This window comes from Pseudanabaena sp. FACHB-2040 (assembly GCF_014696715.1).
GTDB lineage: Bacteria > Cyanobacteriota > Cyanobacteriia > Phormidesmidales > Phormidesmidaceae > JACVSF01.
The window spans coordinates 279814-392136 of record NZ_JACJQO010000019.1 but is presented as its reverse complement, the minus strand read 5'-3'; the positions used below and the strand labels follow the sequence as shown (position 1 = coordinate 392136).

At 54.8% G+C, this 112323-nt stretch carries 110 protein-coding genes and 2 riboswitches (1 of these 112 only partly in view); of the genes, 56 read left to right on the top strand and 54 right to left on the bottom strand.

Annotation, left to right across the window (positions count from 1 at the left end; translation table 11 throughout):
- The first annotated feature begins 36 nt into the window (after positions 1–36).
- The 5 genes from H6G13_RS22000 to H6G13_RS21980 all read left to right on the top strand — a co-directional run bounded on the left by H6G13_RS22000 (position 37) and on the right by H6G13_RS21980 (position 4586).
- Positions 37–390, top strand: coding sequence for a translation initiation factor (locus tag H6G13_RS22000; RefSeq protein ID WP_190486807.1), 354 nt, complete (start codon positions 37–39; stop codon positions 388–390).
- A 51-nt stretch (positions 391–441) separates the two neighbouring features.
- Positions 442–2370: a family 10 glycosylhydrolase gene (locus tag H6G13_RS21995; RefSeq protein WP_190486805.1), complete on the top strand. Its 1929-nt coding sequence runs from the start codon at positions 442–444 to the stop codon at positions 2368–2370.
- A 142-nt stretch (positions 2371–2512) separates the two neighbouring features.
- Positions 2513–3385, top strand: coding sequence for a phosphatidate cytidylyltransferase (locus H6G13_RS21990; RefSeq protein WP_190486803.1), 873 nt, complete (start codon positions 2513–2515; stop codon positions 3383–3385).
- Positions 3386–3592: 207 nt separating this feature from the next.
- Positions 3593–3916 carry a phasin family protein gene (locus H6G13_RS21985; RefSeq protein ID WP_190486801.1) on the top strand — a complete coding sequence of 108 codons (324 nt, stop codon included), beginning with the start codon at positions 3593–3595 and terminating at the stop codon, positions 3914–3916.
- Positions 3917–4010: 94 nt separating this feature from the next.
- Positions 4011–4586: an FKBP-type peptidyl-prolyl cis-trans isomerase gene (locus H6G13_RS21980; RefSeq protein ID WP_190486799.1), complete on the top strand. Its 576-nt coding sequence runs from the start codon at positions 4011–4013 to the stop codon at positions 4584–4586.
- A 110-nt stretch (positions 4587–4696) separates the two neighbouring features.
- Here the strand turns inward: H6G13_RS21980 and H6G13_RS21975 are convergent, their stop codons facing one another.
- The gene (locus tag H6G13_RS21975) at positions 4697–5446 is read right to left on the bottom strand and encodes a creatininase family protein (protein WP_190486797.1); all 750 of its coding nucleotides are present in this window, start codon (positions 5444–5446) and stop codon (positions 4697–4699) included.
- 510 nt (positions 5447–5956) lie between these two features.
- Here H6G13_RS21975 and H6G13_RS21970 point away from each other — a divergent pair.
- Positions 5957–6268: a DUF6679 family protein gene (locus H6G13_RS21970; protein ID WP_190487041.1), complete on the top strand. Its 312-nt coding sequence runs from the start codon at positions 5957–5959 to the stop codon at positions 6266–6268.
- A 153-nt stretch (positions 6269–6421) separates the two neighbouring features.
- Here H6G13_RS21970 and H6G13_RS21965 read toward each other — a convergent pair whose 3' ends face one another.
- Together H6G13_RS21965 and H6G13_RS29250 are read right to left on the bottom strand one after the other, a co-directional pair.
- The gene (locus tag H6G13_RS21965; RefSeq protein WP_347277513.1) at positions 6422–8122 is read right to left on the bottom strand and encodes an MBL fold metallo-hydrolase; all 1701 of its coding nucleotides are present in this window, start codon (positions 8120–8122) and stop codon (positions 6422–6424) included.
- Between the two features lie 46 nt (positions 8123–8168).
- Complete coding sequence (locus H6G13_RS29250) at positions 8169–8291, bottom strand: hypothetical protein (RefSeq protein WP_277882543.1); 123 nt, start codon at positions 8289–8291, stop codon at positions 8169–8171.
- 145 nt (positions 8292–8436) lie between these two features.
- On the opposite strand from H6G13_RS29250, the gene H6G13_RS21960 reads away from it, so the two are divergent.
- Complete coding sequence (locus H6G13_RS21960) at positions 8437–9051, top strand: DNA-3-methyladenine glycosylase (protein ID WP_347277512.1); 615 nt, start codon at positions 8437–8439, stop codon at positions 9049–9051.
- Positions 9052–9059: 8 nt separating this feature from the next.
- On the opposite strand, the gene H6G13_RS21955 is transcribed toward H6G13_RS21960, so the two are convergent.
- On the bottom strand, positions 9060–9743 hold the full coding sequence (locus H6G13_RS21955; RefSeq protein ID WP_190486795.1) for a hypothetical protein: 684 nt from the start codon (positions 9741–9743) through the stop codon (positions 9060–9062).
- Between H6G13_RS21955 and H6G13_RS21950 the strand changes: the two genes are divergently transcribed.
- A complete protein-coding gene (locus H6G13_RS21950) occupies positions 9742–10764 on the top strand; it encodes an aspartate carbamoyltransferase catalytic subunit (RefSeq protein ID WP_190486793.1) in 1023 nt (340 codons plus the stop codon). The two genes, H6G13_RS21955 and H6G13_RS21950, sit on opposite strands and share 2 nt — an antisense overlap.
- Here the strand turns inward: H6G13_RS21950 and H6G13_RS21945 are convergent.
- Positions 10717–11553, bottom strand: a complete 837-nt coding sequence (locus tag H6G13_RS21945; protein ID WP_242028455.1) for a YdcF family protein — start codon at positions 11551–11553, stop codon at positions 10717–10719. The two genes, H6G13_RS21950 and H6G13_RS21945, sit on opposite strands and share 48 nt — an antisense overlap.
- Before the next feature lie 259 nt (positions 11554–11812).
- Between H6G13_RS21945 and H6G13_RS21940 the strand changes: the two genes are divergently transcribed.
- The 6 genes from H6G13_RS21940 (at position 11813) to H6G13_RS21915 (ending at position 18587) form a co-directional block, all read left to right on the top strand.
- Positions 11813–12295 (top strand): molybdenum cofactor biosynthesis protein MoaE, encoded by a 483-nt coding sequence (locus tag H6G13_RS21940; protein ID WP_190486789.1) that lies wholly within the window; start codon positions 11813–11815, stop codon positions 12293–12295.
- Between the two features lie 55 nt (positions 12296–12350).
- The gene (locus H6G13_RS21935; RefSeq protein WP_190486787.1) at positions 12351–12944 is read left to right on the top strand and encodes a Uma2 family endonuclease; all 594 of its coding nucleotides are present in this window, start codon (positions 12351–12353) and stop codon (positions 12942–12944) included.
- A 52-nt stretch (positions 12945–12996) separates the two neighbouring features.
- The gene (locus H6G13_RS21930) at positions 12997–13677 is read left to right on the top strand and encodes a Uma2 family endonuclease (RefSeq protein ID WP_190486785.1); all 681 of its coding nucleotides are present in this window, start codon (positions 12997–12999) and stop codon (positions 13675–13677) included.
- 224 nt (positions 13678–13901) lie between these two features.
- Entirely contained in the window at positions 13902–14318 is a 417-nt protein-coding gene (locus H6G13_RS21925; RefSeq protein WP_190486783.1) for a hypothetical protein, read from the top strand.
- 107 nt (positions 14319–14425) lie between these two features.
- Positions 14426–17749, top strand: a complete 3324-nt coding sequence (locus H6G13_RS21920; protein ID WP_190486781.1) for a DEAD/DEAH box helicase — start codon at positions 14426–14428, stop codon at positions 17747–17749.
- A gap of 4 nt (positions 17750–17753) precedes the next feature.
- Positions 17754–18587: an SWIM zinc finger family protein gene (locus H6G13_RS21915; RefSeq protein ID WP_190486779.1), complete on the top strand. Its 834-nt coding sequence runs from the start codon at positions 17754–17756 to the stop codon at positions 18585–18587.
- Between the two features lie 95 nt (positions 18588–18682).
- Here the strand turns inward: H6G13_RS21915 and H6G13_RS21910 are convergent, their stop codons facing one another.
- Both H6G13_RS21910 and H6G13_RS21905 read right to left on the bottom strand, forming a co-directional pair.
- Positions 18683–20110 carry a hypothetical protein gene (locus H6G13_RS21910; RefSeq protein ID WP_206756538.1) on the bottom strand — a complete coding sequence of 476 codons (1428 nt, stop codon included), beginning with the start codon at positions 20108–20110 and terminating at the stop codon, positions 18683–18685.
- A gap of 209 nt (positions 20111–20319) precedes the next feature.
- On the bottom strand, positions 20320–20943 hold the full coding sequence (locus tag H6G13_RS21905) for a TetR/AcrR family transcriptional regulator (RefSeq protein WP_190486775.1): 624 nt from the start codon (positions 20941–20943) through the stop codon (positions 20320–20322).
- 102 nt (positions 20944–21045) lie between these two features.
- Between H6G13_RS21905 and H6G13_RS21900 the strand changes: the two genes are divergently transcribed.
- From H6G13_RS21900 to H6G13_RS21890, 3 genes are all read left to right on the top strand, one after another.
- Complete coding sequence (locus H6G13_RS21900; protein WP_242028454.1) at positions 21046–22392, top strand: lactonase family protein; 1347 nt, start codon at positions 21046–21048, stop codon at positions 22390–22392.
- Between the two features lie 9 nt (positions 22393–22401).
- Positions 22402–23004, top strand: a complete 603-nt coding sequence (locus H6G13_RS21895; protein WP_190486773.1) for a cytochrome P460 family protein — start codon at positions 22402–22404, stop codon at positions 23002–23004.
- An 87-nt stretch (positions 23005–23091) separates the two neighbouring features.
- Positions 23092–23661, top strand: a complete 570-nt coding sequence (locus H6G13_RS21890) for a type 1 glutamine amidotransferase domain-containing protein (protein ID WP_190486770.1) — start codon at positions 23092–23094, stop codon at positions 23659–23661.
- A gap of 94 nt (positions 23662–23755) precedes the next feature.
- On the opposite strand, the gene H6G13_RS21885 is transcribed toward H6G13_RS21890, so the two are convergent.
- Positions 23756–24769, bottom strand: a complete 1014-nt coding sequence (locus H6G13_RS21885) for a response regulator (RefSeq protein ID WP_242028471.1) — start codon at positions 24767–24769, stop codon at positions 23756–23758.
- Positions 24770–25298: 529 nt separating this feature from the next.
- Here H6G13_RS21885 and H6G13_RS21880 point away from each other — a divergent pair.
- Positions 25299–27707, top strand: coding sequence for a GAF domain-containing hybrid sensor histidine kinase/response regulator (locus tag H6G13_RS21880; protein WP_206756537.1), 2409 nt, complete (start codon positions 25299–25301; stop codon positions 27705–27707).
- A 54-nt stretch (positions 27708–27761) separates the two neighbouring features.
- Here the strand turns inward: H6G13_RS21880 and H6G13_RS21875 are convergent, their stop codons facing one another.
- On the bottom strand, positions 27762–28115 hold the full coding sequence (locus tag H6G13_RS21875; protein WP_190486765.1) for a hypothetical protein: 354 nt from the start codon (positions 28113–28115) through the stop codon (positions 27762–27764).
- A 223-nt stretch (positions 28116–28338) separates the two neighbouring features.
- Positions 28339–28812: a hypothetical protein gene (locus H6G13_RS21870; RefSeq protein WP_190487032.1), complete on the bottom strand. Its 474-nt coding sequence runs from the start codon at positions 28810–28812 to the stop codon at positions 28339–28341.
- 295 nt (positions 28813–29107) lie between these two features.
- Between H6G13_RS21870 and H6G13_RS21865 the strand changes: the two genes are divergently transcribed.
- Genes H6G13_RS21865 through H6G13_RS21855 form a run of 3 tightly spaced genes read left to right on the top strand, consistent with a single transcriptional unit; the run spans position 29108 to position 31294 of the window.
- Positions 29108–29908, top strand: coding sequence for a transporter substrate-binding domain-containing protein (locus tag H6G13_RS21865; protein WP_190486763.1), 801 nt, complete (start codon positions 29108–29110; stop codon positions 29906–29908).
- A gap of 11 nt (positions 29909–29919) precedes the next feature.
- Positions 29920–30579: an amino acid ABC transporter permease gene (locus tag H6G13_RS21860; protein WP_190486761.1), complete on the top strand. Its 660-nt coding sequence runs from the start codon at positions 29920–29922 to the stop codon at positions 30577–30579.
- Entirely contained in the window at positions 30572–31294 is a 723-nt protein-coding gene (locus H6G13_RS21855; protein WP_190486759.1) for an ATP-binding cassette domain-containing protein, read from the top strand. Before H6G13_RS21860 ends, H6G13_RS21855 begins: the two co-directional genes overlap by 8 nt.
- A 142-nt stretch (positions 31295–31436) precedes the next feature.
- On the opposite strand, the gene cobW is transcribed toward H6G13_RS21855, so the two are convergent.
- The 5 genes from cobW to gyrA all read right to left on the bottom strand — a co-directional run bounded on the left by cobW (position 31437) and on the right by gyrA (position 37596).
- Positions 31437–32489: a cobalamin biosynthesis protein CobW gene (gene cobW / locus H6G13_RS21850; RefSeq protein WP_190486757.1), complete on the bottom strand. Its 1053-nt coding sequence runs from the start codon at positions 32487–32489 to the stop codon at positions 31437–31439.
- A 6-nt stretch (positions 32490–32495) separates the two neighbouring features.
- Entirely contained in the window at positions 32496–33164 is a 669-nt protein-coding gene (locus H6G13_RS21845) for a HupE/UreJ family protein (protein WP_242028453.1), read from the bottom strand.
- Between the two features lie 25 nt (positions 33165–33189).
- Positions 33190–33347, bottom strand: a riboswitch (cobalamin riboswitch).
- 40 nt (positions 33348–33387) lie between these two features.
- Positions 33388–33618 carry a hypothetical protein gene (locus H6G13_RS21840; RefSeq protein WP_206756536.1) on the bottom strand — a complete coding sequence of 77 codons (231 nt, stop codon included), beginning with the start codon at positions 33616–33618 and terminating at the stop codon, positions 33388–33390.
- A 142-nt stretch (positions 33619–33760) separates the two neighbouring features.
- On the bottom strand, positions 33761–35062 hold the full coding sequence (locus H6G13_RS21835; RefSeq protein WP_190486753.1) for an ATP-binding cassette domain-containing protein: 1302 nt from the start codon (positions 35060–35062) through the stop codon (positions 33761–33763).
- 8 nt (positions 35063–35070) lie between these two features.
- Complete coding sequence (gene gyrA / locus H6G13_RS21830) at positions 35071–37596, bottom strand: DNA gyrase subunit A (protein ID WP_190486751.1); 2526 nt, start codon at positions 37594–37596, stop codon at positions 35071–35073.
- Between the two features lie 204 nt (positions 37597–37800).
- Between gyrA and H6G13_RS21825 the strand changes: the two genes are divergently transcribed.
- Positions 37801–38199, top strand: coding sequence for a response regulator (locus H6G13_RS21825; protein ID WP_190486749.1), 399 nt, complete (start codon positions 37801–37803; stop codon positions 38197–38199).
- 77 nt (positions 38200–38276) lie between these two features.
- Here the strand turns inward: H6G13_RS21825 and H6G13_RS21820 are convergent, their stop codons facing one another.
- The 4 genes from H6G13_RS21820 to hisH form a co-directional block, all read right to left on the bottom strand.
- Positions 38277–39110, bottom strand: a complete 834-nt coding sequence (locus H6G13_RS21820) for a sulfurtransferase (protein WP_190486747.1) — start codon at positions 39108–39110, stop codon at positions 38277–38279.
- A gap of 200 nt (positions 39111–39310) precedes the next feature.
- Complete coding sequence (locus tag H6G13_RS21815) at positions 39311–40513, bottom strand: AmpG family muropeptide MFS transporter (protein WP_190487030.1); 1203 nt, start codon at positions 40511–40513, stop codon at positions 39311–39313.
- A gap of 61 nt (positions 40514–40574) precedes the next feature.
- Positions 40575–41129, bottom strand: coding sequence for a 16S rRNA (guanine(966)-N(2))-methyltransferase RsmD (gene rsmD / locus H6G13_RS21810; RefSeq protein ID WP_190486744.1), 555 nt, complete (start codon positions 41127–41129; stop codon positions 40575–40577).
- Positions 41130–41279: 150 nt separating this feature from the next.
- Positions 41280–41924 carry an imidazole glycerol phosphate synthase subunit HisH gene (gene hisH, locus H6G13_RS21805; RefSeq protein ID WP_190486743.1) on the bottom strand — a complete coding sequence of 215 codons (645 nt, stop codon included), beginning with the start codon at positions 41922–41924 and terminating at the stop codon, positions 41280–41282.
- A 181-nt stretch (positions 41925–42105) separates the two neighbouring features.
- Between hisH and H6G13_RS21800 the strand changes: the two genes are divergently transcribed.
- Complete coding sequence (locus tag H6G13_RS21800) at positions 42106–42642, top strand: peptidase C15 (protein ID WP_190486740.1); 537 nt, start codon at positions 42106–42108, stop codon at positions 42640–42642.
- 89 nt (positions 42643–42731) lie between these two features.
- Complete coding sequence (locus H6G13_RS21795) at positions 42732–43517, top strand: M15 family metallopeptidase (RefSeq protein ID WP_190486738.1); 786 nt, start codon at positions 42732–42734, stop codon at positions 43515–43517.
- Here H6G13_RS21795 and H6G13_RS21790 read toward each other — a convergent pair.
- Both H6G13_RS21790 and H6G13_RS21785 read right to left on the bottom strand, forming a co-directional pair.
- Positions 43453–43887, bottom strand: a complete 435-nt coding sequence (locus tag H6G13_RS21790) for an ATP-binding protein (RefSeq protein WP_190486736.1) — start codon at positions 43885–43887, stop codon at positions 43453–43455. The two genes, H6G13_RS21795 and H6G13_RS21790, sit on opposite strands and share 65 nt — an antisense overlap.
- Positions 43877–45574: a SpoIIE family protein phosphatase gene (locus H6G13_RS21785; protein WP_190486734.1), complete on the bottom strand. Its 1698-nt coding sequence runs from the start codon at positions 45572–45574 to the stop codon at positions 43877–43879. The genes H6G13_RS21790 and H6G13_RS21785 overlap by 11 nt, the downstream gene beginning before the upstream one ends.
- Positions 45575–45769: 195 nt before the next feature.
- On the opposite strand from H6G13_RS21785, the gene H6G13_RS21780 reads away from it, so the two are divergent.
- On the top strand, positions 45770–46675 hold the full coding sequence (locus H6G13_RS21780) for a pre-peptidase C-terminal domain-containing protein (RefSeq protein WP_190486733.1): 906 nt from the start codon (positions 45770–45772) through the stop codon (positions 46673–46675).
- 81 nt (positions 46676–46756) lie between these two features.
- Here the strand turns inward: H6G13_RS21780 and rsmH are convergent, their stop codons facing one another.
- Positions 46757–47686, bottom strand: a complete 930-nt coding sequence (gene rsmH / locus H6G13_RS21775; RefSeq protein WP_190486731.1) for a 16S rRNA (cytosine(1402)-N(4))-methyltransferase RsmH — start codon at positions 47684–47686, stop codon at positions 46757–46759.
- A gap of 155 nt (positions 47687–47841) precedes the next feature.
- Positions 47842–48120, bottom strand: a complete 279-nt coding sequence (locus tag H6G13_RS21770) for a hypothetical protein (RefSeq protein WP_190486729.1) — start codon at positions 48118–48120, stop codon at positions 47842–47844.
- A 157-nt stretch (positions 48121–48277) separates the two neighbouring features.
- On the opposite strand from H6G13_RS21770, the gene H6G13_RS21765 reads away from it, so the two are divergent.
- The gene (locus H6G13_RS21765; protein WP_190486727.1) at positions 48278–49462 is read left to right on the top strand and encodes an NAD(P)H-quinone oxidoreductase subunit H; all 1185 of its coding nucleotides are present in this window, start codon (positions 48278–48280) and stop codon (positions 49460–49462) included.
- Between the two features lie 201 nt (positions 49463–49663).
- Positions 49664–51028 carry an FAD-binding oxidoreductase gene (locus tag H6G13_RS21760; RefSeq protein WP_190486725.1) on the top strand — a complete coding sequence of 455 codons (1365 nt, stop codon included), beginning with the start codon at positions 49664–49666 and terminating at the stop codon, positions 51026–51028.
- Between the two features lie 72 nt (positions 51029–51100).
- Here H6G13_RS21760 and H6G13_RS21755 read toward each other — a convergent pair whose 3' ends face one another.
- From H6G13_RS21755 to H6G13_RS21745, 3 genes are all read right to left on the bottom strand, one after another.
- Positions 51101–51394, bottom strand: coding sequence for a hypothetical protein (locus tag H6G13_RS21755; protein WP_242028451.1), 294 nt, complete (start codon positions 51392–51394; stop codon positions 51101–51103).
- A 615-nt stretch (positions 51395–52009) separates the two neighbouring features.
- Entirely contained in the window at positions 52010–52558 is a 549-nt protein-coding gene (locus H6G13_RS21750) for an isochorismatase family cysteine hydrolase (protein ID WP_190486723.1), read from the bottom strand.
- A 323-nt stretch (positions 52559–52881) separates the two neighbouring features.
- On the bottom strand, positions 52882–54381 hold the full coding sequence (locus H6G13_RS21745) for a sodium:solute symporter family protein (protein WP_190486721.1): 1500 nt from the start codon (positions 54379–54381) through the stop codon (positions 52882–52884).
- A gap of 96 nt (positions 54382–54477) precedes the next feature.
- Positions 54478–54596: riboswitch (guanidine-I (ykkC/yxkD leader) on the bottom strand.
- 341 nt (positions 54597–54937) lie between these two features.
- Between H6G13_RS21745 and H6G13_RS21740 the strand changes: the two genes are divergently transcribed.
- Both H6G13_RS21740 and H6G13_RS21735 read left to right on the top strand, forming a co-directional pair.
- Positions 54938–55312 carry a hypothetical protein gene (locus H6G13_RS21740; RefSeq protein ID WP_190486720.1) on the top strand — a complete coding sequence of 125 codons (375 nt, stop codon included), beginning with the start codon at positions 54938–54940 and terminating at the stop codon, positions 55310–55312.
- Positions 55313–55400: 88 nt separating this feature from the next.
- On the top strand, positions 55401–56675 hold the full coding sequence (locus tag H6G13_RS21735) for a C1 family peptidase (RefSeq protein WP_190486718.1): 1275 nt from the start codon (positions 55401–55403) through the stop codon (positions 56673–56675).
- Between the two features lie 92 nt (positions 56676–56767).
- Here the strand turns inward: H6G13_RS21735 and H6G13_RS21730 are convergent, their stop codons facing one another.
- The 4 genes from H6G13_RS21730 to H6G13_RS21715 form a co-directional block, all read right to left on the bottom strand.
- Positions 56768–57373, bottom strand: coding sequence for a PspC domain-containing protein (locus tag H6G13_RS21730; protein ID WP_190486716.1), 606 nt, complete (start codon positions 57371–57373; stop codon positions 56768–56770).
- A 94-nt stretch (positions 57374–57467) separates the two neighbouring features.
- The gene (locus H6G13_RS21725) at positions 57468–58907 is read right to left on the bottom strand and encodes an ATP-binding protein (RefSeq protein ID WP_190486714.1); all 1440 of its coding nucleotides are present in this window, start codon (positions 58905–58907) and stop codon (positions 57468–57470) included.
- Positions 58897–59325: a VOC family protein gene (locus tag H6G13_RS21720; RefSeq protein ID WP_190487026.1), complete on the bottom strand. Its 429-nt coding sequence runs from the start codon at positions 59323–59325 to the stop codon at positions 58897–58899. Before H6G13_RS21720 ends, H6G13_RS21725 begins: the two co-directional genes overlap by 11 nt.
- A 12-nt stretch (positions 59326–59337) precedes the next feature.
- Entirely contained in the window at positions 59338–59850 is a 513-nt protein-coding gene (locus H6G13_RS21715; protein ID WP_190486712.1) for a TIGR02652 family protein, read from the bottom strand.
- A 124-nt stretch (positions 59851–59974) separates the two neighbouring features.
- Between H6G13_RS21715 and H6G13_RS21710 the strand changes: the two genes are divergently transcribed.
- Positions 59975–60520, top strand: coding sequence for a gamma carbonic anhydrase family protein (locus tag H6G13_RS21710; protein ID WP_347277511.1), 546 nt, complete (start codon positions 59975–59977; stop codon positions 60518–60520).
- 367 nt (positions 60521–60887) lie between these two features.
- On the top strand, positions 60888–61010 hold the full coding sequence (locus H6G13_RS21705) for a photosystem II protein Y (protein ID WP_190486708.1): 123 nt from the start codon (positions 60888–60890) through the stop codon (positions 61008–61010).
- A gap of 106 nt (positions 61011–61116) precedes the next feature.
- Here the strand turns inward: H6G13_RS21705 and rdgB are convergent, their stop codons facing one another.
- On the bottom strand, positions 61117–61695 hold the full coding sequence (rdgB, locus tag H6G13_RS21700; protein ID WP_190486706.1) for an RdgB/HAM1 family non-canonical purine NTP pyrophosphatase: 579 nt from the start codon (positions 61693–61695) through the stop codon (positions 61117–61119).
- Between the two features lie 157 nt (positions 61696–61852).
- Between rdgB and H6G13_RS21695 the strand changes: the two genes are divergently transcribed.
- Positions 61853–63607: an ABC transporter ATP-binding protein gene (locus H6G13_RS21695; protein ID WP_199306497.1), complete on the top strand. Its 1755-nt coding sequence runs from the start codon at positions 61853–61855 to the stop codon at positions 63605–63607.
- 45 nt (positions 63608–63652) lie between these two features.
- Here H6G13_RS21695 and H6G13_RS21690 read toward each other — a convergent pair whose 3' ends face one another.
- From H6G13_RS21690 to H6G13_RS21660, 7 genes are all read right to left on the bottom strand, one after another.
- Complete coding sequence (locus H6G13_RS21690) at positions 63653–65065, bottom strand: cytochrome c biogenesis protein (RefSeq protein ID WP_190486704.1); 1413 nt, start codon at positions 65063–65065, stop codon at positions 63653–63655.
- A gap of 34 nt (positions 65066–65099) precedes the next feature.
- Complete coding sequence (locus H6G13_RS21685; protein ID WP_190486702.1) at positions 65100–65846, bottom strand: cytochrome c biogenesis protein CcdA; 747 nt, start codon at positions 65844–65846, stop codon at positions 65100–65102.
- A gap of 72 nt (positions 65847–65918) precedes the next feature.
- Positions 65919–67109, bottom strand: a complete 1191-nt coding sequence (locus H6G13_RS21680) for an FtsW/RodA/SpoVE family cell cycle protein (RefSeq protein WP_190486700.1) — start codon at positions 67107–67109, stop codon at positions 65919–65921.
- 192 nt (positions 67110–67301) lie between these two features.
- Positions 67302–67505 (bottom strand): phycobilisome linker polypeptide, encoded by a 204-nt coding sequence (locus tag H6G13_RS21675; RefSeq protein WP_190486698.1) that lies wholly within the window; start codon positions 67503–67505, stop codon positions 67302–67304.
- Positions 67506–67777: 272 nt separating this feature from the next.
- Positions 67778–68263 carry an allophycocyanin subunit beta gene (apcB, locus tag H6G13_RS21670; protein WP_190486696.1) on the bottom strand — a complete coding sequence of 162 codons (486 nt, stop codon included), beginning with the start codon at positions 68261–68263 and terminating at the stop codon, positions 67778–67780.
- Between the two features lie 65 nt (positions 68264–68328).
- Positions 68329–68814 (bottom strand): allophycocyanin subunit alpha, encoded by a 486-nt coding sequence (gene apcA / locus H6G13_RS21665; RefSeq protein WP_190486694.1) that lies wholly within the window; start codon positions 68812–68814, stop codon positions 68329–68331.
- Positions 68815–69249: 435 nt separating this feature from the next.
- Positions 69250–72489, bottom strand: a complete 3240-nt coding sequence (locus H6G13_RS21660; protein ID WP_190486692.1) for a phycobilisome rod-core linker polypeptide — start codon at positions 72487–72489, stop codon at positions 69250–69252.
- Between the two features lie 536 nt (positions 72490–73025).
- Between H6G13_RS21660 and H6G13_RS21655 the strand changes: the two genes are divergently transcribed.
- The 9 genes from H6G13_RS21655 to H6G13_RS21615 all read left to right on the top strand — a co-directional run bounded on the left by H6G13_RS21655 (position 73026) and on the right by H6G13_RS21615 (position 80381).
- Positions 73026–74207 carry a class I SAM-dependent methyltransferase gene (locus H6G13_RS21655; RefSeq protein WP_190486690.1) on the top strand — a complete coding sequence of 394 codons (1182 nt, stop codon included), beginning with the start codon at positions 73026–73028 and terminating at the stop codon, positions 74205–74207.
- 262 nt (positions 74208–74469) lie between these two features.
- Positions 74470–74817 (top strand): ATP synthase subunit I, encoded by a 348-nt coding sequence (locus H6G13_RS21650; protein ID WP_190487021.1) that lies wholly within the window; start codon positions 74470–74472, stop codon positions 74815–74817.
- Between the two features lie 62 nt (positions 74818–74879).
- On the top strand, positions 74880–75635 hold the full coding sequence (gene atpB / locus H6G13_RS21645) for a F0F1 ATP synthase subunit A (protein WP_190487019.1): 756 nt from the start codon (positions 74880–74882) through the stop codon (positions 75633–75635).
- A 154-nt stretch (positions 75636–75789) separates the two neighbouring features.
- Positions 75790–76035 carry an ATP synthase F0 subunit C gene (gene atpE / locus H6G13_RS21640; RefSeq protein ID WP_190486689.1) on the top strand — a complete coding sequence of 82 codons (246 nt, stop codon included), beginning with the start codon at positions 75790–75792 and terminating at the stop codon, positions 76033–76035.
- Positions 76036–76146: 111 nt separating this feature from the next.
- Positions 76147–76638 carry a F0F1 ATP synthase subunit B' gene (locus tag H6G13_RS21635; protein WP_190486687.1) on the top strand — a complete coding sequence of 164 codons (492 nt, stop codon included), beginning with the start codon at positions 76147–76149 and terminating at the stop codon, positions 76636–76638.
- A gap of 80 nt (positions 76639–76718) precedes the next feature.
- On the top strand, positions 76719–77240 hold the full coding sequence (locus H6G13_RS21630; RefSeq protein WP_190486685.1) for a F0F1 ATP synthase subunit B: 522 nt from the start codon (positions 76719–76721) through the stop codon (positions 77238–77240).
- Positions 77240–77797, top strand: a complete 558-nt coding sequence (gene atpH / locus H6G13_RS21625) for an ATP synthase F1 subunit delta (RefSeq protein WP_190486683.1) — start codon at positions 77240–77242, stop codon at positions 77795–77797. Before H6G13_RS21630 ends, atpH begins: the two co-directional genes overlap by 1 nt.
- 53 nt (positions 77798–77850) lie before the next feature.
- Entirely contained in the window at positions 77851–79368 is a 1518-nt protein-coding gene (atpA, locus tag H6G13_RS21620; protein WP_190486681.1) for a F0F1 ATP synthase subunit alpha, read from the top strand.
- A 65-nt stretch (positions 79369–79433) separates the two neighbouring features.
- Positions 79434–80381, top strand: coding sequence for a F0F1 ATP synthase subunit gamma (locus H6G13_RS21615; RefSeq protein ID WP_190486679.1), 948 nt, complete (start codon positions 79434–79436; stop codon positions 80379–80381).
- A 150-nt stretch (positions 80382–80531) separates the two neighbouring features.
- Here H6G13_RS21615 and purU read toward each other — a convergent pair whose 3' ends face one another.
- The 5 genes from purU to H6G13_RS21590 all read right to left on the bottom strand — a co-directional run bounded on the left by purU (position 80532) and on the right by H6G13_RS21590 (position 85809).
- On the bottom strand, positions 80532–81386 hold the full coding sequence (gene purU, locus H6G13_RS21610) for a formyltetrahydrofolate deformylase (protein WP_190486677.1): 855 nt from the start codon (positions 81384–81386) through the stop codon (positions 80532–80534).
- A gap of 105 nt (positions 81387–81491) precedes the next feature.
- Positions 81492–82211, bottom strand: a complete 720-nt coding sequence (locus H6G13_RS21605) for a DUF4340 domain-containing protein (RefSeq protein WP_190486675.1) — start codon at positions 82209–82211, stop codon at positions 81492–81494.
- A 120-nt stretch (positions 82212–82331) separates the two neighbouring features.
- Positions 82332–83909, bottom strand: a complete 1578-nt coding sequence (locus H6G13_RS21600) for a Gldg family protein (protein ID WP_190486673.1) — start codon at positions 83907–83909, stop codon at positions 82332–82334.
- Between the two features lie 21 nt (positions 83910–83930).
- A complete protein-coding gene (locus H6G13_RS21595; protein WP_190486670.1) occupies positions 83931–84743 on the bottom strand; it encodes an ABC transporter permease in 813 nt (270 codons plus the stop codon).
- 43 nt (positions 84744–84786) lie between these two features.
- Positions 84787–85809, bottom strand: coding sequence for an ABC transporter ATP-binding protein (locus H6G13_RS21590; RefSeq protein WP_190486668.1), 1023 nt, complete (start codon positions 85807–85809; stop codon positions 84787–84789).
- Positions 85810–85978: 169 nt separating this feature from the next.
- On the opposite strand from H6G13_RS21590, the gene H6G13_RS21585 reads away from it, so the two are divergent.
- The 4 genes from H6G13_RS21585 (at position 85979) to H6G13_RS21570 (ending at position 87749) form a co-directional block, all read left to right on the top strand.
- Positions 85979–86458, top strand: a complete 480-nt coding sequence (locus H6G13_RS21585) for a hypothetical protein (protein WP_190486667.1) — start codon at positions 85979–85981, stop codon at positions 86456–86458.
- Positions 86459–86462: 4 nt separating this feature from the next.
- A complete protein-coding gene (locus H6G13_RS21580) occupies positions 86463–86714 on the top strand; it encodes a TIGR02450 family Trp-rich protein (protein WP_190486664.1) in 252 nt (83 codons plus the stop codon).
- A 114-nt stretch (positions 86715–86828) separates the two neighbouring features.
- Positions 86829–87149 (top strand): DUF2605 domain-containing protein, encoded by a 321-nt coding sequence (locus H6G13_RS21575; RefSeq protein ID WP_190486663.1) that lies wholly within the window; start codon positions 86829–86831, stop codon positions 87147–87149.
- A gap of 273 nt (positions 87150–87422) precedes the next feature.
- Positions 87423–87749, top strand: coding sequence for a DUF2973 domain-containing protein (locus H6G13_RS21570; protein WP_190486661.1), 327 nt, complete (start codon positions 87423–87425; stop codon positions 87747–87749).
- Between the two features lie 76 nt (positions 87750–87825).
- Here H6G13_RS21570 and mrdA read toward each other — a convergent pair whose 3' ends face one another.
- Entirely contained in the window at positions 87826–89643 is a 1818-nt protein-coding gene (mrdA, locus tag H6G13_RS21565; protein ID WP_190486659.1) for a penicillin-binding protein 2, read from the bottom strand.
- Positions 89644–90047: 404 nt separating this feature from the next.
- Here mrdA and H6G13_RS21560 point away from each other — a divergent pair, with 404 nt between their 5' ends.
- The 4 genes from H6G13_RS21560 (at position 90048) to H6G13_RS21545 (ending at position 94351) form a co-directional block, all read left to right on the top strand.
- Positions 90048–91172 carry an ABC transporter ATP-binding protein gene (locus H6G13_RS21560; protein WP_190486657.1) on the top strand — a complete coding sequence of 375 codons (1125 nt, stop codon included), beginning with the start codon at positions 90048–90050 and terminating at the stop codon, positions 91170–91172.
- A gap of 77 nt (positions 91173–91249) precedes the next feature.
- Positions 91250–92419 (top strand): spermidine/putrescine ABC transporter substrate-binding protein, encoded by a 1170-nt coding sequence (locus tag H6G13_RS21555; protein WP_190486655.1) that lies wholly within the window; start codon positions 91250–91252, stop codon positions 92417–92419.
- Positions 92420–92578: 159 nt separating this feature from the next.
- Positions 92579–93505: an ABC transporter permease gene (locus H6G13_RS21550; RefSeq protein ID WP_190486653.1), complete on the top strand. Its 927-nt coding sequence runs from the start codon at positions 92579–92581 to the stop codon at positions 93503–93505.
- 33 nt (positions 93506–93538) lie between these two features.
- A complete protein-coding gene (locus H6G13_RS21545) occupies positions 93539–94351 on the top strand; it encodes an ABC transporter permease (RefSeq protein WP_190486652.1) in 813 nt (270 codons plus the stop codon).
- A 142-nt stretch (positions 94352–94493) separates the two neighbouring features.
- Here H6G13_RS21545 and H6G13_RS21540 read toward each other — a convergent pair whose 3' ends face one another.
- From H6G13_RS21540 to H6G13_RS21520, 5 genes are all read right to left on the bottom strand, one after another.
- Positions 94494–94688, bottom strand: a complete 195-nt coding sequence (locus tag H6G13_RS21540; protein ID WP_190486650.1) for a hypothetical protein — start codon at positions 94686–94688, stop codon at positions 94494–94496.
- 83 nt (positions 94689–94771) lie between these two features.
- Positions 94772–97216, bottom strand: coding sequence for a PBP1A family penicillin-binding protein (locus H6G13_RS21535; RefSeq protein ID WP_190486648.1), 2445 nt, complete (start codon positions 97214–97216; stop codon positions 94772–94774).
- Between the two features lie 236 nt (positions 97217–97452).
- Positions 97453–98478, bottom strand: a complete 1026-nt coding sequence (gene chlG, locus H6G13_RS21530; protein WP_190486646.1) for a chlorophyll synthase ChlG — start codon at positions 98476–98478, stop codon at positions 97453–97455.
- Positions 98479–98534: 56 nt separating this feature from the next.
- On the bottom strand, positions 98535–99644 hold the full coding sequence (locus H6G13_RS21525; protein ID WP_190486644.1) for an ArsA family ATPase: 1110 nt from the start codon (positions 99642–99644) through the stop codon (positions 98535–98537).
- A gap of 33 nt (positions 99645–99677) precedes the next feature.
- Entirely contained in the window at positions 99678–99881 is a 204-nt protein-coding gene (locus tag H6G13_RS21520; RefSeq protein ID WP_190486642.1) for a cytochrome b6f subunit family protein, read from the bottom strand.
- A gap of 197 nt (positions 99882–100078) precedes the next feature.
- Here H6G13_RS21520 and hisF point away from each other — a divergent pair, with 197 nt between their 5' ends.
- Both hisF and H6G13_RS21510 read left to right on the top strand, forming a co-directional pair.
- Positions 100079–100879 (top strand): imidazole glycerol phosphate synthase subunit HisF, encoded by an 801-nt coding sequence (hisF, locus tag H6G13_RS21515; protein ID WP_190486639.1) that lies wholly within the window; start codon positions 100079–100081, stop codon positions 100877–100879.
- A gap of 84 nt (positions 100880–100963) precedes the next feature.
- Entirely contained in the window at positions 100964–101263 is a 300-nt protein-coding gene (locus H6G13_RS21510; protein WP_190486637.1) for a hypothetical protein, read from the top strand.
- A gap of 138 nt (positions 101264–101401) precedes the next feature.
- Here H6G13_RS21510 and H6G13_RS29245 read toward each other — a convergent pair whose 3' ends face one another.
- Entirely contained in the window at positions 101402–102130 is a 729-nt protein-coding gene (locus H6G13_RS29245; protein WP_199306495.1) for a peptidoglycan-binding protein, read from the bottom strand.
- 355 nt (positions 102131–102485) lie between these two features.
- Here H6G13_RS29245 and H6G13_RS21495 point away from each other — a divergent pair, with 355 nt between their 5' ends.
- The 4 genes from H6G13_RS21495 to H6G13_RS21480 all read left to right on the top strand — a co-directional run bounded on the left by H6G13_RS21495 (position 102486) and on the right by H6G13_RS21480 (position 107952).
- Positions 102486–103325, top strand: coding sequence for a hypothetical protein (locus H6G13_RS21495; protein ID WP_190486634.1), 840 nt, complete (start codon positions 102486–102488; stop codon positions 103323–103325).
- A 153-nt stretch (positions 103326–103478) separates the two neighbouring features.
- Positions 103479–105992: an HDIG domain-containing metalloprotein gene (locus tag H6G13_RS21490; protein ID WP_190486632.1), complete on the top strand. Its 2514-nt coding sequence runs from the start codon at positions 103479–103481 to the stop codon at positions 105990–105992.
- A gap of 34 nt (positions 105993–106026) precedes the next feature.
- On the top strand, positions 106027–106989 hold the full coding sequence (locus H6G13_RS21485) for an ABC transporter permease (protein WP_190486630.1): 963 nt from the start codon (positions 106027–106029) through the stop codon (positions 106987–106989).
- A gap of 48 nt (positions 106990–107037) precedes the next feature.
- Entirely contained in the window at positions 107038–107952 is a 915-nt protein-coding gene (locus H6G13_RS21480) for an ABC transporter permease (RefSeq protein WP_190486628.1), read from the top strand.
- Positions 107953–108129: 177 nt separating this feature from the next.
- Here the strand turns inward: H6G13_RS21480 and H6G13_RS21475 are convergent, their stop codons facing one another.
- The 4 genes from H6G13_RS21475 to H6G13_RS21460 all read right to left on the bottom strand — a co-directional run bounded on the left by H6G13_RS21475 (position 108130) and on the right by H6G13_RS21460 (position 111427).
- Complete coding sequence (locus tag H6G13_RS21475; protein ID WP_190486626.1) at positions 108130–108621, bottom strand: hypothetical protein; 492 nt, start codon at positions 108619–108621, stop codon at positions 108130–108132.
- A 72-nt stretch (positions 108622–108693) separates the two neighbouring features.
- Entirely contained in the window at positions 108694–109389 is a 696-nt protein-coding gene (locus H6G13_RS28370; RefSeq protein WP_199306494.1) for a hypothetical protein, read from the bottom strand.
- Between the two features lie 92 nt (positions 109390–109481).
- A complete protein-coding gene (locus H6G13_RS21465; protein ID WP_190486624.1) occupies positions 109482–110486 on the bottom strand; it encodes a 3'(2'),5'-bisphosphate nucleotidase in 1005 nt (334 codons plus the stop codon).
- Between the two features lie 53 nt (positions 110487–110539).
- Positions 110540–111427, bottom strand: coding sequence for a PfkB family carbohydrate kinase (locus H6G13_RS21460; RefSeq protein WP_190486622.1), 888 nt, complete (start codon positions 111425–111427; stop codon positions 110540–110542).
- Between the two features lie 86 nt (positions 111428–111513).
- Between H6G13_RS21460 and rsmI the strand changes: the two genes are divergently transcribed.
- Positions 111514–112323, top strand: the 5' portion of a protein-coding gene (gene rsmI, locus H6G13_RS21455; RefSeq protein WP_190487013.1) for a 16S rRNA (cytidine(1402)-2'-O)-methyltransferase. The gene runs 42 nt beyond the window's last position; the window shows 810 of its 852 coding nt (coding positions 1–810); its start codon is at positions 111514–111516; its stop codon lies beyond the right edge, outside the window.

Genomic DNA, 112323 nt, shown 5'->3' with positions numbered 1-112323 from the left:
TGCGCCGATGCACCTTCAAAGCGCATTTTGCAACTCATGGCTAAATCCAAACCCAACCCCTTTGAGCGGGGAGATCGGCGGGTCTACAGCGAATTTGGCAATACCCAGCCAGCCGCTCTGAATCGGGGAGTGCCGGATCTACCGCCCAACCAGCAGCAGATTCGGGTCCAGCCGTCTCGTAAAGGCCGCAATGGCAAGACAGTGACTGTAATCACTGGCTTTCAGCACTCGCCACAAACCCTGGCGACACTGGCCAAGCAGCTAAAGGCACAGTGTGGTACAGGCGGTACTGCCAAAGACGACACGATTGAAATTCAGGGAGATCACACCCAAAAGCTTGTCGATTTGCTGGTAGCAAAAGGCTACCAAGCCAAACGCAGCGGTGGCTAAGCTGCTTTGGGGTTGGCCCAATTTACGTACGGCATTTTTTAGGAGATAGGCATGTTCAAGCTTGGTCGGGGCTGGCGCAGTGGGCTAACTGCATCAGCCGGGTTTATATTGGCCCTGTTACTGGTGTTGGCGACAGGGGCCGGACTGCCGCTGCAGGCTCAGGTCTTTCCTCGCCCGACGGCCCCTGCTTCGCCTGCCCCGGTAGTCGTGCCTGCACCTCCAGTTATTCCCCGCGACATTCAAGGGCACTGGGCTCAGGACTGTCTACGGTTCTTGGCTCAGCAGCGCACGATTGCGCCAAATCAGGAGGGGTTCTTCTACCCAGATGAGGCGATTACTTGGGGCGACTTTGTCGGTGTGCTCAATTTGGTGTTTCCTTCAGGTCAAGCCGGCAATTGGGCCAGTCCGTTAGAGCGGGCCTTGGGGCTGACCAGCGTGGCCAATGTGGTGTCCCACTATCCGCCTCACTACTTCGTTCCGACTCGGCCAATTGCTCGGGCAGAGGCGATTATGGCGCTGGCTGCCAAGCTGGAGGCAGCATATCCGACGGTTGCCAATGGAGTTTTAGCCAGCAGCTTGAGTGATGCCAGTCAGGTACCTGCCTATGCCCGTGAAGGCGTTGCGGCGGCCCTAATGCGGGGCTTGGTAGTGAACTATCCGGAGGCCCGGCAGCTTAACCCCAACCAGCCGATGACACGGGGCGCGGCTGCAGCGCTGCTCTGTCGGGCCAATGGCGATCCGACTGTGCAGGCGCTGGTGCCTGCTCAGTATGTGCCTGCCTTTCCTCAGCCCCAAAGCCCTGCTGCCCCAGGGCGAGAAACGCGAGGCGTCTGGCTGACCAACATTGACAGCAACGTGCTGTTTTCTAGGGAAAACCTCGAAGCTGCGGTCGACCGCCTGGCGGCGCTAAACATTAATACCCTCTACCCCGTGATCTGGAACTGGGGCTACACCCTTTTTCCCAGCCGCTCAGCGGAGCGGGAACTGGGGGTTAAGCAGCACCTCTATGGGGAAACCAGTACGCCTCAGCTCGAAGCGGCTCAAGCCGACCGGGACATGCTGCAGGAGTTGATCGAACTGGGCCATGCTCGGGGCATGAAGGTGATTCCCTGGTTTGAGTTTGGCTTTATGGCCCCCGACAACTATGTGCTGGAGCGCCGCCACCCAGACTGGTTTACTCAAAAGCGGGTGGAAGTGCCCGAAACGCCGCTGATTCCGAGCATCTTGCAGCGGTTGCCAGGGGTTGAAGCAGCGCCGCCACCGCCCGATCCGCGTATCTGGCTAGAGGGCAACGTGTTGCCTAGACTGTGGCTCAATCCCTTCCACCCCCAGGCCCAGAAGTTTCTGCTGGAGCTGACCAACGATGTGATGTCGAACTACGATGTCGATGGATTTCAGGTGGATGATCATTTGGGGCTACCGGTTGAGTTCGGCTATGACCCCTACACAATCAATCTTTACAAATCAGAGCATGAGGGAAATGCTCCGCCCGATGACTATGCAAATGCCGAGTGGGTGCGCTGGCGGGCTAATAAAATCTCTGACTTTATGGGCCAGATTCACAAGCTAGTCAAAGCCCGCAAGCCTCAGGCTGTGGTGTCGGTTTCGCCTAATCCGTACCCCTTTTCCTACGTCAATTACCTGCAGGACTGGCCTGAGTGGCAGCGCCGGGGCATCATTGATGAGCTGATTGTGCAGATTTACCGGGATGACCAGAACCGCTTTATTTGGGAGCTTAATAAGCCATCTATCGAAGAGGCGCGCCGCCGCATTTCGACCAGTGTGGGGCTGCTCAGTGGGTTGCGGGCCAAGCCGGTGAATATGACCTGGCTGCGGGCACAGATTGATGCGGTGCGCGATCGCAACTTTGCAGGCGTGTCTTTCTTCTTTTATGAAACGCTCTGGATTGGCCCCGAGGGACCGCAGCAGCGTGCCGATGGGTTTAAAGAGGCGTTTCCCAATGTGGTGAGTCGTCCTTAGGGGCTCGTAGGTAAGGCCAAAGCGCGCCCAACCGATTACACTAGCGTTCAGTACTCAATGCGAGATCAAGGCCAACCTGGGGCAGCGGGCGCAATGCGCTCTGTAGCAGCAGGTTGGCTTTGGAGAGCACCATCCTTTGCCTATGCCGTGGTCTCGGATTATTAGCGGAATTGTTGCGATCGCAGTCGCTCTCGGCATGATCCTGCTGGGCGGCTGGTATTTCACGGTGGGCTTTGGCGTAATTGTCTTCCTCGGCCAGCTAGAAATTTTTCAGCTGGTGCGGGCAAAAGGCATTCTCCCGGCTGCCAAGACCACGCTGCTAGTCAGCCAAATTCTTTTGCTGACGGCCCACATTGCGCCTTCTCTAGCCAGTGCCCTGCTCACCGTTGGCGGCACTTTTATCTGCTTCTATCTGTTGTTTCAGCCCAAATTTGCCACCATTGCCGATGTGGCCGCGTCTATCCTAGGGCTGTTTTATGGCGGCTATCTGCCCAGCTTCTGGATTCGCCTGCGAGATCTGGGTAGCGCCGAGGTAGCTAACCTGCCGCTAGGAGGCTACTGGCCCGAATCTTGGCTGTCGATCACCGCGCTGCCTCAGGGGCTGACTGTCACCTTGCTGGCCTTTGCCTGTATTTGGGCCTCTGATATTGGGGCCTATGCCATAGGTCGCCTGTTTGGCCGTACTCCACTGTCCAACATCAGCCCCAAAAAGACCGTAGAAGGGGCGCTGTTCGGCATGGCGGCCAGCATCTGCGTGGGTCTGCTGGGCAGCTATTCGCTGCACTGGCCGCTCTGGCCGCTGGCCGGGTCGGCGCTAGGCATTTTAATTGGTACCTCCAGTCTGCTAGGCGACCTGACCGAATCGCTGATGAAGCGAGATGCTGGGGTCAAAGACTCTGGCGATTTGATTCCAGGCCACGGCGGCATGCTCGATCGCACCGACAGTTACGTCTTTACCGGGGCCTTGGTTTATTACTTTGTTACGCTGCTATTACCAGTTTTGCCCCAGCGTTAAAAAGCGTTAAAAGTAGGCAGAAGGCAGAGGGCTGGAGGGGTAGGGGAAAGGGCAGAGGGTAATTTTTACTTTTGTGTGGCGCTTTTCACCCCTTTACGGGTTCGGCTTTCTTACCCAGGGGTTAACCTATTGTTTGACAGAATGAAGCGGTGGGCTGCAGTGAGGGTTTGCTGGGGCTCGATGTTACTGCGAGAATAAAGCGCACTTATGGAAAATAACAACCTGCTCCGGCAGCTTCTGATGATTGGCGTTGGTACGACTTCCCTGGTAGCTGAGCAGCTGCGCCAGGTAACTGAGGAATGGGTTCGCGACGGCAAATTCAATCCGGAACAGGCCCGCAGCTTTGTCGATGATTTTATGAAGCAGTTCAATACGGTCAACGGCTCGGTGGAAGACCAGCTGCATCGTCAGTTCCGCAATGTGCTGCAAGATTTGGGTGTGCCCCGGCAGGCAGAAATGGATGAACTGCGGGGCCGCTTAGACCGGCTAGAGCGGCAGGTACGAGATTTAGAGAATAAGCTCTGGCGGTAGTCGTACACTAGAGGGTGGGCTGTTTTGGCCTACTGAGCATTCGGGATGCTCTTCCCTAAGTGTTACCGACTGAAGTGTTACCGGAGGAATGCGCGTGCGGGAAATTTTGATTAGCTTTGGCATTTTGGCTCTTTGCTGCGGAGTGCTGCTGATAGCTCAGCTGACGGGCACCTCGCCGGATGCGATCGCAGCTACCTTCTCCAGCCCGGCTGAGCCTACCGAAACGATACAGCTAGCCCAGTCGGCTGCTGATCTGATCCCAGCAAATGTCCCAGGCGAGGAAGCCTCATCCATGACCGAAGAGAACCTAAGTCCGACACCCGAAGAAAACCTAACTACGACCAGCTCTGGCCTGCAGTATATCGACCTGGTAGAAGGCACAGGCGCGATGCCCCAAACAGGCCAAAGGGTCACCGTTCACTACACTGGCACTTTGGAAAACGGCACCACCTTTGATAGCTCTCGCGATCGGGGTCGTCCGTTTCAGTTCAATATTGGTGTAGGCCAAGTGATCAAAGGCTGGGATGAAGGTGTCGGCACCATGCGAGTTGGCGGTCAGCGCAAGCTGGTCGTTCCGCCCGAGCTAGGCTACGGAGCCCGGGGCGCAGGCGGTGTCATTCCACCCAACTCCACCCTGATTTTCGATGTGGAGCTGCTCAGCCTCGGCTAAGCTCAAACCTCAACTAAATTTAAGCTAAAACCTCAACTAAATTTCTTTCTTACCTGTAGAGACGCGACTAGTCGCGTCTCTACAGCTTTAAATCCCCTTTGCCCTCTCCCCTACTCCTCCGCCAAAAACCTCAAATACTCCTGACTCAATTCCTTAACCGCTGCCTCATAAAGCCGCTGCCCATGCTCTGGGGTAGCTAGCGCTGGATTAGACCCCATGCGGCCATCCGGGTAGTGCTGGCGAAAATTTGCTGCCCCATAAATGGGGTGACCGGCTGGGGCAATGGGTGGCTCCAAAGGGGCCTGCTTGATGTGGTCGGGGTAGGCAAACTGGGTCAGGGCCACCTCACTGGGGGTTGCGTGAGAGCCTTCCTGATTGCCGTAGAGTTCTTTGGCTATCTGATACACACCGCTGGCCATGTACCAGTTGGCGACTCGGCAGCGTACCTGCTCGGCCTGGGGCAGGTTGAGATCGCTGAGAGCCGCATAGGTTTCTGAAAAAGCCGCTTTGAGAGTGGCAACATTGCCGCCGTGGCCGTTGATGAAAAAGAACCGGGTAAAGCCGTAACGGGCTAAGGGCTTGAGGTAGTCCTGAATTAGCGCAATCAGCGTGCTGGGCCTGAGGCTGAGACTGCCAGGAAAAGCTGTATGGTGCAGTGCCATGCCGACATTAATCGTCGGGCCAACTAGCGCCTTAACTTCTTCTCCCACCCCTTTGGCAATTGTTTCAGCACAGATGGCATCGGTGCCGATCAGGCCGGTCGGGCCATGCTGCTCAGTGGAGCCAATAGGGAAAATAATGCCTTTAGACTGAGCTAGGTAAGCTTCTACTTCCGGCCAGGTAGATAGGTGCAGCAGCATAGCAATTTCTCGACGCGCTTGGGTGGAGGGATTTGAAGATCTACTATAGCGAGTTAGCTTAACGACCCTGGCAAGACAAGCTTTTTATAGTGGTTGTATTGAAAGACAGTAGCTGTACCGTTCGAGCGCCTTTTACTTTTCTGGGCTAATAAGTAGCCTGAGTTACACTAGCCGGAGAGAGTCGCTAGAAACGAAGGTAGACTGAGCCCATGTTTTATCTCTACTGCTGAGGGGAGTGTAAAGCTGAGATTAAGCGGCTGGTAAGTTAAAACAACCACTAACAGAGTTTTCGTTCACATTGATCAAACCCTATTAGACTGATATGTAACTATCTTTAGTATGGTTAAGCAAAATTGGGCAAACTGGATCGAGAGCGATTCGCTACGATTTCCACTGCTGCGAACAGAGGCATCAAAGGGTGCCTACGGTTTTCAAAGCAGGTGAAGGCTGCGTTTCCGGTTTCGTTAAGGTGGACTAGCTTTGATGTTGTTGGCTGAGGAGAAGCACTACATGCTGCACCGCAAGATCTATCAACTCTGCTGTGACGGTCGAGAAGTCTGGATCTTTCTGCGGGACCAACAGCGGTGGATTGAACGGGCGCGCATTCTAGATATTGAAGGTGACCTGGTCACCGTGCGCTACGAGACAGAAGAGGAAGACGAAATTTGCTCCTGGGAAGAAATGCTTCGGCTAGAGAGCATTGGCTCGGTAATGCAGAAGCTGGCAACGGTTCCTCGGGGTGATGTGGAGCTGCTAGTTTCTGATGATTGCCCAGAAACTGAGCAAATTCGGGACCATCGCTCTGAGTCTAATCCTGATTAATTCGGTCGCTACTGGCCTAAACTAAGCTAGAACGTTTCAGTTCCAATAGATATTTGTCATTGCGAGTGGAGCAAAGCAATCTCGGTAGACTAGCTGCTACAGAAAGATTGCCATGCTTCGTTCGCAATGACAGTTTTTGGTATTTTCGTTTTCCTAGGCAGTCTCTTCGGACGAGTCGGAGTTGGGTTGCGATCGCATGTTCGACTGCGCCTCAAACGCTGGACAGTAACCCTCCGGTGTCACCCGAAAGCGGTACAGCGGCGAGGCGGTATTCCAGCAGCGCTGACCTCGCATGTGGACACAGCGCTGACAGCACTCTTGATAGGGCGTATTGACAGCAGCGTTGGCATCACTGAGCAGTTCATGCTGGCTCACCCCATGCAAAACCAGTTCATCTCCCTGCCAGCGAGCCTGGAGTACCCCCGTATCGCCAAACCGCATCCAGCGTGGGTCGGCAGTGAGGGTTTCTGGCAGCAGAACGGTAATGCCGTCGCCGGTCTCTGTTACCTCCCCGTCATACACGATATCGGGAGCCGCAGGCTGCACAAAAGTTTCGCCAATTGGCAGGTCTACGGAGTTGCCAGCAGACGGCAGATGCAGCTGGTAGCGGTTTTGTAGATCTTCTAAACAGGCTAGATCCGACAGGTTGCTAGAGTCACCGTGGACAAACACCACATGCTGAGGCCGCAGGTTGTGAATCAGCTGAGTGGTTCCCGTCGCATCGCTGTGGGTAGTTAAGAGGTAGGTGGCGATCTGGACTCGGCCCGATTCCATCTCGGGGGCCAGCAGCTGCAGCCAATCCAGGGTGGGGTTGGCGTCGTTGGAGTGAGTCTGCAGGGCAACTGTGGCGATGCTGGTGGCAAAAGACTCTGGAAACAGGATAGTCCAGGGGTAGGGTGAGTTGCTGCAGTGGCTGCTGAGATCCGAGGTCCGGTGCCCAATCACAATCGAGGGCGCATCTAGCTCTGGCAGACCCTCAGCCGGAATGCGGCGCACCCGAGGCAAAATTCGCTCATCCCAAAATAGCGGCTGATGGCGAGCAAAATTTTGAACGCTGCTGGGAAAGTAGGGCATCAGCTCCAGATACATATCGCAGCCAGCAGCCACGACTGGATCAACCCAAACCGTTAGATCCTGACCCGTAAACTGGTGATGGCTCCGCAGCAGCATAGCCAGCTCTTGCCCAATGCCTAAAGTTGGCGTGGGGAGCAACACACTGCGGCCCTCCTGCAGGAGATGAAACACATTATCGGCCAGCCGGTTTTCCTGCTGCCGCCTGTGAGGATAGCGGGCGGTGCCGTAGCTGCCTTCTAAAATCAGTACGTCGGGCTTGAGGCCCCGTACCTCTTCCAGGGGTAGCCCCTCCACCAATCGGGAGTTTGAAAGGAAAAAGTCTCCAGTATAGAAAGCGGTGTAGGTGCGCTCTGGGGCCACATAGCTGAGCAAGACACAGGCCGCTCCCGGCAGATGTCCGGCGGGCCAAAGCTGTAGAGTCAGCCCTTTGGCTACCTCAATCGGCGTGCGCCAAGGCAGGGCATGACAGAGATCGGCAGGGACCGGCTTTGAGTCTTGCCAGTTTAGGGGCAGCAGCTGAGCGGTCACCTCGCTGGCAAAGATCGGAACTTTTGGGTAGGTCTGGTGAAACTCCAGCAGCCCACTCACGTGATCGGGGTGGGCGTGGCTGCACAGCACCAAATCGACGGGCTGGCCGCCACCAGCTGGGTCAGGTGGAATGCCGACCCCCTCTGCCAGGCCACAGTCCAGGAGAACCCGATAAGGACCTATCTGAACCTGAAGACAGACACCCTCATGGCCGTGGCCGACACTATACGGTAGACAAGCCAGCTCACTCACGTAATCTCAGACCCGTACAGCACAGAAGCGGTTTCAAGCAGTGGTTTTAGTGGGCTGAGCCATTGCCGTGGTAGCTGTCGGTGTCGTAGAACCCATTTTTGGTGCCAAAGAACAGGGTGGCTACCACAAAGACTGCTGTCAAAACCACTAAGATAAATTTGACGTCCATGAGCAGAGTGTTGATTAACGGTAGAGAGCTAAGTCTAAACTACTGGGCTTGTCTTCCGGCTAAAACCCTCTAGAGGAGGAAAGCCTGTTGGGTGCTATTTCCCTAGATCGTAGCAAGCTCTGCTAATTTTCACCTGTAAAGCTTAGTGTCTCTTAAGGTAATTGCAGACCCTATCGCTCCTGACTGGCTGGCGCGGCCTTCGCTGGTGGTGGCTCCTGATTTGCTGGGCTGTCAACTGGTCAGACGTTGGCCCGACGGGCGGATATTGCGTGGTGTGATTGTGGAAACGGAGGCGTATGCGCCTGGCGATCCGGCCTGCCACGCCTACCGCAGACGCACCGATCGCAATCAGGTGATGTTTGGGCCTGCCGGATTTAGCTATGTGTATCTGATCTATGGCATGTACCACTGTCTGAACGTGGTGACTGATGCTGACGGCGTTCCCAGTGCGGTGCTGATTCGGGCGCTGGAATTAGAGGCTATTCCAGATTGGCTAAGCGGGTCGGCGCGAGAAAAGCCTGTCCGCTGGGCGGCTGGGCCGGGTAAGCTCTGCCGCGTGTTTGACGTTGATCGCAGTCTGAGTGCTCTGCCTCTATCAACAAATTCGCCGCTGTGGCTAGAGCACCGCGATACCCGCTGGCAGACACTGCTGGCAGACACTGCTGCTGTAACTCAGACCACGCGAATTGGCCTGACTCAGGGCGCTGATTTGCCCTGGCGCTGGTACGCGACGGCGTCTTTGGCAGTGTCTAAGCGCTAGCTAGCCAATCAAAAGATTAGGGGGTTGCCCCGTTCGGTAAAGGTGACCTGCTCGATATTCCAGTCGGGGTTTTCCTGCAGGGTAAGGCTGAGGCTGCCAAAGAGCGCCATTTGCTCGCAGATGGATAGGGAGGTGAGCAGCCGCTCGGATTTGGGGTGCAGACGCAGATCAACGTTGGCGGTGCCGAAGGGATCGACAGCAACGCGGTAGCCAGCTAGGTCAAAGGCAAAGAAGTTTTGAGCTGCCAAAACCCGGCCTACTGTGTCTTGAATGGGCGATTCGCGGGAGACTTCAAGAGGTTCAGAGATAAAGTCTTCGCAGCGAGCGTCTAGGCGGTACAGGGTTACGGTAATGGGATCGGTGCGGGGGGCCAGCCAGTAGATCTGAGCCTGCATCTGCTGCAGGGCTTCTAGGAGCGGGTCAGCGGGTAGTGGCGCAGAGTCAAAGGCGATGGCTGTTTCTGGGCCTGTTTCTGGATCGGCTTCTGGGTCTGCTTGTGCAGTGGCGGTGGGGGGAGCCTGCTCAGACTGGCCGGAAGAGGCTGGAGCGGTGCAGCTAGAGAGGCCAGCCAGCAACAGCCCGCCCAGGATTGTCTGGGCTAGAAGGTCCTGCAGCCGCCTCGCGATGGAATACTGGTAGGGGGATCGGCGGCTGCCGGTTGGATTTGGAGTGTGAATGGGTTGATGGATCATGAATAATGCCCCCTGGAATCGACGTCACGTTATTTCCCTGGCAGACTTTACGGCAGCGGAGCTAGAAACCGTTATGCAGACGGCTGTGAGCTTTCGGGAGGTGCTGTCGCGCCGGACTAAGAAGGTGCCTGCCCTGCAGGGCCTGGTGGTGACGAATCTGTTTTTTGAACCGTCTACCCGGACTCGCAGCAGCTTTGAACTGGCGGCCAAGCGCCTCTCGGCGGATGTGCTCAACTTTGCACCGGGCACCTCATCCTTGACCAAGGGCGAAACCATTTTGGATACGGCTAAGACCTATCTAGCGATGGGCACTAACCTGATGGTGATTCGCCACGGTGAGTCGGGGGTGCCAGATGCGATCGCAGCCGAAATGGACCGACTGCAAACTGGAGTCGGCGTTCTCAATGCGGGGGACGGCCTGCACGAACATCCTTCCCAAGCGCTCCTGGATCTTTTCACACTCTGTATGGCCCTTGATCCGGAAAATCCCAGCATCGCCTCGCTGAAAGGTAAGAAGATTGCCATTGTGGGCGACATTTTGCACTCGCGAGTGGCCCGATCTAACCTATGGAGCCTCAGCGCTGCTGGGGCCGAGGTTCATCTAGCAGCGCCGCCAACGCTGCTGCCGCCGGGATTTGCTGAGGCGTTTGTGGCCCTTTCACCCATAGACATTCCCCGCCCTATTGTGCAGCACTGGGCGCTGGAGCCAGCCCTGGCCGATGCCGACTTTGTCATGACCCTGCGGCTACAGAAAGAACGCATGGCCCAGCACCTGCTGCCCAGCCTGCGGGAGTATCATCAGCAGTTTGGGGTGACGTGCGATCGCATTGCCTACTGCCAGCCTCAGGTAAAGGTGCTGCACCCCGGCCCGGTAAACCGGGGCGTGGAAATTAGCTCTGAGCTGATGGATGACCCCCACCGCAGCCTGATTTCAGACCAAGTGACTAACGGGGTGGCGGTTAGAATGGCGCTGCTATACCTGATCTCGGTCGGCCACGGCACTGATGGCTTGGAGGGGTAATTGCGAAGGATTGAGCGCAGTTGGGGTAAGGGTCTGGTTGGCCCAGGGCACCTCGGGCGACTCTGAGCGGGCGAAGTAGCGGCCCATGAGCCCGTAGGCAATTAGCCCTGCCCACTCACGCAAGACCAGCACCTGATTGCCCCGATTCTCTAGGTCGCCGGGAAGAGGGCTGATGTGAGGGGTGACCTTAAAGCCAAAGCTCTGGAAGGTGAGTTGCGATCGCAGCATATGTGGCGGGTCGGTCACCAGCACAATTCGCTGCACTCCCTGGGGCCGCAGTAGGGCTGCCGTGAACTCAGCATTTTCCTCGGTAGTTGAGGAGCAGGGCTCGCCATCTAAGGCTTGGGCCGGTACTCCCTTAGACTTCAGCTTTTGGGCGATTTCGATGGCGTCTCCCCGGCCACTGGTGAAGATCAACGGTGCCCGCTCTTGCTGCCACAGCTCGGTGGCAACGTCTACCCGGCTAGGCCGCAAAGGGGTTCCTCGACCCAAGACGACAATGGCATCGGCAGGCTGCCCTGGGTCTTGGGGAACCCCCACCATTAAAAAACGACTGCCTATTTTGGCAATCGTGGGGGAAAACAGTACCAGGTAAATGAGTGTTAACGTCAGCCCGATGCGGCTGACGGGGCGTTTCCAGCGTTCAGCTCGCAGCAGCCACGGCAGGCCGGTAAACGCCAGCAGCACCGGCACAACGAGGGTAGGCTGAGTTACCCAACGAAAAATCATGTGTTTGATTGGTACCAAACTGCTTTCTACGGTTTCTTGACACAACGATGGATCGATCATGGTTATGCATTCCACTGCGATTTGAGTTTGTCACCTGCGCTCTGTGCCCAGGCTTTCACCTGGCACAATAGTCTTAACCAGTTGTGACATATTTTGTCCGGATCTGCCCATAGGCTCGCTCACTGGCTGTAGACATTGGGCTGGGCTGTAAGGAATGGGGTTTTGGGGTGTCAGAGGGTGCAGGCCCCTGCGCCCTCACCAGAGGTTTTGGATTTGGTGAGTGCACCTGTGTCTTGTCGTTCAACCTGAGTTTTTGGCTATGCCTTCTGTCGTTCCCGCTTCGACTTCAACTGCTGCTGACGATCTCCGCATTACCTTTGCGCCGCTCTCGCTCGATCAGGCCTATGCGCTGGCCGATGCGCCGCAGAACGGAGCTGTCGTAGTCATGAGCGGCATGGTACGAGACAACACAGACGGCCAGCCTGTGGTTGCCCTGGAATATCAGGCTTACGAACCGATGGCGCTAGCGGTGTTTAAGCAGATTGCGGCAGAGATTCGGCAGACCTGGCCCGATGTCAGCCGAGTGGTGATTCACCATCGCACCGGCAGATTAGTAGTCGGGGAGATCAGTGTGCTGGTGGCGGTAGGCTGCCCCCACCGCTCGGAGGCGTTTGCGGCCTGCAAATATGCGATCGACACGCTTAAGCACAACGCTCCCATATGGAAAAAGGAGCACTGGGCCGATGGTTCTACGAGCTGGGTCAGCATTGGGGCCTGCGAGGAACCTGGGCAGGGGTGTTAATGGGGCGAAGGGAGTGAGGTAGAACAGAGAGAGCGCCTGTGCAGCGAGGTAATTTATGACCCTAGCAACAGCTCCCCCAAGCACTGATCAACGCATCGTTTTGGCAGGCCGCACCTGGGAGCAATTTAAGCTAATCCAGAAAGGCTTTGAGGACTCGCCTGGTGTTCGGCTGGCCTATTTTGACGGCACGATTGAGATTCTTATACCCGGACGTGAACACGAAGTCTTTAAGGGGATTATTGCCCTATTGATGGGTGTTTTCTTTGAGGAGAAGGACATTGAGTTTGAGCCGACTGGAGCGATGACTCAGGAGCAGGAAGGGGTCGTGTCAGCTCAGGCGGATGAGTCTTACTGCATTGGCACGTCTAAACCGACTCCGGATCTGTCTATTGAAGTCGTCTTTACTAGTGGCGGTCGAGCTAAGCTGCAGCGGTACCAAGCCTTGGGGGTACCTGAGGTGTGGTTTTGGCAGGATGGGGTATCTACACTCTATCGTCTGCGGCAGGCGGGGTATGAGCTGATTGAGCGCAGTGAGATTTCGCAACTGGCAACGCTCGATCTGGAACTGCTGGGTCGGTGTGTGCTGATGGGTGAGACGTCTAGGCTAGAAGCTATCCGCGAATTTCGTAAGGCCATTAGCAAAGGGTAGGCAATTTAGGCTCAGTTTTGATGGGTGTAGACGTTTTCAAAAGAGGTTTGGCATGGTGAAACCTTCTCAACTCCTAACAATTCCGCCTTTGGAAAACGGCGATCGCTTGAACCGCTACGAATTTGAGCGGCGCTACGATGCAATGACCCATCTGAAGAAAGCGGAGCTAATCGAAGGAATTGTCTACATGCCTGCTGCTTTGCGTTTCAAGAGCCACGGCCAACCCCACAGTAGGATGCTAGCCTGGTTGGGAATTTATGAAGCAATGACGCCTTCTGTAGCAGTTGGGGATGCGCCAACCGTGAGGCTAGACTTGGACAACGAACCGCAGCCAGATGCAGTGCTGCTGATTGATGAGGCTGCGGGAGGGCAGAGCCGACTTAGCGAGGATGACTACATTGAAGGGCCTCCAGAACTGGTGGTTGAAATTGCGGCCAGTAGCGTAGCAATTGACCTACATGCGAAGAAGCAAGCCTATCGTCGTAATGGCGTGAAGGAATACATTGTCTGGCAGGTGCTCGACCAGAAGCTGAGCTGGTTTTACTTGGAGCAGGGCGAATATCGGGAACTGTCGGCAGACCCAGATCGGATTTTACGCAGCCGAATTTTTCCGGGACTTTGGCTGGCAGTGGAGGCGCTGCTAGCCGAAGATATGCGGCAGGTGTTGGCGGTTGTCCAGGCAGGGGTGCAGTCTGCTGAGCATGGTGACTTTGTCCAGAAGTTGAGTGTCTAGGAGAGGTAAGGGAGGTGGGGAGGATAAGGACGATAAGGAGAAACTTAGGCTCCTCTCCCTCACCAGCCCCATCTCCCCTACCCTCTCCGTGCCTCCGTCTCTACTCAATCAGCAGGTGTTTAGTCACCATCCGCATCCACAAAACCCTCCTAGCGAAGCAGTACAGAGCCCTCCTCATATAGCGCTTATGTGGTTAGGCTATAGGCAATTTACGCCTCATCGCCATGAACAACCCCGACATTTCCGCTGAAGACAATCGCTTGACCACCCCAGGCGATGCTAATGAAACGGGCAGACAGTTCAACCTCAGCCAGGTCAGTAGTCAGCTCACCCATCAGATCAACGACTTGCTAGGCGCTGCAGAAGAACCCAATCCCACCCTGAGAAACCTGCTAACTCAGCTTCAGCAAGCCATCGAAGCCGAACCCGATCTCAGTGATGCTCAAAAAGCCCAAGCTCTATTAGATGTAGCTGAACTGGCAACGGCAGGGCAGGCAATCGATCAGGCACACATGCAGCAGTTGGCGAAGCACTCCATCAAAGCGCTGCAAAATATCACCTCGCCACTCCCAGAGAGTGCGAGTCTGATCGTTGCTTGTCAAGATTTGCTGCCCCAGCTAACAGATATTTTTGAGTTGTGAGAGAGGGGGAGTGCGATCGCACCTTTAGGATAATTAGCTGCATTGCCCCTCAAAAAAATTGGTAGGCTAAAACTCAATAACAGCGGTATCAGGGCGTTTTCTGAACCATGCAAATTCTCCACGGGACCTGGATTCCCCAAGCAGGGGAAGATTTTGTGCAGCAGGGAGCCTTTTACCTATGGGTAGAAACGACTGAGCACAAGCGGTTTCGCCAGCCCAGCCAGCGCCACCCGCGCCAGCTTGTAGCAGAAGACCTGGCCGAGATGTTGACTCAGGAACTGGGTATTCAGCCGCTGGGCCGTCACCCGCTTAAAGACGTTATTTCGCCGCAATACTTTTTGCTGCCCACGGTTGACGGTCAACCCCTGCCGTCTCTAGAGCTGTCTCGCTACCTAGAAGAAGAGCCGCCCGACACCTTTGAGTTTCAGTACTGGCAGGTAGACTGCTACCCAACGGTTGGGCCTGCGAAACGAGGTGGACTGGTCAATACCGTCATTCCCCTGCTCAACGATCTGCACTTTTTAGCGCTGCACAACCTGGCCGAAATTCAGCTCGGCATAGACCTGCTGTTTTGGTTTCACTTCACCCAGGGCCTAAAGCGGATTATTGTCAGGGACCAGTATATTCCGGCTCTACGGTATCGGGAGCTGGGGAAGGTAGAAGGTAAGCAGGCAGAGAGTAAGAAGGGGAAGCCGGGGAGCAAGGGAACTGGGGGGCGGGCAAGCCGGAGTGCGGCTGCTGCGGGACAAAAGAAGGCGGCGGCAACGGGAAAGAAGCGAGCGGCGGCTAGTCAAACGATTGAGGTCGAGGCGAAGCCGGTAGGGGGCAAGTTTGAGATTTATCCGGGTTGGGAGTTTATCGGGGCGGATTACGAAGATCTGATACAGCAGTCGCTGGAGTACATGCCGTTGGCCTGTGCAGCGGGCTTTGCAGAAGTGCCAGAAACGCCTCAGTTTTACGATCGCAACTCCCTCCTGCGCCACTTTGCCGAATGCCTGCTGACCGAGATTGTCACCCATGCCCCTATTACCCAGGCGTATGAGAAGACCATTGCAGAGTCTCTGATCCACGATTGTTTAAGCCCAGGCGGCAAAGCTTGGGGGTCGGCAGCGAGGCTAGAGCAGTACCGGCAGTGGCAGGCGTGGCGCGATCGCATCTCCCGCACCCAGACCGACCAAGCGTTTTACCTCTGCTTTCAGCTGCGAGATCCGGCCACACCCGAAGATGCTTGGGAGCTTCAGTTTCAAGTGGCCGCTAAGCAAGACCCCTCCCTGCGGGTAGCGCTAGAAGACTATTGGCGAATGCGGGCCGAGCAGCGTCAGCATGTGCAGGCTCACATGGGGCAAGACTTTGAGCAACAGCTCTTGCTGAACCTGGGTTATGCCGCCCGGATCTACTCAGACCTGTGGCGCGGGCTAGAAACCGACGAACCTGTAGGCATTTTTCTGAATCTGGAGGCAGCCTTTGGTTTTCTCAAAGAGGCGGCCTGGGTGCTAGAAGATGCCGGATACAAGGTGGTCGTTCCGGCCTGGTGGACTCCCCAGGGCAGGCAGCGGGCCAAGGTGCGGCTGCGCGCTAAGGGCAAGTCCCTCAGCGGCGGCGAGGATAAGGCCAAGTCCTACTTCTCATTGGATCGGCTGGTGGAGTATCAGTATGACCTGGCCATCGGCGGCGAACCCGTTAGCGAGCAGGAGTGGCACCAGCTAGTCAACGCCAAAACGCCCCTAGTTCAGTTTCGGGGCCAGTGGATGGAGCTAGACCAAGACAAAATGAAGCAAATGCTCGAGTTTTGGCAGGCCCAGCAGCAAGAAAACCCAGAGCTAAGCCTGCTCGACTTCATGAAGCTAACGGCAGGAGAAGACGACAGCCTAGAAATCGATGTGGATCGAGACAACAGTCTGGCCGATATGCTGGCTAAGCTAGGCGACAAAAACCGACTCCAGCCTATCGACAATCCTCAAACCCTAGCAGGCCAGCTGCGCGAGTACCAAAAGCGAGGCGTCTCCTGGCTGCAGTATCTAGAGCAGCTGGGTTTAAACGGCTGTCTGGCCGACGACATGGGCCTAGGCAAAACCATCCAGGTAATCGCCCGCCTATTGCAAGAGCGAGAAGCCCTGGAAGAGCCGGGTCAGCCTGCCAAAATTCCGCCGACGCTGCTGATCGCTCCGACTTCGGTGGTGGGCAACTGGGCCAGAGAAATTCAGAAGTTCGCCCCCAACCTCAAAGCGGCTGTGCACCACGGCAGCGAACGGGCCAAAGATGCCAAAACCTTCAAGCAGATCTGCCGCGACCACGACGTGCTGATCACCTCCTTTGCCCTGGCCCGCAAAGATGCCAAGCTGCTGAACGATATTCAGTGGCACCGCATCGTGCTGGATGAAGCCCAGAACATCAAAAACCCCAAAGCCGCCCTGACCAAATCCATCCTGAAGCTAGAGGCTCCCCATCGGCTGGCCCTGACAGGCACCCCCATCGAAAACCGCCTGCTCGATCTGTGGTCGATCTTCAACTTTCTCAATCCGGGCTACCTGGGCAACCAGACCCAGTTTCGCCGCAGCTTTGAGCTACCTATCCAGAAAAGCGGCGACCCGCGCCAGTCAACTACTCTGAAAAAGCTGGTGGAACCGTTTATTCTACGACGGGTGAAAACCGACCAGTCCATCATCAAAGACCTGCCCGATAAGGTTGAGCAAAAGCTGTACTGCAACCTCACCAAGGAACAGGCATCGCTCTACGAAGCGGTAGTCAAAGATGTTGAGGAGCAGATCCTGCAAACCGAGGGCATTCAGCGCAAGGGCCTGATTTTGGCTACCCTCACCAAGCTGAAGCAGGTGTGCAACCACCCCATGCAGTTTTTGCAGGACGGCAGCGAGTTTACCCCCGAGCGATCGCACAAGCTCACCCGCCTCAGTGAAATGGTCGAAGAGGCCGTGGAAGAAGGCGAAAGCCTGCTGATTTTCACCCAGTTCCGAGAGCTGGGGGATGCTTTGGAAAAGTATCTGCGCCACACCTGTCGCCGCAACACCTACTACCTGCACGGCGGCACCACCCAGCCCAAACGGGAGCAGATGATCCGCGAATTTCAAGACCCCGAAACTGAGCCTTCGATCTTTGTGCTGTCCCTAAAAGCGGGGGGTGTAGGCATTACCCTGACCAAAGCTAACCACGTCTTCCACTTCGATCGCTGGTGGAACCCGGCCGTTGAAGACCAGGCTACCGACCGAGCCTTCCGCATCGGCCAGCAGAAGAATGTCTTTGTCCACAAGTTCGTTGCTGTGGGGACGCTGGAGGAACGCATTGACGAGATGATTGAGGACAAGAAAAAGCTAGCAGGAGCCATCGTTGGAGCTGATGAATCTTGGCTGACTGAGTTGGATAACGACGCCTTTAGGCAACTCATCGCGCTTAACAAGAGCGCCATTATGGAGTGAACCCATGAGCAAATTCAGCCGTACTTGGTGGGGCCTGAAATTTATTGAAGCAATGGAAGAACTTTCTGACTCAGGCCGCTTAAGCCGGGGCCGATCCTACGCCAATAACGGCAAGGTCAGCCACTTTGAAATCCGAGACGGGTTAGTAACTGCTCAGGTCAAAGGTTCCGTCAATCCCTATTATGGGGTTTACAAAGAGCCGCTCTACAGCACCACAATTGAGTTTCAGCCAATCAGTAAGGCGAAGTGGGGAGTTGCGATCGCACTCATTGCCTCGAAAGCCAGCCTAATCTCCCGCCTGCTGCTCAACGAAATTCCCGACAACATCGAAGACTCCTTTGCCACCTTGGGGCTAACGCTACTGCCCCACAGTCGCAAGGATTTCAAGGCCAATTGCTCCTGCCCCGATTGGGGCAACCCCTGCAAGCACATCGCCGGAGTTTATTACCTAGTCGCCGCCGAACTTGATCGCGACCCCTTTCTGCTGTTTGAGCTGCGGGGGCTGTCGCGAGCAGACCTGCACAAGGAACTGGCTAAATCTCCCCTAGGCCAAGCCCTCTCTGCCGAACTTCAGCTAGAGCAACGCCCGCCCCAGCCCGTTACTTCGTACTACACCCGTCTGCAAACGGCTCCAGCAGCACCCATCACCAGCCTGCGCGACTTTTGGCAGGGGGCCAAACGCCTGCCCCAAACCATGGAGCCGCTGCCCGAAACTCGTGTCTCCGGCATCGCCGTGAAAAAACAGGGCGATTACCCCGCCTTCTGGCACCGCGACAACTCTTTTTTAGAGGCGATGGAAACCCTTTACGACCAGGTCAAGAACAAAGGCCCGCTATAGCCACTGCAGCGACTTTCAGATTATTAAGCTACAGGCTGGAGTGGATAGATGAAGCAAGCAGAGATAGCTATCAAAACCCCAATGAGACAAACTTGCTAGTCATCTGAAAGGTCATAAAGATAGCTGGCCCCCTGACGTTCGGAATAGGTAATCACCTGCGGCTGATTGGGGACAAAAATGGAGAGCTGCCCTCGCAGTTGGTCAACCGGGTTGCCGAAGCGGTCGTAAACATTCAAAACATCCTCCCCAAACGATGAGGTAACAAAGTGTTGACCATCAGCACTGTAAGTCCCTCTGCCGCCCTCATACTGACCCACCCATTCACCAGAAAGCCTGTAGAGATAGCTGGTATTTTCAGTGGTTGTGAGTAGATGCTGCCCATCAGGGCTAAAGTCGCTAAACCATCCCTGAAACTGAGCGACTTCGCTGCCGTTTAAGTCAAAGAGGCAGCTGTTTCCATCGGCACAGAAGTTCGTCAAGATTCCTTGGCCGTCTGGGCTGAAGCCTGCAAATTCCCCTGAGAACTGGGCAACTAATCTGCCAGAGAAGTCATAAAGGCGGCTGATGTTGCCCCCGTAACTGTGGGTAATTAGGTGTTGGTCATCCAGACCAAGGGCTCTAAATTGGCCTTCTAGCTGAGCAGTTTGCTGACCAGAACGATCATAAAGGTAAGTGTTGCTATTAAATGTGATCAGGTGCTGCTGATCTCGGCTAACGCTAATTAGAGATCCTCGAAGCTGTGCCACCTCATTACCTGCTCGGCTGTAGAGATAACCCATTTCCTCTTCTAGCCCCCAAGGGTGGGTTGCCACATACTGATCCTCTAAAACAAAGACAGGGCGATCCCCTCGCAGCGATCCCTTTTCTAGACGAATCAGTTGGCCGCTAACCGTGTTGTACACGTGGCTAATCTGGTCACTACTGTTGGTAGCTACAACTTGTCCATCGGTGCTGAGGGCAATCGTTGACCCCTGAAATTCGGCCAAAAGCTTGCCAGAGAAGTCGTAAAGCCGCCCTAAATCCTCGGGTTCTGAGTAGGTTGTCAGGCTTTGGCCGTCTGCACCAAATCCGGTAAGGTAGCCTGGCAGTATAGCTACCTGTTGGCCAGAAAGGTCGTATACACCCGTTGTGTTGGTTTCAAATGAACTGGCAACAACAAATTGCTCATCTGGGCTAAAGTCACTGAGATACCCTGCCAGTTCAGCAACCAGGTTGCCTGAGCGATCGTATAGATAGGTAGCATCCGCAGTAGAGGAGTCTGTCAACACATACTGTTGGTCGGTGCTGAGCGCGCGAACCTCCCCCTGAAACTCGGCTAAGAGGCGGCCCGACTGAGGAAGCCCAGAATTGGGGTGGTTCGCGGGGGAAATGTCCGCCGCTTCTAAATCAAATGGTGCCAGCTGGCGCTGATTGGGGGAGTCGTCAACAGGGGTAGGGAGCTTCACAGAATCGTCCTTCACTGGGCTTGCCAGCGCCACCGAAGCTCCGGCCATAGAGGCCATAAGCCCAAGTAAAGCAGCCAAACCAATTGACCTGTAGGCCATAGTGCTCAGTTTTCTTGTAGGAGGCGTGTACCCATCCCTTTATGGAAGGGTATGGAGAAGCTTGGCAGGCAGAGCTGCGGCAAAGGTGCACCTGCTGCAGCGATCTCAGCAGTATAGCGGTTGCCGTTTATCCTGCTGTGCGGATTTCACACAAATTAAGTAACCCTGGTCGCTTTAGATCGCGTAGGCTACTGAACGACTCCGTAGCGGGCTAAAAACGTTTCTACGGCGTTCTCAATCACCGTCTCAACTTCCTGCTCGCTCACCTGCAGGTCCATAATCAGAAATCGGGGCCAGAAGATGATGTCGTTGATCATGCCGAGGAACTGGCGGGTTGCGATCGCAACCTCCCCAACCGCCAACTGCCCTGCCTCATTCTGAGCCTCTAGGTAAACGTTCAGCCGCTTCAGAAAAGGCTCCTTGCCCCGGTAATACAGCTCAGTGCCCAACTCGGGAAACCGGGGAGCCTCCGCGATAATGACCCGAAACAGGGCTTGAATGGTTGGACTCATCAGCAGCTGAGCATATTCTTGACCGATGGCTGTCAGAGCATCACGCGACGGCAAGTCCGTAGAGATGGGCCTCGCGCTAATCTGGTCTGTGCGCCAAACCTGCGCCATAATGCCGCCAAACAGATCGGCCTTGCTAGGAAAGTGCTTGTATAGCGTGGCGGTCGAAACTTCGGCCTGCTGAGCTACGTAGTCGATTGTGGTGCGATCGTAGCCCAGCTCTAAAAAGGCATTTAGCGCTGCCTTGAGGATGGCTTCTTGCTTTTGGCGGCTGACTTCAGCTCGGTAGCGGGCAAGTCCCATGGTAAAACGATAGTTTTATTTTACTTATACTTCTTCCATCATACGGCCAACAGCATTGCTGAGCTGTTATGGTAAAACGAGTGTTTCACTTTACGGAGCGTAATGATGTATCAACGTCTGTTCGTCCTTGGTTTGTTGGCAGCCACAGTCGTGCCTGCAGTCGCAGTTGCTCAGACGCCGGATCGGGCAGCCCCCTTTGACTTTCGAGGCCGCTACCTGATTTCGGTATCCGATGCCGATATGCTTGCATCGGCTTACATAGATGGCAGTCTTGGCCCACGAGAAGGACGAGATGCCCTCAGCGTGATTCCTCTAGGAGGTCATGTCAGAGATTTGCAAGCCTATGAAACGGAGGCGAGCAACTCCGTCGCAGGCCCGCCTGTGGTGTTGGATACCACGCCTGACGGACGGTATGTATTTGTCGTTGAAACCTTTGCCCAGCGTCCAGAGGGAAACTGGGAAGACCAAACCTTCGCCGACCTGCAGCATGGTAATCGCATCAAAGTGTTTGATCTGGCTGACCCGGCTCAGCCTACCCTAGTGCAGACGTTAACCATTGCCGAGCGTCCCGACTCAGTCAGCGTCAATGCAGATGGTTCGCTGGTAGCCGTTGCCATCAATCCCCAAGGCGATGGTACAGAAACGCCTCTTGCTCTAATTCCTTTCAACAATGGCAGGTTAGGCCAGCCTATTTATCCTCCGGTATCTACCTTGCCAAGGGAACAACGGCTAATTCATGCCGAATGGCACCCTACCCAAAACGTGCTGGCACTGGTCAACGAAACCGCCGCAGAAGTCTCATTCGTGCAGGTCGCTCCTCAGAGCGGCAGCTTTGAGCTTCAGCCCTGGGGCAATACCGTGAAGATTGAAAAGGCTCCCTACATGGCCCGGTTTACCCCTGACGGTCGGCATGTGATTGTCAATAATCTCTTCTGGGGACCCGATGTAGAAGGTACCTGGTCTGAAGCACCGCGCGGCAGTGTTGTCAGCATTCGACTGGCTGCTGGCACTCAGGCAGATGGTTCGCCTCGTCATGCGCTGGTGTCGCGTGCCATGACTGGCGTCAGCCCCGAGGGGTTAGCAGTAAGTCCTAACGGCCAATACGTGGTCACTACGAACTTAGAGCGCAGCTACCTTCCCTACGGTGATGAGCGTATCACCTGGTTTGCGTCCATCAGCCTTTTCACCCTAGAGCCGCAAACCGGGCAGTTGAACCATGTTGCAGACTATCCCTTTGACGGCATTTTGCCCGAAGCTGCTGCCTTTGATGCCTCCAGCCAGTACCTTGCAGTGGTGAACTACGACCACTTTGATGATCGCGTGGAGGGTGGCTCAATTGACTTCTGGCGTATTGCCGCCGACCCGCTCAATCCGCAGCCGCAGCTAGTGCCAACACGCTACTCAATTCCGGTAACACGAGGCGCACATTCGATGGTGTTGGTGCCTTAGGAGGGAGAGATGCGGCAAAAAGGATTTACGCTGCTGGCGCTTTTCATCGCCTCAGTCACCCTGGCTATAGCGCTGACCCAAGGGCTAAACTCTTCGGAGTACGGCCTGCTACCGGTGGAAACGCCTTCTACAGACGTTGACTTGCCTGCTGACGTGAGGGCTAGCGGCAGCGATTTTGTCAGTGAAGAACGCTACGGTCGGCAGTGGGTTCACTACGGCACGGTGACCCGGAGCGATCGCAGTTTTCGAGAAATGTTCATCGCTGCTGAAAATGCCAGCCAGGTGAAAGCCGGGCAACCGCTGCCAGAGGGTACGCTAATTCTGATGGAAACCTGGCATGCGCCAGAGTCTCTCGGCACCGTCTTTATCAAGCAGAAACGGGGTGGAACTTGGGAGTACGGCTCTTTCAGCCCGGCTCAGCCAAGTTACCAGGTGAGCCTTCAAAATAGCTGTCACAGTTGCCACGCGCCCTTTCCCGAAACCGACTTTACCCTGACCAAGCCACTGCTCGAAGCAGCACTGCAGCGCCAGCAGGTGCAGGTTGCGTATTGCGATCGCGCAGGACGTAGCCCTTGCACCCCAGAATCTTACCTGCCTGGTGCTAGTCAATAGACAACCCGCTACCCAAACTAAGCCGCAAGCAGGACGGCGTTCACATGCCAACTTCTTTAGTCTAAAAGGGACGAAAAGAGATTGACTATGACCGAACAACTAAGTAATAAAAGGGTCGCCATCTTAGCAACCGACGGAGTTGAACAGGTAGAATTGACCCAGCCCAAACAGGCCCTGGAAGAAGCCGGAGCCCAAACTGCGATCATCGCGCCTAAGAGTGGCACCATTCAAGGCTGGAACCACTACGACAAGGGCGATGAAATCCCCGTAGATCTCACCCTCGACAGCGCTAATCCTGAGGATTACGACGCGCTAATTCTTCCAGGAGGAACGGTTAACCCAGACCAGCTACGAACCCAGGAAAAGGCTGTTCAGTTTGTGAAGGCTTTCTTCCAAGCCGGTAAGCCGGTTGCAGCCATCTGTCACGGTCCTTGGACACTGGTTGAAGCCGATGTTGTCAGGGGCCGCACTATGACCTCCTGGCCCTCTCTAAAAACAGATTTGCAAAATGCTGGCGCGAACTGGGTAGATCAGGAAGTCGTGGTTGACCGGGGCCTGGTTACCAGCCGCAACCCTCAAGATATCCCTGCCTTCAACAAAAAAGTCATTGAGGAAATTGCAGAGGGACGTCATGCAGAGCAGCGTCTCTCCGCTTAACAATAGATAGCGCCTGACCTGTTAGGGGTAGATTCGATGATGGAGTTCGCTTTAAATGGCGCAACTATGGCTTTGCTATTCAAGGCAATCTCCATCATTTGGTCAGGCTTCGCACCGTTCCCTCAAAGTAGAGTAAGTTGCCGTCGGCTTCTTGAACGACGCGAATGGTTTCTGAGATCCAAAGGATGCTGCCGTCTTTTCGATAGATCTGAGATTCAAACTCTCGAACCACCTGATGTTGACGCAGTTCAGCCATGAGCTGTTCTCGTCGCAATGGCTCCACATAGGGGTGCTGAGCAATATTGTTGATCGCTGCTATCAGCACTTCCGGCGATTCATAGCCGTAGATCTGGGCAAGCGCTGAGTTAGCATTGATATACTGTCCGTTCACTGTTGTTTGAAAGATGCCATCAACAGCGTTTTCAAATAGGCTGCGAAATTGAGTTTCTGCTTTCTTGCGTTCTTTAATCTCGTGTTGCAATCGAACGTTTTGCTCCTCCAATCGCTTCTGCAGATTTCGAAGCTTGATCTGATGGTCAATCCGAGCCAAGACCTCTTCCAGTTGAAATGGCTTAGTAATGTAATCTACACCCCCAAGACTAAAAGCCTTGACTTTATCCAAAACAAGATTGATCGTGCTGACAAATAGCAATGGGATATCACGGGTGGCGGGGTTAGCCTTGAGCCGTTCGCACACCTCATAGCCATCCATTTCCGGCATCATAATATCTAGTAAGATTAGATCTGGTTCTAAAGACTCTGCTTCGCTTAAAGCCAGCCTACCGCCACTAACATGACAAGTTGTATATCCATGCTTGCTTAAAGCGGTAGACAATAGATGGACGTTAAGCTGAGAGTCATCCACAATTAAGATTGTCCCCTGGTTGACTGACTCCTTTGGCCTAAATCCAAGCAGCCAAAAAATTTGCTGCTCTGTTTTCTGCAAGTCTTGGCGGTATCGGGCTCCCTGGTGGCTCAGAGTTTGGTGAAATACTGCAAGGTTGTCAAGTTGCTGAACCGTTGCATTGATTTCCTCATCCTCTAAATACAAACTTTCGATCACCGAATTTAGATCGCTTAATGCATCTGCTTTAAGCCCGGCTCCCATGGCCACAACCGAGGTTAGACGGTCAAGGTTCTGATGCAGAAGCTTGCGAATGTAGTAGGCAGTAGTTACTGATAAAGGCTTTCGATTCTTAAAGGAAGCTGCCGGAGGGCCAATATTGGGGTCAGGAAACATAGAGACTACGGGGATGGCAATGCACACAGACAAATAGCTGAGAGGTTGATGAGTAGTCATCTCAAAGCGCCTCTTAGCCTAATTAGCATTCCCGTAATGGTCGTCTGATTAGCGCTGGGCTGGCGTTGGCTGGATGTTAATCAATTTTTACAATGAGATAGTGGGCAGCTATGGCTCGGTTTATGACAAGGCGTTCACAGCTTGTGCTCCTCCAACATCCCTATTTACAGCTACACAGTTTTTGATTTCAACGATTCTGGGCACTCTTTACGGATGAAGCGGTTTTATAGCAGGGTGCCTGGAAAAGGCCCCTAGCTGTGACTTGAGACCCCGAGCCCACAACTATGGGTCTCTTCAGATGAAGCTGCCTCGTCAGATTGTGTTACGGGTAACTTGTATGAACCTCTCTACCAGGAACAAGATAGCAGCGGGTCTAACCACAGCGTTGCTGCTCCTAATTGCTATGGCGGGGGCATCCTGCTGGAACCTTGCAACTAGCCCTCAAATCCTGATGCTAGTTGTTGCGGCTAGCAGCGTATCTGCAGTTCTGGTAATCATTCGAGATGTCACCAATCGTAAGCAAATTGAGACCACACTACGAGAAAGTGAAACTGTCATTCGAGAGCTGTATGAGGTCACAATTGCTCAGTCTCTTAGCGCTGAAGAGCGTTTCCAGCAGCTCTTAGGCATAGGCTGCCGTCATTTTGGTCTTGACTTTGGAGTTTTGGCTCACATTGAGGACAATCGTTATGAAGTTATCAGCGTTCAAACGCCTGACAATTCGATTGCTCCTAATGATGTTTTTGATGTCAAGCAAACGTATTGCGTAGAAACCTTAAAATCTTCAGAGCCTGTTGACATCGTTCATGCTAATCAATCAGCGTGGTGCTTTCATCCCTGTTATGCTGCCCTGCAAATAGAGAGCTATATCGGCAGCCGTCTTTGGGTGAATGGAAAAATCTACGGGACGCTTTGTTTTTACAGTCGAACTCCCCGCCGGGCTCCTTTCAAAGCTTTTGATCGAGAACTGCTCAGGCTCATGGCGCAGTGGTGTGGCGGCGAAATTGAACGGCAGCAGGTGAATCTTGCGCTTCAGCAACAGCTTCATCAGGCGTTTGACCAGAATATTGCGCTTGAGCAAGCGAGACGAGAGGCCGAAACCGCCAATCGGGCTAAAAGCGCCTTTTTAGCAATGATGAGCCATGAGATTCGTACCCCGATGAATGGCGTAGTGGGTATGACAGAGCTGTTGTTAGATACCCCTTTAACAGCACAGCAGCAAGATTTTGTAGAAACTATTTGCAACAGCAGCGAAGCACTGCTAACTATCATCAATGATATTCTCGATTTCTCAAAAATTGAATCTGGCAAACTGGAGCTAGAAGCACAGCCGCTTAATTTAGGGAGATGTGTGAAAGAGGCGATTGATTTGTTGGCTCCTCAAGCGGCTGCCAAAGGGCTAGAGTTAGCCTATCTTGTTGAGGGGTATATACCTAACACCGTTGTTGGGGATGTGACTCGTCTTCGCCAAATTTTAGTCAATCTCCTGAACAACGCAGTCAAGTTTACTCAGTCTGGAGAAGTTGTTGTAACGGCGACAGCGCAGCAGCTAAAGACTGAAGCGGTTGCGAATCGATCAAGGCTAGGCACAGAAGCTGAAGGACTTTACGAAATTCAGTTTGCGGTACGAGACACCGGAATTGGCATTCCGAGCGATCGCCATGACCAGCTATTTAAAGCATTTAGCCAGGTTAATGTGTCAGTCACGCGGGAGTATGGAGGAACAGGATTAGGATTGGCTATCAGCAGCCGATTAAGTGAGCTGATGGGGGGGCACATGTGGATGGAAAGTCAAGCAGACCAGGGGTCTACCTTTTATTTCACTTTCGTTGCGCGTGCTATTGCTGACGCTACGAGTTGCCCACCTGAGCGAGCAGCGCAAATACCTGTTTTAGCCCAAACTCTGCCGCTTAAAATCCTGCTGGCAGAAGACCATATCGTCAACCAAAAAATGCTGCTGCTGTTGCTGCTGAGGATGGGCTACCACGCGGATTTAGCAACAAATGGGTTAGAAGTGCTAACAGCGCTGCACCATCAGCCTTATGATGTTGTGCTGATGGATGTACAAATGCCCAAAATGGATGGATTAACTGCGGCTCAGCACATCTGTCAGGGGTGGAGCGCAGAAACCCGGCCCCGCATTATTGCGATCACTGCCAATGCAATGCAGGGCGATCGCGAACAGTGTTTGGCAGCCGGGATGGATGACTACATCAGCAAACCCATTCGTAGAGAAGAGCTGATAGCTGCCCTCAGGCGTTGTTCTCCACTGAATATTGCTGCCTCAGAAAGGTCTGCTATTGCTTCAACTTCAGATCTCGCTTCCAGCCCTGAAGTTGAAGCAACGGAAAAAGGTGTTTTAGACCCGGAGTCGTTGGATCAGCTCCGGCACTTGGCGGGTGACTCTGCACCCGAGTTTCTTGTAGAAGCAATCGACTGTTATTTAGATGAGGCACCAAAGCTGTTGCAGGCAATTCGGTCTTCATCTGTTGCTCAAGACACTGCTACCTTTCGGCGGTCGGCCCATACGCTTAAATCAGGAAGCGCGACGGTAGGTGCAACTGTGCTGGCTCAGCTGTGCGAGCAGCTTGAGCATAGGTCACAAGGGCAGCCACTCGCAGCAGAGAATGACCTTTCACGGCTTGAAGGCGAGTATGCCAAAGTGCAGTCTGCTCTGCACAAGGTACGTCAAGAGGCCCTGATGCTTTTGGTAAGCACTAGGGCCGAGCTAGTAAGTCAAGGCTGAGGGAGCGCGTGCCAGTTCCAAAAGGAAACCATATCAGCGGCGTTTGCGTTTGCCCTACTTGTCACCAGGAGTGAAGTTATCGACTAGCTCTTTTAACCCCTCAACCAAGCCACCTTGATCTGCGTTTTGGTCTGGGCTTTCCTGGCGATATTTCCTTAAGCTCTCCTGAATCTCTTTGCTTTCACCTCTAGGAGGGTCAACTACTTTTAGGGACTCGTCATAAATTTTTCCCTGCTTGTCAGGGGCGGCGTGCTCCTGGGTTGGAGCCACTGACGGATCTGCTTTGATTGCATACGCTGGTTGGTTAGCAGCCATTAACCAGCTCATTAAGCTGACTAAACAAACTAACAATAGCGATCGCAAACCGCCATTCAAAAATCGCCCAGCAAAAAGGGTCAGGTGCTTCATAAAAACTCCTTGGGTGAAGAGAGACACGATTAGGTAATCGTAAGGTTGCTAGTCAGGAGTGAATACCAGACTTGAACTGTATGTTACGAAACCGAATGCTGCGAGCGCTCTACCCTCAGGCACATTCTAAGAACTGGCCTCCCTGACTGATGAGGGGTGCTCAGATAGGGTTGATTGCTGACTGCGAGCACAGAGGCTAGGGCCGCTGTGCAGCTAGAACCATTTACTTGAGGGCTGCATCTAGCACCTTGCGAGCCTCTTCAGCCTGGGAGCGAGCTTCCCGATAACGCAAGTTGTTTTGGGCAAAGGTCTTGAGCACTTTGAAGCCATCTTTGAGTTCATTAACCTGCTCCTCACTGATGGGTTCGTCGGTAAAGAGCAAATCAACAAGTTCTCGCACCTTGAGGGCATCGGTGCGAACTTCCTGCACTTTTACTTTTAGATTGGCCAGGTTGCTGAGGACCTGAACTGCTTCTACAACGTCATCTTCCTGCTGCTTGACAGTGTCTGTGAGCTGGGGTTCTTTCACTTCAATAAACTGATCGGGGGCAAAACCGTCGGAAAGGGCTGTGGTTAGTCTACCGTCATCCATCATCTCTATGAGCTGATCCATGGCCTTTTCACGAGCTTTGAGGGAATCTTTGCCGGGAATAGGGATGATGACGTCTGGACTTTGAGCTAGCGTATATTGAACCATGGTTTTAGAACGCATGAACTACTCTATTGTAGGCCTTTCCTGAGCCTGCTTAGGTGGCCGTCACAGAAGACACGGAAGATATCTGTCAATGGAAAGATGCTGCTGCTGTTGCAAGATGGATGCACTGAGCGGCAAAAATTATTATTTCTACTATTAAGGCAAATTTGGGAGAAAAGCCTCTCAATAGTCTGAATTTGTAGCTGTATGTACATTTTTGTACGGGTTTTATCTGTAACTCTACTGGATTGTTAAGCTATCTTGTCTAGCCTGAATTTTGTTTGTTTCGGGAGACCCAATGAAACGTCGTAGGTTTATTGCAACTTGTGTGGTTTCGGCAGCGTTTACGGGCGGTATGCTAACAGCCTGTAACCAAGGAGGGACGGGAACTGCCGATAGTGACGGGGCTCAGACCTTAGTCATGGCGACCTCTGCCGATTATCCTCCCTATGAGTTTGTAGAAACCTCTGGAGGGACGGAGGAGATTGTTGGTTTTGATGTCGATATTGCCCGAGGCATCGCTGAACGGTTGGGCTACGAGGTGGAAATTAACAACATTGATTTCAATGGTTTAATTCCAGCTCTACAGGCAGGCCGCGCTGACTTTGTGATGGCGGGCATGACGCCGACCGAAGATCGTAAGCAGAACGTTGATTTTTCTGAAATCTATTACGAAGCTCAGCAAACCATAGTATCTCAACAAAATAGCGGCATTAGCACACCTGAAGATCTGGCAGGCAAGCAGATTGGAGTGCAGCTAGGGTCAATTCAAGAGAGATTGGCCAAGGACCTGCAGGAAGAGGGGGGTATTGCAATGGAAATTGTGCAGCTCAACCGAATCAACGAAATCGTTCAGGAGATCAAGGCCGGTCGTATTGATGCAGCCATCATTGAAGATGCTGTGGCTGAGGGATTCTTGCAGGCCAATCCAGATCTGCAGGTAGCTGTGATTCCTGCAGAGGGGCCTTCTGGATCTGCGATCGCATTTCCCAAAGATTCTGAGCTGGTAGACGATTTTAATACTGCTTTAGCGGAAATGCAGGCCAGTGGGGAAATTGAGGAGCTGGTCAACAAGTGGTTTCGAGATCGCGGTAATTGATAGCGGCGATTATGAACCTTGACTTTTCTCAGATTGTTCCGTCTCTGCCGTTTATTCTGACTGGGGTTCTGACAACGCTGCGCTTTACCCTGCTCTCTGCCCTATTTGGGTTTGCGCTAGGAACGCTGCTTTCGCTGTTAAAAATCTCCTCGATTAAGCCGCTTAAGTGGTTTGCGGAATTTTACACCTCGATTTTCCGAGGCACACCGCTGATCCTGCAGTTGGCGCTAATCTACTTCGCCACTCCCCAACTCATTGGCTACGAAATTTCGGCCATTGAGGCGGGGGTGATTACCTTCTCTCTTAACTCGGCAGCCTACAGCTCGGAGACTATTCGAGCGGGCATTATGGCGGTTGATAAGGGGCAGCGAGAGGCTTCGATGTCTCTGGGAGTGCCTTACAAGCTAATGATGATGGACATCATTTTGCCCCAGGCTTTTAAGAACATCTTGCCTGCGCTGGTGAATGAGAGCATTGCCCTCTTAAAAGATTCGGCCCTGGTGTCTACCATCGGAGCCCTTGATTTGATGCGGCGGGGCATGGTAGTAGCGGCAGAAAAATATCTATATTTTGAGCCACTGCTTGTCATAGGGGTCATCTACTACATTATGGTTATGACCCTGACCCAGGGAGCCCAAGTTTTGGAGCGGAGGTTGCGGCGCAGTGATTAGGATTGAGCATCTCGTCAAGTCCTTTGGTCAGCTAGAGGTGTTGAAAGATATCTCTACGGAAGTCGCCCGCGGAGAAGTGGTGGCAATCATCGGCCCCTCGGGTTCGGGTAAATCAACCTTGCTGCGCTGCGTTAATCTGCTGGAGACGCCGACCGCAGGCAACGTCTATATCGATGGCCTCGATATCACGTCTCCTAAGTGCGACATTATGAAGGTGCGGCAAAACATCGGCATGGTGTTTCAACACTTCAATCTGTTTCCGCATAAGACGGTGATGCAGAACGTCACTTATGCGCCCACGAAGATCAGGAAGTTGAGCAAGGCCGATGCCTGTAAGATTGGTCTGGATCTGCTGAACAAGGTAGGTCTTTCAGAGAAAGCAAACGTGTATCCTTCCCGGCTGTCGGGGGGGCAGAAGCAGCGGGTTGCGATCGCACGCGCCCTAGCGATGGAACCCCACATCATGCTGTTTGACGAACCCACTTCTGCCCTTGACCCAGAAATGGTGAAAGAGGTGCTAGACGTCATGAAATCCCTGGCCGATACGGGGATTACGATGGCCATCGTCACCCACGAGATGGGCTTTGCGCGGGAAGTGGCAAACCGAGTTCTCTTTCTCGATGGGGGCTATTTGGTTGAAGATGCCCCGCCAGATGAGTTTTTCAGCACTCCTAAGAGCGAGCGGGCGCAACAATTTTTAGAAAAGGTTCTGTAAGCGTTCGATCATCGTGGGCATTGTCTCTTAGGTTCAATCACAGGTTTAATCTCAAAAGTAGAGACGTGATTGATCACGTCTCTACTTTGTTGAAAAGGGCCTGCAAATCTCAGGTGTGACACCGCTAATCAAAGCACACTGGTCAAACCGAGACGGGTGGCTGTAATACCGCTGCACGTACTTGGTCTGAATCAAGATTCTGACCAATCACAATTAGCTGCGTTAAGCGTGGCTCACCGGGTCGCCAGGGCCGATCAAAGAAGTAGTCGAACCGGTTACCAACCCCATGCAGCACCAGCCGCATCGGCTTGTTGGGCACGTTTACAAATCCCTTGATTCGGTAAATCTCAGCCGTTTCTACTAGAGCCTGCAGTCGCTCGACGAGAGCCTTAGGTTCAAACGCCTGATCGAGGGTGAGCGGCACTGAGGTAATGTTGTCGTCGTGCTCGTGCTCCTCTTCGTGGTCGTGGTGGCTGGGGCGCTGCTCCAGGTTGTCTTCCACCGCTGCATTAAAGCCGAGCAACACGTCTGGGCTAATCACCCCGTGCTCACAGGGCACAATCTTCACCCCAGCAGGCAGCTGATTTTTGAGCCAAGACTCGACATGCTGGCGGGTTTCTAAAGAGACATGATCGGCTTTAGTCAGCAGCACCAGATCGGCGCAGTTGAGCTGATCTTCAAACAATTCTTCAATGGGCGTTTCGTGATCGAGACTGTCATCGGCCTGGCGCTGGGCTTCTAGGGCCTCCAGGTCACCCACCAGACGACCTGAGGCGAGCGCATCACAATCGACCACGGTCACAACCCCATCGACCGTAGCGCTGGTGCGGATTTCGGGCCAGCGAAACGCTTGCACCAAGGGTTTGGGCAGGGCCAGTCCAGAAGTTTCAATGACAATGCAGTCGATCTGGTCGCGGCGCTGGATCAGCGCCTGCATGGTGGGCAGAAACTCTTCTTGCACAGTGCAGCAGAGGCAGCCGTTGGCCAGTTCAACGATATTGCTGTCTAACGGGGTGCCGTCTTCATCGCAAACCTGGCAGGACTTGAGCAACTCGCCGTCAATGCCGACTTCACCAAACTCATTGACCAAAACGGCAATGCGGCGGCCCTGGTTGTTTTGCAGTAGATGGCGCACTAGCGTGGTTTTGCCCGCTCCAAGAAAGCCGGTGACGACGGTAACTGGAATTTTATGCATAGTGCTTTACCCCAGCAGGACAGAAGAGAGAAAGGCGGATCCGGCCCCTGCGATCGCAAATCCGGCAAAGCGCAGATTCAGCGACGGGCCAGCCGAGAGATTGAATACCCTGCGGCCTGCCCAAAATACGCCTAGAGAAACCAGCAGTTGAATGACTGCAAATCCGGCCAGATAAGCCGCCAAGGGAGCCATTTCCGCTCCGACAATAGCTTCACCGTAGGCATAGCCGTGGAGCAGACCCGCTAATGCACCCAGCCCAGCCAACGGCTCCACTCCCAACTTACGGTTAGTCGCCAGCACCACCCCGGCCAGCACCACCGATAGAGAAACCCCGATCTCAGCCCCCGGCAAGGTCAGCCCCAGCAAATGCAGGCCGGTGCCCGCTAGCGTTGCCAAGACAAAGGCAATGGGCAGCACTATGCCGCGCAGGCTAAAGGCGGCAATCAGGCCAACGGCAACCACAAAAGCAAAGTGATCGGGACCAATAACAGGGTGGGCCAGCCCAGAAATAAAGCCTGTGAAGGCATTCGTAGGCGTGCTGCCGCCGGTAGCATGGTGGGCTTGAGCGGGCAGCATCAGCAGCGATGATGCTAGAACCACACTCCCACCGACAATCAACTTGCGGTTCAAGCCAGCCAGAAGGGATCGGCTGAACCGCTGAGAAATCTTATTCAACACGGGCATCTGTACCTCGCAGATGGGGAACAAAGCGATCGCCAGCGGGCATTCTGACTTAGAAAAGCTGGGCTTTTCATCACAGCTGCGGGACAGTGCCGGACTGACACCGGACTTTCCCCCGCTCGTCAAAATGACAAAGCGCCCGATGGCTGGTCCCCACCGGAACTGGCTTAGCATTGGTCAGCATATCACGCGGGTGTGGCCACGCAATGGAACGTAATTAGAGAGTTAATAAGCTGCGATCGCGTCCCTGAGCCAGCTTTTCCGGCTTCCCTTGAGCAGCCGCACGTAGCTCGATTAGTTGGGTTAAAGAGACCCTTTCAGCCAGCAGCGAATTGGCTGAATGAGCCGTAGCAGCTTGAGCCAACGCAGGCAACTCTTGAAGCATGGTCAGCATCCATACCAGGGAAACCATGCTTAAAAACAGCGACGTGTAGTCTAATTTCTTCATTCACAAAACTGGGTGCCAAGCGACACGCAGCAGACGGTGTCGAAATCGAAGCAGAGCGTTAAAGGCCTTAGCCCTAACGCCTTAATCTTGGCCAGCATAACACATGCATGTTGTGCCTATGGCCGGGGCAATGGACACCTGCTTAAGCCGGAACAGCTGCCCGCAGAGACTGACCGGTATCGGGGTCAAACAGATGCACTTTGTCGGCTGCGATCGCAAGCCACACCGTATCGCCCAGCGTCACAGCATGGTCGGGCGCAATGCGGGCCTGCAGCGTTTCGCCCTCAAACTGAACGCTCAGGTAAGTCTCGCTGCCCAGTGCCTCCACCCGGCTCACCCGCGTTTCTAGGTTCTTGGGGGCAGGCAGACCCAAGCTCAAGTGCTCTGGCCGAATCCCCAATATCACGGTGCGGCCATCGTAGGGCTTGAGCAGCTCATCCCACTCGCTAGGAATGGATAGCCGGAATTTGGGGTGAATCAGCAGACTGGGAGACTGCACCTGCACCGTGAGAAAGTTCATAGTTGGAGAGCCGATAAACTCAGCCACAAAGCGGTTGGCCGGTCGCTGGTACAGCTCTAGCGGCGCAGCCACCTGCTGAATTTGGCCCTGGTTCATGATGGCGATGCGATCGCCCATGGTCATTGCCTCTACCTGGTCGTGGGTGACGTAGATTGTGGTGATGCCGAGCTGGCGCTGCAGGTTGACGATCTGAGCCCGCGTCTCGGTGCGCAGCTTGGCATCGAGGTTAGACAGCGGCTCATCCATCAAAAAGACCTGAGGGTTGCGGGCCATGGCTCGGCCTAAGGCCACTCGCTGCTTTTGCCCGCCCGATAGCTGCCGGGGAAAGCGATGCAGCAGCAGCCCAATCTGCAGCATTTTGGCAATGGCCCGCACCCGCTCGTCGATCAGCCGCTCGGCCTCAGAGATGTAGCGCAGAGCAGGCGGCAGCCGCCGCGTCAGCGACCCCAGAGCGTCTTCCCACCAACGGCTAGTTGCGAGGATCTGTGCCAGTTCTAAATTGGCATCTTTCTCTAGATCCCCGTCCTTTATGTCTTCTACGCCGGGCCGCACTGCTCCTGCCCCCTGCCGCATTCGCCGCAGCCCAAAGGCTAAGTTGTCGTACACCGTCAGGTGAGGGTAGAGGGCATAGCTCTGAAACACCATGGCAATGTCTCGCAGCTTGGGCGGCAAATCGTTGACCCGCTGCCCGCCCACCCAAATCGTGCCTGCAGAGATGTCCTCTAGTCCGGCAATCAGCCGCAGCAGGGTGCTTTTGCCGCAGCCCGAAGGCCCTACCAGCACCATAAACTCGCCGTCGGCCACGTCTAGATGAATGCGCCGCAGCACCGTCAGCCCCTCATGGGAGCCTGACGGATCAGCCGCACGGTTTAACTGAGCGGCTGGAAAGGTCTTGTAGACGTTCTCAATTAGAACAGGAGCCACGGTGGTGCTTATCCCTCGTTTCCATTTGACCCATTATCAGGCAAGGTGGCGATGGTGACAGCGGCAACTGATTCTCCTTTGTTCAGCTTGAGAATGCGATCGCACGGCGTACTGCGCCCTTGCCGGGGCACCTTGGCTACCGTAATCTGCGCCACCCGATCCGCCGTTGTGATCAGTGTTGCTTCTGTGCCTGGATCGGCTGCGGTTAGAGCTGCCAGCGTGTCGCTCTTGAGACTGAACTGGAACGCCTGCGTTCCCAAACCACCCCGGCTGGCTAGGGTTACGCTGTTGGCAGGCATACGCTTAGCAAAGCCCAAAGCCGAGATCAGCAGCACACAGCTACTCTCCTTAGCTATGGCCACGCAGCCCACTAGCGTTTCCTGTTTTCGCATCCGCAGAGCCTGAGGGCCTTGGGCATTACGGCCCATAATCGGCAGGTTGTCATCGTCGATCTCAAAGCGCAGCAGCCGCCCGCCGGAGGTCGCCAGCACCAGATGCTCTCCCGCCCTAGCCAGCACGGCGTAGGCCAGTTCATCGCCGTCTTTGAGCTTCATCACGGTCAGCCCTCGGCCGGTGAGCTGGCTGTATTCCTTCAGGGGCACCCGCTTAATGCGGCCCTGTCGGGTCACAACCACCAAATCCTGCTCCAAGGCCGCTTCTGTTAGCAGAATTTGTCGGACAACGGCTCCTGCTTCTGAGGGCACCGAGTCGGGCAGTAGCCGCACCAGAGGTACTCCCTTAGCCTGCCGCTGCGCCTGAGGGATGTCGTCAACTTTTACGGTAAACGCTCGACCGTCTCGGGTCAGGGCCAGCACTTCCTGGTTCGTGAGGGCCGATTCGACCTGCAGGATGACGTCTTCTACCTCCTGCAAGGTGCCGGTGCTGGCTGCTTCCTGTTTGCCCTGTCGCCGCTGATAAGAGCGGGGCGAGGAGCGGCGCACGTAGCCTTTTTGAGTAAATTCGAGAATGGCTTCTTCTTCCGCTGCTTCTGAAATGATCTCGGCTAGCTGCTGTGATTCTTTGGCAATGGCAGCAGCCGACGGAATTCGAGTGCGCCGAGGGTCGCTGAACTTTTTCTTGAGCGATCGCAACTCTTTCTTGAGCGCTTTTAGCAGCTCTTTGCGATCGTTGAGCAACCGCTGCAGTTCGTTGCGCTGCGTGCTGGCTTCTTGGAACTCCTTTTCTAGGTTCTGGCGCTCCAGCCCAGTTAAGCGCCGCAGCGGCATGGCCAAAATCGCGTCAGACTGCCGCTCGGAGAGGTCAAACTGCTGCTGAAACACCTGCTTAGCGGTGGTGCCATCGGGGGCATTGCGAAGAATATCAATGACGGTATCGAGGTTGCCTAGGGCAGTCAGCAGCCCCTCAATAATGTGCAGCCGGGCCTGGGTTTTATCCAGCTCATGCTGGTACTGGCGGGTGAGGGTTTCTTCTCGGAAGTTGAGGAAGGCCAGCAAGATTTCCCGAAGCGGCATCTGCCGGGGCTGACCGTCTTCTAGAGCCAGCATGATGGCTCCAAAGTTGGTCTGCAGTGGGGTCATGCGATACAGATCGTGGAGCACGCGCTGGGCCTGGGCTTCCCGTTTAAGCTCAATGACGACCCGCATGCCTTCGCGATCGCTCTCGTCTCGAATATCGGCAATGCCATCAAGCCGTCCGTTGTTAACCAGGTCGGCAATTTTTTCAATCCAGCCAGCTTTGTTGACCTGAAAAGGCAGCTCCGTCACGATAATGGCATTGCGCCGCTGCTTGCCCCGGCCAGGACGAACCTCCTCAAACCGGACCACTCCCCGCAGCGGAATGCTGCCCCGCCCAGTGCGATAGGCATCATAAATGCCCTCAGTGCCGATAATTTCTCCACCCGTCGGAAAGTCTGGGCCGGGGATGATTTCAAATAGCTGCTCATCGGTGATGCCAGGCCGATCAATCAAGGCAATGAGTCCATCGACTACTTCCCCTAGGTTGTGAGGGGGAATGTTGGTGGCCATACCCACGGCAATGCCAGAACTGCCGTTGAGAATCAGGTTGGGTAGCTGGGCTGGCAGCACAACCGGCTCTTGCTGGGAGCTATCGAAGTTGTCGGTGAAGTCGACCAGGGCCTCACTGATATCGCCTAACAGCGCTTCATGACCAACCGAGGCCAGGCGCGTTTCGGTGTAGCGCATGGCGGCAGGGGGGTCGTTATCTACCGAGCCGAAGTTGCCGTGGCCATCGAGCAACGGGTAGCGGCTAGAGAAGGTTTGCACCATGCGAACCAGGGCATCGTAGACGGCCTGATCGCCGTGAGGGTGGTACTTACCCAGCACATCGCCCACCACGCGGGCACACTTGCGGTAGGGCCGATCGGGAGTCAAACCCAGTTCGTGCATGGCGTAGAGAATGCGGCGGTGCACCGGTTTGAGCCCGTCGCGCACGTCGGGCAAGGCCCGGCCTACAATCACGCTCATGGCATATTCCAGATAAGACCGCTGCACCTCTGAATGGAGTGAAGTCGTGATTACCTGTCCTGAGGGGAGGGTGTTGAGTGGGTCGGCCATGAGCGTGACGGTCCTGAATGAAGTTAGTTGGGGGTTGCTCTATGTCAGCAATAACAATGCTGTAACTTATATCCAAGGGCAAGAACGTGGCAAGCGTTTAAGCACCTACAGAATCTTATGAATTGTGCTGATTATCAGATGCATCGACCGGTTTATTGACGTTCTTTCAACACAATTCCCTCTTTAAGCGGTGGATTACTCATCATGAAAACCGTCCTGATTGTGGAAGATGACCCGATCAATGCCCGGGTCTTTTCAAAGATTTTGACCAAGCGGGGAGGCTTGGCAGTAAAGCATACGGAGAATGTTGACGAAGTCATACAGATTGCCCAAAACCGGGAGGCCGACATTATTTTGATGGATGTTTCTTTGGCCCACAGCGTTTACCAGGGGAAGCCGGTCGATGGCATTAAAATTACCCAAATGCTCAAGGCCAACCCAGATACAGCCAATCTGCCGGTGATTCTGGTGACGGCCCACGCGATGGATGGCGATCGCGAGAATTTCCTCAAGCTGAGCGGAGCCGATGGCTACATCTCTAAGCCGGTAGTGGATCACCAGCAGTTTGTGGATCAGGTTAAGGCTATGATGACAGACATCTAGCTAAGTACATTTGTACTTTATAGCAACGGTTCCTGCAACTATAGGCCCAATCTCTAGACTCAAGAGCCCAGGCGAAACTACAGATAAGTGCACCAGTCGCTCCAGCCGCCTACGTAGAGCTTGCCCGTAGGCTTGCCTGCGATCGCTTGGCTTAGCAGATTAACGCAGGCGGTGACGCCGGAGCCGCAATAGACAATTACATCGTCGACATCGTCTAAGGTTGACCAGTGGACGGCGAGTTCGGCGTGCGATCGCATTCGTCCATCCCCCTCACTGACATCTTGCCAGAAATAATTCACCGCGCCAGGAATGCTGCCTGCAACTGGGTCAATCGGTTCTTGCTCACCCCGGTAGCGAGATGGCTCACGCGCATCAACCAGCAACATGCCCGGTTCATCCTTGCGCCGTCGCACAGTGTCAATATCAACGACCCAATCCGTTCGTGGCGTGGGCGTAAATTTGCCTGAACCGGCTTCACGCACCGCCTGACTAAGCGCATATCCCTGGCTCTGCCAACCCTGTAGTCCGCCATTGAGTACCGCCACCGCATCGTGGCCCAGATACTTCAGCAGCCACCAGAGCCGCGAGGCAAAAGCATAGCGAGCATCATCATAGGCCACCACCAAAGTCGGGCCCGCAGGTAGCGCAGAAGATACGCCCATCGCCTCCAGCTTTTGCCCAAACTTCTCCCAATCTGGTAGTGGATGCCGCCCCCCATGCACCTGCACCGGACTCGACAAATCTTGGTTTAAATCTAGGTAATGTGCCCCTGGAATGTGCCCAGCCTCGTACTGTCGCCGCCCCTTCTCCGGCTCCATCAGCGCAAAGCGGCAGTCTACTATGACTACCTGCGGGTCATCTAAGTGGTCAGCTAGCCAGCCAGGCTCGACTAGATTTGTAGGGTAAGTCATCGCTGTAATTTTGAGGCAGAGACGCGGGGGAGCAAAGAAGCAAGAGGTTGAGGCAGCAAGGGGTCGAGGCAGCGGAGGAACCAGGGAGTGGCGGAGCAGAGGTAGTTGGTTTTCCTTTGTCCATTGTGACTTCTGACCTGATCAAGCAAAGGGCAAGAGACAAAAATCGACACTCCCTCGCCCGCGTCTCCGCTACCCCCTCACCCCTGTTCCTCTCTCACCTGCCACGGAGCAAACCACGGCAGCAGCACCAGTCCTGGCAGCGCTGCTATCAGCGTTATCAGAAAAAACAGAGGCCAGCCGGTGGCTTTGACGATTTGGCCGGCGGGGGCTGATAAGATATCGCGGCTGACGGCCATTAGGCTGGAGAGCAGGGCGTATTGAGTGGCGGAGAAGCGGGGGTTGCAGAGGCTCATCAGAAACGCTACGAAGGCAGCGGTGCCCAAACCGGCACAGAAGTTTTCGATGTTGATGCTGAGGATCATCAGGGGATAGTTTTGCCCCACCTGAGACAACACGAAATAGGCCAGATTGCTGAAGGCCTGGAGGATGCCAAAGATCCAGAGGGAGCGGTTGATGCCGATCTGGCTTAGCAGTGCGCCGCCTACTAGCGTGCCGACAATGGTAGCAAATAGCCCCATGCCGCCGCGAATCGCGCCAATGTCGGTCTGGGTGAAATCGAGCGCCAGCAGGAAGGGTGTCACCATGTTGTTGACAAGGGCATCTCCCAGCTTGTAAAGCACGATGAAGACCAGGATGAGAACGCCTCGACTGACGCCGGAGCGCTGGAAAAACTCTCTAAACGGCATGACCACTGCTTCTGCCAGGGTAGCGGGATGGTGGTAGTCGCTGACGGGTTCTGGGGCAAAGAAGGAGAATGCGATCGCAAGTCCCATCAGCCCAGCCATCACCATATACACCAGCGGCCAGGGAATCTGGTCAGCTAGAATCAGCGCTGCCGAACCCGTTACCAGCAGCGCGATGCGGTAACCCAACACAGCCACCGCGGCCCCTGCCCCCATCTCTCGGGGCTCTAGCACATCGGTGCGGTAGGCATCAAAGGCAATGTCTTGGCTGGCGCTAAGAAAGGCAATGATCAGCGCATTGACGGCCACCATGGTCAGCGCCTGCTGGGGATTTTGTAGGGCCATCGCCCCGATTGCCAGCACTAGCGCCACCTGGGTAATTACCAGCCAGCCTCGCCGCCGTCCCAAAAAGGGAGGAATGTAGCGATCTAGCAGCGGCGACCAGAGAAACTTGAGCGAGTAGGGCAGCGCCACCAGCGTAAACCAGCCAATGGTGCCCAGATCCACCCCAGCGGTAGTCATCCATGCCTGCAGAGTTTGGCTGGTGAGAAACAGCGGTAAACCAGAGGCAAAGCCCAGAAACAGCAGAGCCAGCATCTTGCGGCTCTCGAAAACCTTGAGAAACGATGGGGTGGCTTTCAAAAGGGGAGCTGGCTCCTTACGCTGAAACAGTCTCTGGAGTATAAAACGTCAGCTGGGTGGTGCCGTAGCGTTTTTCCCGAATCAAGTTCAAGCCTGGCACCTCAATGGCCTGCCAGATATCGGGGTTGTGCTCTACTGCGACCTCTCCCATCGGCGTTAACAGGCCAAATCGAACAATGCCGGTGAGGACGGGCATATAGAGTTCGCTATCGTAGGGCGGGTCAACATAAATCCGCTCAAAGGGCTGGTTTCTCAGCCGATCCATCTGCTGCAAAACATTGCCGCGAATAACGTGAAACTTTTGGTCGGGCTGGCTTACCCGCTCCCAATTTTCTCGAATAACCCGACAGGCCAAGGGTGACAGCTCAATGGCAACGGCCTCAGCCGCTCCACGGCATAGCGCCTCGGCTCCCATTGCGCCGCTGCCCGCACACAAGTCTAGCCAGCGGCAGCCAGCAATGCTGCCCTGCCAGACGTTAAATAGGGCCTGCCGTACCCGCGATGCGGTAGGGCGAGTGTCTTGCCCTGGCAGGGTCTTGATGGTGCGATTGCCGTAAATTCGAAGCGACATCCATAGAGACGCAATTGATCGCGTTTATAAACAGCGTAAACAGGCCCTGAAATCTTCTCGTAGAGACGCAATTACCCGCCTCTAAATCCGGTGAAAATATTCCAGGCTCTTAATCAAAATCTCCAGAACGTACTGCCAAAACCGTTGTTCCTAACGGCTCACTGCCAGTTCTTGGGCCTTGACCATGGCCACAAAGTTGTCCAGCATTTTGAGCCCGGCAGGGGCAGACTTTTCTGGGTGATACTGCATTGCCATTAGGTTATCGCGTGCGATCGCAGCCGTCACCGTCTGACTGCCGTGCGTCACCGTCGCCGCTACTACTGCGGGATCGGCAGGGTCAGCATAGAAAGAGTGGACAAAATAGACCCAGTCGCCGTTCTCAATGCCCTGCCAGATAGGAGCATCGGGTTGGGTCAAGGTGAGCTGGTTCCAGCCCATATGGGGAATAGTGATGCCTGGTTCGGGCTGAAATCGCCGGATGTGTCCTGGCAGGATGCCCAGCCCTGCTTCTCGACCTTCCTCGCTGGCCTCAAATAGAAGCTGTAGACCGAGGCAGATACCCAGAAAGGGTTTGCCGCTAGCGATAATGTCTTTGATAGGCTGAACCAGGTCGCGCGATCGCAAGTGCTGCATTGCCGGATCAAAGGCCCCATCGCCGGGCAGCACCACCGCATCAGCCTGCTCTAGCTCGGCAACGACATCGGTAATGTGGGGGGTAGCTCCGGAGTTGGCTAGACCCTTGCAGGCCGAGTGCAGGTTGCCCATGTCGTAGTCAATGACGGCAATCAAGGTCATAGCAGCCTCCCCAGCAAACAGCAATACTCCCCTATCCTACCTGTCGGCCCGCAGTTCCGCCTAAAGGCTCACGACGCCCCTCGAAATTTCACGCTAAAGTTGGCAGGGCCATCAGGATGACGTTTCTACCAGCTTGTTTTCACCGGCTTGGTTTCTATGGGCTTAACCAAAGCAAAGCGTCATGTCCACTATCCTTCTCACCTCTTTTGCTCCTTGGAAAGCTGACCAACGGTCAAACTCTTCGGATGACTTGCTGGTTAGCTTGCAACAGCGACAGGAACTGCCAGACAATGCCCTTTTGATGCGGCAGGTACCAGTCAATTTTCACCTTGCCCCCTGTCATATCATTGCCAAACTGGTAGAACTGCGTCCGGCTGTTCTAATCTGCTGCGGCATGGCAGAAAAGCGCCACTGTTTAAGCCTGGAGCTAAATGGCCGCTACGAGGACAAAACCCTCAAAACTGCCCTAAACCTACCTGAATTGATAGCAGGTACTCGACTCACCGAGATCAGCCACTGCGCTGGAACCTACGTCTGCAACCACCTCTATTTCAAAGTGCTGGAATTCATCCAGCGCACACGCTGCTCGACCCAGGCCATTTTTATTCATGTGCCCCCGCTCAACCCGCTAAATCAGGAGTTTGTTGCCGCAGACTTTACGCTAATCCTGCAACGGCTGAGCCTACCGGCGACAGCGCCTTTGCCGCTGGTAGCTTAATCGGCGGCCTAATCTACCAGTGGCCTAATCGTAAGAAATGGCCGTCGCTTGCATCGGGTACATCCCCAGGTGCGCCTATCGCTAAACTCATGAAACCCTACCAATCCATTCCCATTCAAGACTGCGGTGAACCCCTAGTGCCGCTGCCGCCGGATCAGTTTGATCTGGCAGATCCCCACTTTTACCAATCTTTAGGGGCTCCTTACGCTGACAAATCTCCCTTCTACCTGCGCCAAGGGGTGTTGGCCGCACTCCTTCAGGCCCAAGCCACCCTAGCGGCAGAGTATCCTGGCTGGCGCATTCGGGTATTCGATGCGTTTCGGCCCGTGGCTGTACAGCAGTTTATGGTGGACTACACCTTTCGTGAACTGCTGCAAATTCAAGGACTGGACGAGGCTGATCTAAGTGATGACCAGCGGCAGGCGCTGACAGCTCAGGTCTATCAGTTTTGGGCTCCGCCTAGCTCCGATCCGGCCATGCCGCCGCCCCACAGTACCGGAGCCGCAGTAGATGTCACTCTGGTCGATCAGCGGGGCAGTGAAGTGGATATGGGGTCGCCCATTGATGAAATTTCGGCCCGCTCTTTTCCTGACCACTTTGCGGGTAGCGATGATCCTTCTGAGCAGCAGTGGCACCGCCACCGCACTCTGCTCAATCGGGTAATGGTCGCTGCCGGATTTCGGCGACATCCCCAGGAGTGGTGGCACTTTTCTTTGGGCGATCAGCTCTGGACTTGGCTAGGTTTCCAAGCAGGCTATCAGGCTGAGCAGATTGCCCGCTACGGTTGCGCCCCAGAGCCCCTAGAGCCCCCTAGGGCATCTCCTGAAAAATCGGTAGCTCAGTCTCTAGCATCAGACAATTCTGCCCGTCCTTAGCTCGCAATTGGTACTGCACCTTATCCATCAGCCGGTTTAAGATTAACCAGCCATAGCCCCCCTCCTGAAAGGTTTCAGGGACAGGGGCCAGGTAGGTGTCTGTGTCGTAGCCCTGCCCCGAATCCCAAATTTCTAGAGTCACAGAGCGCTGGTCTAGGGTTAGCCGCAGGATGACGGGCGTCTCCGGATTGTCTTTGTGGGCATGGCGAACCACGTTGGAATAGGCTTCGACGAGGGCTAGTCGCAAGCGGGTAGACAGCTGAGGCCAGGTTTCTGACTCCTTAAGCTCTGTGGCTAGAGACTCTAGTAACCAGCTCTCAACCACAGACAAAAATTTCAGGTCGCTAGGAATTTTCAGTTCAGTCCTCATCTGGCAGCACCTCCAGAGATAAGGCTGTCTGGTCGTCCTCCTGCTGACTACTCAGCTTTTGAATAGCCTCTAGGAGTTTATCGAGATCGAGGGGGGGAGGCTGCTGCTCTAGCAAGGCCCACAGCCCAGCCTGCTGAAGCATAGCCAGGCTGCCTGCTCCCTGCTCCGGGGTGACTTCGGTGAGCCCGTCGCTAGCTAGCAGCAGCGTATCACCTGGCGAAAGATCGAGTTCCCCAGCCTTGGCTTGCCAGCTCGGTAAAATGCCCAAGGGCACCCCTCGGGTCTCTAGATATTGAGGTGTATGGGCTGCCCGCGACCAGACTAGGGGGTAGATATGACCCGCATTGGCATAGGTCATGTGGCGGGTAGTGGGAGAGTAGCGCACCAGCACCAGCGTGATGAAGCAGTTATTGCTCACCAAATCGTCTAACAAGCTTGAATTTAGGCTTTGCATCACCGCGTCGGGTGCAGGGGAAGTTTCTTGGGAGAGTTCTCGCCGCAGCACTGAGATCGCGCTGGCCATAAACAGCGCAGCGGGAACGCCTTTACCAGAGACATCTCCGACTGCCAGCCACACATCTCCTTGGGGGTGGACAAGGACCTCGAAGAAGTCGCCGCCTACTTCGCTGGCTGGCAAGCACCGGGCCTGAATTTTGGCACCGGGGACACTGGGCCAGCTCTGGCGCAGCAGGTTCATTTGGATCTGGCGAGCGACTTCTAGCTCTGCCCGCATCTGCCGAGTTCGCTCTTGAACCTGCTGATAAAGCTGTGCTTGGGCGATTGCTAGAGCCACCTGGTCAGCTACGCTGCGGATCAGATCGAGGGTTTCTTCAGACCAGTTGGGAGATCGAACCTGGTAGAGAGAGGTGACTGCTAGGCAGCGCTGCTGAAAGATTAGGGGCAGCGTCAGGACGGCAATAGGCTGGTGGGAGTGGTCAATCGTGGTTAGAGTGGCTTCGGCCTCGAACTTGATGTGGCTCTCTTGCTTGAGATGGTGGCTGTACAGTACTGGCCAGAGAGGATCTGGGGCCGCTTCAGTATGACTGTCGGATGCCGTTGGTGGGGTCGGGTATTGAAAGATGGGAGTGGGAGCCGTGGGACTGGTTTCAGGCTTGGGGCACCCATCCTCTTGAGGCCGCAGGATGACATGGTCGGCCTCGAACCGTTCGCCTAGGGTATCGACGACTGTTTGCAGCATGCTGTGATAGTCCAAAGATTCTCGGACTGCGCTCATGACTGCGTTGATCAGAGACTCTCGCCGGAGGGCCAGGGTCAATGCTCGGGTGCGCTGCTTGACTAGCCGGTAAGTTTCGATAGACTGCAGCACCACATTTTTGAGCGCCTCGGGATTCCAGGGCTTGGTGATGTACTTAAAGACTTTGCCCGAGTTAATGGCTTCTACCAGGTCTTCGACATCGGTATAGCCCGTTAACACAATCCGGATGGTATCGGGAAACCGCTCTACGGTGCGGCTAAGAAATTCGGTTCCGTTCATCCTAGGCATGCGCTGGTCGGAGATGATGATGGCCATTTCTCCGACCTGCTCTAGGATTGTCAGGGCTTCAAGACCGCTGCTAGCTTTGAAAACCTGAAATTCCCGGCGAAAGGTGCGATAGAGCAGATCTAGGTTGTCTGGCTCGTCGTCTACCACCATTAGCTTGAGCTTGTCGTGTTCGCCTACACTCATGTGCTGTGACCCATAGCCATTAATCCCAGGGAACGATTGCGACGTTTGAAGACCAGAGCTGATCAGCATCGCAATTCTGCCAGTGCTTTCAGTTAATGCTTTCAAGGTTCCCGGATTTTTTCCGGGAATGCCCAGTCAGGCATACACTAGTGTTGATTATGGCCTGCTTAAAAACCTTTGGCATAGGGGGCGAGTATGCAGAGTTTGATCAGACGTTGGGGGTGTGCCCTCTTACTGGCTGCTGTCGGCGTTTTTCCGGCGCGCGGCGTTCTGGCTCAAACGGTGCAGTCGCTGCAGCAAGATATTCAGGTGGCGATTTGTCGCGGTGATTGGAATCAGGCGGTGGATCATACTGGCGCTCTGATGGCGCTGCCGCAGATTTCCCCCGCCAATCGGGCGACGCTGGTTGCCTTTCGCCAGCAGCTTAAAACCTGGCGTGATGATCCTAGGACGGTACCGAGGTTTACAAACTGTGATACAGCCCTAGCTCAGTTTATTCCGGCAGATTTGGTGCCAGAGGTGGCTCCTCCTTTGAATTGGGAGAGTGCGATCGCAACGCTCTCCAGCGTTCCCTATATCCCCTCTAATAATCAGCGCGCCCGCCAGGCTGAAGGCTTCGCAGTGGCGGGTTTAGCTCGCCAGCTTGACACGAATATTCCAGCGCTAACGCCCACGGTGCCGATCGATATGCGCACCGGCTCAGGTGTATCAGCAGGAGCTGTAGGTCAAGACTACCGGGTGTTTACCTTTGTCGGTGGGCTGGGCGATCAAGTCACAATCGACGTGGACGTGAACCGAGTCTTTCCGGGTCTGCTGTATTTTGATGACGACTCTCAGATATTTCTGTTTGACAGCCAGGGCCGACTACTCGTCGAGAACGATGACCTCAGCCGCCTTCAATCCCGAATTACTAACTACATCTTGCCGCAGTCGGGCCTGTACTACGTGGCGGTGACTACCTACAACAATGACCCTATCTTCAATGCTGAGGGTCAAGTTGTTGGCTGGAGCGGCAATGGCGGCAGTTCGGTTGAATTTACCCTGTCTATTACGGGTGTAACACCGACGGATCAGTTGGTGCTGCCGGAGGCGAGTCTTTGACGCGCCCCCATGTCCTCTTTTAGGATGTTGAGTCGCGCTACGCTTGACGCCAACCTACGGGGCTGGCCTTCTTTACCTCCCCTATCTATCTCTACCTCTCCGCGTCTTCCACTCTCCGCGTTCCCCCTCTCCCATGTCGTCTTCCCTCCGCTCTGCCACACGCAGCTTGGCCGAGCGAGCGCGGGGGTTTTGCTGGATCTCGTCATCAGTGGCGATGATGGGTTTCTTGGTGACTACTGAGAGTAGGGGCGAGCCCTTGATGGCGTGCTTGACGATTCGATCTTCTAAGCTGTGGAAGCTGATGATGGCCAGTCGGCCACCTGGCTCCAGCCAGGTGGGGGCGAGTTCTAGAAACCGCTCCAGCACTTCTAACTCGCGGTTGACGGCAATGCGCAAGGCCTGAAAGGTGCGGGTGGCGGGGTGAATGCGGCCATAGCGGTATTTGGTGGGAACGCACTTGGAGATGGCGTCTGCTAGTTCGGTGGTGGTGTTGAAGGGGCGCTGGGCGACGATCTGGCGGGCAATGCGTCGAGATAGCCGCTCCTCGCCGTAGATGTAGATAATTCGGGCGAGCTCTACTTCCTCCCAGTGGTTGACAATTTCGGCGGCGGAAATCTCTTGGCGCTGGTCCATGCGCATGTCTAGCGGGGCGGTCAGCCGGAAGCTAAAGCCGCGTTCTGGAATGTCGAACTGGGCAGAGCTGACGCCCAAATCTGCCAGAATGCCGTTGAACTGCTGGTTACCAGGTTTGAACTCGGCAAAATTGCTGCGGCAGAAGGTGATGCGATCGCAATACTCCGCCAGTTCAGCCTGGGCCGCTGCGATCGCAGCCCCATCTTGATCCAAAGCCGTCAGCCGAATTGTAGGGTCGGCCTCTAAGATGAGCTTGCTGTGGCCGCCGCCGCCCACAGTGGCATCGAGATACTGCCCTCCCGGTCGGGGCTGCAGCCCGGCAATGGTTTCCTGGGGCAAGACGGGAATATGTTCAAAGGTGGGGGGCTCAGCAGTCATACAGCGATTTTCAGATCAGGAAGCTACGGGCTGGGGTGGATGAGTAGATGGGTGGCGAATGCAGGTGAAAAGGGCTGTAGATTAGCGCACAAAAAGGGCTCTGCGCCCCTCGATTGAGTCTACTGCAATTGGTTACGGCCCATCGTCTTTGCCAGCTAGAGCCGATGCCGCTCCAGGCCATGTAGGCCAATGGCCCCTAAGATGGCGCTGAGCAAGGTCCAAACTCCGTCAGCAAACAGGTTAATTCGGTGGATTGACTGCAAAGACTCAGCAATGAAGATTTGGGTGAGGTCGTCTGAGGTCTGAATCGTCAGCTCAAACCGCTGATATGCCTGCTGTAGGCTATCCCAGTCGATCAGAGCTGCTCTGCCAAACACGGCAACACCTGCGATCGCAGGCGCAATGACGAGCAGCAGCAGCAAGGATGTACGCATCGTTTTGGAGCCTAGTTTTTGAACTTAAATGGTCTATATAGGCGATGTTCATCTACAAAGGCAGGAAAATCACATTAAGATGCATAAAGGGAGCCACCTGCCGGTAAACCCCGCAGACACCCTGGGCTAGACCAAGCAGACATACCTCGCTGACCCTATGGCAAGAATTGAGACCAAGACCGAACCCATGGTCCTCAACATGGGACCGCACCATCCCTCTATGCACGGGGTGTTGCGCCTGATTGTGACCCTGGACGGCGAAGACGTTATCGACTGTGAGCCGGTCATTGGCTACCTCCATCGTGGCATGGAGAAAATCGCCGAAAACCGCACTAACATTATGTTCGTGCCCTACGTGAGCCGCTGGGACTACGCTGAGGGCATGTTCAACGAAGCCATCACGGTGAACGCTCCAGAAAAGCTAGCCAATATTGAAGTGCCTAGGCGGGCCAGCTATATCCGAGTGATCATGCTGGAGCTAAACCGCATTGCCAACCACCTGCTTTGGCTTGGCCCCTTTCTGGCAGACGTGGGCGCTCAGACTCCATTTTTCTACATCTTCCGGGAACGGGAGATGATCTATGACCTGTGGGAAGCTGCGACCGGCTACCGCATGGTCAACAACAACTATTTCCGCATTGGCGGCGTGGCTGCCGACCTGCCCTACGGCTGGATCGATAAGTGTCTCGACTTTTGCGACTACTTCATTCCTAAAGTCGATGAGTACGAGAAGCTAATCACCAACAACCCCATCTTCCGCCGCCGGGTTGAAGGCATTGGCACAATCTCGCGGGAAGATGCGATCGCATGGGGCCTCTCAGGTCCGATGCTGCGTGGCTCTGGCGTTAAGTGGGACTTGCGCAAGGTCGATCACTACGAGTGCTACGACGACTTTGATTGGGATATCCAGTGGGAAACTGCTGGGGACTGCCTGGCCCGCTACGTGGTGCGGATTCGGGAAATGCGCGAGTCGGTGAAGATCATCCGGCAAGCCTGTAACCAAATTCCTGGTGGCCCCTACGAAAACCTGGAAGCCAAGCGGATTGCGGGTGGTCCTAAGTCGGAGTGGAACGGCTTCGAGTATCAGTTCATCGGCAAGAAGATTGCTCCCACCTTCAAAATTCCTGCAGGTGAGCATTACGTTCGAGTCGAAAGCGGCAAGGGCGAACTCGGTGTCTTCATCATTGGAGACGACAACGTTTTCCCCTGGCGCTTTAAAATTCGCGCCGCTGACTTTGTCAACCTGCAAATTTTGCCCCAGCTGGTACGCGGCATGAAGGTTGCCGACATCATGCCAATTTTGGGCAGCATCGACATCATCATGGGCTCTGTAGACCGATAAATTCCCACACTGGTCAATAGGCTGTAGGGGCGAAGCATTCCATCTGTAATCTGAGGCAATTTGCCCAAGGTTCGATGCGAAAGGCTTGGCCCCTTTTGCAATTTTTCAAGGTACGAGTTGATGTAAGGTTGTCAGATGTACAGACAGGCTCAGGCTGTTGGGCCTTACACTGGAATTGCTGTCAGTCCGTATTCCAGCCCTATGACCCTTACCAGTACTCCTGCAATTAACTGGGACGCTCTCGTTGCAGCCCTTGGTGATATTGAAGTTATCCGAGAGCCGGGCCAGGTTGAGAAACTGTCGAAGGATTATTACAACTTCAGCCCAGTGCTGGTGAAGCAGCTAGCCGACAAGACGGGAGACTTGGTGGTGCGGCCCAAAACCGAGGCCGAAGTGCTCAAGGTGGCTAAGGCCTGTGTGGCAGCGAAAGTGCCAGTTACCGTCCGGGGGGCGGGCACCGGCAACTATGGGCAGTGCATTCCGCTGGAAGGTGGGGTCATTCTCGACCTCAGCCGGATGAATGCAGTCAAGTGGGTGAAGCCAGGGATTGCCTGTGTGGAGGCGGGGGCTAAGCTATCTGCTATCGATAAAGTGACGCGCGAGTCAGGCTGGGAGCTGCGCATGTATCCCTCTACCTACCGCACCGCAACGATTGGCGGCTTTATCGGCGGCGGCAGCGGCGGCATTGGTTCGGTGCTGTACGGGCAGTTGAGAGATAGAGGCAACCTGATCGCCGTTCGCGTGGTGACGATGGAAGACGAACCGCGCGTGATTGAGCTGCGGGGCGATGAGGTGCAGAAGGTCAACCACGCCTACGGCACCAACGGCATTATCACCGAGCTAGAAATTCCGCTGGGGCCTGCTTACCCCTGGACCGAGGTAATTGTCGCCTTCGATGACTTTATGACCGCTGCCCGCTTTGGTCAGGCTTTGGGCGATGCTGACGGCATCATCAAGAAAATGATCAGCATTCATGCGTGGCCGATTCCCAGCTATTTTGTGCCGCTCAAGCCCTTCTTGCCTGAGGGCAAAGCCGCTGCTCTGTTGATGGTAGCCGAGCCAAATATAGAACCCTTTGGTGAGCTAGTGAAGGCGTTTGGCGGAACGGTTACCTATAGCAAGGCGGCACAAGATGCCAGCAAAGGCACCCTCTTAGCAGAATTTACCTGGAACCACACTACGCTGCACGGGCGCAGTGTGGTTCCCTCGCTGACTTACCTGCAAACGCTGTTTCTAACGGACGCGAACCTGGAGCTGATCGAGCAGCTTTACCATCACTTCGGAGATGAGGTGATGATGCACCTGGAGTATTTCCGAGTGGGCGGCAAGGTGGTTCCGGCGGCGCTGCAGGTGGTGCGCTATACAACTGATGAGCGGCTGTTTGAAATTATTCAGTACCACGAGGAGCAGGGCGCACTAATTGCCAACCCTCATACCTACATGCTTGAAGATGGCGGCATGAAGACGGTAGACCCGGTGCAGGTGGACTTTAAGGCCCAGGTTGACCCCTACGGTTTGTTGAACCCTGGCAAGTGTCGCGGCTGGCTAGAGCGGATCGGCGGCTAAAGGGGTAGGCGCTTGTCAGATCTCGGGGTTCTTTAAGAACCCCGAGATCTAGCTGGTGCTGGCCGCCTACGGTTATGCGTTTGGCGGAATCGTGGGACGGTAGCGCTGCAGGTAGTGCAGGACGTCGCCAGGGTCGCGGTAAATGAGCAAGCCATTTTCGGGAATTGCGATCGCACGGCTCCACTCAATTCGCTCAGCGTAGCCCAAGACGTGCAGGCTATCGATGGCGCTACGGGTATCGGCCTCGGAGCCTACCAAATACAGGCGTAATCGTCTGCGCCTCGGCTGGCCTGTGAAGTTTACAGATGCAGGAGGCTGTGCCGACTCTCCTAAAGAGGTCGGCAGGAAGTATTGAATTTGCAGCATTTAAGGGGATTCCTTTGAAATCAATGGGTAGGAATCCCCGAAAAGTTGGTCGCCCTCGACGTGTGCTAGCAGCAGGGCGACCTAAAATAGGCACAGCCCGTGCGACAGCCTTTGACTGTTCGCGGGTTAGGCGCTGGTTGATGTGCCACCATCTTCCAGTGCCGCAGACCAAGTTTTCGGGGTAAGACAAGCTGCGACGAAACAGCTATAGCAGAGAATGCTATCCGATTTGATCCTTAAAGGCAAGTAAAAAGAGATACAGCCAGAAACCGGGTTTCTTAAAGAAACCCGGTTTCTCAACATCTAGGGTTCTTTAGGTATGTAAGACGGTTGTAAAATTTCCGAACTCTCTACCTGAACAGAGTAGCTTTGTCAAAACGGAGTACTAACAATTAGTAAGTAGATCTGTAGGATGGGCAAAGCAAAGCGTGCCCATCAAAACTTATATCGCTAGAAGATAGGCACGGGCTTTAAGCCCTTTGCCCATCCTACTTTTGGCGAGATTTGCTCACATCAACGCAATGTTGACTGCTCGATAGGCTATCAATATATCGGCTAGTGAAATGCGATCGCACCTCCCCACCACTGCCATCAGAAAAAAATCTCTGATTTGATTTAATTGCCCCCATTCACCATAGGAGCGGCAAGGGTTCCTCCTCCCAGACCCGCATCTCGCAACCGCTGAGCTCCAATATTGCGGCTAAGAACCGCTAACCCCGCTAGATGAGCCTGCAACCCCGCAGTACTGGCACAGCAATCAGTCAACACAATCGGCTCAATGCCCCGGTCAAACAAATCCATCGCAATTTTTAACACACACATATCTGTGTCGATCCCCACGACAGCAACCTGCTGAGTTTGCCGGTCACAGAGATAATCCACCAACTCAATTGGCATCCCGCATAATCCCCGTTTACTAAAAACGAACTCAGGCTTAATGTAGGGAGCTAAGTCTTCCGATAAATCTGTTTCAGGTGCCTCATTACAGCCGTCCCACTTGAGAAAGCGTGTATAAGGCCCCTCCGCTGAATTGATGAAGCGAGTGAATAATAAGGGAGAGTAGATCTTCTGCTTAATTAAACGAGCAACCCGTTGAGGAATATGATGGGTAAAGTCATTAATAAATCCTGTTTGCACGTCTACAACAAGTAACGGAATTGTCATAAAAGATTGTAATCTACCTTACATTTTTACTATTAACGATATTCCTAGGCTTAGACCTTAAACTCCTTCTTTAGTAAGAAGGAAAAGTAGATTTGTAAAATAAGCAAAGCGAAGCGTGCCCATCAAAGCTTCATAAGATGGGCACGGGTTGCACGACGTTCCCGATAGCGATCGTCCGAGACATTGTTCAATACACTGCAGCACAAGCTTTTGTAGGCCAATCGTCTATGCAGAGCGACTTTCAAACGATCGGGTGCAGTGAGATTGTGGACAGGGCAAACCCCTCGTCGTTATCGGCTACAGTGCTGCTAAAAAGCCAATCCCTATAGCGTATGGATACTCTTTTTTAACTCTGCCTGTTGCTGTTCAGGGCTCAACGGCTTGTAAGTCAGATTAGAAACTCCAACAAACGCAACTAGACCTACCAGCGGGCTAATCAAAGTCGGAAACCCGTCAAAGTCAGGCGTAAAAAGCCCATTGGAAATGTGCAGCAGCGTATTGTCAACCCCAAACATCGTCGGCATTAAGACAAAGAACGTCAGCCGTGTCAGCGACCCAGCGACAATGCAGGCCAACGCCCCCTGCCAAGTGGATCGAGACCAAAATAGCCCCCCCGCCAAAGGCCCCACCAATCCCGCAAAGCTAAGGTCAAAGGCCAGCAGCAGCAGCACGCCAGTCTGGGGCACAACCAGGGCCAGAAACACGCCCAGCAGCGTGATAAATACGGCCATGAGGCGCGTAATGAGCAGTAGCCTATCGCCTCCCACTCCTTGAGCCGTATTGTGGCGAATGCCTAGTACGTTGTGAGCCAGTACCGAAGACGTGCCGAGAATAGCACCGTCTGCTGTTGAGAGAGACGCTGACAAAATAGCAGCAATAACCAGTAATGCCAAAAACGGAGGCACCACATTTTGAATCAAGCTAAACAGAATAGGGCCGTCTGGCGTAATTCCAGCCTGATCCAAAATCCGGTTTGCCGACAAAGCAACAATAGAAAATGGAATACCAATCACAAGCGTGCCTACAGCAGCGGTAAAACAAGCCCTGCGAGCAGTTTGTGGGCTCTCAGCTGCAAAAATCCTGGCCATAAAGTCAATAGCCACCAAGTTGCCAAACCCCAGGGCTAAAATGCTAGCCCAATTAATCGCCGCCCCAGATCCTACCGACGTTAGCTGATCAAGCGCCAGAGGCCCCATGCCAGAGTCAGCCCCTAGACCAAACGTAAGGGCGAGATAGGTGAGCACACCTAAAGACCCGACTAGAGCAATCAGTAGCTGGATAGCATCTGTGTAGGCTACGGCAAAAAGCCCACCAGAAGCCGTGTATACAAACACTAAAGTGGCCAGCATGGTAACGCCGCCAACATAGCTCATGCCCAAAAAGGTTTGGAAGATATAGCCCCCGGCCACCAAATTCCCCGCTAATAGAAACGAGAAACTAATCACCATGATGATGGCAGCTACAACCTCAGTGATGCGGTTGTATTTAATTCGGTAAAAATCTGGCAGGGTCATTAGCCCCATACGGTTCATGGGTTTAGCAAAAAACGTGCCTGCTAAGAACAAACACATTGCTAGACCCATAGGCAGTGCTGCCCCGGCCCAAAAGCCAAATTCTGCCGCCAAATCGGTGTTGCCCAAGGTGGCATTAGAATCAACCGACTGTGCCATTAGCGTAGCAGCGGCCAAAGGCAAGGAAAGTCCCCGCCCTGCCACTAAAAAATTCTCACTGTCACCTTTTACCTGCTTCGAAGCCCAAACCCCTATCCCCAGTGTTCCTAGGAGGAATGAAATAATTCCCCAGGAAAAAACTGTGTTTTCCATACGCCTGATCTCCTAAGACTAAACCCGTAATCTTTGAGCGGCGAGGTACAGCAAAGCCCGAGGGAAAGATACTAATCTACAGCGCGATTAGCTACTTTCTCCCGGGCTTTTATCCCTCCGTGAACCAAGTTAAATCCATAAAGATTTGACTTGGCAGCATCTCTTGGACCAGACACTTAACTGCGAGCTAAGCCGGAACCCTAGACACTATGACCTTAAATTTCTGCAATCCGCAAACAGCTAAAAGCGCTAGAAAAGCATTGGGAATAAATACTTTTTTGAGCACTTCTTAAATGTTGCCTGTTTAAGTTTTTATCAACGGATAACGGGTTAATAAGTATTCAGGGATACGGTTGCTCTGATTTAATGTCACCGTTTAATTACTTCTGATATAAGCTTCACCTGCGGCAGGGCTATTTTGCTCTGGTTTATCTGCTGGTCTTGCTGTCCTACAGTGTTCGTACGCTTCGGGTTAAGTGCATAGGCTGCAAAGAGCCTGTGCAGCAGTTAGTGGGAAATATTAACCAACGGGTTCTCACCCGCATTGGAGGTGACTATGAAGCAGGGTATCTCTTGTAAGTACTGTGGAGTGCCAATCCGCTCGCGCGCGACGCTGGCGGTGGTGGGGCGTGGCCTGCAACCCTTGCACACTCGCTGCTACCCAGCTTATGTAGCGCAACAGCCCTGGTATCGCAAGCCTGGCTGGCCGGTCAACCGCTGGCGATCGCTACTGCCTTTTAACGCGCTGCTGCTGTCGCTCGTGCTGGCCCTACACTTTACTGTCGCGCCTGTTGCCCCCTCACAATGGTTAGGGCTAGGGCAACTGCTGCTGGTGGTCAATGCGTGGCTGCTGGGCGCGCGGCTAATCAGCTATTGGAGCCTGGAGCGGCACCTGCCTCCGCGTGAACCTACTGACGTACGGGGCGTGTAGCTCTCCCCAGCGTAACGACTGTGTGAACTCAGTTGCCGCTGTGTCTGCCATGGGAATGCTAAAGGGACTCATCCTGAGAAGGTAAAGCATGTTCACGCAGACCCGAAAGTTTCGCATAGGTGGCTACCAAGCTGGTCAAAAACCAGACAATGCTAAGCACCACCAGGCAGGTCGGTTTGGCAAAGACCAGCTGCCGCACAAGGTGGATCTGCGAAAGCACATGACCGAGGTGGAGGAGCAGGTTGGCAGTAGCTGCGTGGCCAATGCCTTTGTCGGGGCTTATGAGTACCTGGCTAAACGTGACTTGGGCGATGCTGCTGATGTGAGCCGCCTGTTTGTTTACTACAATGCGCGATCGCAATCGGGCCGCCAAAACGAAGACGGCGGCACCCAGATGTACTGCGCCATCGAGAGCCTGATTCATCATGGGGCCTGCTCAGAAGATCTCTGGCCTAACGACGAGGGGCTAATTTTTACAGAGCCGGATGCCAGTGCCTACGAGCACGCGGCCAACTTCAAAATCGTCGAGGCAGAGGTGATCGAAACTGACCTCGACCTGTGGCGGCATACCCTAGCTGAAGGCTACCCCATCGCCTTTGCCCTCAACACCTTTGAATCATTTGACGACGCTACCCGCAGCCGGGGCCGGGTACCCATGCCCAAGCGGTCTGACAACGTGCGCGAAACCCACGGCTGGCACGCCATGCTGTGCGTTGGCTACTCCGACAAAGACCGCATGTTTATTGTGCGCAACTCCTGGGGGCCGGCGTGGGGCGACCAAGGCTACTGCTACATTCCCTACGACTACGTCATTCACTGTGACTACAACGCTCACGACTCCTGGATTATCAAAGCGCTGAGCGACCTCGACTTTAGCGCCGAAGTTTGGGAAGAAGACGAGTCCTTCTTTGCCGACGATGGCTCTCTCTTGCTCTATGAGTTTTACGTCTGCACTGAAGATCCAGAGGGCTTCGTTGGAGCACTCGATGAACTTTGCCAAGGCTACGTCGAAGCCGAAGAAGACTATTACTTCGACTATGAATACGAGGAATCGGAAGACGGCACCCATTTGGTGAATGTCCTCAACTTCGATCTCACGATTGACGATGCTACCGAATTCATAGGTGAGCTAGACACCCTTTGTCAGGAATACGCGACGGACGAAGAGTACGGCTTCAGCTACGGCAACACGGACGAAGGGGAATCTGAAGAGGAGTCCGAAGAAGAATCTGAGGACGAAGAAGAGTTTGAAGAGGAGGAATCCGAAGAGGAAGAATCCGAGGAGGAGGAGTTCGAAGAGGAAGAATCTGAGGACGAATTTGAGGAGGAAGAATCCGAGGAGGAGTTTGACGAAGAGGAATAACTCGACCAACCCTAAGCCCTGTCAGCCCTACCTTAGGAATGCTAAATGCTGAGTCCGGCAGACCCCTCCTAGGAGGGGTTTTGTTTTAGGGCCTAACCTTCATAAGTCGGTGGCTCAAAGCTACTGCCTGTGGGCTCTAGTGGAAAGGCTAACCACATCCAGAGATATAACAGCCCCCCAAATCCAGGAGCGACGAGGGTTAACGCAACAGTGCCAATCCGCACTCCTAGAACTGACAGGCTTGACCGCTGGGCTACCGCCGTACACACGCCTGCAATGAGTTTGTGGCGACGACTGCGGTAAAAAGCCGCAGCGGAGTTGGCTGAGATGGGTGCCCCGGTTTGCGATCGGTTGGCTTTCAAAACTATGGAAATAATCAGCCCAATCGCCCCTAAAAGGCCGGAGGGAAGCGTGATGATAGCCCCCCAGTGGGCAAAGGTCATGCCAGTAACCCAATCCCCCAACGCGGCATTTCCGGGGCACTCGTATATCGTGATGTCGGCCTCGCAGCCATAGCTTTCAGCTAGGCTCAGCCCTCCCCAGGCCAGCAGCAGCGGAAAGACCCCGTAGATGATGCAAATTCCCAGCAGCAGCAGTTGCCAGGGAATGGCAAGAGAACGCCGAATTGCGATCGCAGCCAGCGCAGGCCCAAAGAAAAACAGCGCTCCAATCAGCGAACTGTAAAAGATCGTCGCCATACAGCCCTCTAAGACTAGGTAGAAGAGTCTGTCTGTAACGACGCTACGCTTCTACTTTTGAGAAGAATGCCCAGCGATCTGAGACGGATGGACATTAAGGCTTGGGGAACTCCAGGTTGCGAAGGGCAAGGGCCTGCTGCAGGTGTGCCAATGTCAGGGTAGGGGACTTGGCATCCGCTAGGGAGAGGGCGGTGGTTGCGATCGCATCAATCTCTCCGCCGCTCAGGTTTAGTTCCTCGGCTACCTGGGTCCAGCGCACCTTACGCTCTACCTGGGTACCGGAAGGAATGGCCTTTTTCCAGAGCTTGCGGCGAGCAGCGGCATCAGGGCGAGGCAGGGTGAGCACGCCATCAAGCTGCTGCCGCCAGGAGGGCTTGATCGACTGTAGGTGATGCACCGTGAGCAGGGTCAGGCCGGGCTGGCTTTGGCGTTCCTGCAGCCAGCGCTGAAGCTGGGCAGTTTCTAGCGCCGTATGGCGGCCAAACCAGTGCTGCGCCGACTTGATTAGCAAAATTTCCAGCATTGGCTGATAAAGCTGGCTAAAAACGCTCTCGGCTGCCTCCTCAGGAATTGCGGCCAGATCGACCCAGGTGAGATGGAGGTGGAGAGCATGTGCGATCGCACGCGCTGCTGTCGTCTTACCGGTGCCAGGTTCTCCGGTTAGCAGCACCACGCGACCTGGCCCGTGGGGGCTAGCTTTGACGCTCTGAGTTAGAGACTTGAGATGGGTTACCAGCGGCTCAGGCAAAATGAGCGATCGCCACGGCAGGGTCGGCTTTTCCTGGCTTAGCCAGTCCACTACTGGGGCGGCTTCCACCTCCACAGGCTGAATGATTTGCATGAGGTTGTCTGAGTCTGGCTGCTCAGCTAACAGATAAGCAGAGACAGCATCGCTCAGGCGCAGGTGGCGGCTCAGCATCGTGGCCTCTCCCGAATCGAGCCATTCCAAAACGCCCCGTTCAATCAGAGAATCTGGAGAAGCTAGCTTTTCTCTGGCCTGCCGCCATTCTCGATCATTGCGGCAGAGCAGCTTGAGACAGAGATCGACAGAGGGCACATCCCAGTCAGCATCGTCATCCTGCCGCTGCAGGTAGCTGTAGAGCCGACCAAAGCGGCGGTTGATCTCGGGGGCCAGCGTCAGCAAGATGATATTTTTCTCAAACAGGCTGAGGCGGAGATGGTCGCGCAGCAGCGGCAGCGCCAACGCCACGCCCTGCTGATAGCTGGCCTGAATGCGAGCTTCGAGCTGTTGAGAATAGCTGACCTTGGGCTCGGTAGCACGCACCGGCTTGCGGTGGTCGTCGTGGCCAGACTGCCCTTCCAAGGTAATAATGCCCTTCCACCAGTGGCTGGTAGCCCGTTCGCCGGAATGACGGGCAATTCGGTCTACTTCCTTGACGTCTTGGCGCTGTCTGGCAACAGCTAGCATCAGCAGCCGGTCGAGCCAGCTGAGTTCGGTTTTGAGATAGGCCCAGTTGTCGGTAAAAGGCGTGGCAGATTCGTTAGGAACTGGCGCAACAGACTCATTGGACATCGCCTATGACCCGTATAAATTCCAGCGGCAAGCCATCGGTATCGGCCAAAAAGGCCACCTCATAGACCTTGCTGCCGATAATCTGCTGGCGGGGCTCGAGCAGCACCTTAAGCGGAACGTTAGCCTCAGCTTGGTCAAACTGCTGCTTTAGGCTGGTCAACCAGTCAGGCAAGCTGGGAACTAGCTGTGTCAAGTCAAAAGAGAGGTGGTAGTAGCCAGTGTAGTTCTCATCGGCAAAGGCATCGGCAGCAGGTTTAGGTTCAGGCACCTGGATTAGCTCAATGCGCCCGCCCAAGCCTTCCATCCAGCAGGCTAGTGTAATACCGGCGGTAAAGCGTTCGTGAACCGTAAAGCCCAGCCGTTCATAAAATGCGATCGCACGGTGGATATCCGCCGTACGGATAGACGCATGGTGCATCATGGAGCGTAGCTACTCAAAAAGCCGAAAGTAGGGATAGCGAACTGGCACACCTGGCTCTTTTTCCAGGTTGAAGTTAATCACCGCCCACTGCGGGTCTTCCTCGGAAGAGGAGCTAAACTCAACCGGCAGACCATAAAGACGGGGTGGAGTAGCTGGATCAACCTGTCCGCGCCAAGGGGTGCTGCGCTCCAGATAGGCGTTGACCAAGTCTTTGTAGCGATCAGCAATAATTACCCGGGTGGCCCGATAGCCCTGAGTGTAAAGACGATCCAGCGCCTCGTGGATCTCAAAGCGAATGCCGTCGGGGTGAGTGTGCTGGCGATACCATTCGCCGTCCCACTGCCGCCAGTGTCGTCCAGACTGGAGGTGCACCAGTTCCTTGCTGTCAGGATCGGCTTCAAAAGCCCCATGCCGAGGACATAGATACGTGTCTGTCAGGGTCAGGGCCGGAATCGTCTGACGACAGTGCGGGCACTGGATCTCTGGGCCATAGATGGGATATTGCAACGCTGAATTTACCATTGGGCTCGAACCAGGTGACTCCTCGCGATGGCTTCCCGACGTATTCGGTAGCCGTATTATAACTTTGGACGCCTGTTCGCTCAGTAGTCCCTACATACCATTGTGCCCAGAATACCGAAACATTGTGAGTAACTCGACTCCCCTTTTGCAGACCCCAGGCGGTTACTGGGCAGAGCCTGATATCTCTCTAGCCGCCTTTGTCGCCCCTAATGCCACTGTAATCGGCAATGTGCAACTCTCTCAAGGCACAAATATCTGGTACAACGCCGTTTTGCGCGGTGATGTAGAGGTCATTCGTATCGGAGCCTTTACTAATATTCAAGACGGAGCCGTGATTCACGGCGACCCAGGCCAGCCCACTGTTTTAGAAGATTACGTCACGGTTGGCCACCGAGCCGTCATCCACAGTGCCCAGGTTGAGCAGGGCAGCCTCATTGGCATTGGTGCCATCGTTCTCAACGGCGTTCGTATTGGTGCTGGTAGCATCATCGGTGCTGGCGCTGTTGTCACCAAGAATGTGCCGCCCCAATCTCTGGTGGTGGGGTTGCCTGGGAAAGTAGTCCGCCCCGTCTCCGACGAGCAGGCCGCGGAACTGATTGAACACGCTAAGAAATATCACCAGCTGGCTCTGGTTCATGCAGGGAAGGGGCGGGATTTGGGGTTTAGTTAGGGGAGGGAGGTGTGGGGATGTGGGGAGGGCGGAGGGTAGAGGGTTTAGGGTACAGGGTTTAGGGCAAAGGGGAGTGGTTTGTCTGTGTCCTCTTTAGCTGCCGCTGGAGGCTGCGCCGAATACCCAGTATCCCTTCTTGCGTTTATTTGCTTTTGTGTTGCTTTGTCTTTGGATAGTGAGGCAGAGCTTGTAGGAGGTATTCCGGGTCGAGTTCGAGAACGGGAGCTGTTCTTCATTTCCCCGTATCTCCATGCCCCCGTCACCCCATCTTCTTCTTACCTCTACCTTTCTCTCCCGGTCTGGTGTAAATTATGAGAAAATTGTGACAACCTTTTAACTTTTGCCTTGGATTAGGAGGAAAGTATTAATGGACTGGCGAGTTGTGGTCGTTCTATTGCCGATTATCATTGCCGGAAGCTGGGCCGTTTTCAACATTGGTCGGGCCGCCTTGGCTCAAGTTCAAACCTTTCTGAATAATCGGGAAGCTTAAACTCCGACAGGGATTGAGAAGATTTCTGAAGTCATGCTCATGGCTTACTGGTGCGACGCCTATTGGGGTCGCACCTTAATTTTTGGCTTTTAGGGCTTGGTGTGGGTTATGTCAGGCTGAGCGATCGCAACTCTGGCATGATCTGCTGAAAGGCGATGCCTCGGTGGCTGATGGCGTCTTTCTGAGCGGGAGACATTTCGGCGAAGGTCAGCCCTGCTGCTGGCACGTAAAAGATAGGGTCGTAGCCAAAGCCGCCGGTGCCTTGGGGCGCAGTGAGAATTTCGCCTCGACAGATGCCTTCGGTTTCGAGGGTGATGGTGCCGTCGGGGCGGGCCAGTGCGATCGCACAGACAAATTGAGCGCCCCGGTCGGGGGTATCGCCCAGTTCTGAGAGGAGGCGGTTAATGCGATCGCTGTCGGAGCTGCCATAGCGGGCTGAGTAGAGGCCAGGAGCTCCGTTGAGGGCGTCTACCGCTAGCCCAGAGTCGTCTGCGATGGCCCATTGGTTAGTAGCTTTTGCGACTTCTGACGCCTTTAGTCGGGCATTTTCAATAAAGGTGGTGCCGGTTTCGTCTACCTCCACCGCCTCTGGCTTGAGCACCAGGGTCCAGCCCAAATCCTGCAAATGGGCCTGCATTTCCGTCAACTTACCAGGGTTGCCTGTTGCCACAACTACCGTTGCCATGTGTCTTACCTGTTGAGATAAACCTGAATGGACCGTCTGCTATTGAAGCAAGTTGTGACCCTAGCGGCAACTTCAGATCTGTCACAGCTGGTTACGCCGAAGGGGCCGAAACCTGATAGCGTGATGGCATCAACTCAGCATTTGACAGGTTTTTCGATTGAAGAAGCGTAAGCCCCCAAAGCCTTCCAACTACTGGATTTTGGCTCCCTATGTGCGTAGTCAGTGGCCCACTATTTTGCAGGCGCTGCTGTGCACTCTGGTGTTTGTAGCGTACTGGCCTATTTTGGCTTACCTGGCGGGGCGCACGCTAGAGCTTTTGAGCCAGGGAAATGTGGAAGGGGTGGCGCAGCTAATGGTGATCACCCTAGTGGGCTTCTTCATCCAGAAGCTAGGGCAGTATGGGCAAGACTCGCTGATGGCAAAAGTCGCTCTGCAGGCTGCCTTTAAAGTTCGCAGAGAAGTCTATACCCACGTTCACAAGCTCAGCCTATCTTATTTTGAACGGGCCCAGACGGGGGACTTGGCCTACCGGCTGACAGAGGACATTGACCGGATTGGGGAAGTGGTGCTTAAGCTGTTTCACGACTTCATTCCCTCAGCGCTGCAGCTAATTGTCGTGCTGGGCTACATGATCTACCTCAACTGGCAGCTCACGGCAACGGCGTTGGTGCTGGTGCCGATTCTGGCGATTTTGGCAGGCTGGTTTGGCGACAAGATGTTGAGCTTTTCCCGCAACAGCCAGAACCTAGTCTCTGATCTGTCTTCGCTGGTGACGGAGGTCTTTAGCGGCATTCGCCTGGTGCGAGCCTTTGCAGCCGAAGAGTATGCGATTGAGCAGTTTACCGCCGAGGCTGAGAAGAACCGGCAGGCCCGGTACAAGGCGGCCTGGCTACAGTCGGTTCAGTATCCGGTGGTGGGTTTTCTTTATGCTTTTGTGGTGCTGTGTATTCTGCTGGTGGGCACCTGGCAAATTTCGCAGGGTAACCTGACGGGGGCTTCCTTTGGCAGCTATATTGCCGCCGCTTTAATGCTGATTGATCCGGTGACCCACTTCATCAACAACTACGGGGAATTTAAGCAGGGCGAGGCCTCGGTGGATCGGGTGGCTGAACTGCTGCAGATTGAGCCAGCGGTGCGGGAACTGCCTCAGGCCCAGGAACTACCCAAGGTGACGGGCAAGGTGGAGTACCGCCAGGTCACCTTTGGCTATGACGCTAGTGAACTGGTGCTGCAAGACTTGAGCCTGCTAGCTCAGCCTGGGGAAAAGATTGCTCTGGTGGGATCTTCGGGGGCGGGCAAGACGACTTTGGTCAACTTGCTGCCTCGTTTTTATGATCCGCAAGCGGGTCAGATTTTGATTGACGGCATCGATATTGGCAGCATTACCCTGCGCAGCCTGCGCCGTCAGATTGGCATTGTGCCACAGGAAACAATCTTGTTTTCAGGCAGTATTGCTCAAAATATTGCCTTTGGGCAAAAAGACTTTGATATTGAGGCGGTGCAGAAGGCGGCTGAAATTGCCAATGCTCACGGCTTTATTAGTCAGTTTTCCCAGGGCTACTACACCTGGGTGGGAGAGCGGGGCGTTAACCTGTCGGGAGGGCAGCGGCAGCGAATTGCGATCGCACGCGCCGTCTTGCTCAACCCCCGCATTCTCATTTTGGATGAAGCCACTTCAGCCCTTGATGCCGAATCGGAAGCGCTGGTGCAGGAAGCCCTGGAACGGCTAATGCGCGATCGCACCGTCTTTATCATTGCCCATCGGCTGGCTACAGTGCGACGGGCCGACCGCATCTTGGTGGTAGAACGGGGCCAGATTATCGAATCGGGTACCCACGACGAACTGCTGCTGCAAAAGAGCCGCTATGCCCAGTTCTATGCCCAACAGTTTCAGGAAAGGTCCGTGATTTAGGGGTTGATTGGTATCAGCATGAGGCGCAGAAAAGCGATTCAGCTCCTAGGGGCCAAAAACAACGGCTTCGTGTGGCACCAGCGTCGAGTCTGAACTGTCAGTGCTGGCGGCTTCAAGCTGCTCTAGCAAGCCCAACATTTCTCGCTCAAAAGCCACCTGTGCTCGGTTGGTGCGGCCCCCAACATAGAGCTTGCCTTCATGCTCCAGCGCCCAAACCTGGGAGTGAGACACGTAGCTCATCATCACGCTGATCATCAGCAGGCCAAAGCCTGTGTAAACCATAGGAATGCCGGGGTCTGCCTTGATTTGTAGGCCCGTGCTGCCCACAATGTCTACCAAAGACACAGTAACGCCGTTGACATCGGTGGCAAAGCCGGTGCGAACGGTGGAGATCAAGGAGCCGTCGTTGCCGTAGACCAGCAGCGTGCCCTGCAGATCGCGGGCTAAGAGGGTCACCCCTTCACTTAAGTCTGGTTTGGTGGGTAGCCAGGCTCCCCAGAAGCGTCCGCCGCCTTCTGGCTCAAGGGGCGTCATGGGAATTTCTAGAACTGGGCTGTTGTTGAGCTTGACCCGTGCTGCTGCCACTGACCAGTCGGCCTGGTACAGCGTTACCCCTTGGTACTGCAGGGGTTCATTAACGTGAATCGTTTTTTGTTTGACCTCATTTCCCGCTGCATCTAAAACCGACAGGTCAGAGTAGAACTGGTCGATGCTGCCCTCTGGGGTATAGTCGATCCAGAAGCGGTTGACCCGCACCGACCAGTCTTTGGGAATTTGAGCAGCAGCCCAGGGACCAGCATCGAAAATATTGCGTACCTGGAAGGTCTGGCCGCTGGGCACCATTTCCTGAGCAAAAAAGCCAGTCATGGCTCCCCAGATTGCCCCCATCAAAATAATCAGCATGCTGGCGTGGACGATGATAGGGCCGATGCGGCCAGCGATGCCCTTGCGGGCGTAGACCGTGTTGCCCTCTTGAAAAACCAGGTACTTTTTGGTTTTCAAAAAAGACACGACCGCTTCTAGGGGCTGGCTAGCCACTTCTGCGCTCAGGGCCAGCTTTTGAAACTGGCGCGGGCTGGTGTAGTAGCTCCACTTACGGGCTGCTCCCAGGGCCGGAAACTGGCGGGTAAAGGTGCAGGCAGTGAGGCTAGCGCCAAACAGGATCAGCAGCGCTAGAAACCACCAGGTGCGGTAAACATGGTCTAGCCCTGCCGTGAGCAGCACCTTCCAGCTTAGAAATCCAAAGAGCGCCGGGTCTTCAGGGTAGTTGCTCCGGTAAAAGTCGAGGGACTGGCCCTGCTCGATGACGGTGCCGCTGATGCTAAACAGGGCGATGACTAGGAGGAGTGCGATCGCAAGTCTTAAATCCGCCAACAGGGGCAGCAAGTCCTGCTTAAAGTACCGCTTGACCCAGCTCAAAATGCCCGCTCCAGAAATGCCCGAAGAACCCGAAGTCATAAGTTTCTAAATGAGATTTGCAAACCGCTAACCGCTAAACCAAAGCCGCTGACGGTAAAAACCTGAGCAGTAGAGAAAAGACCCCAAATCCCACCAGCAGCACTCCGCTAGCGGGCGTGATCCAGCCTGACCACTGTCTCAGCTCTAAGAGCCGCTTCACAAACGCTGTAAAGGTACCAGCCAGCACCAGCGGCAGCACATACCCCACGGCATACGCTAATAGCAACGCCCCGCCCAAGACCGGATCTCCCGTCGTCGAAATCCAGGCCAGTAGTGTAGCCAGCACTGGAGTGCTGCAGGGAGAGGCCACAATACCAAAGGTCAGACCCAGCAAATAAGCTTTTAAGCCTGGGGGCAAGTTCAAATCGACTAAGGTAGGCCCGCTCACCGTAGGGAGCGACAAGGGCAAAGCCCCTAGCAGGTTAAGCCCCATCAAAATAGCGATCAGACTGACCACGATTGGTAGGCCCATCGCAACCTGGCCGTACACATAGCCAAACAGTCCGGCAAATAATCCCAAAATAGCCAGCGTGGTTGCCAGCCCTAGCGCAAACCCCACTGCCCTCAGCGCTGATTCGCTTCGGCTCTCGCTTTCATAGCCCCCCATGTAGCCCACCATGATCGGCAACATAGACAGCAAACAGGGGGAAAGGCTGGTCAGCAGGCCGGCCAACCCTACTACCGTCAGGCTAACCCAAGACAGGTGGCTCAACTGGGCATTGACCAGCTGGTTAGCCCATTGGCTGACGTGATAAAGGTAAACCTGAAGCGTCTCCAGCATCAACTCACAGCAACCTTAAGTGCAGCAGCACTCTCTATTCTAGCGAGTTGCTGGGGTCGGCTCGTGCCTCGCTTAGGACCGGCCTCTAGAGAATGGGGACCAGGCTGGGCGGCGAATCGGCAGCTCCAAAACTTCTGCGTCGTAAATTTCTCGGGCTGCGCGAACCAGCAGGGCAGCAGTCGCCAGACTGGCCAACATAGAGCTGCCCCCGTAGCTTAAGAAGGGAAAGGGCAGACCTGTCGTAGGCAGCGATCCTGAAGCCACCCCAATATTGAGCAGAGACTGCCCCACCAACAAAATCATGCTGCCCAAGGCAACCAGCCGATGCAGGGGCTGACTAGCCCGCAGCGCTACCAGCAGAGCTGCGGTGGCAAAGGTGACCAGCATAATCAAAAGCACCACGCACCCAATAAAACCAAATTCTTCTGCGTACACCGCAAAAATGAAGTCGGTGTATTGAATTGGCAAGTAGTGGATCTTTTGCTGAGACAGGCCAAACCCTTGCCCTGTCAACCCACCTGAGCCAATTGCCAGTAGGCTTTGAATTAGCTGATAGCCATTGCCCGTGGGGTCGGCCCAGGGATTGAGAAACGAAACAATGCGCTGCCGCTGATACTCATTAATGCTGACACTTAAAAATGCAGCACTTAATCCGCCTGCCGCTGTCATCAGCATGTACAGGTATGGAATCCCAGATGCTAGGGCCACTAGCCAGAGCGTTAGTCCGCAAATAGCGGCAGTACTGAGGTTGGGCTGAATCAGGATGCTGCCTAAAACAGCACCGAAAATGCCCAACCAGGATAGCCGGGTTGCCCAGGTCAACTGCGGCCAACGGCCAAATAGCCTGGCCCCCTGCAGCACCAAGCAAGGCTTGATCAGCTCCGACGGCTGAATCAGAAAGGGCCCTAGGGCCAGCCACCGGGTCGCTCCATTGACTGTGATGCCCAACGCCGGGATTAACGTTAACCCAATCAGACCCAGCAGTACTAGAACAAGCGTTCCTGAGAGCTTGAGCAGCCGATCTAGCGGGGTATGGACAATTTGATTAAAGCCCATTAGCCCAATCGCGACCCACAGGAGCTGAACCAGCACGTAGTGCAGGCCATGGCCCTGTTCGGCCAAACTGGCAGGGTAAGAAGCTGAAAATAGAATCAGAATCCCCAGGCTTAGCCAGACAAAGGTTAGCCAGCGCAGCCAACGAGCTTCGGCAGTCCAGTCTTGGGTAGAGCGGTCAATAAACGGAATCAGGCGGGCAAGCACCAATCGTTTCAGGCTCGTGGATTTCAGGGTTTAGTATAGCGGAGTCCAATCGAGTGTCAATCAAGATTACAGATAGTCACAGCAGATGCTTTGCTGCAGTATGACTGGGCGTAGTTTGTAAGGTACAAACACGAAAGCGGAAGCATAGATGTCTGTGCTTCCGCTTTCGTATTGCCAAATTTAAAGGAGGATGGCTTAGAGCAGGCCGGTGTTGGCACCTGCACGACCGGTGGCGAGCTCAACCTTAACGATTTTGCCGCCCATCTTCTGAATTCGCTGCTGCTCCCGAAACCAGTTTTCGTAGGGAACGAGCTTTGTGAAATAGGTATTTTGCAATTCCCGCTGGGTCCGAATCCGAGTTTGGCTGGGGACACAGGCGGTGACTTTGAACATACGCATGGAAATGACTTCTCCTAAACCTGAACAAATAGGTGCTAGAGGGGTTGAGTAGAGACAAACACCTGCCTTAAACCACAGATGACTAAAAGCCCCTCACGCTCCATCTAGTCACCCTAAACTGCTGGAAAGCCGAAGTCTGAAGCCAATGCTAGGGACATTAGGAAGACAACCAAGCACAACCTATCGTCCTTAACACTTACTCCCGACTCCGGCTCACTCCAACGCAGTCATTGAGAACAGAAAACTAGTACTCGGCTAGGCACCAAAGGGTACTAGCTCAAGCCGGAGCTGATGTAGTCGAAGTAAACACCCATTTCCTTACCAGCGTCAGCGCCCACTAGGCTAGCGGTGACTTCTTTCATGGCTTGGATGGCGTTGACGGTAGCACCGATGGGCACACCCAGGGAGTTGTAGGTTTCCTTGAGGCCGTTCAGCACGCGCTCATCCAGGATGGAGGGGTCTCCAGCCAGCATGGCGTAGGTGGCATAGCGGAGGTAGTAGTCCAGGTCGCGAATGCAGGCAGCATAGCGACGGGTGGTGTACATGTTGCCGCCGGGACGGGTGATGTCCGAGTACAGCAGGGACTTAGCCACAGCTTCCTTCACGATTTCAGCAGCATTGGAGCTGATGGTAGTAGCGGCACGAACGCGCAGCTCACCAGTCTTGAAGTAGGCTTTCAGCTTATCAATAGCTGTGCTGTCCAGGTACTTGCCCTGAACGTCGGAGGAATTGATAACGGAGGTAATTGCGTCTTGCATGTTTTTGATGCTTCCTTAAACTGACCTAATCTCAACTAAACCAATAACAAGGGGGCAATCAGCTATTACTGCAGGCCGCCTGCCACGTAATCGAAGTAAGAAGCAGCCTCAGAGGCATCTTCGCTGGACAGCAAGGAAGCTGCAACTGCTTTCATTGCACGCACACCTTCAGCCACTGCAGGGATGGGGGTGCCCAGGGAGTTGTACATTTCACGAACGCCCACCAGACCAATTTCTTCGATGGGAGTGACATCGCCCGCTACGATTCCGTAGGTGACGAGGCGCAGGTAGTAGTCGAGGTCCCGCAGGCAGGTAGCGGTCATTTCTTCACCGTAGGCATTGCCACCGGGGGAAACGACGTCAGGACGACGCTGGAACAGCTGGTTACCAGCTTCTTTGACGATGCGCTCGCGGGAGTCGGTCAGAACCTGAGCAACGCGCAGACGACGCTCACCAGAGGTGACGAAAGTCTTGATCCGATCTAGTTCGCCAGGGCCGAGGTAGCGGGCCTCAGCATCTGCATTCACGATTGACTTCGTGACAATACTCATTGATGAATTCCTCCGAAAAATTATGACCAGATATCTAGGAAACTGGCATTCACCTGCTTGGACGGCTGAACCCTGTTGCCAAACTGGGCTAGTGAGCTTCTAGAGCAGACCCGCTCAGAGCTAACTCAGGATTTGGCAAACCAGTTTGCAGGGGATGCAATCCTTTCAAGTTTTAGGAGTTTTTTAGGATGACACTGCCATCTCTCCTAATCCTTTGGGTTCAGCAACCTTCCCGATTTATTTTCCGGTATTGCGTTAGCCTTCTTAGAACAGGCGAAATATTTTGTAACACTCGCCCTCAGTTTTACTCACTCTCTGGGTCGGTCAGGCTTTTGAAAGACAGACACAAAAAGGATTCGGAGGTGCAAGTCTCCGAATCCAGCTAACTTTGTAGAGGTATAGGATCCCTATACCTCTACAGTTAATGCCAGGAATCTACCCGTTACGACGGTAGGGCACGCCGGTTTCTCCGAAATACCGCTGGTACTCGGCGCTGTTGAGCAGCTCATCGGCAACGGCCATAGACCCTTGCTGGTTGAGCCGATCGACATAGCGCTGGCGCTCACCTTCGGAGGTGACTGCACGGCCCAGCAGGTGACGGAACATGATGTCGATCACCTTTTGAGCCGGGTAGGCAGCACAGAACCGCTGGTAGTAAACATTCGAAGCGACTATGGCCCGGACGAACTGACGCACGGTCAGCTTGCCCTGCTGCAGTTCGGTTTCTAGCGCTGGCATCCGCCAATCTTGGGGAATGGTCGGATCAGCGAGATCCATAACCTGCCGGTAAAGGGCGTTTAAGACCTCTTCAAGCTCAGCCATGTTAGCGACACCACTGAGCCGGTACAGCCGGGTGACAGGCTGTTGTACGGCGAGGGCTGCATCGGCAGCCTGGGAGGTGCGACCTAGGCTGGAGACTAGCTCGGCGGACTCGGCGGCGTTAGATGCGATCGCATCTGCCATCAGCGGCATCTGCGAGACATCAGTCCCGTTCCTAGAGGGCTCGAAGCTAGGCACAATAAGATCCCGATTTTGCTTAGTCAATCGGTTGTAAAGCTTCTCGGTGTTGGGGAAGTTGGCGGCGGGCAGAGTTGGGAAACGGCGGTAAGGAACGGTGTCCTCACCAAAGTTCTCCGCATATTCCGGCGTGTTGATCATGGCTCGAATAAAGCCCTTAATCCCCTCACTCGCCAGAATCTGGTTGTACTTGCGAATCTCTGCCTGATCTAGCGGAGCCCGGCCCAGGAAATGCTTAGTGCCAAACTCAATCACCTGAGTGTTGGGGTAGGGCGCATAAAATTCCTTGATATAGAGTTGGGAGAAGCCCAGCCCTTCAATGAACTCTTTAACGCTGATCTCGCCATTGCTCAGCTTGCTTTCCAGTGCCGTAAACTCGTTCTTGATGATGTAAGGGGCGATATCGCGCTCAAACACCTGACGATAGGCGGCAGAAATAACCAGCTTGAGATTGGGCTTGTCGGCCAGGCTGGTGAGTTTGAAGACCTTGCTCTGTTGCCGCTGGCGATTGACCCCCTGCCGAACGCGGAGCTGCACCTCAGGCAGCGCGCGGGCTTCTTCCACCGAACCTAGCTCGATGAAGCGAGGCGTTACCTCTTCAGCCGGAATCATGCCCCGCTCCGGCAGGCTGCCTGCCCGCATAGAGCGTAGCGCCAGACCCTTAGGGGTCAGATAACGTTCGTAGGGAACCGTGTCTTCCCCAAAGGCTTCCGCGTATTCCTGGCTGTCAAGAATGGTGTCAATCAGCGCGTAGAAGCCCTTCTTGGCACAGACATCGAAGTACTTATTGGTTTCGTTACGACCATAGGTCGGACGACCCAGTAGACGCCGGTGGATGTATTCCACCGCTTTCATGATGTACAGCGATGACCAGTAGGTTTTACGGAAGGCATCGGACTTAGCGATGATACGGATAAATTCCTTAAGGGTAATTTCTCCGTTCTCCAGCTTGATCTCGCCCACCTTAGAGCGCTGCCCAGAGTACACTTCACGACCAAAGACCTGACGGTAAGCGGCGTTGATGACGGCTTGGGTAGAGCTTTCGGAGAAGCGAATGCTGGCTTGGGTATTGCCGGTTCTAGGAATTTGATCCAGCTTGAACACCTTGGCTCCCAAAGAGCCTGGATTTTCGCCACGAGCAGCGGGGTTGCTCAGCTGGTTGTTGATGCCCGGTCCCCGGTGGATCAAGATCCGACGGGTATCTTTGCTAAAGAAAGCAGGCGTGGCACTAGGATTGCGTGTTTCTTTCGGGAAAATAGCCCCAAACTGAATTTCCAGCGGATCGTTGCCGGACCCGTAGGGGTGCTGATCGGGCAGCGGCTGTTCGTAAGAAGCAAACAGAGTGATGAACTGAGGCTTCTTACGGAACGGCGCGCTGTAGTTGAACAGGTCGAACTGCGGGCCCCAGTTGCGGCATTCCTGAGCCTCTTGGCCCAGACCCCGCAGGTAGGGCACTGTTTCTTCCCCAAAGTAGTCAGCGTATTCCTTGGAATCAACCAGGGCATCTACCAGAGCAGGCAGTCCACCCTTGGAGACGATCGCAAAGTAATCGCGCACTTCTTCCCGAGAGCTAGGAGCGCGTCCCAAAATATGGCGGAAAGCTAGTTCTAGAGCTCGGCTGTTGATGTAGGGCTCATAGAAATTTTTCCGATAAAGGGGCGACTTGGCCAGCCGTCGGACGAACTCCTTCATGGAGATCTCGTTGTTTTTGACCTTTGACTCTAGGTCAGAAACTCCCAAGGAATAAGCGCGGGTGATATCGCGCTCAAACACCTGACGATAGGCCGCCTTAACCACCTCGTTCTTCTCAGAAGAAGACAGGCCCGGCTTCATGACAAACTTGGGCCGACGCTCGGCAGCGTTGAAGTAGATTTGCGGTAGCTCCAGCCCTTGCAGGTCGGAGGAGGGGCGCTGCCGCACCTTGTTAGAGGGTGTTGGCGCTCTAAATTCAGTCAGCAGCACATTAAAGTACTGCAGGACAATGGCTTGGGCATCGGCGTCGTTCTTGAAATACCCCAAAGCAGCGGCCTGCATGGTTTGCAGGGCCACAACCGTAGCTGCCCCCGAACAGGCGTTTTCAATGATTTCTCGCAGACCCCGGACGTTTACCGAAATGATATTGGGGTCGCCCGCCACAATTGCATAGGTGACGTAGCGCAAAAACCAGCTCAGGTCCCGCAGAGATTTCTGCATATTAGTGGGGCCGTAGCGAGCTACGTTGATGGGCCGGAACCCAGCGGGAATAGGGCCAGAGGGCGTGGCGCTAAACAAATTGCCAATGCCCTGAAAGAAACCGCCTCCGCTCTCAACATAGGTAGCGGTTCCTAATTTAGAAGCTTCGCGAGCATCTAGGACGGTTCCGCCTCGGGTCTTCTCAATCTGTTCCTGGGCACCGGGCCTCTCCAGGTAAGACAGCGGTGAACCGCCGGTAAAAATGCGGTTAGCAGCCTGAGAAACAATTAGTTCTGAATACCGAGTCAGGGTCTCGGCGATTTGAACTCGATTTAGCCCAGAGTTAAAAAAGGTAACTAAATCGCTAAGCTCTCCTTGACCCATATATCGGTCTTGCTGCTCGGCCTGGGAAATCGTGGCGACCGGCAGAGTTTGGTAGAGCTGTGGCCGCGCAACTGAGCTTCCACCACTTGCTTTAACACTCATGCGTTCTCAAAGGCTCCCTACTCGGACTAATGACTGCATCGACTTGTTATGGTCCCAGGCCAGTTCTCAATAGCTCAGGCGTGTACCTGAAGGGCAAACCGCTCAGAACTGACAGGACTGTGGAGACTAGCCTATTAACTGGCTAGGATTCAGATTAAACCGTTTCAGGGATGCAACACGACTTTATTAAAAACTGTGTAACATCTGATTTGACCTACTCCCTTCGAGATCATAGGGGATAGCGGCAGTCTGCCTGAGAGTGGCGATAAGTTTTGTAACGTAGTTTGTAATAGTTGCCGACACTTTAGGCGATAAGTTGATTGGAAGGGCGTCTGGCCTGCCATGCTGCATAAGGGGTTTGAGGTATTCTTTTGCCTTCCATTAAGATTTGCAAATGCTGTAATTGTTCGCCAGAATTTTCTTCTTTGCTCGGCTTGTGTCTAGGCATGTGGGCCAATGCCTCTAAAGCCCCCTTGTGCCTGTAGGCTCATCTCTGCAAAAAAATATTTCAAGTATTTTATTTAAGCCCCAAGCCAATGGACCCGACTCAGTCAGTTAGCGACGCAGTTGCCAAGCTGTATAACACCTATCCTTTTCCGCCTGAACCGCTGCTAGATGAGCCACCACCTGGCTACAACTGGCGCTGGCATTGGTTGGCCGCTTACAGTTTCTGTACGGGGCAAACCCCGGGTTGGCAGGATGTGAAGATCCTCGATGCGGGCTGTGGCACCGGCGTGGGGACGGAGTATTTGGTGCACCTAAATCCTCAGGCGCAGGTGACAGGGATAGATTTGAGTGAACGTGCGATCGCAACTGCTCAAGAACGCTGTCGTCGCTCCGGGGCCGACCGCGCCACCTTCTACAACTTAAGCATTTACGACGTCGACCAGCTAACTGGACAGTTTGATTGGATCAACTGTGTCGGCGTACTCCATCACATGCCCGACCCCAAGCGCGGCATTCAGGCCCTGGCCGACAAACTGGCCCCCGGCGGCATTTTTCATATCTTTGTTTATGCTGCGATTGGTCGTTGGGAAATTGCCCTGATGCAAAAGGCAATCGCCCTGGTCCAGGGGGAGCAGCGCGGCGACTACCAGGATGGTGTAAGCGTTGGTCGCCAGATCTTTGCCAGTCTGCCCGATGGTAATCGTCTCAAGCGTCGGGAGCAGGAGCGCTGGGCCATGGAAAACCAGCGTGATGAATGCTTCGCTGACATGTACGTACACCCCCAGGAGATCGACTACACCCTGGATACACTGTTTGATCTGATCGAAGCCTCTGGTTTGGAGTTTCTAGGCTTCTCCAACCCTCGGGTCTGGCAGCTAGAGCGGCTGCTGAGCGACAACCCAGAACTGCTGGCGCGGGCCAATCAGCTGCCTGAAAAAGATCGCTATCGCCTGATCGAACTGCTAGACCCCGAAATTACCCACTTTGAGTTTTTTCTAGCCAAGCCGCCCTTGCCCCGTTACGACTGGTCTGATGATGCCGCTCTGCTGAACGCCAAGCCCAAGCGCAACCCCTGTATGGAAGGCTGGCCCAGCCGCAGTATTTTTGACTATGACTACCAGATCGTTAACCTAAGCGAGGCAGAATTTGCCTTTTTAGAAGCCTGTGGCGACGGCAGCAACTCCATTAAAGATCTCTTGCCCGCTGTTGAGCTAACGTTGGCCCAAGTGCGGCAGCTGCTCCAACGCCAGCTAATTCTGCTAAAGCCGTAGTTTGTTTGACGCACTTGAAGGGCTGATAAATTTCTGGCTGTCATTGAGAGGAAATTGCCAGAGATCCCAAGAGCCCTCAACATTAAGTATTATTGCCGTGATATGATCTTCTGTGGTCTGTTACAAACGCGACAGACCTTGCAGCACTAGGGATTTCAGAGATTCGGTGACGGTATCTAGAGCCCCACTCGACGAAAAGCCAGACGACCAGGAGCAGCCTGCCGAAGCTGCCCCTAACTTGCCCCCTCCCTCTGACTCTGCGATGGGGGAGTACTTTCGGCTTCAGCAAAACTTGCTGATTTGTACGCTGGTTTTCACCATCATCATCTTTTTCTCTGTCTGGGGATTTTACTCCTTAGACATTGCTCTGAATTATCTGATTGGGGCGTGCACAGGTGTGGTTTACTTGAGAATGTTGGCTAAAAATGTAGCCGACTTGGGACGAGGCCGCCAAAAGATTGGCAGTGGCCGCTTAGCCCTGTTCATTGGCCTTATCTTAGTGGCAACTCAATGGAACCAGCTCCAAGTCATGCCCGTTTTCCTCGGGTTTTTGACCTATAAAGCCGCGCTGATTGCCTATACTCTTTGGACCTCTGTTCTACCCGAATAGAGTCTTAATTCGGTAGTCTAGCATCCTTTTTCTCGTGGATTCCTGCGGAAATCTTAAGTTTGGTGGAGATGTTAATCAATATTCACGCCTTACCCTACATAACGCTTGCCAAACTGGAAGTTGGCGAGCACTTTTACTGGCAGATCGGTAACCTAAAGCTACACGGACAAGTCTTTTTGACCTCCTGGTTCGTGATTGGTCTTTTGGTCATCGTCTCCCTATTGGCGACCCGCAACATCCAACGGATTCCGTCAGGAATACAGAACTTGATGGAGTACGCGCTGGAGTTTATTCGGGATCTGGCTAAAGACCAGATTGGTGAAAAAGAATACCGGCCCTGGGTGCCCTTCGTTGGAACCCTGTTCCTATTCATTTTTGTTTCCAACTGGTCGGGGGCCCTCATTCCTTGGAAGCTAATTCACATACCATCTGGTGAACTAGCTGCCCCAACCAACGACATTAATACGACGGTGGCGCTGGCGCTGCTGACTTCCCTGGCCTATTTCTATGCCGGGTTTAGCAATCGAGGATTGGGGTACTTCGCTAAGTACATTGAGCCAACCCCAATTCTGCTGCCCATCAACGTTTTAGAAGATTTCACCAAGCCCCTTTCCCTGAGCTTCCGTCTGTTTGGCAACATCTTGGCGGATGAGCTTGTGGTGGCTGTACTGGTGCTGCTGGTACCTCTCTTCGTACCCCTACCAGTGATGATCCTTGGGTTGTTTACCAGCGCCATTCAGGCTCTGATTTTTGCAACCCTGGCCGCCGCCTACATTGGGGAAGCCATTGAAGGGCACGGTGGAGAAGAGCATGGGTGATCTCCAAGCGATCGCCCAGTTGAATGCCCGCTGACTGGTAGTCACTAACCCTATCAGTTCCTGCGGTTGTAAGGGCCGCACTGTGAGAGACCTCGGTCTCTTGTGTATGTGAGCTAGTTGGCTTGTTGTTAATTGTTCAAATCGAGGTAAGGACATGGATCCGATTGTCGCAAGCGCTTCTGTTTTGGCTGCTGCTTTTGCAGTAGGTCTGGCAGCTATTGGCCCTGGTATTGGTCAAGGTAATGCCGCTGGTCAAGCTGTAGAAGGAATTGCTCGCCAGCCCGAAGCTGAGGGTAAAATTCGCGGCACGCTCCTGCTGAGCTTGGCTTTCATGGAAGCACTCACCATTTATGGTCTGGTGGTTGCACTGGTGCTGCTGTTTGCCAACCCCTTTAGCTAAGCCGGTTGGATAAATGCCAAAGGGGGGGCCATGCTCCCCCTCGTTTAACTCTTTTTGTTATCTAAGTCGTGTTCACACAGTCCCTCTCGAAAAAGGGGAGGGTTGGTAGGGATGATTGACTCGATCTGGCTATTAGCCGTAGAAGCAGCAGAAGCAGCAGAAGAGGGTGGGGGTCTGTTTGACCTAGATGCCACTCTGCCCTTGATGGCCGTTCAGTTTATTTTGCTGGCGGTTATTCTCAACGCTATTTTTTATAAGCCGTTGGGCAAGGCAATTGACGAGCGGGATAGCTACGTCCGTAACAATAAAGTTGATGCTCAAGAGCGTCTAGCCAAGGCTGAGCAGTTGGCAAAGCAGTACGAGCAAGAACTGGCCGATTCTCGCCGCAAGGTGCAGTCTGTTATTGCAGATGCTCAAGAGTCTGCCCAGAAAATGGCTGCTAAAACCATTGCTGAGGCTCAGCAAGAAGCTCAGGCTCAGCGAGAGCAGGTCCAGCGGGAACTAGACGAACAAAAGCAGGCTGCTCTAGGTACGCTGCAGCAGCAGGTTGACGATCTGAGCCGTCAGATTCTAGACAAGCTACTCAGCTCTATTGCTGCTTAACGTTTGGTCAGGCTGCTGCCTCAGTTCTTCTTTGCGGCTGCTTTTCTTTTGACTGATTGCGCCCTTGACGGATGAAAAGTATGGATATTGGTTGGTTTCTAGCTACAGAAGGGGGATTTGGTCTTAACTTTGACATTCTTGAGACCAACCTCATTAACTTAGCCCTTGTGATCGGCATTCTGGTTTACTTCGGTCGTAAGTTCCTTGGCAATACCCTGTCAACACGGAAAGCGACTATCGAAGAGTCTATTCGGGACGCAGAGCGGCGCAAGCAGGAAGCAGCGTCAGCGTTAGCAGAGCAGCAACAGAGGCTAGCGTTGGCCCAAGATGAGGCCCAGCAAATTTTGGCCAACGGTGAGCAATCTGCTGCCCGAGCGAGGGAAGCTATTCTTATGCAGGCCCAAGCCGATGTAGAACGGCTCAAGGCCAATGCTGCTCAGGATTTGACCTCTCAGCAGGAGCGCATTGTGCGGGAGCTGAGACAGCAAATTTCAGCGGCAGCTGTTGAGCGGGCTGAGGCTGAATTGCCCAATCGCCTCCAGGGTGACGTTCAGACTCGCTTGGTAGATGCCAGCATCGCTCAGTTGGGAGGAGATCGCTAGTGAATGACAGCACGATTACATCTGAAGTTTCTGCACCCTATGCTCAGGCACTGATGTCCCTTGCTAAGGACAACAACCTGACAGATCAAGTTGGGGAAGAATCCAGCCGTATTCTTGAGCTCCTAGGATCTTCCGATGAATTGGCTCTGTTCTTAAGCAACCCTCTAGTGGGTTCTGAGGCCAAGAAGGGAGTTTTAAGCCAAATCACTGCAGATCAGGTGAGCCCCTTCGTTGCCAATTTTTTGATGCTCCTGGTAGATCGGGGCCGCATTGGTTTTCTAGAGGGTATTTTGCGGCAATATCAGGCGCTGCTGCGCGAACTCAATCAGACAGTTTTGGCAGAGGTGACGTCTGCAGTGGAACTGTCTGACGAGCAGAAAGAGGCGATTAAGCAGCGGGTGATTCAAATTTCTCAAGCTCGGCAGGTAGATCTCTCAGTTCAGGTAGATCCGTCGTTGTTGGGTGGGCTGATTATTAAAGTCGGCTCTCAAGTCATTGATGCCAGTCTGCGGGGACAGCTCCGTCGTATTGGTATGCAATTGGGCGCGCCTGCCTAATTAGGGCAGTTAAAGTCATTTAGTTTTCACTTAGGTTTAGCAGAGCAACTCCTATGGTTAGCATCAGACCTGACGAAATTAGCAGCATTATTCGGCAGCAGATTGAGCAGTACAACCAGGATGTCAAGGTTTCTAATGTAGGAACCGTGCTCCAGGTAGGTGACGGTATTGCCCGCATCTATGGCCTCGAGCAGGTCATGGCCAGCGAACTGCTTGAGTTCGAAGACGGTACGATTGGTATCGCTCTGAACTTGGAAGAAGACAACGTTGGTGCCGTGATGATGGGCGACGGGGTCAATATTCAAGAAGGTAGCGCCGTAAACGCTACTGGCAAAATTGCGTCTATTCCCGTAGGCGACGCTATGCTGGGTCGGGTAGTAGATGCTTTGGCCCGCCCCATTGACGGCAAAGGCGACATTCAGGTTTCTGATAGCCGCCTGCTTGAGTCTCCCGCTCCTGGCATCATTCAGCGGAAGTCGGTGTATGAGCCGCTGCAAACTGGGATTACCGCTATCGACGCGATGATTCCCATCGGTCGGGGTCAGCGAGAGCTGATTATCGGAGACCGGCAGACGGGTAAGACTGCGATCGCAATCGACACCATTCTCAACCAGAAGTCTGAGAACGTGGTTTGCGTTTACGTAGCCATCGGCCAAAAAGCGTCTTCTGTCGCTCAGATTGTCAACGTGCTGGAAGAGCGTGGTGCGATGGAGTACACCATCGTAGTGGCTGCTAACGCCAACGAACCCGCGTCTCTGCAGTACTTAGCTCCCTACACTGGGGCATCTCTGGCCGAGTACTTCATGTACAAGGGCCGTCACACCCTGGTGATCTACGACGACCTTTCCAAACAGGCCAACGCTTACCGTCAGATGTCCTTGCTGCTGCGTCGTCCGCCCGGTCGGGAAGCCTACCCCGGCGATGTGTTCTACCTACACTCTCGCCTCCTAGAGCGGGCTGCTAAGCTTAGCCCCGAACTGGGTGAGGGCAGCATGACCGCCCTGCCGATCATCGAAACCCAGGCTGGCGACGTATCTGCCTACATTCCCACCAACGTGATCTCTATCACCGATGGTCAGATCTTCCTCTCCTCTGACCTATTTAACTCGGGTTTGCGCCCTGCTATTAACGCCGGTATTTCGGTCTCCCGCGTGGGTTCTGCCGCTCAGATTAAGGCAATGAAGCAGGTTGCCGGTAAGGTGAAGCTGGAATTGGCTCAGTTCGACGAACTGCAGGCATTCTCCCAGTTTGCCTCTGACCTGGATCCAGCTACTCAGAAGCAGCTAGCCCGAGGCCAGCGGCTGCGGGAACTGCTGAAGCAGGCCCAGTACTCTCCCCTGCCAGTCGAAGAGCAGGTCGCTATCATCTATGCCGGCATTAACGGCTATATGGATGAGGTGCCGGTAGCCAAAGTCACCGACTTTGCTAAGGAACTGCGCGAATACCTGCGTAACAGCAAGCCCCAGTTTGCTGAGCTGATTCGCAGTGAGAAGAAGCTGTCGGATGAGAGCGAAACGCTGCTGAAAGACGCCATTAACGAAGCCAAGCAAGCTTTCATGGCCGCAGTCTAGACACTGCCCTGGTCGGTAGGCAGTTTAACCCTGCCGACCAACAACCCGATTGGTGAGAAGAAGCTATGCCAAACTTAAAAGCGATTCGCGATCGCATCCAGTCCGTCAAGAACACGCGCAAAATTACTGAAGCGATGCGCCTCGTGGCAGCCGCCAAAGTCCGTCGGGCCCAGGAGCAGGTGATTGCTACCCGGCCTTTTGCGGATCGGCTAGCTCAGGTGCTCTATGGCCTGCAAACCCGGCTGCGGTTTGAGGAGGCAGATCTGCCCCTGCTGCGAAAGCGCGAGGTTGAGCGGGTCGGTTTGCTGGTTATTTCCGGCGACCGGGGTCTATGCGGCGGTTACAACACAAACGTCATTCGTCGCGCCGAGCTGCGAGCCAAAGAACTGGCTGCAGAAGGGGTTGCTTACAACTACGTCCTGGTGGGTCGCAAAGCTACCCAGTACTTCCAGCGACGCAGCCAGCCGATTGATGCCACCTTCACCGGCCTAGAGCAAATCCCAACGGCTGATGAGGCCTCTCGGATTGCTGATCAGCTGCTCTCTCTGTTTCTTTCGGAGTCGGTTGACCGGGTGGAGCTAGTGTATACCCGCTTCGTTTCCCTAGTCAGCTCTCGCCCTGTCATTCAAACTCTGCTGCCGCTCGACCCTCAAGGGCTAGAAGCCGCAGACGATGAAATTTTCCGGCTGACAACTCGCGGCGGTGCCTTTGAGGTAGCCCGTGAGAAGGTGCAGTCTCCGCTGCAGTCTCTGCCCCAAGACATGATCTTTGAGCAAGATCCGGTGCAGATTCTAGATGCGCTGCTGCCGCTTTATCTGAATAACCAGATTCTGCGGGCGCTGCAGGAATCGGCCGCCAGCGAACTAGCGGCTCGAATGACTGCCATGAACAACGCCAGCGACAACGCTAAGGAACTGGCTAAAGATCTGACGCTCTCTTACAATAAGGCCCGTCAGGCCGCCATCACGCAGGAACTTCTGGAAGTTGTGTCTGGTGCTGAGGCGCTAGGCTAAATCGGCTTCACGATGAGTACGAGGCTTAGAGACGCGATTAATCCCGTCTCTAAGAACTCAGAAAATACGTTGAATTTAATCAGGTCTTGATGCATTGATGGGACGGAGTAATTCCGTCCCATTTTTGTGATGCCACCTAAAACTCTTGTGCTAAGCAAACACGACGGTTCGGTTGCCGTAGATCAGGGTGCGGTTTTGTAGGTGTAGCCTGACTGCACGAGCCAGCACCATGCGCTCTAGATCTTTGCCCTTGCGAATTAGGTCTTTGACCTCGTCGCGGTGGCTAATGCGAACGACGTCTTGCTCAATAATGGGGCCTGCATCTAGGTCAGAGGTGACGTAGTGGGCGGTAGCCCCAATGATCTTGACACCCCGTTCGTAAGCGCGGTGATAAGGATTGGCCCCAACAAAGGCGGGCAAAAATGAGTGGTGAATGTTGATGATGCTGGGAAACTGAGCCACAAAATCGGGCGAGAGCACCTGCATGTATTTAGCCAGCACTACTAAGTCGATCTGGTACTGCCGCAGCAGCTTAGCCTGCTGAGCTTCCTGCTCAGCTTTGGTCTCGGCAGTGACGGGAATATGGTGATAGTCGATGCCAAACTGGTCGGCAATGGGCTTGAGGTTGGGGTGGTTGCTGATGATTAGCGGAATGTGCCCAGCTAACTCCCCTGCCTTGTGTCGCCAGAGCAGATCTAAGAGGCAGTGATCTTGACGGCTGACCCAGATAGCGATGCGGGGCACGGCATCAGAAAACTGCAGTCGCCAGTCGGCTCCTAGGGGCTGTGCGATCGCATTAAAAGCCGGACCAATTAGCTCCCTAGGCAGGTTAAATCCCTCTAGCTGCCACTCCAGTCGTGACAAAAACAGCCCCGCCTCTTCGTCCCGATGCTGGTCGGCGTGAACAATATTGCCGCCATTGGAGTAAATAAAGCTGGCAATTTTTGCCACCAACCCTCTCTGATCGGGGCAGGAAATTAATAGGGTTGCCGTAGGAACACTCATAGCGATCTTTTCATGCAGGCGCTTCGCTAGCCTATCATTCGGTTCCGGGCCAGTCCGTTTTCTGGGCTTCAGTTTTTGTGCTCCAGAAGCCAAAGCTGAAAACCTTTAAGGAGTAGTCGGTGGTGCAGATTCACCCTCTTCTGCCGTTGGCTCTTCAGGTGCAGCTTCTGGAGACTCCTGAGTGGTATCTTCGGCTGCAGGCGTTGCTGGCTCCTCAGTCGAAGCCTCGCTAGTGGGGGTGCTGGCTGGCGCATCTGTAGCAACTTGCCACTCTGCCAAAGGACGGTTGACCCCGTTTGCCACGTCAAGAGACACGACATAGAGGGGCACCTCCCCAGCGTCTTCAGGCAGCGGCACCTGCTCCGGATCGATCAGCGCATAGAGGGCAGTACCACTGAAGTCCTTGCCTCCTAAGACGAGAGTATGGCGGGTGCCGTCTGCTAGGGCGAGTTCGATGGTGCCAGAGGGTGGCGTGAAGCCAAACTCAGCCTGCTGATCGGGGTTCAGCGTCAGTTCTTGAACCGGGGCATCACTTGTCAGGCGACTTAGCAGAAAGGCAACGGCTCCTTCCTCGGCTATAGCTTGCACAGGCTGCACCATCTGCCAGGTGTTCTGATCATCTCGCTCAAAAGCTAGAGTTTCGCCGTCGCGCTCGACGACTAGAGAGACCACATCTGCCTCAGCAAAGCCAAAGATGGGGTTGCCAGCAGATTGGGTTGGAGGGGCCTCAGAAGACGAGCGCCTCTGGGCCTCCGACACCATTACCCCTGCCCCCAGCAGTAGGGCAATGCCTAGCAGCACGACCGTATTTCGTTGCAGTTTCATGGTCGGATAGGTCGATTAACCGTTAAAAAGAGTGGGCATAGACAAGAGGGTAGGAGGATCCACAGCCCTACCGAGTAAAGACGAGCTGCCACTGCGGGCTGCCGCTTCAGAAGATGGCTGCTAGCGTCGCCGCAACCACATCACTAGCGCCATCGCAAACCCAATCAGCGGCAGCACCAGCAAGGAAAACACGCCTAGGCCAAGCTGCTGCTGCACCGTCATGGTGATGCGGCGATTGGTCACCGTCCTAGGCCGGATGGACAGGACGGCATCGTTTTGCTGGCCCAACCAACTCACGGCATTAAGGAAGACATCGCCGTTGAGCTGCTGATCAAATAAACCATCGGTAGCAAAACTGGCGTTGCCAATCACAACCATGCGGGCTTCAGGGGCAGCTTCTTCAGCCTCAGCCGTCTGCGACTGGTCTGGAGCAGCTGCGTCCACCGGGCGACTGAGGGCGACTCCTAGGGTAAACGATCCTTCTGGCACTGCATTGGGGTCGTACTGCAGCTCGCCGCTCTCAGAAATCGCCTCTGCCCGGCTCTGGGGATTGGTCTGCAGCAACGGCACGGCAGTGATATCGGGCAGGGCCTCCACCTCTACCGGGCGAGCCAGCGGATAGAAAGAGCGACCGCCTCGAAAATCCTGGGTGATGGGATGGCTACCGTAGTCGGTGACCAGCGGTGCGGCCGGGCCTAAGCCCACGAGCTGACCTGCGCCGGAGGTATCGAGCACAATGCGTTCGTCAAGCGTGACCCCCCAGCGATCGAGCAGGTTGCCCAATCCAGGATTGGTGCGCGGATCGATCAGCAACATGAGACTGCCGCCTCGATCGAGATAGCTTTGAAGCGCTGCGACCTCAGGGGCAAAGAACTCCTGGGCCGGGCCAGCGACGACAACCAAGCTGGCGTCTTCGGGCACTTGGGGTGTTTCAGCTAAGTTGAGGGGTCTAACGGTGTAGTTTTTCTCCTCTAGGGCTGCGACAGCTTGAGAAAAGCCTGCCTCACTGCCATCAATGGGAAATTCTCGGTGGCCCTGAGTGAAGTAGACCGTCAAGGTGCGATCGCTCACTAGCTGATCTAGTGTGTTTGTTAGCGTGCGCTCTGAAAGACGTTCTTGGGGACTAATATTCTGCAGAAACTCCCGCCGGTCGCCCAACTCTAAAAAGGCCATGCCCGGACGGGTTGCCTCAAACCGCTGAGCTAGCTGAGGGTTGGCGTAGGGGTCAACGTACTCGTAGGCAAAGTTGCTGCCTGCCCGCTGATAGCTTTCTAGCAGCTGTCGGTCCTGGGCATTTTGAGCGACGTCGAAGATCACGGCTCGGGCAGGCTGCTCCAAAGTCTGCACCAGCTGCCGAGACTGGGGGGCCAGAGTGAAGATCTGGTTTTCCGTTACATCAATGCGGCTGGAGTAGCGCACGGCCAGAACGTTGAGCAGAGCCAGAATGATCAGCACCGCTAGCGTTGCTATCAGGGCATTGGCTCCGGCCTCAGTCGAGCGCTGCTGCCAAAAGCGCCCCTGCACGACATCACTAAATGCTAAGCCCACCAGCAGCAGACCTAGCCCCCCAAATAGCAGGCCCGCTGACAGCCAGCCCCAGCTAGAAGCCACCCCCACCACCAGTCCGGCGGTCGAGAGCAGCAGGCCTAGCAGGGCTAGGTACTTGAGATATTGGCGATAGGCCACGATAGTTTTCATAGGTTTCCTCCAATCGCTGCCCTAGGCCCGCTGGAATCGCAGGGTTTCAACCGACTGGGCCGTCAGGTAAAGGCCCAAAACAATGTAAGACACAAAAAGAATCAGCCCACTGGTGTCGAAGATGCCCTCTGTAAACTCTGTGAAGTGTTTTAGCAGAGAGAGGTGGCCCAGCGCACCGCCCAGTCCCCCACCCAATCCTTGGGCTATGGCATCAATCAGCCACAGCATTAAAATTAGAGCAAAGGTCATGATCGCAGCTAGCACAGTGCTGCCAGTCAAAGAGGAGATAAACATACCCAGAGACAATACGCTAGCGGCCAGAAGCACTAGCCCCAAGTGACTAAGCAGAAAAATGCCGGGCCCTAACGGAGGATTGGCTGCCCCTAGGGCGACCGCCTGACAAACCATCAGGGGTAAGATCATAGCGACATAGAAGGTTAAAACCGCCAGCAGTTTGCCCAGGGCGACGGCCCAGTTAGTTACGGGAGAGGTGGCCAGCAGCTCTAGGGTGCCTTGCTTGCGCTCGTCGGCATAGAGCCCCATTGAGAGCATGGGCAGTACAAACATTGACAGCGACCCTAGCAGACCAACGTAGGCTTTGAGAAATTCGTAGGCGACATCAAAGGAGGGGGTAGCAGCCATGCCTGCCTGCTGCGCCTGGTCGGCAGCGGCAATCTGGGCAATGATTCCCTGGGGGCCTAGCAAAATAGCAGCCAGGAAAAACCCGCCCAGCAGCCAAAACACCCCAGCAATGATATAAGCCAGGGGTGAGCCAAAGTAGCTCCGCAGTTCCCGCTGATAAATGGCCAGAATGTTGGCAAAAACGATTCCCATAGCGTGTAGTTGGCTCGCTCAGTGAAGGGATGTGAAAAAGACCTTAAAGAGAGGCAGTGGGTTCAGCCGTCTCGGTTGGAGGAGCTGCGAAGTCGTTGGGCTCTAAGGGGGCAGGCCCCTCAGTAGCCTCTTCAGTTGTCAGGTTCAAAAAGACTTCTTCTAGGCTGGCCCGGTGGCGGCGCAGCTCAAATAGCTCTAAACCGGCTTGAACCAGAGCGGCTGCGATCGCACCTCCCGGATCTTGCTCTGAGTCAAACACGACCTGCAGCCGCTGGTGGGATGCGGGCATGGCGTCACCCTCTAGCGCGCCAATCCGTCGAATCGGCGCGACGGACTCTAGCACGTTACGGACAGTCTCGCCGTCGCCTCGAACCTCGATTTCGTAGGACAGTTCCCCCGCTAGTCGGGTCATCAGGTTTTCAGGCGCATCCGTAGCAACTACTTCCCCCCGGCTGATGATGGCAACCCGACCACAGGTCATGCTGACCTCAGGCAGAATGTGGGTTGAGAGAATAATTGTGTGGTCTCCGGCTAGGCTTTTAATTAGCTGCCGCACCTCTGTAATCTGCCGGGGGTCGAGGCCCACCGTAGGTTCGTCGAGAATAATCACGGGCGGATCGTGAATGATGGCCTGAGCAATACCCACTCGCTGACGATAACCCTTGGAGAGTTTGCGGATCAGCACCGATCGCTTGTGGATGAGGCCGCAGCGCTCCATTGCGATCGCAGCCCGCTCACCCCGGCTGCCTGCCGCTACGCCCTTAATCTGCCCCACAAAATGGAGAAAGCCCTCGACAGTCATCTCTGGATACAGCGGTGGCGACTCCGGCAGATAGCCAATGCGCTGCCGCACCGCCATTGAATCTGTGTGAACGTCGTATCCAGCAATGCGGGCGGTGCCTTCGGTGGCAGGCAGATAGCCCGACAAAATTCGCATGGTAGTAGTTTTACCCGCCCCATTCGGCCCTAAAAAGCCCAAAATTTCGCCCGGCTCAACCCGGAATGTCACATCCCGAATGGCGGCGGTAGAACCGTAGTGTTTACTGAGATGCTCAACTTCGATCATGGTGTTTGACGACCTGGGTGTTTGACGACCTGATTAACGGATCGCTACCTACGTGATTATGCCGCTAAAGGTTGGCAGACTGCTGATCAACGGAGCGCTCCTACACAGGATCCGTTTGCAAACGCAGGATCTTGCCAGATGATGGGAAAAGCACAGTATGCCACGCCCTATGTCCAACCAGCCAACCCCCGATCTTGAAAAATTAACCCTCTCTAGCGACGAAGTTGTTGTCCCCAAAGGTCCAGGATTTGTACCGACTTTTCTCTACTACTTTTCTGGAACCGCTTTGGTGACTACCTTTCTAGCCGTCAAAATTCTGGGCGTGGGTCTAGATACCGGCATCCCCAATCAATTTGGTCTGCTCTTTGGCATTGTTGGCGGATTGGTCGGCACCTATTTTAACCAAGGCAAAGTCCTAGAGATCCCCTTCACCAGCCGCAAAACTTTTTTGCGAGAATTTCAGCAGGTGCTTGACGAGAAAGGCTATAGCCAAAATCCTGACGCCAGCGACGACGAGATTAGAGTTTACCAACGGCCCGTACTGCGGCAGCTCTTCTCCGGCAAAATCTACGTCCATCTAACCGAAAAGCGGGCCTTTATCTCCAGCCGAGCGGCTCACCTGCGCTGGCTCAAAAAGCGTCTGCAGTGAAGTCATGACTAAAAAACAAAAGTTTCCCCACCTGCTGGGCTCAAAGTGGACTGCTCAGCACAAAGTCGAAGGATGGCGGCACTTCGAGGTCGTCAACCGCAAAAACGAAGGCCGCTGGGTCTTTGCTGAAATCGTTTCTTCCTGTGACCCCACTGTACGGTTTTGGATTAATGCCCGGCAGCTGAAGAACCGCACGCTCTGGCAGGCAGGCTGGCAGCCGTTGAGTAGCTTTAGGGAAGAGCCGTCTGAATCCTGAGAGGGACGTTAAGCAATGTAAAGCCAAGCTACAATTACGGGTAAAGGTGAGAAGTCAGTCTGCTCCAAAGGCTGAGTGCTTCCCTCAAATTATTTAGCCGGTGCCCCCTGCGTCATGCCTGACCATTCTGACTCTGCTGAACTCCTGACAGCTGTACTCAAGCCCTTGCTAGAGGACTTTCAAGAGTGGTTTCAGCAGTCCCTCAATCTTTTGGAATCCAAGCCCATTTCTTTCTTGTCCCCGGAGCAGCAAACCCAGCTGGCCCATCGAGTCAAGACCGCTCTGGCTGAAGCTCAAACAGCCCAAATGCTGCTTCGGGCAACCAATAGCCAGGTTGGTGTAGAAGCGTCTCAGGTGCTCACCTGGCATAGCTTAGTGGCAGAGTGTTGGGCGGTGTCGAGGCGGCTGCGCCAGGAAAATGCAGCTAACGGTTGAGCGATCGCACATCACTTGGGGATCACAGCTGTATCCGGCAGCCTATAATTTGGCACAATAGAGAAGATTACAGCCAGGCTGCACCTTTTAGAACACTTATCCCACTCTTGGCAACGACTCTATAGCTTCGGAAGGTAGCTTCCCAGCTGTGACCAGGAGTACATTTAGTTAAGTAAGTTAAGCGGTTTACCGCGCTTTCTCAGTTTATGGACCTGCTGCTTGTTTGAGGTCCAGGTTATTTCAGGCCAGATCTGCTTGGGGAGATCAGAAAATATGTGGCACTTCCTTTACATCGTTGCGTTTGCTGTCCTGGCCTTTCTAGCGATCGGCAACCTCATTCGCAACTTGATTTTGCTAGGTTCCGATGCTCGTCGTCCGGGGCAGGGTAACGCTGCAGGCGGGGGGATTCGCTCCGGCCTGTCTGCGCGTCCGGTGCCTCACCCAGAACTGCTTGATGATCAGGGCAACATGATCCGGGAACCTCTGCTGGTCATGCGTTCAATTTCCGTTAGAGATGCCCGCGAACAGCTCGATGCTCTCTTCGACTCGTCTGATTCGGAAGACGGCAGCTCTGATCGGCAGACTGATAAGGACATCTAGTCCTAATTGGCTAGCCCCGACAGTCTATCTAATCGGCTCGTTGGTATTCGGTAGGGTTACATCCTCAGAGGCTCAATTAGTCTGAGGGCGTACTCGTCGCTGTAGGCGTTTGCTCAGCCTGAGGCTTTTTGAAGTAAACGTCTAATACCTTCTTAGCCATAGGCGCAGCGATTGAACCACCGCCCCCGCCCGAGTGTTCTCCAAAGGAGACCACGACGATCTCTGGTTTGTCGGCAGGAGCGTAGGCTCCAAACCAGGTATGGGATTGATAGGGGGGAGCTTCGGCTGTTCCGGTCTTGCCTGCTACAGGTGGAATGCTAGGGTCGTTGAGCGCCTTAGCGGTGCCGTTGCTAATAACTTCCCGAAGCCCACGCTGCAGGATGTCAATGGTTACGCTGCTAAGGTTGATTGACTCTTGCCAGTTTTTAGTTTCTTCGTTGTCTCTGAGCATGTGGGGTTTGACCTGATAGCCCCCGTTAGCTGCGATCGCAAACATAACGGCCACCTGCAGCGGCGTTGTCTGCAAAAAACCCTGGCCGATAGACATGTTAATCGTGTCGCCTAGCGTCCATTCTTCACCCAAGTTTTTCTGCTTCCAGGCATCATCCGGCACCAGGCCGGGGCTCTCCTCATTCGGAATTTCGATGCCGGTCATCTTGCCAAAGCCAAAGCGGCGGGTCATTTCAATCAGGGGTTTTTCCTTCATTCGCATTGCCACCTGATAGAAAAACGTGTCGCTACTCATGGCCATTGCGCCAGTAAAGCCGAGCGGCCCAAACCCTGCGTTGTTCCAGTCCCAAAACTGAATGCCGCCGACAGTGATGTAGGGAAAGGTTGACAGCACCGTATTGGGCGAAAAACTGCCCGACTCCAACGCAGCAGCCGTAGTCACAATCTTAAAGGTACTGGCTGGGGGGAAGCCCTGCAGCGCCCGATTCAAAAAGGGATGGGTTTCGCCCTGCAGCTGCGCCCATTGATCTTCGGTGATTCGGGTAGAGAAAATATTGGGGTCAAAGGTGGGGCGGCTAGCCATCGCCAAAATTGCGCCGTTATTGGGGTCCATCACCACAATGGCCCCAGTGCGCTCGCCCAGAGCGGCTTCGGCGGCTTTCTGCAGCTCCAGATCAAGGGTGAGCTGCACGTCGTTACCTGACTTAGCCGGTTTGTCTCCTAAAATCCGCAGCACTCGGCCAGCGCTGTCAACTTCTACCTGTTGCCCGCCCCACTCGCCCCGCAGCTGCGACTCAAAAGCCGCTTCAGCGCCCATCTGGCCTACCACATCCCCGAGACGATAGCCCTGCCCGTCACGGGCCTTAAACTGGTCATCGGTTAGCTCTCCCGTGTAGCCCAGAATGTGGGCCGCCAAATCGCCATGCGGGTAGTTCCGAACAGCTTCTGCCTCCAGCCGCACGCCTTTAAGCTCGTCGCCGTACTCGGCTAGCGCCGTAGCCTGAGCCGGGCTGATGCCGCGAGCAATTGTAATCGACTCAATTGACTCGTAGCCCGCCTGCTCCAATCGCCCTCGAATTTCGTCTTCAGGAATATTGAGAATGCTCGACAGGCGACTAGTTACCGTGGGCCACTCTGACTTAGGCAGGGCAATTGGCCAAATAGAAATTGAGTGAGACAGACGGCTACCAGCCAAAATCTTACCGTTGCGATCTAGCAGCGCCCCTCGGGCCGGGCGCTTCGGCACCAGCCGGATACGATTGTTTTCTGCCAACTGGCGGTTGCGATCGCCCTCAACTAGCTGCAGCTGAGCCAGGCGGCTGCCAAAGGCTCCCACTAGCACCGTGCTGGTCAACAGCATTAGAAAAACAGCCTGGTAGCGTTTGCCAACGGTGCGACCCTTAAAGGGATCGGAGATCTGAGGCAGGTTTTGAAGCAGAGCCATAGACAAACACGGCAAACCCGGCCGCGAACAATGGGCAGCAACCGATGATTATACAAGACTGGTTAGGGTGTCGTCGCTAGTGGGGTGGCAGCCCCTGTTATGGCACAAGGGGAAGTGGGTAATTTTCTAGAGTGCAACCGTGACGGTCAAGGGCAGACTTAGCTGGGGTCGATGATTTTGTTGCGACAGATACTTTACTGGCCCTATAAGTCCGTTAAAGAATACTAAATGCTCCCACGCTGTCTTTCCCATGCTTTTTGAGCGACGTCCTTGGATTGATGGCTGTCCGTGCATACAATTAAAGGCAACCTTGGGAATGGGCGCGTTCACTGACCTATTGCCCTGGCTTGTTAGCAGAGACTCCAACGGTTTGCGTTGGCATGATCGATTAGGGAACCGCCGCCATGTCTCAAACCACTGTTTCACGTCCACCCACGGGTCAAACAAATGCCTCGCTGGACGTTGAGCTGCGTCAGGTATTTAAGATCTACGGAGGAGAGCCCGCCGTTCGCGGCATTGATTTGGAGATTCGCCAGGGAGAATTCTTCAGCATTTTGGGCCCCTCTGGCTGCGGGAAGACGACGACCCTGCGATTAATAGCCGGATTTGAAGCGCCTTCAACTGGAGAGGTGATCATTCAGGGGCGCGACATGAGCCATGTGCCGTCCTACCGTCGGCCTGTAAACACAGTTTTTCAGAGCTACGCCCTGTTCGGCCACATGACAGTGTGGGACAACATTGCCTTCGGCCTGCGCATAAAACGGCTTTCTAAGTCTCAGGTTCATGAGCGAGTGGCTGAGGCGCTGCGGCTGGTGCAAATGGAGGCTTTTGCCAAGCGGTCGCCGACCCAGCTCTCAGGTGGACAGCAGCAGCGGGTAGCGCTGGCTCGGGCACTGGTCAATCGTCCGGCTGTGATGCTTCTCGATGAGCCCTTAGGAGCCCTCGATCTGAAGCTGCGCAAGCAGATGCAGGTAGAGCTTTCAAACCTGCATCGTAAGCTGGGCATTACCTTCATCATGGTGACCCACGACCAGGAAGAGGCTCTATCTCTCTCCGACCGAATCGCGGTAATGAATGCGGGCCAAATTGAGCAGGTCGGCACGCCTAGCGAAATTTATGACTCTCCTCAAACCCCGTTTGTCGCTGACTTTATTGGCGATACTAACCTGATAGAGGGACAGCTTGAGCCGTTAGAGTCGTCGGTGCAGGTGACTACTCAGAGCGGCTTGAAGCTGTTGGTAGACCCCCCAGACTTTGAGGTAGTGGCCTCTAAAACAGCGGTCATTAGCATTCGACCCGAAAAGATTCACCTGAGCCTGACACCCCCTGACGAGAGCCAAAACTGCTTTGTCGGTGAGGTCAGCCATGTAATGTATTTGGGCACCCATATTCACTGTATGGTGCAGCTTCAAACAGGAGAACAGCTGACAGTGCTGCAGCCAAACCGGGCTGGCAGCATGATGGTACCTCAGACTACTGTCTACGCTTACTGGCGGCCCAAAGATTGCCTGGTTTTAGAGATGGCATAGCTCGATACGGCTTGATGCAGCTAGATCCGCTTCAATGGTGAGCGTTTCTGTTGTATTCGCATAGTTGGGGGATATCCATGCCACGTAAGCGGCCGCTTATTTCAACTCCATTCTCAAAGCAACGGGCTTTTTCGGCGACTCGGCGGCGATTTCTTCAGGGGTCGGCAGCAGCCTTGGCCGGGGTGACGCTGTCTAACTGCCGGCAAAACTTAGCTGAGGTGCAAACAGGCACAGACTCAACTAATGCCTCTGCAGCCGGGGGTGGGGCTGGTGGTACGGGCACTCTCAACATTTATACCTGGGCAGACTATGTCGATGATGAGCTAACGGCCCGATTTACTGAAGAAACGGGCATTAGAGCGGTCGTTGATATCTATGACTCCAATGAGACTATGCTGGCCAAGCTGCAGGCGGGGGGAGGTAATGCCTACAGCATTCTTTACCCCTCCGACTACATGGTGGCTCAGATGCTGGAGATGGATCTGCTGACGGAGCTAGATCAGTCGCGGATTAAGGGTAAAGAAAACCTGCTAGATCAGTGGACCGATCCGGTTTACGACCCCGGCAATGCCCACAGCGTTCCCTATAGCTGGGGGACAACTGGCCTGCTGTATAACCGGGAGCTGGTGACGGGCAGCGTCGAAGACTGGAGCTATCTATGGGACAACAAAGAGTCGCTGTCGCGCCGCATAACGCTGCTCGATGACGTGCGAGAAACAATGGGAGCAGTCTTGAAGTCCCTAGGTTACTCCTATAATTCGACCGATCCGCAGCAGCTTGAGGAAGCCTACCAGCGATTGCTGGAGATTAAGCCGCATCTGGCTGCATTTAGGTCTTTTGGCTTTGAGGAGCAGCTTTTGGGGGGCGACCTGTCTGTAGTCATGAGCTACTCGGTAGATGCGATCGCAGCCACCCTAGAAGACGAGCGCATGGAGTACATTGTCCCGGCTAGCGGCTCATCGGTCTGGACTGACGCCATGGTTATTCCTGCCGATGCTCCTAATGCTGATGCCGCCTACGCCTGGATCAACTTCATCCTGCAGCCGGAAATTTCTAAGGATGCCGTGGAGCGTCTCTCCTTTGCGACGCCCAATGGCGCTGCCTTTGATCTGCTGCCCGATGAGCTAAAGAGCAATCAGGACCTGTTTCCGACCGACGCTACCTTGGCTAAGTGCGAGGGCATTGCGCCTCTTGGCGATGTCGCTGATTTATACGACCGCTATTGGACTGAGGTAACTAGTTCCTAAGCGGGCTCTTAGCCCTTCTGGTTGGACCCTTCTGGCAGCGACCTGAGACTGGATCGAGTACTTTAGCTGGAGTTTGAGCAGCTGGGTGCCTACTGCTCTCAACTCTGGGTAAACTGTTCGAGGATATGCGTTTCTACCCATTCTATTTAGCCCAGTGCTATGGCCAACCCGACTTCAACCCGATCCGATTGGCTCCAAGGCAATCTGGGCCGAATTAACTGGCGGCAGTGGCTGCTTGGTCTGCTGAGACCGCTGGCTTTTTTAAGCCCAGCTGGCCTCTGGCTGGTGCTGTTTCTGGTCATTCCGACCCTGCTCATTTCAGACATCAGCCTGGTACCGGGGTTGCGACCGGGCCAAGCGACCGGGGCCTATGGTTTGGGCAATTATCTTCAGATTTTTGAGCCGGTCTATCTAACCGTGATGGGCCGCTCTCTCTTCTTTGCCGTTGGCTCAACCGTCATTTGTTTGGCTCTGGGCTTTCCGGTAGCCTACTGGATTGCCCTCATGGCCCCCAAACGCTGGCGCAACCTCTTGCTGGTGGCATTTGTTCTGCCACTATGGACTTCTTCTCTGCTGCGGGCCTACGCCTGGATTACGATTTTGCGGCCTACGGGGTTATTAAACCTAATCCTGGGTTCGCTGGGGCTACCGACACAGCAATGGCTGAACACGTCGGTTTCTGTTTTTATTGGGCTTAGCTACAGCTTTTTGCCCTATATGGTGCTTATTCTCTATGCTTCGCTAGAAAAGCTAGATGTGAGGCTGTTAGAGGCGGCTTCTGATTTAGGCGCAACGCCACCGCAGGCATTTTGGCGGGTGACCATTCCTCAGACTCTGCCCGGTATTGCCGCTGGCTCCCTGCTGGTCTTTATCACTAGCTTGGGCGATTTTGTGGTGCCTACCCTCTTGGGCGGCGCGTCTTCAATGAACGTGGCTCGGCTGATCTACAACCAGTTTTTGGGGCCAACCCGCAACTGGGGGTTTGGTTCGGCCTTGAGTATGGTGCTGATTTTGGCAGTTAGCTTGGCGATCGCACTGCTGCTGCGCTACGGCGATCGGTCTTCAGTGTCTGAGACTCATCAGTAGCCGGTCTTGAATGATTTCTTTGAGCAAATGATCATGGCAGGTTTCTCATTGCGTCCACGACTGCAGGTTTCCTGGCAAAGCCTATTTACGGCTTTGATGTTTGTGTTTATGTACCTGCCTATTGGGGTACTGGCTCTCTACAGCTTCAATGAGTCGCGCTACAGTGCCGGCTGGGAGGGGTTTAGCCTGCGCTGGTACCAAACTTTGTTTAGCGATGCCCGCATTTTTGCAGCGCTGCAGGACAGCCTGTTTGTAGCTTTTTGTGCGGTGGGCATTTCAGCAGTGTTGGGCACGCTGATGGCGATTGGCCTAGCCAAGTACCGCTTTCCAGGCAAGTCCCTCTATCGGGGCATTTCCTACCTACCGCTGATTGTGCCAGATATTGCGATCGCAGTGGCCACTCTGGTCTTTCTGGCCTCTGTGGCAGTGCCCCTCAGCATTTGGACGATTATTGCGGCTCATATGGTCTTTTGTCTGGCCTACATTGCGGTGGTTGTGTCCAGCCGTCTGCTGGGCCTTGACCCCAACTTGGAAGAAGCAGCCCTGGATTTGGGGGCAACTCCCTTTCAAGCCCTGATCAAGGTACTAATTCCCCAGCTAGCCCCAGGCATTATCTCAGGCTGCCTGCTGGCTTTTGTCCTCAGCATGGATGATCTGCTGATTTCGAGCTTTACTGCGGGCGGCGGAGCCAATCCCCTCCCGCTGGAGATCTTTAGTCGGGTTCGCACCGGGGTCAAACCCGACATCAATGCGCTGAGCGTCGTCCTGATTTTAGGCTCCGGCCTGATTGCGGCAACTTCTGAATATATTCGCTATCGGAGCGATCGCAATACTCAGGCCAAATAGGCTCGGTCAGGGGTTGCAGCTATAGCCCAAATGAGTTGGCCTTAATAAAACAGGCAGGAAGCGCGCTTCCTGCCTGTTTCGTTTGTTTTTGTCCGTTTGCTACGCGCTGATCGAGTAGCGCCGCTTAAGAAGCAATTAGCAATCAATCTTTCTGATCAGGGCTGCTGACTTTGGGTACAAAGTCAGGCCGATTCTTATCTTCCCAACCTGGAGGACGTCTGGAGTTGTACCAGGCGATTGAGCCAATGCCAACGGCTGCGATAAAGCCAACCGCGTAAACCAAAACGAATGACAGTGGCAGGCCGCTCTCTGCTGCAGCACCTAACAGTAGCACCATGTAATCTGTTACTCCGAGCTGAACCTTAAACGATTATAGAAGAATCTAAGGTTTCTTTCCGAAATAACAGATTTTGGGACTGCTCACTCCGCTTCCCCAGATTCGGTTGGGGCAGCTAGCGGTGGTGGTGCTGGAGCCGGCGCGACTGGAGCCGGTAGAGGTGCCGGAGGAGGTGCCTCAATGGGTGGGGGTGGAGGTGGGGCCGCCGGTGCTGCCGGTGCCGGGGGAGGGCTGGCGGCTGGTGGTTCGGCAGCTGCAGGAGTTGCCTCGCGGGGGGCCGGAGGATTGCTGTTGCCGCTACCACTGCCGTTGCCGCCGCCGCCAGAGGACCGAGGAGCAGGCTGCTCACGTTCACGGGCGGGGGCTGGCGCTTCCTCAGGTTCTGGCTCTGACCGCTCTGACCGCTCTGACCGCTCCGAACGTCTCGATGAAGCAGGTGGAGCCTCATCAGATGACTCTTCTGAAGATCTCCGGCGGGACTCTGAACCAGACTCACCGGCTCCAGCCGCAACGACTTTACCGGGTTTGACAGGTTTGGCCTCAATGGTGCCTTCCCGATTATTAAGGGAGGGGCGCTCAGGGAAGCCCTCTTCAGGAATGTCATCCAGCAGTTCCCTCATAAACACGCGCCAGACGTAGGCAGCGGAACTGCTGGCTCCCCAGGTCGGGGTGCTGTCATCATTTCCTAACCACACCCCGGTGACTAGCTGGGGGATGTAGCCCACAAACCAGAGGTCTCGGTTTCTTTCTGAGGTTCCGGTTTTGCCTGCTACTGGGCGGCCAATCGCCGCATTGCTGCCGGTCCCCCCTTGGACAACCCCTTCCAGCATCCAAGTCATGATGGCGGCGGTATCGGCATCGACGGCTTGAACCGGACCATTTTTCACCTGGTACAGCACTTCCCCCTGGCTGTTGAGCACCCGGCGAATGCCGTGAACGGGGACATGCTTACCCTGGTTTGCCAGAGTGCCGTAGGCGCTGGTTAGCTCCAGTAGGTTGACCTCAGATGAGCCTAGAGCCAGGGAGTAGGCATCGATCAGGCTAGACTGAATGCCCATGCCCTTAGCCATTTCGATGACTGGCTCAAACCCCACATCGACCAGCACTTTAACCGCAACGATGTTGATGGAGGACTGCAGTGCCTTAAGCAAATCAACACTGCCGCTAAACCTGTCGCCATAGTTTTTGGGTTCGTAGCCGTCGATGACGTATTTAGCGTCTACGTAGCCTTTGTAGGGGGAAAACCCAGCTGCGATCGCAGTGGTATAAACAAAAGTTTTGAAGGTTGATCCGGGCTGGCGCTGAGCCTGAGTTACCCGGTTAAACTGACTTTCGTTAAAGTCGTTGCCCCCCACCATGGCTTTAATCTCGCCATTGCGCGGGTCAACTGCGACCAAGGCTGCCTGTTCATAGCGCTGCCGCTGGCCCATGGCAATGGCTTCTTCAACAGCCTCTTCGGCTTCTCGCTGCCAAGCTACGTTAAGCGTAGTTTCAACGACGAGTCCGCCCGCTTCCATCTGATCTGGGGTGAGAATCTCAGCCAGCTGCTTCTGAACGTAAATGGTGAAGTAAGGAAACTCGCTGTAGAGAAACTTGGGTTCCTTAGGCTTGGTGCTGATTTCGGTAGACCAGGCGGCTTCGGCCTCACTCTGGCTAATGACACCAACGGTCAGCATTCGCTCAATTACCCGGTCTCTCTGAATCCGAGCAGCTTCAGGGTTGACTAGGGGGGAATAAACGCTGGGCGCTGGGGCCATGCCCGCGATTAGCGCTGATTCTGCCAGAGTCAGATCTTGGGCGGCTTTACCAAAGTAAATCCAGGCAGCGTCGGCCACACCATAAGCACCCCCGCCCAAATAGACCAGGCCGAGATAGCGCTCAATGATTTGCTCTTTGGTGAGGTCTTTTTCTAGTCGGGTGGCGACGATGGCCTCTCGCAGCTTGCGCTCCAGGGTGCGCTCTTGGTCTAAGAAAACAATGCGGGCCAACTGCTGGGTAATGGTGCTGGCTCCTTCAACGACGTCTCGCCGCTGCAGGTTAGACAAGACTGCCCGACCAATTCCCCGGTAGTCGATGCCGTTGTGCTCGTAGAAGCGGCGATCTTCTGAGGCAATAAAGGCTTCTACTAGATACTCTGGCAGGTCTTCGTAGGTCAGGGTTTCCTGAGCTGCTGGGCCAATTTTTTGCAGAATCGCGCCATCGGCTGACCTCAACGTAATTGTGCCGCTACGCTCAAAGGTCAGGGCTTTGGAGGTATCGGGCAGGCTGGTATACACCGAGTCCCAGACTCGATACCCCCGCGTGATTCCACCAGCTACGCCAGCACTGACCAGCAGGGCCAGCCAAAAGAGGGGCCTGCGCTGAAGCGGTGGACGGGGGTGAGGCGAGGGGGCCTGCTTGCGACGGCGGCGGCGGGCAGCAGGGTTATGACCTGGCGTAGAGTCTCGATCGGCCGTTCGAGAATAATCAACGGCGACCGGGGAGTCAGAAACAGGGATTCCCCACCACGGTTTAAGAAATCGGGTCATCAGGCGTTTCACGTTTTCCTATCTACCCCCCAGCAACGACAGAGGAATTATCTGCATTCCGGTCACCCCTTCGAGGCTTCCCCGTACCACAATAGCCGGGATCAAAATCGACTATTGAGCACTGTATGGGGTTTCTTGGATTTCTTCAACCGTGCGATCGCACAACTCTACTCTGCCTCAAAAATCTTGGCCTTCTCTTTATAAAAATGTTCGGCTCGCCCGACAAAGTGCCCAATTTACACGCCTGCATGGCCTAGGGCTAGCCCAGCTACCAGCATTCCCAACACCAGAAAAGGCTGAGCGCTGGCCTGGTACTTGACGTCGTTGCCTAGGGGGTCGCGCAGGAAATACATGTCTTGAAAGGTAATCTGCGGAATGATCAGCAGCACCAGCAGAACAGCATAGAGGTTTTGCTGAATACCCATCAAATAGGCCGCAATGCCGCCCTGGAAAATGTCGATCATCAGCACACAGATCCAGGCGGCAGTGGTGATGCCAAACATGACCGGCAGGGACTTTAGCCCCAGCTGCCGGTCTCCTTCAACGCTCTTAAAGTCATTGACAACGGCAATGCCCAAACCCGCCATGCTGTAAATCAGGGTGAGAATGGCCACAGTCCAGTTGAGGTCGCCGAATAGGGCGTGTCCGGCCCACCAGGGCAAAGCGATATAGCTGGCCCCCAAGGCATAATTACCCAGCCAGCCATTTTGCTTGAGCTTGAGTGGCGGAGCCGAGTAGATGTAGGACAGGAAAGACCCGCCTAGAGCCAGGGCTGTAATCGTGGGGAAAGTGTGACCAGCCCAGAGATCAAGGGCATAAGCAACCCCAATTCCGGCCAGCAGCAAGAGCCAAATTTGGCTCACTACTTGGGGAATGGAAATGATTCCGGAGGGAATGGGCCGATAGGGCTCATTGATGGCATCGATTTCCCGGTCATAGAAATCGTTGAGTGTCTGAGTGTAGCCCGTTAGCAGGGGACCGGAGAGCAGCATACAGGCAGCTGATACCAGAACATATTCCAGCGTCCAGCGGTAGTTGCCGGAGGAGGCGGCCCCGCACACGACACCCCAAATCAGGGGAATCCAGGTAATCGGCTTCATCAGCTGCAGCCGAATCTTCCAGATTGAGGTCTCACCAGCTTTAGCCCCTTTCATGCCCAAGAGCTGTCGGGCAACGCTGCCCTGTTCAGTGGGGGCAGTGAGCGGGGTCTCTGGTGCAGGAGCGTCGGGCGAATTGGCTGAATGCGTAGGCTGTTCAGTCATGGTTTTGGATGAACGGCAGTAAAGGGCAAGGAGCCAAATTTTAGAGGGAGCAGGGCTTATGCAAAGGTGAGCACCAAGTACTGATCCTGGAACTTTGCCCCCTTAACCGGACGACCTGTGAGGGCCGGGGGCAGGAGCAGGTTGCGACGCTGATCACCCGCTTCAATCGTAACCTCAGGCCCAGACTGAATTAGCTTGACCTGAGACTTATCGAAGCTGGGCAGGAAAAGACTGACGGTACCGGCAGCGGCATCGATGGTGACCGAACGAGGGGCGGCTTTTGCCAGCGCTTGAGGGTCGGGGAGAGCGGCTATTAGGGGCTGCCAGTCTTGATTGGGCACGGAGCCAGAGAGTGACGGCAGGCCATAAACCGACAGGGGCGCAAAACTTGCTTCATAAGCTGCTGGGTTTTCTGCCATCATCAGCACGCCGCCTACGGTCAGCCCAACTTGTTGGGCGCTACCCCAGAGATAGCGGCTGGTTGCGATCGCAGTTTCCTCCGGCTTCGATACCAGCAGGGCCATGAACCGGTAGGGATCGTTAATAGCGGCTTTGCCCTCTTCTAGGATGGAGCGCATTTCCCCAGTAGGGCGATCCAAAATATTGCCAGACCAGTCTACTGCCAGCACTGTCGCCGCAACGGGGGGAATAAACGGACCCAAGGCTCTGCCCAGGTCAGACTGCTGAAAGACATCGCGGAAGCGGCGCACATACCAGTCAAGCACCTCCGGCATCCCCAGCATTCGCAGGGTGGTCAGATCTCCATTGCCGTCGTAGACAATCGCGTCATATTGGCCGCTGCTATCGAGCTGGCGTAGGCTGTTGAGCGCAAGGGCACTGTCCATGCCGGGCAAAACGCCTAGCTCCTGGCTGTAAACCGATTTCAGCAGCGGTGTGCGCAGATACTGGGCTTCTAGGGTTTTGACCTCGTCCCAGCTGCGCTCTAGCAAGGTAGCAGTGAGAAACTGCACCGCCTGTAAGTTCTCGCCTGCGCTAGCGGGGTCGGCAGAAAGCGGCTGGCCCAGCAGTAGGCTGGGCGCAGGACCGGGATCTTGAAAGGCTAGCAAAACTCGCTTGCCTTCAGCAGCGAGGCGCTTCGCGGATGCGATCGCAGCGATCGTCCGGTCAGTTCCCTCGCTGCCCAAAAAAGTCAGAATTAAGGCCATGACGGCTCACTAACAACTTTAAGACTGCATCTATTAAGACTGCATCGGACTGAGCTCATCTTCAAAGAACCAGGTGGCATATTTATTGTCAAATTCCACCACAACGCCAACGCCGCTGCCATCGACCATCTTAAATTGGCGAATTACGCCGCTCTTGCCAAGGCAGCCAGCAACATTTACTGAAACGCGATCACGCAGACGAGAAACTTTGACCTTTTGTCCAATCTCTAGACCCATTCCGCTTAGGGCTCCCAATCAGCAATAGAAATCAATAAAACCAATCCACAGTTTATCAGCCTCTTGCCCCCAGTTGGTCTATTCTGAAACCGGAAGCCCTGAGCTATTCTCAGCTCCAGGCCCTGGAGACTGAGCCCGTTTTGGCAAACCCCCAGGTAGGGTTCCGCCCCATCCCCTCATCCCTGCTATAAATCCCTATGCTGGCCAAGAGAATTCTGCCCTGCCTTGACGTCAAAGCCGGACGCGTCGTTAAAGGCATTAACTTCGTTGATCTCAAGGATGCTGGCGATCCAGTCGAACTGGCTCAGGTCTACAACCAGGCGGGAGCAGACGAGCTAGTTTTTTTAGACATCACGGCAACCCATGAAGATCGTGACATTATCTTCGACGTGGTCTACCAAACAGCCGAGCAGGTATTTATCCCTCTCACAGTGGGGGGCGGTATTCAATCCTTAGAAACCATTAAAAAATTGTTAAGGGCAGGGGCTGATAAGGTCAGCATCAACTCCGGTGCCGTGCGCAACCCAGATTTAATTAATCAGGCCAGCGATCGCTTTGGCAGCCAGTGTATTGTGGTTGCGATCGATGCCCGTCGCCGCCTTGATCCGGCTAATCCCGGCTGGGACGTGTACGTTCGAGGTGGGCGGGAAAACACCGGCCTAGACGCGGTGCAGTGGGCCCAAGAGATCGTGCGGCGGGGAGCGGGAGAGCTGCTGGTCACCAGTATGGACGCTGATGGCACCCAAGCTGGATATGACCTCGATCTGACCCGATCCATTGCCGAGCAAGTCTCTGTTCCCATTGTCGCCTCAGGTGGAGCTGGCAATTGTGAACACATTTATGAGGCGATTACTCAGGGCCGGGCAGAGGCGGCATTGCTCGCCTCGTTGCTGCACTACGGGCAGCTGTCAGTGGCTGAAATCAAGGCTTACCTGCAGAAACGCGATGTCACCATACGCATGACGGACTCAACTCAGCCAGGCCATAACGTGAAATAATTCAGGATAAGGATGCCGCTTTTATGAAGGGCTGTTACAATATGTAAAAAGCAAGTCACTAAAAGTTACGGTTTTCCCTGCTATATGATGCTCCTCATCCTTGCAATCGTGATTGCTCTGGTGGCTTGGGCGCTGCGCCTAATGGAGCAGGCCATCGAAGGCCAAGAATTCTCCCTGATGCTAGCAGGGTTTTTGGTTGCCTCCTCGGCAGCGGCCATGATGGGTGTTTACTTCTTGATGGGCAACTATCTGGTCTACATCAATCAAATGCCTCGGGTAGAGCAGACTGCTGTGCCGACTGATACTGCGTTGGCTGACTGGTCTGAAGATGTCCCAGGCTGGCTCGTTCAGGCCGCATACACCACCCCTGGACGCTTGGAATAGGCATTCCAAAGCCTATAAAAACTACGAATTTTGGATCAACCAAGCCAGAAACGGGAGCAAGCAGTCGCTTGCTCCCGTTTCTGATTTCAGGCCCTAGATTAAGCTGGTGATTCTGGTTCTTTCTAGAGCTAGTTTCCCTTAAGGATTGATAGCTGACCAGGTAGCTGGCCCGACGATGCCGTCTGGCTCCAGGTTGTATTGGCGCTGGGCCTGTTTAACAGCATTTTCAGTCTGGGTACCAAAAACACCGTCTACCGCACCTCGATAGAAACCCAAGACCCGCAATCTCTCCTGTAAGCGGTTGACTGCCGGACCTGTCATACCGGGTCGCAGCACGGGGCGATCAGAGGGGGTAGCCGCTGGGGCTGGTTGGGGCGAGCTTGGGGCTGCTGCAGGGGCACTGCTTGGGGCTGCCTCGTTAGTGCTGGGGGCCGGACTAGTGCTAGGGGCCGGTGTGGAGGCAGGGCTTGGAGCCGCTGGGGTTGCCGTAGCTGTTTCAGGTGGGGGAGTAGCTGCGGTAGGCGGATTGGCTTCGCTAGGGGGTGTGGGAAACAGCTGACTCCAGGTGGCTGAGCCAACGATGCCGTCTGGAGCTAACCCAGCAGCAGCCTGAAACTGTTTGACGGCTTCCTGCGTAGACTCCTGAAATTGGCCGGTAACCGTGTCTGGGTAAAAGCCTAGGAGCTTGAGCATGGCCTGCAGTTCATTGACGACTTCTCCTTGGCTCCCCAGCCGCAGGGTAGGGCGGGCAATGCGGTCAGGAGGCACTGGGGAGGAGGCTGGCGGGGTAGATTGGGCAATTTGGGTGGAGTCTGTAGAGGCCAACGCGCCTGCCTGGCCCATCCCCAAAAAGCCAGGAGCTGTCATGCTTAAAACAAGCGTTCCAATCAAAGCAAGCCTGCTTTGAGGATGACGGAATAAGGAGACAAATCTTAAGCCTGCCCGAGGCTGCTGCATATCCATTGCCTGAAGTTTAGGTTCTGAAGTTTAGGTTCTGAGATTTCGGTTCTGAGGTTTGGGTTCCGAAGTTTGGTGCCTGCAGCGAGGAATTAATCAAGTGGGGTCGCTAACTGGGTACCTACCGGATGAATTATAGAACCTGTCGGTCTGGGAGTTCACCCGTTTGGGGTAAGGCTCTCCTGCCATACTCGGGGTGCTTCAGCCAATCCTGTAAGTTCTGCAGGATAAGATTTCCAGTACAGTCGTTGGCCAGAGGAGCCCCGTGAATTTATCTTGGCAATTGCGTTTCCGCGCTATCTTAACAGGCTTGGTCCTGGCCGACATGATAGGAGTTTTAGGCCCAGCCAGCAGTGCCCAGGTGGGACAGAATACAGATTGGGCAGTAGCCTCTCCCTTGCCAATTTGGAAACCGCTGCTGATTCAGATGGGCGAGGCTATTAGTCGAGAGGTATCGCCTGACTGGGCGGCTCTGACACCTCAGATTCAATCGGTGGCAGAGCATCCTGTTCTCTTGAGCTTAAGTGCTTTGCCGCTGCTGCTGCTGAATTTAGAGGGGCCGGGCCGGGGCCAGAGCGCAATAGCTGCTTGGGCGGGAGATCAAGGGCTGCAGCCACAGACCCAGGCTACTCTACTGCGGGTTTTTCAGCTGCTACAGCAGGGCATGGGGGCTGGTAAAGCTGCAGCAGGACACTCTGAGGAACCCCTGCGTCGGGCTGACCTGGCTTGGTTGACGGCTGCTGCCTCAGACGCCTTGCTAGCCCAAGCTATTGACCCAGTGATACAGGCGCGCGGCCAGTATGATTTGGCTCTGCGGCAAGCCCTGGCCCAGACAAATTCTCAGCCCTGGGTGCTGCCTCTGGTAGGGGTATTGACAGCCATTCATGGCGGGTTGACGAGTCTCCCCTTGGCTTGGCGGCTACAGGTACTAAACAGCCCTCGGGGGCAGGTTTACCTGCTGCGGCACTGGTCCGTCGACCATGAAGAAAGGCTGTGGCAGCTTGCCGATGGTTTGTTTTATCGCTGGATAGGGGTGTCTCCCAGGCTGCCTTCAGAGGGTCGTTCGGGATATCCTGTGCTTCAAATGAGATCCCAGATGGGTTAAGCCACTGAAAATGCCGAACTATAATAAGTAGCTAAACAGCGGAACGCTTTTAATAAAATATTGTTTCTACGCACCGGATGAAAAACTGGTGTGGTGCTTTGCTGCTACGGGTCAGTTGGCGTGCTATGAGCTGATAGGGACACTCTGCAAACAATGAAGGCTCTCCAAGATCTCATTAGTGCCGTTGAACAGTGGCGTCAGCTTTCGTTTAAAGCCTCCCTTTCTGGCTCTGTCCCGCTGACCTCTGCTAGATCGCCCTTGCCTTCGACCGACTCCCCATCGGAGGGAGAGCAGCTGCCGGTAGAAGCGGGTGACCCCTGCCGGCCGCTAAAGCGCCGGAGTCCGATTCGTCGTCATCCTAGGTTGATCTATGCGGTGGCGGTGCTGTCTCTGACGGCTTCCTTGGGGCAGCGATTTTACAACCAGCCTGAGCTGCAGGTTGGAACAGCGGCTCCTGAGACGGTTGCTGCGCCCCGAGACGCTTCAGTGGTCGACGCCACAGCCACTGAGGACCGGCAGCGGGCGGCTCGCAGTGGTGCGTTGAGAGTTCTCAGAATTGACGTAGAAGCCAATGTCAGAATAAACCGGACATTGAACAGCTTGCTACAGCAGGCATCGATGCTGCGATCGCAAGCCGGCCAGTTTCCCTTTACCTCCACAGAAGTTTTATCTACCCCAGTGCAGCGCTACGTGCGACGGGCCGATGAAGCGGAGTGGGTGGAGCTAAGTTCTTTGGTGCTGCCGGCGGTCTCAGCGACTTCGGGAGAAGTCTCAACCCCAGTGCTGGCCCAGCTAGAGGCCAGTGAGCGGTTTCAGGCGCTGCCCTGGGTGCAGCGCAAAACAGTTCGCGAAATGTTGGGGTATCGTCAGCGAACCTCTCAGCAAAAATTCTTGGAGCTGCAAATCCAGATAGCCGGAGCTCGCCGGCAGTACCAGCGGGCTAAAGATAGCCTGAAAAAAATGGCGAGCTCGGAACAGAGCGATGTCTTTCTCAATCCTGCAGCGCTCGATCTGACGGCCTCAGAATGGGAGACGACGCGCCTGATTTTGCACAAAGCCACCGATCGTATGACGGCCCAGGGCATTATGCCGGGATTGCCGCCTGAGATTCTAAATCGAGCGGTAACAGTACAGCTGCGGGGAATGGTGCCGACAGCAGCCGAGGAGTTTGCCATCCAAACGCTGATGTCGGCGCTGCAGCCCAACCTCATTGAAGACCCAGAGCAGACTAGGCTGCAGGCAGAGATGGCGGCTGATGCGGTGGAGCCAATTATGGTGAGCACCCAGCAGGGAGAGGTCATTGTTAAAGCGGGAGAGCCGATCAGCTCAAGTGCCTTTGTTTTGCTGGATCACTTCAACCTCAGCAAACGGCGCTTTAACTGGTTAGGATTTACCGGATTTGGGGTGTTGGTGGGCGGCAGCGTTTTGGTGTTTCTGGTGATTGAGCGGCGGTTTCATCCGGGGCTGCGCCAGCGAGACCATCTGCTGATTACGCTGCTGGTGTTGGGGGCAGCAGGACTCAGCGTAGCCGGGGTTTCGCCCTATAGCTTGCCTGCTATTGGGCTGTTGGCGGGCTCTTTCTATGGTGCGATCCTGGGTAGCTCTCTGGTCGGTCTACTGACGTTGCTGCTGCCGATCGGCACTCAAGTCAGCACCATTCCGCTGCTGGCTAGCGCGGCGGGGGGAATTGTCTCTAGCTTAGTAGCGAGCCGAATGCGATCGCGCGAAGAACTGGCCCTGTTAGGCGGCGGCGTAGGTTTGACCCAGGGGGTGGTCTACCTAGTACTGACGCTCATGTTTATTCCGGTTTCACCATCGGCTTGGTACAGCATTTTGACAGGGGCAGGAATGCAGGGGATCTATGGCATCATTTCCAGCATCGTAGCCCTGGGATTAAGCCCCTATCTGGAGCATCTGTTTGATCTGGTGACGCCGATTCGACTGGCAGAGCTAGCCAACCCCAACCGCCCATTGCTAAAGCGACTAGCCTCGGAAGCTCCCGGCACCTTTCAGCACACCGTATTTGTGGCCAGCCTGGCCGAAGCAGCGGCCCGATCCGTGGGCTGCAATGTGGAGTTGGTCAGAGCCGGCACCTTGTATCACGACATCGGCAAAATGCACGACCCGCTGGGCTTCATTGAGAACCAGATGGGCGGCCCCAATAAGCACGACATTTTGAACGACCCTTGGCGCAGTGCTGCCATTATCAAAAAGCACGTCACTGAGGGGCTCGTAATGGCCCGTAAACACCGTTTGCCCAAGGCCGTACAGTCGTTTATTCCAGAGCATCAGGGAACGATGGTCATTGGCTATTTTCACCACCAGGCGCAGGAGTGGGCCGCCAAAGACCCGGGGCTGACAGTCAACGAGCAGGACTTTCGCTACGATGGGCCGATTCCCCAGTCCCTAGAAACTGGCATTGTCATGCTGGCCGACTCTTGTGAGGCGGCCCTGCGCTCAATGCAGGAGGCCACGACCGAAGAAGCCCTAGCCCTGGTCAACCGGATTTTGCGGGCGCGCTGGAAGGATAATCAGCTAGTAGACTCCGGCCTGACGCGGGAGCAAATGACGGTTATTGCTGAGGTCTTTGTGCAGGTGTGGCAGCAGTATAACCACAAGCGCATTGCTTACCCCAAGGCTGCCCTGGCATCTTCCCCAGCTTCCTGAGAGAATCGGGACAATTTAACCTCGCTGGGGCAGCATGCTGACCTATCTTGTAAAGCGACTGATCACGGCCATTCCAACCTTGATTGCTATCAGCATGGTGATCTTTGCAATCTTGGCTCTGGCCCCTGGCAACCCCTTAGGAGATCTGGCTGCTAACCCCTCGATTACGGCTGAGGTGCGAGAAAACATCCGGCGATCGCTGGGGCTAGACCAGCCGCTGCCGGTGCGCTATGTGAAATGGTCCCTAGCTTTCCTAACAGGCAATATGGGCTACTCACTGACCAGCCGCGCTCCGGTTAGTGAGCTGATCTGGCAACGACTGCCTGTGACGCTGGGCATTTTGGGGGCAGCCTATGGGGTGAGCCTAGCTTTGGCCTTTCCGCTGGGCGTCTTCTCGGCGCTGCGCCGTCATTCTTGGCTAGACCGGCTGATTTCGACTCTGGCTTTTGCGGGATTTTCTCTGCCCACGTTTTTTACTGGGCTGCTATTCATTTTGCTGTTTAGCGTGCGGCTGGGCTGGTTTCCGTTTATCTACAGCAGCACGCTGAGCTTGAGCGACTGGTCTGATGTAGGGGCGATTGTGCGGCAGTCAATTTTGCCGATTGGCGTGTTGGTGCTGTTTCAGACGGCGGTGCTGTTGCGCTTTATTCGGGCGGCGGTGATAGAGGAGCTGCCCCAGGGCTATGTTCAGACAGCGCGAGCAAAGGGCTTGCCGCAGCTTCGGGTTATAGGAGTCCACATTCTGAGAAATGCACTGATGCCGGTGGTGACGCTGGTAGCGCTAGACATTCCCACCCTGTTTACCGGCTCGCTGGTGACGGAGCAGGTGTTTCGGGTGCCGGGGATTGGGTCTTTGCTGATTGACTCAATTTACCGGGGCGATACGCCTGTGGTAATGGCGATCGCATTTATCTACGCAATTTTGGTCGTGCTTTTCAACCTGCTGGCTGACATTTTGTATGGCGTGATTGACCCCCGAGTGCGCTACACAGACTGATTTGGGTGTTGTGCCTGGTAGGATGGCTGAAATATTTGGATTTTGGCCATGACCGAATCTGCCCCTCTGAACGCTGCTGTTGGGCTGGTTCCAACCGGATCGTCTCCGGCACTGCTGCAGCGGCTGTGGTGCGATCGCATAGGGGCGGCAGCTTTAATTGTCCTTATCGCTATCGTTCTAGCAGTTTGGGTCGGGCCTTGGCTTTACCCAGCTTCGCCCAGTGAGATTAGCTTTGATCGGGCTTTGCTACCGCCCAGCAGCGCTTATCCCTTCGGCACCAATGATCTAGGGCAAGATCAGCTAGCCCGAATTTTGTCCGGGGGACGAATCTCTTTGGCAGTGGGGGTGATGGCAATGGCGATCGCAATCACGCTGGGTCTGTTCGTAGGTTCGCTGGCAGGCTTTTATGGCGGTTGGATTGATGGCGGGCTGATGCGGCTGACAGATCTGTTTTTGTCGCTGCCGCAGCTACCGCTGGTGCTGCTGGTAATTTACCTGTTTGGAGAGCTGGTGCGGCAGGTGCTGGGGCCGGAGCAAGGGGTATTTGTGTTGATTGTCAGCGTGATTGGCGGGCTGAACTGGATGTCGGTAGCGCGTCTGGTGCGGGCAGGGTTCTTGAGCCTGAAGTACCGCAATTTTGTGCAGGCGGCAGTGGCGTTGGGGGCCAATCCTTGGCAGCTGGTGCGAGACCATCTGCTGCCAAACGTGGTGGGGCCGGTGACGGTTGCGGCTACGCTAGCCGTGGGCAATGCGATTTTAGCCGAATCGACTCTGAGCTTTCTAGGGTTGGGCTTTTCGCCCGATGTACCGACCTGGGGGCGAATGCTGTTTGATGCCCAGAATTATATTGAGGGGGCTCCTCATGTGGTAATTTTTCCGGGGTTGGCGATTTTTTTGACGGTGCTGAGTATTAATACAGTGGGGGATGCCTTGCGAGACATTTTGGATCCCCAAGGAAAATAGAGGTTGGGTTTAGCTTTGAAGGCGGAAAAAGCGGCTCTAGTGGCGTGTCTAGCCTCTTTTCGTAGGTTGGTGTCGAGCCTGTGAGACCCAACAAATTGTTGAAGCGGTTAGGTTAAGCGCAGCGAACCCAATCCACAAGAGCGCACAATTCTAGCCTAGATGCACCAGTAGGGAGTTCTACAAGGGGGAGTGGGTAGCGGGAGAATGACTGTCGCTGTCGGGCTGAGCTGTGGCGGATAGCGGCTCAGCGGCTGCGCTTGTTGTCAGGGGATCGGGTTCGACTGGTAGGGATAGGCTTTCGGGCGCGAGGGTCGCAGGCTGTTCCTCTAGAGCCATCACAGCTTCCTCAAGCTCCAGAGACAGCTGCTCCGCATCGGTGCTTTCGGCTTGAGAGTCTGCTGCTGAGACTAAGGCATCTTCTGAAGTGCTCTCTTCTGCGGTGCTCTCTTTCAGAGCCTCTTCTACGGGAGCTGCTTCGGTCTCGGCAGATGGCTCATCGGTTTCATCTCGCTCTAGCCAGGGGGAGTCGAAGTGATGCCAGGGTAAAATCGGCTCATTGGGTAGGCTTTTTGTTAAGACCGTAATGTTCTCGATGTCTGGCTCGGGTAAGCTAATCCGCCTACCTGAATCAGTTTCGACCTGTTCGGCTTCGGCCTGTTCGTTATCCATATGCCAATTCATTGCCAGCACTCTAAAAAAATGCCAATGGTTGCAGTTTGGCTACTAACCCACGGATCAAGCCTATTGGCTTACCTGAAAATAAGTCATCAGGGTATGTACCAGCATAATAGCAGCCGTAACCCAGGTGGTGTACGCAGCGTATTTTAAGCTTTGAGAAACATCTTCTAGGCGCTGTTTGTTGGCATTGTAAGTCTCTGCCAGGTTGACCAGCATCTGCAGCTGGTAATCACGGTAGGAGAGGGCTAGGTAAGTCTCTAAAAACTTACGATCCTCCAGGTTGGGGGTGACAGCTACCTGACGGGGCAAAAAGGCCCGCACCAGCAGCGTAAAACTGAGCAAAAAGCCAAACGCCTCAGCTAGGCTAAATGGGCTACCCGACACCAGCAGCCGAGAAATGCTGAGGCTGGTCAGCAGCGCGCCATTGGCGACAAAGAGGATATTAAGCTTGGTGGTGAGCATTTGGTTTTGCTCGTTCTGCTCCCGCAGCACCATGCGCACGTCGCGCGCTGCTAGGTCAAGCGTTTCTCGCTGGATGGGGGCAGGTTCAGGCTGCGTGGGGGCAGCAGGGCTGGGGGGCGAGACATCTGTAGGTGAGACATCTGTAGGCAAAATATCTGCAGGCGTATCTTCAGCAGCGTTTTTCAACGCCATGCTTTCAGCTTCGACGTCTTCAGCTGGCCCTTCGGCCGCACTACCTTCGACAATATCTTCGGCAACCTCTTCGATAGATGCTGGCTGTGCCACTGCTTTTACCATGCCGTCACAGTTCCCCTCGTGCCCGTATCTCAATGGTAATCAGGAGATCGCAGGACGGACGGCAAAGGTGTTACAGTCTCGCTACTGAATTTTTAGAGTGTCGGAGAAGCGGTCTGAGCCAGAGCTGCCAGAACCGTTGCATGGATAGCGCCATTGCTGACCACGACGCCTCGATTGTCGTTTAAGCGAATGTCTTTAGAGAAGTCTAGGGGCTGGCCGTGCATATCGGTAACCTGACCGCCTGCTTCCTCAACCAGGATCACCCCTGCTGCATGGTCCCAAATTTTCTCTCGATAGTCGGGGGTTTTGGGTGAAGGCAGGCGCAGGTAGAGAACGGCCTGACCAGCGGCGACGGCAGCGTACTTGGCCTGGCTGTCCATGCGGATGGAGGGTTGGGTGATGCCAACTGCCTGCGCTACGGCTGACTGTTGCGCTTGGTTGCCGTGGCTGGCTTCGACACTTTCGACAAACCGAAATTGCCCGGTGCTCACAGCGGTGGTTACCTGAATTGGCTGAGGGGCTGGGCTAGAAAGCGGCATGAGCTGGGCTCCTTCGCCCCGCACGGCAACCAAAAGTAACCCTGCCTCAGTGTTTTCAGCGGTGCTGCCAGCGGTATTTTCAAACTGAAGGGCGGGGCAGGCGAGCACGCCTACTTTGATATCGCCATTTTCGATTAGGGCAAGTGCGATCGCATACTGATCCCCCCGCAAAAAGCCCTTGGTGCCGTCGATTGGGTCTAGAGTCCAATAGCGCTGGCCGACGGCCCCGTTGCCGTGGTCAATCCAGTCTAAAACGTCTGCTGGTGTGGCCTCAGGAATGCAGCGCTGCACCTGGGCGGTGACCTGCTGGAGGATGTCCACCCGATCCGACTGCCGCAGTTCTGCCGCATCTTCTTCCCCTACGACCGGATCTTCGGGAAAGGCCGCTGCCAGTGCCCGACAGATAATTGCCTGAGCGCCAAAGTCGGCAATTGTGACCGGGCTGCGATCGTCTTTTTCGAGGGCGGTGGGCACAATTTCCCAGCGAATAGTTTCACACAGCTGGGCTGCCAGCGTTGCTGCCTCAATCGCTAGCTGTCTTTCCGCTTCGTAGGCCATAGGGAAGGGGCAAATGAAATCTTTACTAGTCTAGGGCCAAATGGGGTGCGCTCCTAGAGTGAAGCCGGTTCAGGCGGGGACCAGGGGTCGTTCATCCAGTCGCGGGTGCCGAAGGACTGGCAGCTTCGAGCCGCGATCACGCTAGCTAAAATCAGTGCCGCCTGAAACGTGCTCCCCTGTAGCCGGTAGTGACAAAATGCCCCGTGAAAAAAGTCCCCCGCGCCCAGCGTATCCTTAGCCATGACGGCGGGTACGGGCAAAGATGCCTGCTGGGAACCTAGGCGATACAAAATTGGCTTAGTTCCTCGGGTAATGGCGGTTTCTGGCACCCCCAGCTGCTCTAAATAGTCCAGAGTGTCCTTCAGGTTCTGGCATCCCGGCGGCAGGAATCGTGCCGAGGCAATCACGCTAGTCGCTAAAGGCAGCAAATTTTCGAACCCTGGCTTCCAGCTACCGGCATCGACAATGACCGGGATCTGCCGCTCGCGAGCCAGTTGAGCAATGTGGATCCCGACAGCCATCTGGTGCCCGTCGATCAGCACCCCTTCAACCCCGTCTAGCAAGTTTGTCGGCAGGCGCTCAGTGCCTGCTTGGCTGTTGACAGCATTGCGAGAGATGACGGCCCGATCTCCGGTGCCGGTAGTGACCAGAATAGTCGAGAGGGGCGGTGCTGCGGTTCGATCTGGCAGCAGGTCATGAACCTCAACGCTCTGAGCTGTTAAGTCTGAATGAATCAGGCTGGTAACTGGGTGCTGGCCCAGCCCCCCGACCACCTGAGCTGAGTTGCCTAAGTACCGGAAAGCCACTGCCGCATTCGTAGCAGGACCACCCGCGACGAGAAGGTAGTCTGCAGCCACGATCTTTTCGTCGCTGCTGGGAACGTGATCGACCTGATAAATGCAGTCCAGCGTAATTAGCCCAACAAATAGCCCACGTGCCATAGGGTCTCCCACGAATAGATTCCGTTATCCTGAACCCAGGGACTAGAGCGCCCTGTCCATTATTCTGGATCGCTTCACCTGTGACAATGAATGCCCTGCCCGGACATCTCTATCTGGTTGGTACGCCAATTGGCAACCTGGAGGATATGACCTTTCGGGCCGTGCGAATTCTTCAGTCTGTAGATTTGATCGCCGCCGAAGATACCCGCCACACGGGCAAACTGCTCCAGCACTTTCAAGTTCAAACGCCGCAGATCAGCTATCACGAGCACAACCACCAAAGCCGCGTGGATGAGTTAATTACTCGCCTGCGCCAGGATAAATCTGTTGCTCTAGTGACCGATGCTGGTATGCCGGGGGTTTCTGATCCAGGCTACGAACTGGTCTGTGCCTGCCTCGATCAGAGCATTCCAGTAGTACCAATACCAGGCCCGACCGCTGCCATAACAGCACTCTGCGTATCGGGTCTACCGACGGACAAATTCGTGTTTGAAGGGTTCTTGCCGCTCAAACACACCGCCCGTCAAGAACGCCTGACGGTGCTCCAACCGGAAACGCGCACCCTCATTCTTTACGAAGCCCCTCACCGACTGCTCAAGACCCTGACCGACCTACAGAGCGTGCTAGGTCCCGATCGCCGCATTACCCTGGGCCGAGAGCTGACTAAGCGATTCGAGGAATTTTGGCGAGGTACGCTAGCCGAAGCTTTGGCCCATTATGAAGCCGAGGCCCCCAAAGGCGAATTTACCCTGGTCATTGAAGGCACTCCCCCATCGGCTCAAATCTTTTCAGAAGCTGCCCTCAAGAGCGAGCTGGAGCGCTTGCTAGAGTCGGGCGTGTCTCGCGGCGATGCCAGCCGTCAATTGGCAGCGAGTACGGGATTGTCTAAGAAGCAG

What these genes read in the sequence shown, in the direction of transcription:
- H6G13_RS22000 (WP_190486807.1), top strand. Translation starts at nt 37, where the DNA reads ATGGCTAAATCCAAACCCAACCCCTTTGAGCGGGGAGATCGGCGGGTC.
- H6G13_RS21995 (WP_190486805.1), top strand. Translation starts at nt 442, where the DNA reads ATGTTCAAGCTTGGTCGGGGCTGGCGCAGTGGGCTAACTGCATCAGCC.
- H6G13_RS21990 (WP_190486803.1), top strand. Translation starts at nt 2,513, where the DNA reads ATGCCGTGGTCTCGGATTATTAGCGGAATTGTTGCGATCGCAGTCGCT.
- H6G13_RS21985 (WP_190486801.1), top strand. Translation starts at nt 3,593, where the DNA reads ATGGAAAATAACAACCTGCTCCGGCAGCTTCTGATGATTGGCGTTGGT.
- H6G13_RS21975 (WP_190486797.1), bottom strand. Translation starts at nt 5,446, where the DNA reads ATGCTGCTGCACCTATCTACCTGGCCGGAAGTAGAAGCTTACCTAGCT.
- H6G13_RS21970 (WP_190487041.1), top strand. Translation starts at nt 5,957, where the DNA reads ATGCTGCACCGCAAGATCTATCAACTCTGCTGTGACGGTCGAGAAGTC.
- H6G13_RS29250 (WP_277882543.1), bottom strand. Translation starts at nt 8,291, where the DNA reads ATGGACGTCAAATTTATCTTAGTGGTTTTGACAGCAGTCTTTGTGGTA.
- H6G13_RS21950 (WP_190486793.1), top strand. Translation starts at nt 9,742, where the DNA reads ATGAATAATGCCCCCTGGAATCGACGTCACGTTATTTCCCTGGCAGAC.
- H6G13_RS21955 (WP_190486795.1), bottom strand. Translation starts at nt 9,743, where the DNA reads ATGATCCATCAACCCATTCACACTCCAAATCCAACCGGCAGCCGCCGA.
- H6G13_RS21945 (WP_242028455.1), bottom strand. Translation starts at nt 11,553, where the DNA reads ATGATCGATCCATCGTTGTGTCAAGAAACCGTAGAAAGCAGTTTGGTA.
- H6G13_RS21940 (WP_190486789.1), top strand. Translation starts at nt 11,813, where the DNA reads ATGCCTTCTGTCGTTCCCGCTTCGACTTCAACTGCTGCTGACGATCTC.
- H6G13_RS21935 (WP_190486787.1), top strand. Translation starts at nt 12,351, where the DNA reads ATGACCCTAGCAACAGCTCCCCCAAGCACTGATCAACGCATCGTTTTG.
- H6G13_RS21930 (WP_190486785.1), top strand. Translation starts at nt 12,997, where the DNA reads ATGGTGAAACCTTCTCAACTCCTAACAATTCCGCCTTTGGAAAACGGC.
- H6G13_RS21925 (WP_190486783.1), top strand. Translation starts at nt 13,902, where the DNA reads ATGAACAACCCCGACATTTCCGCTGAAGACAATCGCTTGACCACCCCA.
- H6G13_RS21920 (WP_190486781.1), top strand. Translation starts at nt 14,426, where the DNA reads ATGCAAATTCTCCACGGGACCTGGATTCCCCAAGCAGGGGAAGATTTT.
- H6G13_RS21915 (WP_190486779.1), top strand. Translation starts at nt 17,754, where the DNA reads ATGAGCAAATTCAGCCGTACTTGGTGGGGCCTGAAATTTATTGAAGCA.
- H6G13_RS21905 (WP_190486775.1), bottom strand. Translation starts at nt 20,943, where the DNA reads ATGGGACTTGCCCGCTACCGAGCTGAAGTCAGCCGCCAAAAGCAAGAA.
- H6G13_RS21900 (WP_242028454.1), top strand. Translation starts at nt 21,046, where the DNA reads ATGATGTATCAACGTCTGTTCGTCCTTGGTTTGTTGGCAGCCACAGTC.
- H6G13_RS21895 (WP_190486773.1), top strand. Translation starts at nt 22,402, where the DNA reads ATGCGGCAAAAAGGATTTACGCTGCTGGCGCTTTTCATCGCCTCAGTC.
- H6G13_RS21890 (WP_190486770.1), top strand. Translation starts at nt 23,092, where the DNA reads ATGACCGAACAACTAAGTAATAAAAGGGTCGCCATCTTAGCAACCGAC.
- H6G13_RS21885 (WP_242028471.1), bottom strand. Translation starts at nt 24,769, where the DNA reads ATGGGAGCCGGGCTTAAAGCAGATGCATTAAGCGATCTAAATTCGGTG.
- H6G13_RS21880 (WP_206756537.1), top strand. Translation starts at nt 25,299, where the DNA reads ATGAACCTCTCTACCAGGAACAAGATAGCAGCGGGTCTAACCACAGCG.
- H6G13_RS21875 (WP_190486765.1), bottom strand. Translation starts at nt 28,115, where the DNA reads ATGAAGCACCTGACCCTTTTTGCTGGGCGATTTTTGAATGGCGGTTTG.
- H6G13_RS21870 (WP_190487032.1), bottom strand. Translation starts at nt 28,812, where the DNA reads ATGGTTCAATATACGCTAGCTCAAAGTCCAGACGTCATCATCCCTATT.
- H6G13_RS21865 (WP_190486763.1), top strand. Translation starts at nt 29,108, where the DNA reads ATGAAACGTCGTAGGTTTATTGCAACTTGTGTGGTTTCGGCAGCGTTT.
- H6G13_RS21860 (WP_190486761.1), top strand. Translation starts at nt 29,920, where the DNA reads ATGAACCTTGACTTTTCTCAGATTGTTCCGTCTCTGCCGTTTATTCTG.
- cobW (WP_190486757.1), bottom strand. Translation starts at nt 32,489, where the DNA reads ATGCATAAAATTCCAGTTACCGTCGTCACCGGCTTTCTTGGAGCGGGC.
- H6G13_RS21840 (WP_206756536.1), bottom strand. Translation starts at nt 33,618, where the DNA reads ATGAAGAAATTAGACTACACGTCGCTGTTTTTAAGCATGGTTTCCCTG.
- gyrA (WP_190486751.1), bottom strand. Translation starts at nt 37,596, where the DNA reads ATGGCCGACCCACTCAACACCCTCCCCTCAGGACAGGTAATCACGACT.
- H6G13_RS21825 (WP_190486749.1), top strand. Translation starts at nt 37,801, where the DNA reads ATGAAAACCGTCCTGATTGTGGAAGATGACCCGATCAATGCCCGGGTC.
- H6G13_RS21820 (WP_190486747.1), bottom strand. Translation starts at nt 39,110, where the DNA reads ATGACTTACCCTACAAATCTAGTCGAGCCTGGCTGGCTAGCTGACCAC.
- H6G13_RS21815 (WP_190487030.1), bottom strand. Translation starts at nt 40,513, where the DNA reads ATGCTGGCTCTGCTGTTTCTGGGCTTTGCCTCTGGTTTACCGCTGTTT.
- rsmD (WP_190486744.1), bottom strand. Translation starts at nt 41,129, where the DNA reads ATGTCGCTTCGAATTTACGGCAATCGCACCATCAAGACCCTGCCAGGG.
- hisH (WP_190486743.1), bottom strand. Translation starts at nt 41,924, where the DNA reads ATGACCTTGATTGCCGTCATTGACTACGACATGGGCAACCTGCACTCG.
- H6G13_RS21800 (WP_190486740.1), top strand. Translation starts at nt 42,106, where the DNA reads ATGTCCACTATCCTTCTCACCTCTTTTGCTCCTTGGAAAGCTGACCAA.
- H6G13_RS21795 (WP_190486738.1), top strand. Translation starts at nt 42,732, where the DNA reads ATGAAACCCTACCAATCCATTCCCATTCAAGACTGCGGTGAACCCCTA.
- H6G13_RS21790 (WP_190486736.1), bottom strand. Translation starts at nt 43,887, where the DNA reads ATGAGGACTGAACTGAAAATTCCTAGCGACCTGAAATTTTTGTCTGTG.
- H6G13_RS21785 (WP_190486734.1), bottom strand. Translation starts at nt 45,574, where the DNA reads ATGAGTGTAGGCGAACACGACAAGCTCAAGCTAATGGTGGTAGACGAC.
- H6G13_RS21780 (WP_190486733.1), top strand. Translation starts at nt 45,770, where the DNA reads ATGCAGAGTTTGATCAGACGTTGGGGGTGTGCCCTCTTACTGGCTGCT.
- rsmH (WP_190486731.1), bottom strand. Translation starts at nt 47,686, where the DNA reads ATGACTGCTGAGCCCCCCACCTTTGAACATATTCCCGTCTTGCCCCAG.
- H6G13_RS21770 (WP_190486729.1), bottom strand. Translation starts at nt 48,120, where the DNA reads ATGCGTACATCCTTGCTGCTGCTGCTCGTCATTGCGCCTGCGATCGCA.
- H6G13_RS21765 (WP_190486727.1), top strand. Translation starts at nt 48,278, where the DNA reads ATGGCAAGAATTGAGACCAAGACCGAACCCATGGTCCTCAACATGGGA.
- H6G13_RS21760 (WP_190486725.1), top strand. Translation starts at nt 49,664, where the DNA reads ATGACCCTTACCAGTACTCCTGCAATTAACTGGGACGCTCTCGTTGCA.
- H6G13_RS21755 (WP_242028451.1), bottom strand. Translation starts at nt 51,394, where the DNA reads ATGCTGCAAATTCAATACTTCCTGCCGACCTCTTTAGGAGAGTCGGCA.
- H6G13_RS21750 (WP_190486723.1), bottom strand. Translation starts at nt 52,558, where the DNA reads ATGACAATTCCGTTACTTGTTGTAGACGTGCAAACAGGATTTATTAAT.
- H6G13_RS21745 (WP_190486721.1), bottom strand. Translation starts at nt 54,381, where the DNA reads ATGGAAAACACAGTTTTTTCCTGGGGAATTATTTCATTCCTCCTAGGA.
- H6G13_RS21740 (WP_190486720.1), top strand. Translation starts at nt 54,938, where the DNA reads ATGAAGCAGGGTATCTCTTGTAAGTACTGTGGAGTGCCAATCCGCTCG.
- H6G13_RS21735 (WP_190486718.1), top strand. Translation starts at nt 55,401, where the DNA reads ATGTTCACGCAGACCCGAAAGTTTCGCATAGGTGGCTACCAAGCTGGT.
- H6G13_RS21730 (WP_190486716.1), bottom strand. Translation starts at nt 57,373, where the DNA reads ATGGCGACGATCTTTTACAGTTCGCTGATTGGAGCGCTGTTTTTCTTT.
- H6G13_RS21725 (WP_190486714.1), bottom strand. Translation starts at nt 58,907, where the DNA reads ATGTCCAATGAGTCTGTTGCGCCAGTTCCTAACGAATCTGCCACGCCT.
- H6G13_RS21720 (WP_190487026.1), bottom strand. Translation starts at nt 59,325, where the DNA reads ATGCACCATGCGTCTATCCGTACGGCGGATATCCACCGTGCGATCGCA.
- H6G13_RS21715 (WP_190486712.1), bottom strand. Translation starts at nt 59,850, where the DNA reads ATGGTAAATTCAGCGTTGCAATATCCCATCTATGGCCCAGAGATCCAG.
- H6G13_RS21705 (WP_190486708.1), top strand. Translation starts at nt 60,888, where the DNA reads ATGGACTGGCGAGTTGTGGTCGTTCTATTGCCGATTATCATTGCCGGA.
- rdgB (WP_190486706.1), bottom strand. Translation starts at nt 61,695, where the DNA reads ATGGCAACGGTAGTTGTGGCAACAGGCAACCCTGGTAAGTTGACGGAA.
- H6G13_RS21690 (WP_190486704.1), bottom strand. Translation starts at nt 65,065, where the DNA reads ATGACTTCGGGTTCTTCGGGCATTTCTGGAGCGGGCATTTTGAGCTGG.
- H6G13_RS21685 (WP_190486702.1), bottom strand. Translation starts at nt 65,846, where the DNA reads ATGCTGGAGACGCTTCAGGTTTACCTTTATCACGTCAGCCAATGGGCT.
- H6G13_RS21675 (WP_190486698.1), bottom strand. Translation starts at nt 67,505, where the DNA reads ATGCGTATGTTCAAAGTCACCGCCTGTGTCCCCAGCCAAACTCGGATT.
- apcB (WP_190486696.1), bottom strand. Translation starts at nt 68,263, where the DNA reads ATGCAAGACGCAATTACCTCCGTTATCAATTCCTCCGACGTTCAGGGC.
- apcA (WP_190486694.1), bottom strand. Translation starts at nt 68,814, where the DNA reads ATGAGTATTGTCACGAAGTCAATCGTGAATGCAGATGCTGAGGCCCGC.
- H6G13_RS21660 (WP_190486692.1), bottom strand. Translation starts at nt 72,489, where the DNA reads ATGAGTGTTAAAGCAAGTGGTGGAAGCTCAGTTGCGCGGCCACAGCTC.
- H6G13_RS21655 (WP_190486690.1), top strand. Translation starts at nt 73,026, where the DNA reads ATGGACCCGACTCAGTCAGTTAGCGACGCAGTTGCCAAGCTGTATAAC.
- H6G13_RS21650 (WP_190487021.1), top strand. Translation starts at nt 74,470, where the DNA reads ATGGGGGAGTACTTTCGGCTTCAGCAAAACTTGCTGATTTGTACGCTG.
- atpE (WP_190486689.1), top strand. Translation starts at nt 75,790, where the DNA reads ATGGATCCGATTGTCGCAAGCGCTTCTGTTTTGGCTGCTGCTTTTGCA.
- H6G13_RS21635 (WP_190486687.1), top strand. Translation starts at nt 76,147, where the DNA reads ATGATTGACTCGATCTGGCTATTAGCCGTAGAAGCAGCAGAAGCAGCA.
- H6G13_RS21630 (WP_190486685.1), top strand. Translation starts at nt 76,719, where the DNA reads ATGGATATTGGTTGGTTTCTAGCTACAGAAGGGGGATTTGGTCTTAAC.
- atpA (WP_190486681.1), top strand. Translation starts at nt 77,851, where the DNA reads ATGGTTAGCATCAGACCTGACGAAATTAGCAGCATTATTCGGCAGCAG.
- H6G13_RS21615 (WP_190486679.1), top strand. Translation starts at nt 79,434, where the DNA reads ATGCCAAACTTAAAAGCGATTCGCGATCGCATCCAGTCCGTCAAGAAC.
- purU (WP_190486677.1), bottom strand. Translation starts at nt 81,386, where the DNA reads ATGAGTGTTCCTACGGCAACCCTATTAATTTCCTGCCCCGATCAGAGA.
- H6G13_RS21605 (WP_190486675.1), bottom strand. Translation starts at nt 82,211, where the DNA reads ATGAAACTGCAACGAAATACGGTCGTGCTGCTAGGCATTGCCCTACTG.
- H6G13_RS21600 (WP_190486673.1), bottom strand. Translation starts at nt 83,909, where the DNA reads ATGAAAACTATCGTGGCCTATCGCCAATATCTCAAGTACCTAGCCCTG.
- H6G13_RS21595 (WP_190486670.1), bottom strand. Translation starts at nt 84,743, where the DNA reads ATGGGAATCGTTTTTGCCAACATTCTGGCCATTTATCAGCGGGAACTG.
- H6G13_RS21590 (WP_190486668.1), bottom strand. Translation starts at nt 85,809, where the DNA reads ATGATCGAAGTTGAGCATCTCAGTAAACACTACGGTTCTACCGCCGCC.
- H6G13_RS21585 (WP_190486667.1), top strand. Translation starts at nt 85,979, where the DNA reads ATGTCCAACCAGCCAACCCCCGATCTTGAAAAATTAACCCTCTCTAGC.
- H6G13_RS21580 (WP_190486664.1), top strand. Translation starts at nt 86,463, where the DNA reads ATGACTAAAAAACAAAAGTTTCCCCACCTGCTGGGCTCAAAGTGGACT.
- H6G13_RS21575 (WP_190486663.1), top strand. Translation starts at nt 86,829, where the DNA reads ATGCCTGACCATTCTGACTCTGCTGAACTCCTGACAGCTGTACTCAAG.
- H6G13_RS21570 (WP_190486661.1), top strand. Translation starts at nt 87,423, where the DNA reads ATGTGGCACTTCCTTTACATCGTTGCGTTTGCTGTCCTGGCCTTTCTA.
- mrdA (WP_190486659.1), bottom strand. Translation starts at nt 89,643, where the DNA reads ATGGCTCTGCTTCAAAACCTGCCTCAGATCTCCGATCCCTTTAAGGGT.
- H6G13_RS21560 (WP_190486657.1), top strand. Translation starts at nt 90,048, where the DNA reads ATGTCTCAAACCACTGTTTCACGTCCACCCACGGGTCAAACAAATGCC.
- H6G13_RS21555 (WP_190486655.1), top strand. Translation starts at nt 91,250, where the DNA reads ATGCCACGTAAGCGGCCGCTTATTTCAACTCCATTCTCAAAGCAACGG.
- H6G13_RS21550 (WP_190486653.1), top strand. Translation starts at nt 92,579, where the DNA reads ATGGCCAACCCGACTTCAACCCGATCCGATTGGCTCCAAGGCAATCTG.
- H6G13_RS21545 (WP_190486652.1), top strand. Translation starts at nt 93,539, where the DNA reads ATGGCAGGTTTCTCATTGCGTCCACGACTGCAGGTTTCCTGGCAAAGC.
- H6G13_RS21540 (WP_190486650.1), bottom strand. Translation starts at nt 94,688, where the DNA reads ATGGTGCTACTGTTAGGTGCTGCAGCAGAGAGCGGCCTGCCACTGTCA.
- H6G13_RS21535 (WP_190486648.1), bottom strand. Translation starts at nt 97,216, where the DNA reads ATGACCCGATTTCTTAAACCGTGGTGGGGAATCCCTGTTTCTGACTCC.
- chlG (WP_190486646.1), bottom strand. Translation starts at nt 98,478, where the DNA reads ATGACTGAACAGCCTACGCATTCAGCCAATTCGCCCGACGCTCCTGCA.
- H6G13_RS21525 (WP_190486644.1), bottom strand. Translation starts at nt 99,644, where the DNA reads ATGGCCTTAATTCTGACTTTTTTGGGCAGCGAGGGAACTGACCGGACG.
- H6G13_RS21520 (WP_190486642.1), bottom strand. Translation starts at nt 99,881, where the DNA reads ATGGGTCTAGAGATTGGACAAAAGGTCAAAGTTTCTCGTCTGCGTGAT.
- hisF (WP_190486639.1), top strand. Translation starts at nt 100,079, where the DNA reads ATGCTGGCCAAGAGAATTCTGCCCTGCCTTGACGTCAAAGCCGGACGC.
- H6G13_RS21510 (WP_190486637.1), top strand. Translation starts at nt 100,964, where the DNA reads ATGATGCTCCTCATCCTTGCAATCGTGATTGCTCTGGTGGCTTGGGCG.
- H6G13_RS29245 (WP_199306495.1), bottom strand. Translation starts at nt 102,130, where the DNA reads ATGACAGCTCCTGGCTTTTTGGGGATGGGCCAGGCAGGCGCGTTGGCC.
- H6G13_RS21490 (WP_190486632.1), top strand. Translation starts at nt 103,479, where the DNA reads ATGAAGGCTCTCCAAGATCTCATTAGTGCCGTTGAACAGTGGCGTCAG.
- H6G13_RS21485 (WP_190486630.1), top strand. Translation starts at nt 106,027, where the DNA reads ATGCTGACCTATCTTGTAAAGCGACTGATCACGGCCATTCCAACCTTG.
- H6G13_RS21480 (WP_190486628.1), top strand. Translation starts at nt 107,038, where the DNA reads ATGACCGAATCTGCCCCTCTGAACGCTGCTGTTGGGCTGGTTCCAACC.
- H6G13_RS21475 (WP_190486626.1), bottom strand. Translation starts at nt 108,621, where the DNA reads ATGGATAACGAACAGGCCGAAGCCGAACAGGTCGAAACTGATTCAGGT.
- H6G13_RS28370 (WP_199306494.1), bottom strand. Translation starts at nt 109,389, where the DNA reads ATGGTAAAAGCAGTGGCACAGCCAGCATCTATCGAAGAGGTTGCCGAA.
- H6G13_RS21465 (WP_190486624.1), bottom strand. Translation starts at nt 110,486, where the DNA reads ATGGCCTACGAAGCGGAAAGACAGCTAGCGATTGAGGCAGCAACGCTG.
- H6G13_RS21460 (WP_190486622.1), bottom strand. Translation starts at nt 111,427, where the DNA reads ATGGCACGTGGGCTATTTGTTGGGCTAATTACGCTGGACTGCATTTAT.